The 111,363-nt window shown below is 71.0% G+C and carries 99 protein-coding genes and 1 tRNA gene (1 of these 100 running past the window's edge); 32 read left to right on the top strand and 68 right to left on the bottom strand.

The genetic code is table 11. The features are described 5' to 3' along the window. From AC1DX8_RS14160 to AC1DX8_RS14150, 3 genes are all read right to left on the bottom strand, one after another. On the bottom strand, window positions 1–4,162 hold a 4,162-nt coding region (locus AC1DX8_RS14160; RefSeq protein WP_477630569.1), incomplete at its 3' end, for a DUF7507 domain-containing protein. A 507-nt stretch (window positions 4,163–4,669) separates the two neighbouring features. Next, a complete protein-coding gene (locus AC1DX8_RS14155) occupies window positions 4,670–4,807 on the bottom strand; it encodes a hypothetical protein (protein ID WP_477630568.1) in 138 nt (45 codons plus the stop codon). A 57-nt stretch (window positions 4,808–4,864) separates the two neighbouring features. Beyond that, window positions 4,865–6,631, bottom strand: coding sequence for a GAF domain-containing SpoIIE family protein phosphatase (locus tag AC1DX8_RS14150; protein ID WP_477630567.1), 1,767 nt, complete (start codon window positions 6,629–6,631; stop codon window positions 4,865–4,867). 188 nt (window positions 6,632–6,819) lie between these two features. Here AC1DX8_RS14150 and AC1DX8_RS14145 point away from each other — a divergent pair, with 188 nt between their 5' ends. After that, a complete protein-coding gene (locus AC1DX8_RS14145) occupies window positions 6,820–7,728 on the top strand; it encodes a universal stress protein (protein WP_477630566.1) in 909 nt (302 codons plus the stop codon). Window positions 7,729–7,769: 41 nt separating this feature from the next. Here AC1DX8_RS14145 and AC1DX8_RS14140 read toward each other — a convergent pair. Continuing rightward, window positions 7,770–7,843 (bottom strand) — tRNA-Thr (locus tag AC1DX8_RS14140). 118 nt (window positions 7,844–7,961) lie between these two features. Between AC1DX8_RS14140 and AC1DX8_RS14135 the strand changes: the two genes are divergently transcribed. Next, a complete protein-coding gene (locus AC1DX8_RS14135; protein WP_477630565.1) occupies window positions 7,962–8,771 on the top strand; it encodes an SIMPL domain-containing protein in 810 nt (269 codons plus the stop codon). A gap of 82 nt (window positions 8,772–8,853) precedes the next feature. On the opposite strand, the gene AC1DX8_RS14130 is transcribed toward AC1DX8_RS14135, so the two are convergent. From AC1DX8_RS14130 to AC1DX8_RS14055, 16 genes are all read right to left on the bottom strand, one after another. After that, window positions 8,854–10,401, bottom strand: a complete 1,548-nt coding sequence (locus AC1DX8_RS14130; protein WP_477630564.1) for an alpha/beta hydrolase — start codon at window positions 10,399–10,401, stop codon at window positions 8,854–8,856. Between the two features lie 34 nt (window positions 10,402–10,435). Further along, entirely contained in the window at window positions 10,436–11,575 is a 1,140-nt protein-coding gene (locus AC1DX8_RS14125) for a DNA polymerase III subunit delta' (RefSeq protein WP_477630563.1), read from the bottom strand. Continuing rightward, window positions 11,572–12,189, bottom strand: a complete 618-nt coding sequence (gene tmk, locus AC1DX8_RS14120) for a dTMP kinase (protein WP_477630562.1) — start codon at window positions 12,187–12,189, stop codon at window positions 11,572–11,574. Before tmk ends, AC1DX8_RS14125 begins: the two co-directional genes overlap by 4 nt. A gap of 135 nt (window positions 12,190–12,324) precedes the next feature. After that, window positions 12,325–12,942 (bottom strand): response regulator, encoded by a 618-nt coding sequence (locus AC1DX8_RS14115; protein WP_477630561.1) that lies wholly within the window; start codon window positions 12,940–12,942, stop codon window positions 12,325–12,327. Further along, a complete protein-coding gene (locus tag AC1DX8_RS14110) occupies window positions 12,939–14,285 on the bottom strand; it encodes a sensor histidine kinase (protein WP_477630560.1) in 1,347 nt (448 codons plus the stop codon). The genes AC1DX8_RS14115 and AC1DX8_RS14110 overlap by 4 nt, the downstream gene beginning before the upstream one ends. Before the next feature lie 72 nt (window positions 14,286–14,357). Continuing rightward, window positions 14,358–14,882, bottom strand: coding sequence for a hypothetical protein (locus AC1DX8_RS14105; RefSeq protein WP_477630559.1), 525 nt, complete (start codon window positions 14,880–14,882; stop codon window positions 14,358–14,360). Window positions 14,883–14,996: 114 nt separating this feature from the next. Next, entirely contained in the window at window positions 14,997–15,620 is a 624-nt protein-coding gene (locus AC1DX8_RS14100) for a GNAT family N-acetyltransferase (protein WP_477630558.1), read from the bottom strand. A 51-nt stretch (window positions 15,621–15,671) separates the two neighbouring features. Beyond that, complete coding sequence (locus AC1DX8_RS14095) at window positions 15,672–16,445, bottom strand: MerR family transcriptional regulator (RefSeq protein ID WP_477630557.1); 774 nt, start codon at window positions 16,443–16,445, stop codon at window positions 15,672–15,674. Between the two features lie 132 nt (window positions 16,446–16,577). Next, window positions 16,578–17,603 (bottom strand): branched-chain amino acid ABC transporter permease, encoded by a 1,026-nt coding sequence (locus AC1DX8_RS14090; protein WP_477630556.1) that lies wholly within the window; start codon window positions 17,601–17,603, stop codon window positions 16,578–16,580. Then, entirely contained in the window at window positions 17,600–18,472 is an 873-nt protein-coding gene (locus tag AC1DX8_RS14085) for a branched-chain amino acid ABC transporter permease (protein ID WP_477630555.1), read from the bottom strand. Before AC1DX8_RS14085 ends, AC1DX8_RS14090 begins: the two co-directional genes overlap by 4 nt. 121 nt (window positions 18,473–18,593) lie before the next feature. Continuing rightward, on the bottom strand, window positions 18,594–19,850 hold the full coding sequence (locus AC1DX8_RS14080; RefSeq protein WP_477630554.1) for an ABC transporter substrate-binding protein: 1,257 nt from the start codon (window positions 19,848–19,850) through the stop codon (window positions 18,594–18,596). A 62-nt stretch (window positions 19,851–19,912) separates the two neighbouring features. Further along, the gene (locus AC1DX8_RS14075) at window positions 19,913–20,620 is read right to left on the bottom strand and encodes an ABC transporter ATP-binding protein (RefSeq protein ID WP_477630553.1); all 708 of its coding nucleotides are present in this window, start codon (window positions 20,618–20,620) and stop codon (window positions 19,913–19,915) included. A 5-nt stretch (window positions 20,621–20,625) separates the two neighbouring features. Continuing rightward, a complete protein-coding gene (locus AC1DX8_RS14070) occupies window positions 20,626–21,399 on the bottom strand; it encodes an ABC transporter ATP-binding protein (protein ID WP_477630552.1) in 774 nt (257 codons plus the stop codon). 326 nt (window positions 21,400–21,725) lie between these two features. Then, entirely contained in the window at window positions 21,726–23,090 is a 1,365-nt protein-coding gene (locus AC1DX8_RS14065; RefSeq protein WP_477630551.1) for a serine hydrolase domain-containing protein, read from the bottom strand. Between the two features lie 3 nt (window positions 23,091–23,093). Then, window positions 23,094–25,892 (bottom strand): type I DNA topoisomerase, encoded by a 2,799-nt coding sequence (gene topA, locus AC1DX8_RS14060; RefSeq protein WP_477630550.1) that lies wholly within the window; start codon window positions 25,890–25,892, stop codon window positions 23,094–23,096. A 116-nt stretch (window positions 25,893–26,008) separates the two neighbouring features. Next, window positions 26,009–26,500 (bottom strand): hypothetical protein, encoded by a 492-nt coding sequence (locus AC1DX8_RS14055; protein ID WP_477630549.1) that lies wholly within the window; start codon window positions 26,498–26,500, stop codon window positions 26,009–26,011. 752 nt (window positions 26,501–27,252) lie between these two features. On the opposite strand from AC1DX8_RS14055, the gene AC1DX8_RS14050 reads away from it, so the two are divergent. After that, a complete protein-coding gene (locus tag AC1DX8_RS14050; protein ID WP_477630548.1) occupies window positions 27,253–28,056 on the top strand; it encodes a dioxygenase family protein in 804 nt (267 codons plus the stop codon). Window positions 28,057–28,244: 188 nt separating this feature from the next. On the opposite strand, the gene AC1DX8_RS14045 is transcribed toward AC1DX8_RS14050, so the two are convergent. Next, window positions 28,245–29,315, bottom strand: a complete 1,071-nt coding sequence (locus AC1DX8_RS14045; protein ID WP_477630547.1) for an NAD(P)-dependent alcohol dehydrogenase — start codon at window positions 29,313–29,315, stop codon at window positions 28,245–28,247. A 140-nt stretch (window positions 29,316–29,455) separates the two neighbouring features. On the opposite strand from AC1DX8_RS14045, the gene AC1DX8_RS14040 reads away from it, so the two are divergent. The 3 genes from AC1DX8_RS14040 (at window position 29,456) to AC1DX8_RS14030 (ending at window position 31,852) form a co-directional block, all read left to right on the top strand. Beyond that, entirely contained in the window at window positions 29,456–30,184 is a 729-nt protein-coding gene (locus tag AC1DX8_RS14040) for a TetR/AcrR family transcriptional regulator (protein ID WP_477630546.1), read from the top strand. Continuing rightward, window positions 30,181–30,600 (top strand): VOC family protein, encoded by a 420-nt coding sequence (locus tag AC1DX8_RS14035; RefSeq protein ID WP_477630545.1) that lies wholly within the window; start codon window positions 30,181–30,183, stop codon window positions 30,598–30,600. The genes AC1DX8_RS14040 and AC1DX8_RS14035 overlap by 4 nt, the downstream gene beginning before the upstream one ends. Before the next feature lie 79 nt (window positions 30,601–30,679). Beyond that, window positions 30,680–31,852, top strand: coding sequence for an MFS transporter (locus AC1DX8_RS14030; protein WP_477630544.1), 1,173 nt, complete (start codon window positions 30,680–30,682; stop codon window positions 31,850–31,852). A gap of 52 nt (window positions 31,853–31,904) precedes the next feature. On the opposite strand, the gene AC1DX8_RS14025 is transcribed toward AC1DX8_RS14030, so the two are convergent. The 10 genes from AC1DX8_RS14025 to AC1DX8_RS13980 all read right to left on the bottom strand — a co-directional run bounded on the left by AC1DX8_RS14025 (window position 31,905) and on the right by AC1DX8_RS13980 (window position 44,506). Then, the gene (locus AC1DX8_RS14025) at window positions 31,905–32,225 is read right to left on the bottom strand and encodes a hypothetical protein (protein ID WP_477630543.1); all 321 of its coding nucleotides are present in this window, start codon (window positions 32,223–32,225) and stop codon (window positions 31,905–31,907) included. Window positions 32,226–32,237: 12 nt separating this feature from the next. Then, on the bottom strand, window positions 32,238–34,001 hold the full coding sequence (locus tag AC1DX8_RS14020) for a sodium:solute symporter family protein (protein WP_477630542.1): 1,764 nt from the start codon (window positions 33,999–34,001) through the stop codon (window positions 32,238–32,240). A 132-nt stretch (window positions 34,002–34,133) separates the two neighbouring features. Next, entirely contained in the window at window positions 34,134–36,173 is a 2,040-nt protein-coding gene (locus AC1DX8_RS14015) for an ABC transporter ATP-binding protein (protein ID WP_477630541.1), read from the bottom strand. Beyond that, window positions 36,170–37,906, bottom strand: coding sequence for an ABC transporter ATP-binding protein (locus AC1DX8_RS14010; protein WP_477630540.1), 1,737 nt, complete (start codon window positions 37,904–37,906; stop codon window positions 36,170–36,172). The genes AC1DX8_RS14015 and AC1DX8_RS14010 overlap by 4 nt, the downstream gene beginning before the upstream one ends. Continuing rightward, complete coding sequence (locus AC1DX8_RS14005; RefSeq protein WP_477630539.1) at window positions 37,906–38,586, bottom strand: TetR/AcrR family transcriptional regulator; 681 nt, start codon at window positions 38,584–38,586, stop codon at window positions 37,906–37,908. Before AC1DX8_RS14005 ends, AC1DX8_RS14010 begins: the two co-directional genes overlap by 1 nt. Window positions 38,587–38,806: 220 nt before the next feature. Beyond that, window positions 38,807–40,306, bottom strand: a complete 1,500-nt coding sequence (locus tag AC1DX8_RS14000) for a DUF7059 domain-containing protein (RefSeq protein WP_477630538.1) — start codon at window positions 40,304–40,306, stop codon at window positions 38,807–38,809. After that, complete coding sequence (locus AC1DX8_RS13995; protein WP_477630537.1) at window positions 40,303–41,016, bottom strand: AIM24 family protein; 714 nt, start codon at window positions 41,014–41,016, stop codon at window positions 40,303–40,305. The genes AC1DX8_RS14000 and AC1DX8_RS13995 overlap by 4 nt, the downstream gene beginning before the upstream one ends. 9 nt (window positions 41,017–41,025) lie before the next feature. After that, entirely contained in the window at window positions 41,026–41,424 is a 399-nt protein-coding gene (locus AC1DX8_RS13990) for a GNAT family N-acetyltransferase (protein ID WP_477630536.1), read from the bottom strand. A 43-nt stretch (window positions 41,425–41,467) separates the two neighbouring features. Beyond that, on the bottom strand, window positions 41,468–43,966 hold the full coding sequence (locus AC1DX8_RS13985; RefSeq protein WP_477630535.1) for a sodium-translocating pyrophosphatase: 2,499 nt from the start codon (window positions 43,964–43,966) through the stop codon (window positions 41,468–41,470). 195 nt (window positions 43,967–44,161) lie between these two features. After that, window positions 44,162–44,506: an anti-sigma factor antagonist gene (locus AC1DX8_RS13980; protein ID WP_477630534.1), complete on the bottom strand. Its 345-nt coding sequence runs from the start codon at window positions 44,504–44,506 to the stop codon at window positions 44,162–44,164. Between the two features lie 72 nt (window positions 44,507–44,578). Here AC1DX8_RS13980 and AC1DX8_RS13975 point away from each other — a divergent pair, with 72 nt between their 5' ends. Both AC1DX8_RS13975 and AC1DX8_RS13970 read left to right on the top strand, forming a co-directional pair. Next, entirely contained in the window at window positions 44,579–46,999 is a 2,421-nt protein-coding gene (locus tag AC1DX8_RS13975) for a DEAD/DEAH box helicase (protein ID WP_477630533.1), read from the top strand. A gap of 52 nt (window positions 47,000–47,051) precedes the next feature. Next, window positions 47,052–48,149 (top strand): hypothetical protein, encoded by a 1,098-nt coding sequence (locus AC1DX8_RS13970; protein WP_477630532.1) that lies wholly within the window; start codon window positions 47,052–47,054, stop codon window positions 48,147–48,149. A 103-nt stretch (window positions 48,150–48,252) separates the two neighbouring features. Here the strand turns inward: AC1DX8_RS13970 and AC1DX8_RS13965 are convergent, their stop codons facing one another. The 7 genes from AC1DX8_RS13965 to AC1DX8_RS13935 all read right to left on the bottom strand — a co-directional run bounded on the left by AC1DX8_RS13965 (window position 48,253) and on the right by AC1DX8_RS13935 (window position 52,736). Next, entirely contained in the window at window positions 48,253–48,654 is a 402-nt protein-coding gene (locus AC1DX8_RS13965; RefSeq protein WP_477630531.1) for an Rv3654c family TadE-like protein, read from the bottom strand. Further along, on the bottom strand, window positions 48,638–48,997 hold the full coding sequence (locus AC1DX8_RS13960) for a TadE family type IV pilus minor pilin (RefSeq protein WP_477630530.1): 360 nt from the start codon (window positions 48,995–48,997) through the stop codon (window positions 48,638–48,640). Before AC1DX8_RS13960 ends, AC1DX8_RS13965 begins: the two co-directional genes overlap by 17 nt. A gap of 14 nt (window positions 48,998–49,011) precedes the next feature. Continuing rightward, window positions 49,012–49,296: a DUF4244 domain-containing protein gene (locus AC1DX8_RS13955; protein ID WP_477630572.1), complete on the bottom strand. Its 285-nt coding sequence runs from the start codon at window positions 49,294–49,296 to the stop codon at window positions 49,012–49,014. Between the two features lie 179 nt (window positions 49,297–49,475). Further along, window positions 49,476–50,033, bottom strand: a complete 558-nt coding sequence (locus AC1DX8_RS13950) for a type II secretion system F family protein (protein WP_477630529.1) — start codon at window positions 50,031–50,033, stop codon at window positions 49,476–49,478. A gap of 83 nt (window positions 50,034–50,116) precedes the next feature. Continuing rightward, complete coding sequence (locus AC1DX8_RS13945) at window positions 50,117–50,920, bottom strand: type II secretion system F family protein (protein ID WP_477630528.1); 804 nt, start codon at window positions 50,918–50,920, stop codon at window positions 50,117–50,119. Then, the gene (locus tag AC1DX8_RS13940) at window positions 50,917–52,044 is read right to left on the bottom strand and encodes a TadA family conjugal transfer-associated ATPase (protein ID WP_477630527.1); all 1,128 of its coding nucleotides are present in this window, start codon (window positions 52,042–52,044) and stop codon (window positions 50,917–50,919) included. Before AC1DX8_RS13940 ends, AC1DX8_RS13945 begins: the two co-directional genes overlap by 4 nt. After that, window positions 52,041–52,736 (bottom strand): CpaE-like family protein, encoded by a 696-nt coding sequence (locus AC1DX8_RS13935; protein WP_477630526.1) that lies wholly within the window; start codon window positions 52,734–52,736, stop codon window positions 52,041–52,043. The genes AC1DX8_RS13940 and AC1DX8_RS13935 overlap by 4 nt, the downstream gene beginning before the upstream one ends. Window positions 52,737–53,567: 831 nt before the next feature. Here AC1DX8_RS13935 and AC1DX8_RS13930 point away from each other — a divergent pair. Beyond that, window positions 53,568–55,001, top strand: a complete 1,434-nt coding sequence (locus tag AC1DX8_RS13930; RefSeq protein WP_477630525.1) for an HNH endonuclease signature motif containing protein — start codon at window positions 53,568–53,570, stop codon at window positions 54,999–55,001. Window positions 55,002–55,018: 17 nt separating this feature from the next. Here the strand turns inward: AC1DX8_RS13930 and AC1DX8_RS13925 are convergent, their stop codons facing one another. Further along, window positions 55,019–55,861 carry a Fic family protein gene (locus tag AC1DX8_RS13925; protein WP_477630524.1) on the bottom strand — a complete coding sequence of 281 codons (843 nt, stop codon included), beginning with the start codon at window positions 55,859–55,861 and terminating at the stop codon, window positions 55,019–55,021. A 24-nt stretch (window positions 55,862–55,885) separates the two neighbouring features. Here AC1DX8_RS13925 and AC1DX8_RS13920 point away from each other — a divergent pair, with 24 nt between their 5' ends. The 8 genes from AC1DX8_RS13920 to AC1DX8_RS13885 all read left to right on the top strand — a co-directional run bounded on the left by AC1DX8_RS13920 (window position 55,886) and on the right by AC1DX8_RS13885 (window position 62,806). Continuing rightward, window positions 55,886–57,088 (top strand): sensor histidine kinase, encoded by a 1,203-nt coding sequence (locus AC1DX8_RS13920; protein WP_477630523.1) that lies wholly within the window; start codon window positions 55,886–55,888, stop codon window positions 57,086–57,088. Window positions 57,089–57,098: 10 nt separating this feature from the next. Continuing rightward, window positions 57,099–57,917 (top strand): LytR/AlgR family response regulator transcription factor, encoded by an 819-nt coding sequence (locus AC1DX8_RS13915; RefSeq protein WP_477630522.1) that lies wholly within the window; start codon window positions 57,099–57,101, stop codon window positions 57,915–57,917. Then, a complete protein-coding gene (locus AC1DX8_RS13910; protein WP_477630521.1) occupies window positions 57,914–58,333 on the top strand; it encodes a hypothetical protein in 420 nt (139 codons plus the stop codon). Before AC1DX8_RS13915 ends, AC1DX8_RS13910 begins: the two co-directional genes overlap by 4 nt. After that, window positions 58,330–59,661, top strand: a complete 1,332-nt coding sequence (locus AC1DX8_RS13905; protein ID WP_477630520.1) for a sodium/solute symporter — start codon at window positions 58,330–58,332, stop codon at window positions 59,659–59,661. The genes AC1DX8_RS13910 and AC1DX8_RS13905 overlap by 4 nt, the downstream gene beginning before the upstream one ends. After that, the gene (locus AC1DX8_RS13900; protein ID WP_477630519.1) at window positions 59,652–59,879 is read left to right on the top strand and encodes a hypothetical protein; all 228 of its coding nucleotides are present in this window, start codon (window positions 59,652–59,654) and stop codon (window positions 59,877–59,879) included. Before AC1DX8_RS13905 ends, AC1DX8_RS13900 begins: the two co-directional genes overlap by 10 nt. A 187-nt stretch (window positions 59,880–60,066) precedes the next feature. Beyond that, on the top strand, window positions 60,067–60,399 hold the full coding sequence (locus tag AC1DX8_RS13895) for a DUF485 domain-containing protein (protein WP_477630518.1): 333 nt from the start codon (window positions 60,067–60,069) through the stop codon (window positions 60,397–60,399). Further along, window positions 60,396–62,030 (top strand): solute symporter family protein, encoded by a 1,635-nt coding sequence (locus AC1DX8_RS13890; RefSeq protein ID WP_477630517.1) that lies wholly within the window; start codon window positions 60,396–60,398, stop codon window positions 62,028–62,030. The genes AC1DX8_RS13895 and AC1DX8_RS13890 overlap by 4 nt, the downstream gene beginning before the upstream one ends. A gap of 206 nt (window positions 62,031–62,236) precedes the next feature. Further along, on the top strand, window positions 62,237–62,806 hold the full coding sequence (locus AC1DX8_RS13885; protein WP_477630516.1) for an AMIN-like domain-containing (lipo)protein: 570 nt from the start codon (window positions 62,237–62,239) through the stop codon (window positions 62,804–62,806). A 96-nt stretch (window positions 62,807–62,902) separates the two neighbouring features. Here AC1DX8_RS13885 and AC1DX8_RS13880 read toward each other — a convergent pair whose 3' ends face one another. Then, complete coding sequence (locus AC1DX8_RS13880) at window positions 62,903–63,790, bottom strand: hypothetical protein (protein ID WP_477630515.1); 888 nt, start codon at window positions 63,788–63,790, stop codon at window positions 62,903–62,905. 142 nt (window positions 63,791–63,932) lie between these two features. Here AC1DX8_RS13880 and acs point away from each other — a divergent pair, with 142 nt between their 5' ends. Further along, window positions 63,933–65,915 (top strand): acetate--CoA ligase, encoded by a 1,983-nt coding sequence (gene acs, locus AC1DX8_RS13875; RefSeq protein WP_477630514.1) that lies wholly within the window; start codon window positions 63,933–63,935, stop codon window positions 65,913–65,915. 115 nt (window positions 65,916–66,030) lie between these two features. Next, window positions 66,031–66,534 carry a hypothetical protein gene (locus tag AC1DX8_RS13870; RefSeq protein ID WP_477630513.1) on the top strand — a complete coding sequence of 168 codons (504 nt, stop codon included), beginning with the start codon at window positions 66,031–66,033 and terminating at the stop codon, window positions 66,532–66,534. Window positions 66,535–66,561: 27 nt separating this feature from the next. Here the strand turns inward: AC1DX8_RS13870 and AC1DX8_RS13865 are convergent, their stop codons facing one another. Then, window positions 66,562–66,933 carry a VOC family protein gene (locus AC1DX8_RS13865; RefSeq protein WP_477630512.1) on the bottom strand — a complete coding sequence of 124 codons (372 nt, stop codon included), beginning with the start codon at window positions 66,931–66,933 and terminating at the stop codon, window positions 66,562–66,564. 144 nt (window positions 66,934–67,077) lie between these two features. Here AC1DX8_RS13865 and AC1DX8_RS13860 point away from each other — a divergent pair, with 144 nt between their 5' ends. Then, a complete protein-coding gene (locus AC1DX8_RS13860) occupies window positions 67,078–67,524 on the top strand; it encodes a ferritin-like domain-containing protein (protein ID WP_477630511.1) in 447 nt (148 codons plus the stop codon). A 66-nt stretch (window positions 67,525–67,590) separates the two neighbouring features. Here AC1DX8_RS13860 and AC1DX8_RS13855 read toward each other — a convergent pair whose 3' ends face one another. Both AC1DX8_RS13855 and AC1DX8_RS13850 read right to left on the bottom strand, forming a co-directional pair. Then, a complete protein-coding gene (locus AC1DX8_RS13855) occupies window positions 67,591–68,394 on the bottom strand; it encodes a glycerophosphodiester phosphodiesterase family protein (protein ID WP_477630510.1) in 804 nt (267 codons plus the stop codon). Between the two features lie 173 nt (window positions 68,395–68,567). Continuing rightward, complete coding sequence (locus AC1DX8_RS13850) at window positions 68,568–69,371, bottom strand: IclR family transcriptional regulator (RefSeq protein WP_477630509.1); 804 nt, start codon at window positions 69,369–69,371, stop codon at window positions 68,568–68,570. 114 nt (window positions 69,372–69,485) lie between these two features. Between AC1DX8_RS13850 and aceB the strand changes: the two genes are divergently transcribed. Beyond that, window positions 69,486–71,120, top strand: coding sequence for a malate synthase A (aceB, locus tag AC1DX8_RS13845; protein WP_477630508.1), 1,635 nt, complete (start codon window positions 69,486–69,488; stop codon window positions 71,118–71,120). Window positions 71,121–71,268: 148 nt separating this feature from the next. Here the strand turns inward: aceB and AC1DX8_RS13840 are convergent, their stop codons facing one another. The 22 genes from AC1DX8_RS13840 to AC1DX8_RS13735 form a co-directional block, all read right to left on the bottom strand. Further along, the gene (locus AC1DX8_RS13840) at window positions 71,269–72,579 is read right to left on the bottom strand and encodes a guanine deaminase (protein ID WP_477630507.1); all 1,311 of its coding nucleotides are present in this window, start codon (window positions 72,577–72,579) and stop codon (window positions 71,269–71,271) included. After that, a complete protein-coding gene (xdhC, locus tag AC1DX8_RS13835; RefSeq protein WP_477630506.1) occupies window positions 72,576–73,391 on the bottom strand; it encodes a xanthine dehydrogenase accessory protein XdhC in 816 nt (271 codons plus the stop codon). Before xdhC ends, AC1DX8_RS13840 begins: the two co-directional genes overlap by 4 nt. 2 nt (window positions 73,392–73,393) lie before the next feature. After that, window positions 73,394–75,850, bottom strand: a complete 2,457-nt coding sequence (xdhB, locus tag AC1DX8_RS13830) for a xanthine dehydrogenase molybdopterin binding subunit (RefSeq protein WP_477630505.1) — start codon at window positions 75,848–75,850, stop codon at window positions 73,394–73,396. Beyond that, a complete protein-coding gene (locus AC1DX8_RS13825) occupies window positions 75,847–77,370 on the bottom strand; it encodes a xanthine dehydrogenase small subunit (RefSeq protein WP_477630504.1) in 1,524 nt (507 codons plus the stop codon). The genes xdhB and AC1DX8_RS13825 overlap by 4 nt, the downstream gene beginning before the upstream one ends. 202 nt (window positions 77,371–77,572) lie before the next feature. Beyond that, a complete protein-coding gene (locus AC1DX8_RS13820; RefSeq protein ID WP_477630503.1) occupies window positions 77,573–78,307 on the bottom strand; it encodes an aspartate/glutamate racemase family protein in 735 nt (244 codons plus the stop codon). Further along, window positions 78,304–79,854 (bottom strand): NCS1 family nucleobase:cation symporter-1, encoded by a 1,551-nt coding sequence (locus AC1DX8_RS13815; RefSeq protein WP_477630502.1) that lies wholly within the window; start codon window positions 79,852–79,854, stop codon window positions 78,304–78,306. Before AC1DX8_RS13815 ends, AC1DX8_RS13820 begins: the two co-directional genes overlap by 4 nt. A gap of 147 nt (window positions 79,855–80,001) precedes the next feature. Continuing rightward, window positions 80,002–80,688, bottom strand: a complete 687-nt coding sequence (locus AC1DX8_RS13810; RefSeq protein WP_477630501.1) for a GntR family transcriptional regulator — start codon at window positions 80,686–80,688, stop codon at window positions 80,002–80,004. A 51-nt stretch (window positions 80,689–80,739) separates the two neighbouring features. Then, complete coding sequence (locus tag AC1DX8_RS13805) at window positions 80,740–81,588, bottom strand: bifunctional allantoicase/(S)-ureidoglycine aminohydrolase (protein WP_477630500.1); 849 nt, start codon at window positions 81,586–81,588, stop codon at window positions 80,740–80,742. Window positions 81,589–81,601: 13 nt separating this feature from the next. Then, on the bottom strand, window positions 81,602–82,975 hold the full coding sequence (gene allB, locus AC1DX8_RS13800; RefSeq protein ID WP_477630499.1) for an allantoinase AllB: 1,374 nt from the start codon (window positions 82,973–82,975) through the stop codon (window positions 81,602–81,604). A gap of 16 nt (window positions 82,976–82,991) precedes the next feature. Then, window positions 82,992–83,861: a fumarylacetoacetate hydrolase family protein gene (locus tag AC1DX8_RS13795; RefSeq protein WP_477630498.1), complete on the bottom strand. Its 870-nt coding sequence runs from the start codon at window positions 83,859–83,861 to the stop codon at window positions 82,992–82,994. Further along, window positions 83,858–84,988 (bottom strand): glycerate kinase, encoded by a 1,131-nt coding sequence (locus AC1DX8_RS13790; protein ID WP_477630497.1) that lies wholly within the window; start codon window positions 84,986–84,988, stop codon window positions 83,858–83,860. The genes AC1DX8_RS13795 and AC1DX8_RS13790 overlap by 4 nt, the downstream gene beginning before the upstream one ends. An 8-nt stretch (window positions 84,989–84,996) precedes the next feature. After that, the gene (gcl, locus tag AC1DX8_RS13785) at window positions 84,997–86,775 is read right to left on the bottom strand and encodes a glyoxylate carboligase (protein WP_477630496.1); all 1,779 of its coding nucleotides are present in this window, start codon (window positions 86,773–86,775) and stop codon (window positions 84,997–84,999) included. A gap of 106 nt (window positions 86,776–86,881) precedes the next feature. Continuing rightward, on the bottom strand, window positions 86,882–87,841 hold the full coding sequence (locus tag AC1DX8_RS13780) for a 2-hydroxy-3-oxopropionate reductase (protein ID WP_477630571.1): 960 nt from the start codon (window positions 87,839–87,841) through the stop codon (window positions 86,882–86,884). A 15-nt stretch (window positions 87,842–87,856) separates the two neighbouring features. Further along, window positions 87,857–88,690 (bottom strand): hydroxypyruvate isomerase family protein, encoded by an 834-nt coding sequence (locus AC1DX8_RS13775; protein ID WP_477630495.1) that lies wholly within the window; start codon window positions 88,688–88,690, stop codon window positions 87,857–87,859. A gap of 114 nt (window positions 88,691–88,804) precedes the next feature. Further along, window positions 88,805–90,202, bottom strand: a complete 1,398-nt coding sequence (locus tag AC1DX8_RS13770; RefSeq protein WP_477630494.1) for an 8-oxoguanine deaminase — start codon at window positions 90,200–90,202, stop codon at window positions 88,805–88,807. 2 nt (window positions 90,203–90,204) lie between these two features. Continuing rightward, the gene (gene uraH / locus AC1DX8_RS13765; RefSeq protein WP_477630493.1) at window positions 90,205–90,531 is read right to left on the bottom strand and encodes a hydroxyisourate hydrolase; all 327 of its coding nucleotides are present in this window, start codon (window positions 90,529–90,531) and stop codon (window positions 90,205–90,207) included. Next, entirely contained in the window at window positions 90,531–91,037 is a 507-nt protein-coding gene (gene uraD / locus AC1DX8_RS13760; RefSeq protein WP_477630492.1) for a 2-oxo-4-hydroxy-4-carboxy-5-ureidoimidazoline decarboxylase, read from the bottom strand. Before uraD (AC1DX8_RS13760) ends, uraH begins: the two co-directional genes overlap by 1 nt. After that, window positions 91,034–92,965 carry a 2-oxo-4-hydroxy-4-carboxy-5-ureidoimidazoline decarboxylase gene (gene uraD / locus AC1DX8_RS13755; RefSeq protein ID WP_477630491.1) on the bottom strand — a complete coding sequence of 644 codons (1,932 nt, stop codon included), beginning with the start codon at window positions 92,963–92,965 and terminating at the stop codon, window positions 91,034–91,036. The genes uraD (AC1DX8_RS13760) and uraD (AC1DX8_RS13755) overlap by 4 nt, the downstream gene beginning before the upstream one ends. Before the next feature lie 162 nt (window positions 92,966–93,127). Further along, window positions 93,128–94,036 (bottom strand): factor-independent urate hydroxylase, encoded by a 909-nt coding sequence (gene pucL, locus AC1DX8_RS13750; RefSeq protein WP_477630490.1) that lies wholly within the window; start codon window positions 94,034–94,036, stop codon window positions 93,128–93,130. A gap of 272 nt (window positions 94,037–94,308) precedes the next feature. Further along, a complete protein-coding gene (locus tag AC1DX8_RS13745; protein ID WP_477630489.1) occupies window positions 94,309–94,848 on the bottom strand; it encodes a helix-turn-helix domain-containing protein in 540 nt (179 codons plus the stop codon). A 66-nt stretch (window positions 94,849–94,914) separates the two neighbouring features. Further along, complete coding sequence (locus tag AC1DX8_RS13740; protein WP_477630488.1) at window positions 94,915–96,171, bottom strand: DUF6986 family protein; 1,257 nt, start codon at window positions 96,169–96,171, stop codon at window positions 94,915–94,917. Further along, entirely contained in the window at window positions 96,168–97,616 is a 1,449-nt protein-coding gene (locus AC1DX8_RS13735) for an NAD-dependent malic enzyme (protein WP_477630487.1), read from the bottom strand. Before AC1DX8_RS13735 ends, AC1DX8_RS13740 begins: the two co-directional genes overlap by 4 nt. Window positions 97,617–97,726: 110 nt before the next feature. Here AC1DX8_RS13735 and AC1DX8_RS13730 point away from each other — a divergent pair, with 110 nt between their 5' ends. Continuing rightward, complete coding sequence (locus AC1DX8_RS13730; RefSeq protein ID WP_477630486.1) at window positions 97,727–98,584, top strand: PaaX family transcriptional regulator; 858 nt, start codon at window positions 97,727–97,729, stop codon at window positions 98,582–98,584. Here AC1DX8_RS13730 and AC1DX8_RS13725 read toward each other — a convergent pair. Continuing rightward, window positions 98,550–98,981, bottom strand: a complete 432-nt coding sequence (locus AC1DX8_RS13725) for a RidA family protein (RefSeq protein WP_477630485.1) — start codon at window positions 98,979–98,981, stop codon at window positions 98,550–98,552. The two genes, AC1DX8_RS13730 and AC1DX8_RS13725, sit on opposite strands and share 35 nt — an antisense overlap. Window positions 98,982–99,063: 82 nt before the next feature. Here AC1DX8_RS13725 and AC1DX8_RS13720 point away from each other — a divergent pair, with 82 nt between their 5' ends. The 10 genes from AC1DX8_RS13720 (at window position 99,064) to AC1DX8_RS13675 (ending at window position 109,516) form a co-directional block, all read left to right on the top strand. Then, window positions 99,064–99,888 (top strand): fumarylacetoacetate hydrolase family protein, encoded by an 825-nt coding sequence (locus AC1DX8_RS13720; RefSeq protein ID WP_477630484.1) that lies wholly within the window; start codon window positions 99,064–99,066, stop codon window positions 99,886–99,888. Between the two features lie 22 nt (window positions 99,889–99,910). Then, window positions 99,911–100,396, top strand: coding sequence for a cupin domain-containing protein (locus tag AC1DX8_RS13715; protein WP_477630483.1), 486 nt, complete (start codon window positions 99,911–99,913; stop codon window positions 100,394–100,396). Further along, window positions 100,393–101,340: an acyl-CoA thioesterase gene (locus tag AC1DX8_RS13710; protein ID WP_477630482.1), complete on the top strand. Its 948-nt coding sequence runs from the start codon at window positions 100,393–100,395 to the stop codon at window positions 101,338–101,340. Before AC1DX8_RS13715 ends, AC1DX8_RS13710 begins: the two co-directional genes overlap by 4 nt. Then, the gene (locus AC1DX8_RS13705; protein WP_477630481.1) at window positions 101,340–103,037 is read left to right on the top strand and encodes an AMP-binding protein; all 1,698 of its coding nucleotides are present in this window, start codon (window positions 101,340–101,342) and stop codon (window positions 103,035–103,037) included. The genes AC1DX8_RS13710 and AC1DX8_RS13705 overlap by 1 nt, the downstream gene beginning before the upstream one ends. Next, window positions 103,034–105,436 carry a bifunctional salicylyl-CoA 5-hydroxylase/oxidoreductase gene (locus tag AC1DX8_RS13700; RefSeq protein WP_477630480.1) on the top strand — a complete coding sequence of 801 codons (2,403 nt, stop codon included), beginning with the start codon at window positions 103,034–103,036 and terminating at the stop codon, window positions 105,434–105,436. The genes AC1DX8_RS13705 and AC1DX8_RS13700 overlap by 4 nt, the downstream gene beginning before the upstream one ends. Further along, a complete protein-coding gene (locus tag AC1DX8_RS13695) occupies window positions 105,433–105,903 on the top strand; it encodes an acyl-CoA thioesterase (RefSeq protein WP_477630479.1) in 471 nt (156 codons plus the stop codon). Before AC1DX8_RS13700 ends, AC1DX8_RS13695 begins: the two co-directional genes overlap by 4 nt. Before the next feature lie 66 nt (window positions 105,904–105,969). After that, window positions 105,970–106,512 (top strand): NADPH-dependent FMN reductase, encoded by a 543-nt coding sequence (locus AC1DX8_RS13690; RefSeq protein WP_477630478.1) that lies wholly within the window; start codon window positions 105,970–105,972, stop codon window positions 106,510–106,512. Between the two features lie 145 nt (window positions 106,513–106,657). Then, window positions 106,658–108,076 carry a Na+/H+ antiporter NhaA gene (gene nhaA / locus AC1DX8_RS13685; RefSeq protein ID WP_477630477.1) on the top strand — a complete coding sequence of 473 codons (1,419 nt, stop codon included), beginning with the start codon at window positions 106,658–106,660 and terminating at the stop codon, window positions 108,074–108,076. Window positions 108,077–108,124: 48 nt separating this feature from the next. Further along, window positions 108,125–108,529, top strand: coding sequence for a phage holin family protein (locus AC1DX8_RS13680; RefSeq protein ID WP_477630476.1), 405 nt, complete (start codon window positions 108,125–108,127; stop codon window positions 108,527–108,529). A 75-nt stretch (window positions 108,530–108,604) separates the two neighbouring features. Then, entirely contained in the window at window positions 108,605–109,516 is a 912-nt protein-coding gene (locus AC1DX8_RS13675) for an alpha/beta fold hydrolase (protein WP_477630475.1), read from the top strand. 109 nt (window positions 109,517–109,625) lie between these two features. Here AC1DX8_RS13675 and AC1DX8_RS13670 read toward each other — a convergent pair whose 3' ends face one another. Next, window positions 109,626–110,837, bottom strand: coding sequence for a MarP family serine protease (locus AC1DX8_RS13670; RefSeq protein WP_477630474.1), 1,212 nt, complete (start codon window positions 110,835–110,837; stop codon window positions 109,626–109,628). Beyond that, window positions 110,837–111,363, bottom strand: the 3' portion of a protein-coding gene (locus AC1DX8_RS13665) for an NUDIX hydrolase (protein ID WP_477630473.1). 166 nt of this gene lie beyond the right edge of the window; 527 of the gene's 693 nt are visible here — the last part of the coding sequence; its start codon lies off the right edge, out of view — the gene reads right to left on this strand; its stop codon occupies window positions 110,837–110,839. Before AC1DX8_RS13665 ends, AC1DX8_RS13670 begins: the two co-directional genes overlap by 1 nt.

The raw sequence follows: 111,363 nt of genomic DNA, 5'->3' as shown, positions 1-111,363 counted from the left end.
TCGTGGAGGGGCAGCTCACGCTGACCGCCGGCCCGGCCGGCGCCACGAGCTGGTCGTCCACCGAGACACCGGTCAGGGTGACGTTGCCGGTGTTCTTGATCGTGAAGGTGAAGGTGACCTCGTCACCGACCCCAGCCAGGCCGTCGTTGTTGGCGTCCTTCGTGATCGCAGCCGACTTCACCAGCGACAGGGCCGGAGCCGGGCTGGGGGTCGGGGTCGTGGTGGTCGACGGGGGCGTCACCACCGGCGGGCCGGTCGGAGGCGTGCCCGACGCGGTCGCGGAGTTGTCCACCGAACCAGCGTCGACATCGGCCTGTGTCACCACGTAGATCGAGCTCGTGCACACGAGGTCGGCACCCGGCGCAAGGTCACTCGTGGGGCAGGTGACCGAGACCGCAGGGCCTGCGGGTGCCACGAGCTGATCGGCGATGGTCACGTCGTGCAGGGTGACCTGTCCGGTGTTGTGGACGGTGAAGGTGAAGGTGATCTGGTCACCGACCCCGGCCAGGCCGTCGTTGTTGGCGTCCTTGGTGATCGCTGCCGACTTCACCAAGGTCAGGCCGGGCGTGGTCGGCGTGGGCGTGGTCGTCGTCGACGGAGGCGTAACGACCGGCGCACCGGTCGGTGGCGTCCCCGACGCGGTCGCGGAGTTGTCCACCGAGCCAGCGTCGACATCGGCCTGCGTCACCACGTAGATCGAGCTCGTGCACACGAGGTCGGCACCCGGCGCGAGGTCACCGGTGGGGCAGGTGACGGTCACGGCCGGCCCCGCGGGAGCGACGAGCTGGTCGGCGACCGTCACGTCGTGCAGGGTGACCTGTCCGGTGTTGTGGACGGTGAAGGTGAAGGTGATCTGGTCACCGACCCCGGCCAGGCCGTCGTTGTTGGCGTCCTTGGTGATCGCCGCTGACTTCACCAAGGTCAGGCCGGGCGTGGTCGGCGTGGGCGTGGTCGTCGTCGACGGAGGTGTCACCACCGGCGGACCGGTCGGCGGGGTGCCCGAGGCGGTCGCCGAGTTGTCCACCGAGCCAGCGTCGACATCGGCCTGCGTCACCACGTACGCGCTGGAGGTGCAGTCCATCGCGGCACCGGGAGCCAACGTCGTTGCCGGGCAGGTCACGGCGATGGCGGGCCCGGCTGGGGCGATCAGCTGGTCGGCGACAGTGACGCCGGTGAGCGTGACGTTGCCGGTGTTCTGGACGTGGAACGTGAAGGTGATCTGGTCACCGACCCCGGCCAGGCCGTCGTTGTTGACGTCCTTGGTGATGGCAGCCGACTTCACCAGGCGCAGGCCGGGCACGGGCGTCGGCGTCGGGGTCGTGGTCGCGGACGGAGGCGTCACCACCGGCGGACCGGTGGGCGGGGTGCCCGAGGCGGTAGCGGAGTTGTCGATCGAACCCGCGTCGACGTCCGCCTGCGTCACGACATACACCGAGCTGGTGCACACCAGCGTGGCACCGGGAGCCAACGTCGTCGACGGGCAGGTCACGGTCACCGCAGGGCCGGCCGGTGCGACCAGCTGGTCGGCCACCGAGACACCGGTCAGCGTGACGTTGCCGGTGTTCTTGATCGTGAAGGTGAAGGTGACCTCGTCACCGACCCCAGCCAGGGCGTCGTTGTTGACGTCCTTGGTGATCGCCGCAGACTTCACCAGCGTCAGCGCCGGGGAGGGAGTAGGCGTCGGCGTCGTGGTCGTCGACGGAGGCGTGACCACCGGCGGCCCGGTCGGAGGCGTCCCCGAGGCGGTAGCCGAGTTGTCGATCGATCCGGCATCGACATCCGCCTGCGTCACGACATACACCGAGCTGGTGCAGTCCATCGCGGCACCGGGAGCCAACGTCGACGACGGGCAGGTCACGGCGACCGACGGACCCGCCGGAGCGACCAGCTGGTCGGCCACCCCGACACCGGTCAGCGTGACGTTGCCGGTGTTCTGGACGTGGAAGGTGAAGGTGATCTGGTCACCGACCCCAGCCAGGCCGTCGTTGTTGGTGTCCTTGGTGATGGACGCTGACTTCAGCAGGGTCAGGCCAGTCACGGGGGTCTGGGTGGGCTGGGTGACGTTGTCGGTGCTGGTCACGTTGGGGCCGTTGGGGGGCGTGCCGGTCGCGGTCGCGGTGTTCTTGACGGTGCCGGCCTGGGTGTCCTGCGCCGTGATGACGTAGTCGGCCGTGCAGGTGATCGTCGCACCCGGCGCAAGGGTCGCCGGAAGGGTCGGAGTGCACGAGAGCGTCAGGGCGGGCGCGGCGGGCGGCGTCAGGACGTCGGCCACCGTGACGTTCGACAGGGTGGACCCGCCGGTGTTGGTCGTGACGATCCGGTAGTGGATCACGTCGCCCGTGTCAGTGAGGTTGTCGCGGTTGGCATCGGTCACCGACGTGATCGTCTTCACCACGCCGATCGAGCTACCGGGCGTCGTGACGGAGGCCGAGCACCCCCCGCCCGGAGCGGGCGGGCAGTTGGCGTCGACGGTCGGGACGGTCTGGGTCGATCCCGGTGCCGGGTTGGGCCCTCCCCCCGGCATGACGGGGATGGTGGTCTGCGCCGCAGGAACCACGGTGGCCTTGTTGGTGATCGGCCCCGTGGTGCCGCTCGCGACGGTGCCCGTCACGGTGTACGTGAGGGTCCCGCCGACGTTGATGCGCACGGTGTCGGTGATGGAACCCGTGCCAGTGGGCGAACAGGCCGTCGGTCCGGTCGGGGACAGCGTTGCCGTGCCTGCTGTCGTCACGACGCAGGTCCAGGTGGCGCCAGTGACGGCAGCAGGGACGGGGTCGGTGAAGGTGGCAGCGACGGCGTCGCTGGGCCCGTTGTTGTGCACCGTCACGGTGTACGTGATGGGCTGGCCGGGCGTGTACGAGCTGAGGTTCGCACTCTTGGTGATCGACAGGTCGACCTTCGGGAGCACGGTCAGCGACGTCGAGCCCGGCGGGTAGAGGCCGACGATCGTCGGCACGTTGTTGGTGCAGTTCGGGATCGCCGCCCCACTGTTGTCCGTGCAGCCCGAGTTCGTGTACACGCCGGGGGTGTTGCTGGTGACCTGCACCGTGATCGTGCACGACACCTGGCCCTGGGCGACGTTGCCGGTGGCGCTGATGCTGCCGCTGGTCACGCTGCTCGCAGTGAGCGCGCACGTGCCGCCGACGGGTCCGGACGCCACGAGACCGGCCGGCAGGTTGTCCGTGAACGACCAGCCGTTCTTGGCCATGAGGTCGGTCGTGTTGGTCACGGTGAACGTCAGGGTCGAGGTGCCGCCCTGCGTGATGGTGGTCGGCGAGAACGCCTTGTCGAGCTGCGGGGTCACGTCGACGATCTGCGGGAGGTCGAAGCCGACGTCGTTGCCGGTGCCTGTCGCCGTCAGGTTGCGTACCCGGATGCCGAGGGTGGGCGCCGCGCCCGTGAGCGGCACCTGCAGGGCGCCGGACTGCAGCTTGGCCACGCTGTAGTTGACGTTGTCGACGTTGATGACCTGTCTGCTGGCGTCACTGCACGGGTCCAAGCCGGTGCCGACGACCGTCGGGACGCCGTTCACCATGAGGGCGAACTCCTGCCGGGCGTGGTTGGAGAAGCAGTTGGTCTCGGCGAAGATGCCCGAGATGGCGTAGAAGTGACCGGCGATCGTGGGGATCGAGTTCTGCGTGCTCTGCAGCTGGATGCCGGCGGACTGAGCCCCGCTCACGCTGTTCGTGTACTCGCTGAGGATCTGGTTGGCAGCAGCATCAGCCGCTGTCATGCCCTGGTACTGCCCCATGGCTACCGCCATGGAGCCGAGGATGTTCCAGCCACCGTTGCGGGCGCACTCGTCATCGCTCGTCGGCGTGACGCCAGTGGGTAGCGGGGTCCCCTTGCGCATGACCCACCCGTTGCACGCGCTCGCGCCGGGGCTCCAGGCGGCGTCAGCGGTGTACGTCTCACCGTCAGCGGCTGCGCCGCCGACGTAGCTGCCGATTCGAACTGGAGCCGTGCTGGCGTCGACGTTCGAGAAGTCCTCGCTGTAGAGCAGCGTGCCCGCCTGCGGGATCCCTGGCTGCCCCGGGACAGCTGCAGCCGGCGTCGCCGCGACGACGGTCCCCATCACTGCCAGCAGACTCAGGACGACCACCAGCGCAGCGGGACGCCGCGCGAGCGACGACCCCTGCACGAAGCCTGTGAAACGGCGCACCACAAACCACTCTTTCCCTCAGAACCAACTGTTCGTGTCGGGAGTAGGGACTCCGGTGGAGCCTCGTCATGACGCGCTGTGGGCACTTTGGTGATCTGCGGTCCAGCCGGCACAGGCAGTCCACGTACCCATATCGACCGAATGTCCCCCTATGAGGGGCTTCCGCGCGGGGTGCAGGTGGTCCACCTCACACCCCAGCGCCGACCACGCGGACAGGCGGCGTGGTCCCCCTGCTGACCACGCCGCCTACCCCCGAGACGGCTGCAGGACCATCTCGTGACGGGCTCGGCGCGGTCGGCTGGACGAGGACATCGGGTGCCGGCGACTCCTGAACGGCGGACGCTCAGGGGGAGGAGCGAGCGTCCGCCGTTCAGGACCGGACGGCCGGCCCGGGACGTGAGGGGGTCGGGGCCCTGCCGTTCGCGACCCAGGCACTCGCCAGCGCCAGGTCCCTCTCTAGACGAGTGGACGCCCGAACTCCTTACGCGACGAGGAGAAGTCCGCTGGTCAGGTCCTCTCAGGGTCCGGGATGTCGCGACCGAAGGCCGCGCGAGTAATCGCCTCCGGCTCGGGCCCCCCGCGAACCCCGGTGTCGAGGCCGTCGATGGCTGCGAGCTCGTCCGCCGTGAGGTCGAACCCGAACACGTCGAAGTTCTCCGTGCTGCCCGACCGGCCGCCGGCCCTCCGAGAGGGACCTCGCCGTCAGGCGTGACGACGCAGGGCCACCGCGGCGACGTCGTCGTCCTGCGTCTCGTCCCGCACCTCGTCGACGAGGGTGCCGAGGGCCTCTTGCAGCTCTCCCTCCGCGAGGGCACCGACGGCTCCGCTGAGCCGGGCGCGGCCGGCATCGATGTCCTCGGTGCGCCGCTCGATCAGCCCGTCGGTGAAGAGCAGGATCGTGTCACCCGGGCCGAACCGGATCCGGTGCTGGCGGCGGGGACCTCGGGGCATCCCGAGTGGGCCTCCGTCAGCGGACGGGAGCTGGTCGACGGACGAGTCCGCTCTCAGCAGCACCGGGGCCGGGTGCCCGGCGTTCGCCACGAGGATCTCGTCGCGCGCCGGGTCGACCAGCAGGTAGACGAGGGTGACGAGCTGGTCGTCCCCGTAGGCCGCCATCATCAGGTCGAGCTTCGTGAGCACACCGTCGGGCTCCGGGTCCACTGCCAGGTAGGCCCGGACCGAGGCACGCATCTGGGCCATGGAGGCTGCCGCCGCCACGCCTCGGCCCATGACGTCGCCCACGAAGAGTGCGACCCGTCCACCGGGCAGGGCCAGCACGTCGTAGAAGTCGCCGCCCACCCCGGTGCGGCCCGAGGGCGAGTAGTACGCGGCGGCATCACAGCGGTCGAGCAGCGGGAGGGCGGGAGGGAGGACTGCGTGCTGGAGCTGGACCGCCACGGCCAGCGTCTGGCTGTGGAGGTCAGAGTTGTCGATCGACACGGCGGCCCTGCGCGCAAGCTCTTCGGCGAAGTCGACGTCGTCCTGGGAGTACCGCACCTTGGATTCGGCCCTCACCCACGAGATCACCCCCAAGGTCCTGCCGCGGGCGATCAGCGGCACCGTGATCGCACTGTGCAGGGCCAGCTCTCGTGCGATGCGGAGGTGCTCGTCGTCGCGGGCAGCCGCGACCAGCATCTCGTCGGTGATCTCGGCGATCAGCTCACTGCGGCCGGTTCTCATCACCTGCCACGGGCCGGCCCCTGAGTCCGGGTCGCTCGGGTATCGCTGCGCGAGCTCGTGGGCGTACTCCACCTTGGCCGGGTCGACGTGGGCGACGGCGAGCCGGCGCAGTCGGTTGTCCTTGACCAGGTCGATGGCACACCAGTCGGCGAACGTCGGGACCGCCAGCTGCGCCACCCGCGCCAGGGTGGACTCGTAGTCCAAGCTGCTCGCCAGCTCGGCCGAGGCCTCCGCCAGGAAGGACAGCTGGGCCTGTCGCTCGGACGCCTCGTCCTGGGCCTGGATGCGCAGGATCGCCTGGGCGCAGCTGTCGGCCAGGATGTCGAGGAAGTCGAGCTCCGCGGCCTCGAAGTCACGGTGCCCTGGAAACGACAGGCCGATCGCCCCGAGCGTCCCGTTCGCGGTGTTGAGCGGGAGGACCAGGATGGAGCGTTCGCCCCGGTCGATCCTCGGCAGATTCGGGTACGCCCGGAGGATCTGCTCCCGACCCGCCAGCATGAGGCGACGTCGCGTGCGGATCACGTCCGTGGCCGGGGTGGACGTGCTCAGCGGGTACGAGGCGTATGCCTCCGCGTCACCATCCAGGCCGCCCCAGAGCCCGGCGAGCCGCACCTGGTCCGGCTCGACTCGCAGCGTGAGGGAAGCGATCGTGGCCCCCACGGCAGCCGCGCTGTGCTCGACGACGATCTTGGTGACGGCCTCGGCCGTCGTTGCCTCGATGAGCTCAGCCGTGACGCGGGCCAGGCCGGTGAGGCGGTCGCCCAAGGGGTCGCCCGGTGCCGAAGTCATGCCGCATGATGGCAGGACTCGCGGCCCGGAATCCGACCTTTGGCCCAACTCTGCCGTTCGCGGACTACCGACCCTGCGGAGGGACTTCCGGCCCTTCCCCCCTCCCGGGTGCGGCGTGAGGCTCGGAGCAGGCCGAACGACAGTCCGCGATTCGGCGAACCAGCACGCTCACAGTCCGGAGGCACGCCATGGTCGACCAGTCCACGAACCAACGGTCCAAGGGGATCGTCGTCGGGTACGACGACTCCCCCAGTTCGAACGCAGCCCTGGAATGGGCTGCCGAGACGGCCCGGAGGTGGGGCACGACCCTCACCGTGCTGCACAGCGCAGACATCGCCGCGGCGCCCGTCCAGCCGGCCTACGACGTCGCGCGTCTTCCCGAGGCGGTCGGCGAGGCGGGCCAGGAGCTGTTGGCCGAGGGCATCGCTCGCGCCCAGAAGCTCATGGCGAGCTCCTCGCCGGTGGTCGGCCTGCTCGCGGTCGGTTCCCCTGCAGCCGAGCTCGTCCACGCCTCCAAGGACGCCGACCTCGTCGTGACCGGCAGCCGTGGCCGCGGTCCACTCGCGGCGGGGTTGTTGGGTTCGGTCGCCTTCGCCGTCGCAGCCCACGCCGAGTGCCCAGCCGTGGTGGTGCGCGCCGAACGGTCCGGGCACCCGGACCGCGACCATGCGGTGGTCGTGGGCGTTGACGCGTCAGGGCCGTCCGAGCGAGCCCTGGACCTCGCCGCCGAGATGGCGGCCATCTCCGACTCCGTCCTGCGCATCGTGCACGTGGCCCACGGGTCCTTCTCCCCCGATGCGCAGGCCTACGTCGAGAGCAGCAGCGCCGGCACCGAGCACACGAACGCGGTGCGCTCCCACGCCGAGGGGATCGTCCACAGCGCTGCCGAGCGGGCGCGGGCCGCGTTCGCGAACCTGGCCGTCGAGACCGAGGTCCTCTACGGCAGCGCCGGACACGTGCTGAGTCCGCTCGGCGCCCACGCCGCGCTCATCGTCGTCGGCACCCGTGGGCGGGGTGGGTTCGCCGGGCTGGTGCTCGGCTCGGTCAGCCACACCGTCATCCACGAGGCACCGTGCCCCGTCATGGTCGTGCGCTGACCAACGACAACGCCCCCCAGTTGCCTGGGGGGCGTTCGCTGAGCCGCCTATCGGAATCGAACCGATGACCTATTCATTACGAGTGAATCGCTCTGGCCGACTGAGCTAAGGCGGCGGGTGCCCGAAGGCACGGACGATGAGTATACGGATGACCCGTCAGTTTTCCGAACCGGCCCGAGGACCCCGCCGGGCCCGCCACGGAACCGAGCCCCACGGCATACCGTCCCATCGCCATGAGCACCCAGCAGATGTCCCGTGGAGCGGTCGCCGCGGYGACCGCGGTCCTGCTCGGAGCCGCCTTCTGGGTCGGCTCCCACTCCGGCCGGGAGGCCTCGGCCGCACCTCTCGTCTCGTACCCGATCGCGACCAACCCAGTCTCGACCAACCCCTCCATCCCCGGGACCTCGACCAGCACCCCCGGGATCACCGTGACCGGCACCTCCGAAGTGGCCGGGAAGCCCGACACGTTGCGCCTCGACCTCAGCATCCAGACCCGGGCCGACACCGTGGCCAAGGCGCTGGAGTCGGCCAACAAGCTCACGGCTCGCGTCCAGTCCTCTCTCACCAAGAACGGCGTGGCAGGCAAGGACATCCAGACCTCGACCCTCCAGGTCCAGCCCGAGTACTCCTACCCCACCGACTCCGCCCCGAGCATCAAGGGCTTCACCGTCAGCGAGGGCGTCAGCGCCGTCCTCCGAGACCTCGCCAAGTCCGGTGACGCGATCTCCGCCGCCGTCAGCGCCGGTGGAAATGCGGTGCAGGTCAACGGCATCAGCCTCGACCTCGAGGACAACGGCAAGCTCCTCAGCACCGCTCGCGAGCGGGCCATCGCCAACGCGAAGGCCAAGGCTGAGCAGTACGCCACAGCGTCGGGCCGCGACCTCGGCGCGGTCGTCAGCATCACCGAGGCCGTGTCGGACCCGCCGCCGGTGACCTACGAGGCCCGCGCGATGACTGCGAAGGACAGCGGGTCGGCGGTGCCGCTCCAGGCCGGCACCGAGAAGGTCGGCGTGACGGTCACCGTGGTCTACGCCTTCCGCTGAGCGCAGCGCACCCATCCACCACTGGTATGCCGGGTGGTCACCCACGGGGTGACCACCCGGCACACCTCAGCCGGGGGTTGGTTCAGCACTTGGTGTTGTCGGCCGGGACCTTGCCCTTCGTGTAGTAGTCGTTGACGGCGTTGTCGATGCACTTGTTGGACCGCGTGTAGGCCGTGTGGCCGTCTCCGTCGAAGGTCAGCAGCCGCGCGTTGGCGAGCTGGTCACGCTCACGCACGGCCCACTCGTAGGGGGTCGCAGGGTCTCGGGTCGTGCCGATCACCACGATCGGACCGCTGCCCTCGGCGCTGATCTTGTGCGGACCGTCACCGGCCTTGACCGGCCAGTGGCTGCAGGTGGCCGCACCCCAGGCGAGGGCCGGCCCGAAGACGGGGGCCTTGACGCTCGCCTTGGCCACGATGTCCTCGTAGTACAGGGGGTCGGGGCTGCCGGGGTTGTCGAGGCAGCTGATGGCGTAGAACGCCTCGAGCAGGTTGGAGGTGTACGTGCCGGCGGGGTTGCGGCGGGCGTACTCGTCGGAGAGCAGCATCAGCTTGGTGCCGGTGCCGTCGGTGACGACCTCGCGCAGCGCCTCGGTGAGCGGCTTCCACAGCCGGGTGTCGTACATGGCCTGGGCGACACCGAGGGTCGCCCACCCCTCGGTGAGCTCGGTCTCCCGCCCGTCACGCATCGGCACGGGGGTGCTGTCGAGCCGCTTCAGCAGGTCGCCCAACCCTGACATCACCGCGGACTCGGAGCCGCCGAGGGGGCAGCTGCCCCGGTCGACGCAGTCCCTGGCCCACGAGTGCGCCGCGCGCTCGAAGCCCTCCGCCTGGCCGACGGCCGACTCCTCCCAGGTCAGGTCGGGCGGGAGCACGCCGTCGAGGACGAACCGCCCGACCAGCTGGGGGAACAGCCCGGCATAGACCGCGCCGAGCTGCGTGCCGTAGGACTTGCCGAGGTAGTTGAGCTTGGCGTCGCCGAGGGCCGACCGGAGGATGTCCAGGTCCTTGGCCGTCTCCTCGGTGGAGATGTGGGCGAGGAGCGGGCCCGTGCGCTGCAGGCACCCGTCCCCGAGCACCTTCATCGAGCCGAGGTACTGGTCCACCTCCGCCGGGTCGTCAGGTGTCGGATCCTGGGCGAGGAAGCCGTCCATCTCCTGGTCGGACAGGCAGTCGACCGGGCTCGAGCGCTGCACGCCGCGAGGGTCGAACCCGATGACGTCGAACCGCTGCCGCACCGGCTTGCCGACGATGACGTCGGCGGCGCGGGCGTAGTCGATGCCGGAGGCACCTGGACCGCCGGGGTTCACGACGAGCGACCCGAGCCGCTGCGACTTCTTGGTGGYGCGSATSCGCRCCACCTGCACGGTGATCGTCTCGCCGTCGGGCTTGGCATAGTCCAGCGGGACGGACAGGCCGGCGCACTCCCCGAGCCCGCAGCCCTTCCAGGCGAGCGTCTGCCCGTAGAACTTCGCGAGCGCCTCCGACCCGGACGGAGGCGTGCGGGCGGTGCTGGGCACCGTGGTCGCGGAAGGCTCGGAGTCACCGCTACCGGGGAGCAGCGAGCAGCCCGACAGCCCCATCGTCAGCGCCGCGGCCACGGCCACCAGGGCTCGTCCCCTCAGATCCATGCGCTCGACCGTATCCCGCGCGGCTGGGGAGAGCTCAACGCGGCACGCGCAGCGAGATCGCCATGGCCTCCAGGGCGAGCAGCGGCGCGACGTTGAGGCCGATGCGTTCGCGGGCCGTGCCGATGGCGTCCATCGCCTGGAGCAGCTGCTCCGCACTCATCGAGCGGGCGACCCCCTGCACGATCGGCAGGCTGTCCTGGTTGACCAGCCCGATGGCGGCCCCGCTGTGGAGGATCAGCGCGTCGCGGTAGACCGAGAGCAGGTCGACGAGCGACCGGTCGAGCACGTCGCGCGAGTGTCGCGTCGCCCGCGCCTTCTGCTCCTTCTCGAGTCCCGAGAGCTGGCTGCGGATGTGGGGTGGTTGCGTGCGCGTCGACGGGTCGGCGCCGAGGAGCTCCATCAGCCGTTGTCGCTCGGCGGTGTCACGCTCGGCCGCGGCCGCGGTGGACTCCTCGTCGGCGATCGAGGCAAGGTCGGCGGCCGCACCGATCGCGTCGCCGACGCCGTGGATCCGTCCGGCCAGGCTGATCACGTCACGCCGCCGGATGCGGGCGCCCTCGTCCCGAGCCAGCCGGCGGGCGAGCCCGACGTGGCTCTGCGCCGCCCGCGCGGCATACATGGCCATCGGCATCTCGACGCCGTCGCGACGGTGCAGGAGCTCGGCGACCGCCTCGGCGGGCGGGGTGCGCAGGCGCACGTGCCGCGACCGCGAACGGATGGTGATGACGACGTCCTCGAGCGACGGGGCGCACAGGATCCAGACGGTGCGGGGCACCGGCTCCTCGATCGCCTTGAGCAGCGCGTCGGCGGCCCGCTCGGTCAGGCGGTCGGCGTCCTCGACGATGATGACCCGCCACGGGCCCACCGACGGTCGCAGCGCCGACATGGCGGCCAACTCGCGCGCCTGTTCGACCTTGATGGACAGCCCCTCGGTGGCGATGACGTCGACGTCGGCGTGGGTGCCGTCGACCGCGGTGCGGCACTCGCGACACTCGCCGCAACCGTTCAGGGGGCACTCGAGGGCCGCAGCGAAGGCGCGAGCCGCCACCGACCGGCCCGAGCCCGGCGGACCGGTGAGCAGCCAGGCGTGCGTCATCGACCCGGGATCGGTCACCGCCCGCTGGAGCGTCGCGACCGCAGCGTCCTGGCCGATGACGTCGCGCCAGACCGTCACGGCAGCACCCCCATGCCGCGCAGCCGTTGGAGCACGACGGCGTGGATCTCGTCGGGGCTGAGGGTGCCGTCGACGACGACGTAGCGCTGGGGGTTGCCCTGCGCCATCGCGAGGTAGTGGGCGCGGATCGCCTCGTGGAACGCGTCCTCCTCTGCCTCGAGCCGGTCGTGCACGTCACCGCGCCGACGTCGGCCCTCGGCTGCCGAGACGTCGACGACGACGGTCAGGTCGGGCACCAGGTCGTCGACGGCCCACATGTTGAGGTCGTGGATCTCCTGGGCGCCCAGGTCACGACCAGCGCCCTGGTAGGCCACCGACGAGTCGGTGTAGCGGTCGGTGAGGACGACCTCGCCACGGTCGAGGGCCGGCTTGATGAGCTGGTCGACGTGGTGGGCCTTGTCGGCCGCGAAGAGCAGTGCCTCGGCGCGGGGGGCGACGTGGTCGCCGTGCAGCACGAGGTCGCGGATCTCCCGCCCGAGGGTGGTGCCGCCGGGCTGCCGGGTGACCGTCACGGTGCGGCCGGCCGCCTCGAGGGCTTCGCGGAGCAGGGCCACCTGCGTGGACTTGCCCGCGCCGTCGCCGCCCTCGAAGGCGATGAAGAGTCCGTCGGTCACGGGGCGAGCCTAGGCCAGCGGACGGACAGGCCACGCGCCAGAGGTATGCCGCGGGGCCGGCTCGGCGGCGCGGCATACCGCTGGTCTGGCTGCTGGTCTGGCTGCTGGTCTGGTCGGGAGGTCCGGGAGGGCGGGTCAGGCGTCGAGGTTGTCGCGGGCCCAGAGGGCGGCGCTCGTCCGGTCGAGCACGCCGATCTGCCGGAAGACCCGCCCGAGGTGGGCCTTCACGGTGCGCTCGGTGATGCCCAGGGCGCGGCCGATCTGCTTGTTGGCCAACCCGTCGGCCACGAGCCGCAGCACCTCCTGCTCGCGAGGGCTGAGCCCGTCGGCGGCCCGCGTGCCGGGATCGGGGAGCAGCACGCGGGCGACCCGGGGATCGAGCGGGGCGTGGCCCGCGGCGGCGGCCCGGACGGCGGCCAGCAGGTCGGCGGGTTCGCAGTCCTTGAGCTGGTAGCCGACGGCCCCGGCCTCCAGCGCCTCGCTGACGCGGCGCCGGTCGGAGAACGAGGTCAGCACGACCACCTTCGCGTCGGGGACCACCGCCAGCACCTCGCGGGTGGCCTCGGCCCCGTCCATCACGGGCATCGACAGGTCCATCAGCACGACGTCGGGCAGGGTGTCGAGCACCACGGCCCTCGCCTCCCGGCCGTCGGCCGCCTGGCCCACCACAGTGACGTCGTCGCTGGCGTCCAGCAGGGCGGCGAGGCCGGTGCGGACCATGGCGTGGTCGTCGACCACCACGACGCGGATCACGGGGCCGCCTCCGGCTCCATGACCAGCCGCCAGTGCGTGCCGGCGCCGGGCCGCGAGGCCACCTGGAGCACCGCGCCGGCATCGCTCGCGAGGTCGCCCATGACCCGCAGGCCGAAGTGACCCTCCTGCGGCGAGTCGAGCCCGGACGCGTCGAACCCGGGTCCGTCGTCGAGCACGTCGAGCACCACGGCACCATCCTCGCGCCCGAGCCGGATCGTCGCGGTGCAGGGGGCGGCGTGCTTGGCAGTGTTGCGCAGGCACTCCTGCGCCACCCGGTGGACCAGCCGCTCCTGGTCGTGGGTCAGGCCGAGGTCGTCGGCGCCCTCCACGTCGACCTGCACGGTGAGGCCGCGCGAGGCGCCGGCCTGCGCGAGGTCGACCAGGGCCGTGGCGAGTCCGGCGCTGGCCAGGCTCGGCGGGTAGATGTCGACGAGGAGCGTGCGCAGGGTGCGGATGTTGCCGCGTACCGACGCAGCCAGGCCACGCAGGTCGTCGGCCATCCGCGGGTGCCCGGCCGACTCGGCCTTGGCCGCGGACCCGGCCGCGACGAACGCCGAGGCCACGAGGTCCTGGACCGGGCCGTCGTGGAGGGTACCGGCGATCCGTCGACGCTCGGCGTCAGAGGCCTCCAGGGTGCGCTCGAGCAGGCGCTCCCGCTGCCGCTGGGCCTCCCCGAGACGACGCAGCAGCCGCCAGAGGATCGGGGCGGTCAGCACCACGAGCATGAGGAGGCTGCTCACCGTGACCCCGGCGAAGCCGCGCCAGAGCTGGCTGCTGCGCTGGCTGACCGAGTCGTAGGGCGAGTAGGTCTCGAAGAGGAGCTCACGCCCACCTGGCGTCCAGACCGGCCGATAGACCTCGAGCGCCCGGCCGCCCTTCTCGAACTCGTTCTCCGACGAGTCGAGCTGAGACACCTCCGCCTTGGTCTGGGGTTGGGAGATGGCCCGCCGCTGGTCTTCGCTCAGGGGGAAGCTGCGGCCGACCAGCTGCGGCTCGTCGGCGTAGAGGACCTTGCCCTCGGGCGACCAGAGCTTGACCCGCGTGATGCGGGCACCGAGCACCCGCTCACGGACGACGGCGTCCATGGCCGTCACCGCAGCAGGGTCGCCGTTGGCGATGGCGTCCGTGAGCGCAGGGGTGATCACTGCGTCGGCGAGCACGTCGGCGATGGTGGCAGCGTCGGTGACCGCCTCCCGCTCCGCGAGGCGTTGGGCGGCCCAGGAGCCCAGGACACCCACGAGCAGGAGCACGACGGCCAAGCCTCCCACGACCTGGGTGAGCACCCTCCGGGGACTGACCGGCGCCTGCGTGGCTGCCGCGTCGTGCCGGCGGGAGATCGTCACCCAGGGGGCAACCTCGGCCGCCTCGACGGGGTGAGGGTGCGTCGAGGCGACCGAGGAGGTGGTTGGGTCCATTCAGTCGTCGCTTCCGTGCCCGCCGGAGCCGCCGTGGTCATCGGAGCCGCTGTCGTCGGAACCGGAGCCACTCGACGCCGAGCCGGACAACGAACCCGAGCCCGACGAGCCGGAGCTGGAGGACGCCGAGCCGGAGGAGCCGGAGCCACTCGACCCCGAGCCCGACGAACCCGAGGTGCTCGTCCCGCTGGAACCGCCGTGGTCGTCACCGGGCTCGGAGCGCTGGTCGCGCGGGGTGTCGCCGCCGTGGTCGTCGACGCCCGTCGTGCGGGTGCCGCTCGGGGTGCGCGTGGAGGTGGGTGAGCTGGTGCCACGGTCGTCGCCGGGCTCGGTGCGCTGGTCGCGCGGGGTGTCGCCGCCGTGGTCGTCAGCGGTGGTGGCCGGGCTCGTGGGCGTGACCACCTGCGCACTGGCGGGGACGCGGACCGGCACTGCTTGGGAGAACGACGCGTTGCCCCACAGCCCGACTGCGGCGGGGACGAGGGCGGCAAGCAGGGCGGCCAGGGTGATGGTCGTGCGCTTCATGACGGATCCTTCCGACTGGATTGTGACGGATCCAGACTGCGGCCGGGTCATGGTCGGGCGATATTGGGCGATGGTCGTAGTACCTCGCCGCTGGCTCGCTCCTCACCACCGGAGTCACTCCTCGCCGCCGTCCACCCTCGGTGGTCGGGGCGACGAGGGCGAGGCGGCCCACTCGGCCGCGGTCACGGCATACAGGTAGTCGTCCAGGCGCGGGTGCCCCCCGCCCGCACTGCCCGCGGCGGTCATCGCGATCCGACGCAGTCCCACCTTCTCGAGCACTCGTTGCGACGCAAGGTTGGGGACGAACACGTCGGCCTGCACCATGGCGACCCCGAGCTCGGTGAAGCACAGTCGCACCAGCGCCTCCGCCACCTCCGTCGCGAGCCCCTGGCCGGCGCTCGAGGGGTGGACGGTGTAGCCGATGAACGCCGTCCGCATGCCGTTGTCATCGGGCTCGAACCGGACCATGCAGTCGCCGACCACGGCGCCATCCACCTCGATGACGAGGCCCAGCAACGGACGCGGGTGTCCGGGCCGGCTGCGCTCGAGGTTCTCGGCGATGCGCTCCTCGATGTCCGACGGGCTCATCGGGCCACGACTGAGGTAGGTCGTCACGTCCTCGCGACTGCGGTAGCCGTGCACCGCATCGCGGTCGGAGGGAACGAGCGGGCGCAGTGACGCGCGGCGGGTCCGGAGCGGCCACGACAACCCCTCGAAGCCGACCCGTCCAGTCCCCATCGTGCGAGCGTAGGCCAGGGGGAGGCCATGTGCGCCCCGGCCCCGCCCGGCCTACTGCTCCTGGCGGTCGGCGTTGGCGTAGATCGCGTCGCGGACGTAGAGGGCCATCCCCGGGCGGATCTCGTCGTAGGTCGCCGTGAAGCGTGGGTCGCTGGTGTACATGTCGGCGAGGTTGCGGTGGAACTGTGGCGGGCAGTCGTAGAAGCGCTCGTTGATGTTGCGCCGGTGGGCCTCCGCCGCGTCCATCGCGACGACGCTCGTCGGGGGCTCCCCCGCGTCCATGGCATCGGTGAAGCCCTTGTGCAGGGCGTCGCTCTCGGCCTTCACGGCCTCCCAGTCGGCCTTGGTGTAGTTCTTGGTGCGCTGATGAGACTGCTGCCAGGCATCACTGTCTCCCCACCGCTGCTCGGCCTCCGCCTGCGCGTCCTCGAAGCCGTCGCCGAAGAGCTCCTTGAGGTCCTCGGCTGTTGCTTGTTCGTCGTTCATCTCTCTCTCCAGTGCTCGGTCGATGGCTACGACGAGGTCCTTCAGCTCGTCGAGCCGCTGGTGGACCGCCGCACGTTGGCGGCGGAGGTGCTGCTCGACGCTCTCGGGGTGGTCGAGCAGGAGGGCGATCTCCTCCAGTGCGAACCCGAGCCGCCGGTAGACCACGACGTGCTGGAGCCGCGTGAGGTCGTCGGGGGTGTAGAGCCGGTAGCCCGCCGGCGAGCGCTCGCTCGGCCGGAGCAGCCCGATCTCGTCGTAGTGGTGCAGGGTGCGCACCGTCACGTCGAGCTGCTCGGCCACCTGACCCACGGTGAGCAGGGTCCGCGTCGTCTCGGTCATGACCACCACTGTGCCGCCTCACGCGGCGTGAGGGTCAAGTCCTTCGGTGTGCCGTCGACGCCGGGGCCGGGGCGCGCGGCTGCCCCGGGGTCGTGAGGGGCGGGAAGGGGCAGGAGGAGGGCGGGGAACGCCTCAGAGGTCGCGGGTATGCCGTCGCTTGCGGAGCCAGCCGTTCAGCCCGTTGCGAGCCGTGCCCCAGATCCCGTGCCGGAACGCGAGCACGATGATGACGAAGATCGTCCCGGTGACGATGCCGATCCCGTTGAACCCGGACGACGCCAGCTGGTCCTCGAGGGTGACCACCAGGGCGGCGCCGACGACCGCGCCCCACAACGTGCCGATGCCGCCCAGGACGGTGATGAGGACGACCTTGCCCGACGTGGTCCAGATCAGCTCCTGGAGCGAGGCGAAGCCGTGGCTGACCGAGAAGACCCCACCAGCCAGACCCGCCAGCCCGGCCGACAGCACGAACGCCATGATCTTGTAGCGCTCGACGTCGTATCCGAGGGCCCGCGCGCGGGCCGGGTTGTCGCGGATCGCCACCAGCACGCGGCCGAACGGGCTGTTGACCGCCCGCCAGGCGATGAAGACGCCGAGCAGGATGATCGGCAGCGCCGCGTAGTAGAAGTAGAACGAGTCGGCGTTGATGGTGTCGGTGGCGGGGCCGAGGTTCTTGGGGATCCCCTGCAGGCCGTTCTCCCCGCCGGTCACGGAGCGCCACTGGTTGGCGATGAAGTAGACCATCTGCGCGAAGGCGAGGGTGACCATGGCGAAGTAGATGCCGGTGCGCTTGACCGACAGGTAGCCGATCGGGACGGCCAGCACCATCGCGGCGATGGCGCCGCCGAGGATCGCCACCGGGAAGGGCACGCCGTAGTTGCTGGCGATCAGACCCGTCGTGTAGGCGGACGTCCCCCAGAAGGCGGCATGGCCGAACGACAGGAGCCCGGTGTAGCCGAGCAGGAGGTCGACCGAGATCGCGAACAGCGCCCACGCGGCGATGTCCATCGCCACCGGTGGGTAGATGAACCACGGCAGGGCCAGCGTCACCAGCAGCCCGAGGGCGAGCATCCCCCATCGGACGAGGGGACGGCGCGCGACGACCAGCGGACCGGCCGGCAGCTCGACGTCGACCTTGCGCTCCAGCTGCGAGGTCATGATGCGGCCTCCTCTCGCCCGAACAGCCCGGATGGCCGCACCAGGATCACCAGCGCCATCAACATGAAGATGAAGACCTGGCTGAACCGGCCGGCATACCCCTGGCCGTAGGCCTCGACGAGACCGACGAGGAAGCCCGCGACGACGGCGCCGAGGATCGAGCCCAGCCCGCCGATGACGACCACCGCGAACAGGATGATGATGAAGAAGCTCCCCATGTCAGCGGTGACCGATCCGGTCGGTGCGCGCAACACCCCGGCGAGGCCGGCAAGGGCGATGCCGAAGCCGAAAACGGGTGTCACCCAACGACTCACGTTGATGCCGAGAGCCCTGGACCGCTCGGCGTCCTCGGTCGAGGCACGCACGATCATGCCGACCCGGGTCTTGGTGAGCACCAGCCACACCGCGAGGCAGACGACGATCGAGAAGACCGCCGCGAAGACCTGGTAGGTCGACAGCGAGACCGACCCGAGGGTGAACCGGCCGTCGAGCCCCGACGGCAGTGGGTAGGGCAGCCCGGACACGCCGTACTTGCGCTTGACGAGGTCGACGAGCAGGAGCGTGAGCCCGAAGGTCAGCAGGAAGTTGTAGAGCGGGTCGAGCCGCAGCAGCCACTGCACCAGCAGCCGTTCCATCAGCACCCCGAAGAGGAACATGGCGATGGTCATGATCGGCAGCGCCCACCAGAACCCGAGGCCGGTGGCGTCGAGCAGGACGGCCGCACCGACGGCCCCGAGCATGTAGCAGGCGCCGTGGCTGAAGTTGACCACCCCGAGGACACCGAAGATCACGGCCAGTCCCAGCGCGGCCAGCGCGTAGAAACCGCCCAGGGCCAGGCCCTGGAGCGTGTACTGGATGAAGGCGGTCATGTGGCTTCCCGTGGTCGGTGCGGTGCGATGAGGTGTTGGGCGGAGGAGGTGAGGGGCGGAGGAGGTATGCCGCCCGCTCGGGCGAGCGGGCGGCATACCGCTCAGGCGGGGTGACCGAGGGTCACATCGTGCAGTCGGGCGAGACGGTCGGGTTGAAGGCCTCGGACGCGGGGATGGTCTTGACGACCTCCTCGTAGTCCCAGTCCTCCTTGACCTGGTCCTTCTGCTTGACCTTGACGAGGTAGGCGTCGTGGAGCACCCGGTGGTCGGCTGCACGGACCTCGCCGTTGCGCAGGAAGACGTCGTTGATCTTCTTGCCCTCGAGGTTCTTCACGACGGCGTCGGACGCGTCCGTGCCGGCGGCCTGGACCGACTCGAGGTACTGCAGTGCGGCCGAGTAGTTGCCGGCGTGGGCGAACGACGGGCGCGTGTTGGTCTTGGCCTTGAACTTGTCGGCCCAGGCCTTGTTCTGCGCGTCGAAGTTCCAGTACCACGCATCGGTGAAGGTGGTGCCCGCGAACTGGTCGACCCCCAGGCTGTGGATGTCGGTGATGAACATCAGGCCGACCGCCAGCTGGGTCTTGCCCTGCAGCCCGGCCTGGTTGTACTGCTTCACGAAGTTCACCAGGTCTCCGCCGGCGGCCATGATGCCGATGACGTCGGGCTTGCTGGAGTTGGCCTTGGTGATGAAGGTGGAGAAGTTCTCATTCGGGAACGGCGTCGCGATCTTCTGCTGGACCGTGCCCCCACCCTTCGTGACGGCCGTGGTGAACGACTTGGTCATGTCCTGCCCGAACGCGTAGTCGGGGTAGACGATCGACCAGTTCTTGCCACCACCCTGGACCGTGTTGGTGCCGGTGCCGTTGGCCAGCATGTAGGTGTCGTACGCCCAGTGGAAGGTGTACTTGTTGCACGACTTTCCGGTCAGCGCGGTGGTGCCGGCACCGATGTCGATGAACAGCTTCTTCTTCGCCTTGGCCTGCGTGGCCACCGCGAGCGCGGCGGACGAGGTCGGGACGTCGAGGATGATGTCGGCCTTGTCGCGGTCGTACATCTCCTGGGCCTTGGTGTTGGCGATGTCGGGCTTGTTCTGGTGGTCGGCCGTGACGATCTCGATGTCCTTGGCGACCGCCCTGTCGCCGTACTTGGCCTTGTAGTCGTCGATCGCCATCTGGATGGCGACCTTCGAGTTCGGACCGGACAGGTCCTTGTAGACACCGGACTGGTCGTTGAGCAGGCCGATGACGACCTTGCCGTCACTGATCTTCCCGCCGGCGGAAGCGGGGCCGCCGGCTCCGCCACACGCGGCCAGCACGAGGCTGCCGGTGACAGCGGTGGCCATGACGGCCAGGGTCTGTCGGGACTTGGTGCGCTGCATGTTCCCCTCCTGGGGTGTGGTGCCGGACGAGCGGGTGTGGGTGGGGCGGTGTGCGGGTGGCGTTACATGCCGAGGTACTCGAGGAGCTCGGAGGTGCGGGACTGGAAGGACTCGTTGTCGAGGGACTCCACGACCCGGCCCTGGGCGAGTAGGTAGTGGCGGTCGGCGACGGTGGAGGCGAAGGCGACGTTCTGCTCGACCAGGAGCACCGAGACGCCCTGGCCCTTGATCTGGCGGATGATGTCGCCGATCTGGTGGACGATGACCGGGGCCAGCCCCTCGGACGGCTCGTCGAGGAGCAGCAGGCGGGCCCCGGTGCGCAGGACCCTCGCGATCGCGAGCATCTGCTGCTCGCCGCCCGACAGCTTGGTGCCCGGGAAGTCGCGGCGCTCGTGCAGCACGGGGAACTGTTCGTAGACGCGCTCGAGGCTCCACGCGTCGGCCTTGCTGGTGATCGGCGGCAGCAGCAGGTTCTCCTGCACGGAGAGGGTCGCGTAGATGCCGCGGTCGTCGGGCACCCAGCCGAGGCCGGCCTTGGCGCGCTTGTCGGCGCTGGAGCGGCCGAGCGGCTGACCGGCCCAGGAGACCGTGCCCTCGACCTGGCGGTGCAGCCCCATGACCGAACGCAGCAGGGTGGTCTTGCCGGCCCCGTTGCGACCGACCAGCGTGACCACCTCACCCGGCGCGACCCGGAGGTCGACGTCGGTGAGCACCCGCGCCTCGCCGTACCACGCAGACAGGCCTGCGACCTCGAGGACCTCACCAGCCATCGGGGTCACCCGGCCTGTCCGAGGTACGCGGTGACGACTCGCTCGTCGTGGCGCACCTGGTCGTAGCTGCCCTCGGCCAGCACCTGGCCGGACTGCAGCACGGTCACGGTGTCGGCCAGCGAGCCGACGACGTGCATGTTGTGGTCGACGAACACGACGGTGCGTCCTTCCGAGACCTTCTTGACGAGCGCGATCGTGCGGTCGACGTCCTCCAGGCCCATCCCCGCCGTCGGCTCGTCGAGCAGGAGGAGCTGGGGGTCGAGAGCGAGGGCCAGCGCGAGCTCCAGGGCCCGCTTCTGCCCGTAGGCCAGCGACCCGGCTGCCGCGCCGGAGCGGTCCGCGAGGCCGACCTGGTCGAGCAGCTCCACGGCCCGGTCACGGAACTGGCGCATCTGCGACGACGACCGCCAGAACCGGTAGCCCAGCCCGGTCGGCGACGCGAGCGCGAGCTCGACGTGGTCGACGGCACTCATCTGGTCGAAGAGGCTGGTGATCTGGAACGACCGCGCGATCCCGAGGTGGGCGATCTGCTCGGGCTGGCGGCCGGTGATGTCCTCGCCACGGAAGAGGATCTGGCCCGAGGTGGGTGACAGGAAGCCGGTCAGCAGGTTGAAGAGCGTCGTCTTGCCGGCCCCGTTGGGCCCGACGAGCGCGTGGACGGTCCCCTCGGCGACGCTGAGGCTGACGTCGGAGACCGCTCGGAACCCGCGGAACTCCTTGGTCAGCTCGCGGGTCTGGAGCAGGGCTCCGGCCGCGGGCACGCTGGCGTCGCTGGGCACCGGCACCTCCTCGTGCGGGTCGTGCAACGGTGGGGGCTCCGTCGCGTTCTGCAGAACCCTAGGGCGACCGACAGAGGCCGGACATGTCCGGGTTCGCCACACAACCGTGTCAGAACATGTCCTCGGCACACACCACGCGGTTGTCACGGTTTGGCATGTTTTCGCGCGGTTGCCGCAGCTGGGTTTCGCGCGGTTGCCGCAGGTGGGTGATGAGGAGCGCAGCTATGCCGGACCCCCAGCCCCTCCTGCAACCTGAGCGCCCCCTGGGGCGCTCAGGTTGCAAGGAGGGTGGCGGGGCGGCGGTGAGCGCGGGTATGCCGCGTGGCTCAGTGCCAGCGGTCGGGGTGCACGTCACCGGGGATGTCGGAAGCCGGGTCGTACGGCGTGCGGCTCAGCCGGAAGGAGGCCAGGTCGAGGTGGCTCGGGCGGCCCTCGGCGTCACGCACGACCGTCAGCGGCTCGCCCTCGAAGTAGCCGTCGAGGCCGACCCACCCCGTCTCGGTGGGTCGCAGGCGGGTGCCCCGGAGCTTGCCGGGCTCGCCGAGCACGAGGTCGCCGTCCGCGGCCAGCCGCAGGTCGTACCCGGTCGTGCCCCAGTACCAGTCACCGACCAGCTCGAGCCCGGTCGCCTGCTCGGCATCGGCCGACCACGGCGTGGGGGCAACGGGCTCGTGCTCCGCGAGCAGGGCCAAGAGGTCGGTCACCAGGGTCGGCGCGAGGCCGGAGGTGGCGTTGGCGAAGACCACGCACCCATCGCCCGAGGACAGGTCGACCCGGAGCCCAGCCAGGAAGCCGGGCATCGAGCCACCGTGTCCGGCGAAGCGTCTCCCGTCGACGTTCCAGACCTGCCACCCGAGACCGTGTGCCCCCGTCCAGGGCTGGTCGGGGGTGTCGTTCACCACGAGCGGTAGGCACATCTCCTCGAGGGTGGCCGAGGAGAGGAGCCCGGCCGTGTCGCCGGCCAGGAAGGCCGCCCAGCGCGAGAGGTCCTGCACCGTCGACCAGAGCTGCCCGGCCGGGGCCATCGCCCCGGCGTCGTGCTCGGGTTCGACGTGCAGCAGGTCGGCCAGCGGGTGCACACCCCAACCCGGCGCCGACGGTGGGGTGGGCCGGGAGGTGGTGCGCGACATACCCAACGGCTCGAGCAGGTTGGCGCGCACTGCGTCCTGCCAGGGAGCCGCGCGCAGCCGGGCCACCAGCTCCCCCAGCACGGCATACCCGAGGTTGGAGTAGTGGAACCGCGCGCCGGGACGGAAGCGCAGGGCCGGCTGGCTGGCCAGCAGCTCGGTCCAGCCGCCGCCCTCGACCCGCTCCCACCACGGCCCCGACGTCTCGGCCTGCAGACCGGACGAGTGCGAGAGGAGCTGGGCGAGCGTGACCCCGGCGAACTCGGTGTCGGCCGTGTCGCGCAGGTGCGCGTCGATCCGGTCGTTCAGCTCGAGCCGCCCCTCGTCGCGCAGTCGCAGCACCTCCACCCCGACGAAGGTCTTGGTGATCGAGCCCATGCGGTACTGCGTGTCGGCACTCGACGGCTCGCCGTCGGCCCGGCCGGTGAGGGTGCCGACCGCCCCCGACCACACCAGCTGGCCGCCACGGACCAGCCCCGCCGCCACCGAGGGCAGCCGGCTCTGCGACTGCTCGGTGGCCAGGCGGAGGTCCAACGCGCGGGCCGTGGCGGGGTCGATCGGCATGGCCTACGCCTTCTTGGTCGTGGCCTTCTTGGCCGTCTTCTTCGTGGCGGTCTTCTTGGTGGCGGCCTTCTTGGTCGTCTTCTTGGCAGCCCGCTTGCGAGTGGTGGGTCCCTTGGCGCGCTTCTCGGCGAGCAGCTCGGCACCCCGCTCAGGGGTGATCGCCTCGGGGTCGTCACCCTTGCGCAGCGTGGAGTTCGTCTCGCCGTCGGTGACGTAGGGGCCGAAGCGACCGTCCTTGACCACCATCGGCCGGCCCGACACCGGGTCGTTGCCGAGCTCCTTGAGGGGAGCCGTGGACGCGCGACCGCGCTGCTTGGGCTGCGCGTAGATCGCCAGCGCCTCCTCGAGCGTGATGTCGAAGAGCTGCTGCTCGGTGGTCAGCGAGCGGGAGTCGGTGCCCTTCTTGAGGTAGGGACCGTAGCGACCGTTCTGCGCGGTGATCTCGACCTCGGTCCCGTCCTCCTCGGTCGACGTGCCGACGACCCGGGGCAGGCTGAGCAGCTTGAGGGCGGTGTCGAGGTCCATGGTCGCGAGGTCCATGTCCTTGAACAGGCTCGCCGTGCGCGGCTTGACCTTGGCCTTGCCCTTGAGCGCGGCGGTCTCCTCGTCGAGCACCTCGGTGACGTAGGGGCCGTAGCGCCCCGCCTTGGCCACGATGTCGCGCCCGGTGTCCGGGTCCTGGCCGAGCACCTTGCCGTCGTCCGCGGACTGCTCGAGCAGCTCGCGGGCCTTGGCCGGAGTCATCTCGTCGGGCGCGATGTCGTCGTTGATGGTGGCGCGGCGCGGCGTCGTCGAGGCGTCGTCGCTCATCTCACCGGTCGACAGGTCCACCCCCTGCGGCACGGTCTCCTCGACGTACGGGCCGTAGCGACCCACGCGCACGACGATCCCCTCACCGATCGGGATGGTCGAGATCTCGCGGGCGTCGATCTCGCCGAGGTCCTCGACGAGGTGCTTGAGGCCCTGGCCGGAGCGGCCGATGGTGGGTAGCCCGCCGGGCGACGCAGTCGACGCGCCTTCGGCCAGCCCATCACCGAAGTAGAACCGCTGCAACCACGCGGCGCGCTGCTCGTCGCCGCCGGCGATGCGGTCGAGGTCCTCCTCCATCGAGGCGGTGAAGTCGTAGTCGACCAGTTCGCTGAAGTGCTCTTCGAGCAACCGGGTCACCGCGAAGGCGAGCCAGGTGGGGATGAGCGCGTTGCCGCGGGTGTTGACGTACCCCCGGTCCTGGATCGTGCCGACGGTGCTGGCATAGGTGGAGGGTCGACCGATTCCCTTCTCCTCCATGGCCTTCACCAGGGTCGCCTCCGTGTAACGCGGCGGCGGCGAGGTCTCGTGGCCGTCGGCGTCGGCGCGGAGCGTGGTGATGTCGACGCCCTCGCTGAGCTTGGGCAGTCGGCGCTCCTCGTCGGCCTCCTGGGCGCGGCTGATCTGCTCCTCGTCGCGGCCCTCCTCGTAGGCCGCGAGGAAGCCGCGGAAGGTGATCACCGTGCCGGACGCGCTGAACTCCACGACCCGGCCGTCCTCGAGCGTGCCGCCGAGCTTGACCGTCGCGGTCGACCCACGCGCGTCGGCCATCTGCGAGGCGACCGTGCGCTTCCAGATCAGCTCATAGAGGGCGAACTCGTCGCCGCGCAGCTCGCCGGCGACCTGCGCCGGGGTGCGGAACCGGTCCCCCGCAGGACGGATGGCCTCGTGCGCCTCCTGGGCGTTCTTGACCTTCTTCTCGTAGCGGCGAGGGGCGTCGGGGACGTACTCCGCGCCATACAGGTCTCGCGCCTGCTGGCGTGCCGCGGTGAGGGCGGCCTCCGACAGCGTGGTGCTGTCGGTGCGCATGTAGGTGATGTAGCCGTTCTCGTAGAGCCGCTGCGCGACCCGCATGGCGTTCTTGGACGAGAGTCGCAGCTTGCGCGAGGCCTCCTGCTGCAGGGTGCTCGTCGTGAAGGGGGCGGACGGGCGCCGCGTGTAGGGCTTCTCCTGGACGCTGGTGACCTTGACCTGGGCCGAGATCACCTGTCGCGCAATGGAGTTCGCGGTCTCCTCGTCGAGGTGCACGACGTTCTTGGACTTGAGCGTGCCGTCGTCGGCGAAGTCGCGGCCGGTGGCGACGCGGGCGCTGTCGACCGCGCTCAGCCGTGCGCCGAAATGGTTGGCCGCACCGTCGGGGGTGAAGTCGCCCACGACGTCCCAGTAGGACGCCCGCACGAAGGCCATCCGCTCGCGCTCGCGCTCGACGACCATGCGGGTCGCGACCGACTGCACGCGACCGGCGGACAGGCCGGCCTTGACCTTGCGCCACAGGACCGGGCTGACCTCGTAGCCGTAGAGACGGTCGAGGATGCGACGGGTCTCCTGGGCGTCGACCATCGCCACGTCGAGGTCGCGCGTCGTGTTGGCCGCGCGCTGGATCGCTTCCTTGGTGATCTCGTGGAAGACCATCCGCTTGACCGGCACCTTGGGCTGGAGCACCTCGAGCAGGTGCCACGCGATGGCCTCGCCCTCGCGGTCCTCATCAGTGGCGAGGTAGAGCTCGTCGGCACCCTTGAGGAGGCGCTTGAGCTCGGAGACCTTCTTCTTCTTGTCGGCGTCGACGACGTAGTAGGCCTCGAAGCCGTTGTCGACGTCGACGCCGAACCGGCCGAACGGGCCCTTCTTGATGTCGGCCGGCATCTCCGACGGGGTCGGGATGTCGCGGATGTGACCGACCGACGCCTCGACGTCCCAGTCTTTGCCCAGGTAACCGCCGATCGTCTTCGCCTTGGCCGGCGACTCGACGATGACGAGCTTGCGCCCCTCACTCATGGTTCAACCTCAGTTCCTGACCCCATGTGCAGCGGATTCGTCGCTGCATGGACACGGCATCGCGGATGACGGTAGCCGAGACCGTCAAGTTCCGGTTGGAGGGGCCCGGTGTGCGGTCAGTCGAGCGGCGGCGCCAGGAAGAGCTCCGGGTCCGGCTGGACAAGGGCGAACTCCGTGGTGCGGATGGCGACCGGACCACGCAGGGCCTGGGCATCGAGGTCGAGCACGCACCCGGTGTCCACATCCGCGACGGTGCGGAGGTTGCGCGTAGACCACGTGCTGATCAGCGACGGCTGCCCAGTGGCGCCATGAAGGCCCGGCTGGCGCGCACCCGGCGATCCGTGGACATCGAGCCAAACGGCCGCGCTGTACGCAGACTGGAGGGCGTTCAGCTCAGGCACCGGAACGTGCGGCAGGAGCTGCCCAGGGCCCCCGCGCACCAGTCCGCCCCCGGGTAGCCGGACGACCACGTCTCCGCCGGCAGGCCCCTCCAGCCAGACCAGGCGGCCAGCCTGCTCGGCCCGCAGCCGGTCTCCGAGCCGCCAGTAGGTGACAGTGCGCGGCGCCCCTGCCGCCGCACCCTGAAGCGAGTAGGTGGCCCGCACCATCCTGTCCGTACGGACCGGCGCCCCGTCGGCACCCGGGCCCATTCGCCATGCGGCACGAGGACTCGCCACGGTTAGCAGGGGGTGGCGCTATAGGAGTAGCGCGCGCCAGATTGCCATCGGACGCCCTCTGGCCATGCCCTCCCGAAGGCAGCCGTCCGGAAGGTGCCGTGTCCTGCCTGGGAACACAACACCGAGCGCCCCTTGAAAGCCTGTGGCATCACCGTCTGCACCGAGCACTCATAGATCGTCCGGTCGTAGTAGTTGCCGAAATAGTTGCGCTCTTGCAGTTTGATACATACCTGCTGGGTTCCAAAGGTGCCGACGCAGTTCTGGAAGGCGGAGTATGAGATCCAGTTCCTGTGCGAGCCGTCAACCACAATCCCGGGAGTGTTGGAATGGCCCGTGCATTCCCAAACAGCTGCGGTCACGCTGTCCGCAATCTGCCCGTCGACCCCCTGCTCGGCACCAAGCCGCCAGGCCGCGCCGTGTTTGGCCGGCGACTGCCGGCCAAGGCTGGTGTTGCCATCACCAGAGTGCTGCGGGGTTGCACCCCAAGCGGCGCCCGGCGCACCCCTAGGACGGTCCCCAGAAGATTGCCGTTGCCGCAATACGAGTAGTACACCAAAACATCAAGTTCCCCCGTGCGAGCGTTTCGAACCTTCGATGACGTGACGCGCAGTCGACGGGATCGTGACGACTCGACCGGACCCAGTTTAGTTGAATGTTCAAGTAAAGTACTGTACGATGTTCACATGAGCGCGACCACGACCACCACCCGCCAGCCCGTGCTGTACCTCAGTCACGGTGCTCCCCCGCTGGCCGACGACCCGGTGTGGACCGACCAGCTCTCGACGTGGTCGGGCCGGTTCGACAAGCCCGCGAACATCCTCATGGTCTCCGCCCACTGGGAGGAGGCGCCGCTGTCGCTGTCCGCCACCTCCGGCGACGTCCCCCTCGTCTACGACTTCTACGGCTTCCCGCGCCACTACTACGAGGTGACGTATGCCGCCCCGGGTGCGCCCGAGCTGGCCGCCGACGTCGCCAAGCTCATGCACACCTCCGACACCCCGGTCCACCGGGACGAGACCCGCGGCCTCGACCACGGCGCCTACGTGCCACTGGTCGAGATGTACCCCGACGCCGACATCCCCGTGCTGCAGATGTCGATGCCGACCCTCGACCCGCGGGCGCTGTTCGACCTCGGCCGCAAGCTCGCCCCCTTGCGCGACCAGGGCACCCTCATCGTCGGGTCGGGCTTCACCACGCACAACCTGCGCTGGTTCAACCCGGCGGCCGGCCCCGACGGCACGCCGCCGGCAGCCTCCTCGGAGTTCGACAACTGGGCCGCCGAGGCGCTCGAGCGCCAGGACGTCGACGCCATCCTCGACTTCATGCACAAGGCTCCCGCCGCCCGTGAGGCCCACCCACGCACCGAGCACTGGGCACCGTTGTACGTGAGCCTGGGCGCGGCATACGAATCTGGCAGCCTCGACAACGAGAGCGTCATCGACGGGTTCTGGTTCGGCCTGAGCAAGCGCTCCTGGCAGTTCGCCTGAGCGCTGCCGCCGCTCCCCCTCCCCCACCCCCGTCCCCCGCCCTGTCCCCCTCCCCGTCCCCGTCTCCCTCCCCCGCAAAACGGTGGTTGCTCCCGGAAACGGGCTCCACAGGTCACGTTTCCCCGAGCAACCACCGTTTTGCGTGCCAGGGCTGGGGCGACCGCGGGGCGTCAGGGGATTGCGGGGCGTCAGGGGATGACGACGGACTTGCCCTTGGCGTGGAACTCGCCCTGCACGCGCAGCGCCTCGGGCGCATCGGCGAGGGGCCACCGGTGCTCCATGACGGGAGTCACCAGCCCGCGCGCCACCAGGTCGATGAGCAGCTCGAGGTCGGCGCGGTTGCGCGAGGCGACCTTGAAGGCCGGCGCGCGCTGGCTGCCGAACGCGAAGTAGACGGGCAGCCTGAGCATCCTCGGGAGGGGGCGCACCCACGTCGACTTCGGTGAGGTGACCATCACGTAGCTGCCGCCCGGTGACACGAGACGACGGCTGTCGCGCAGCGAGAGACTGCCAGCGTTGTCGAAGAACAGGTCGAACGTCTCCCCCAGGTCCCGGACGTCCTCGCGGGTGTAGTCGACGACCTGATCTGCGCCACCACGGCGCGCCGCCTCCACGTTGCCGGTGCTGCACACTGCAGTCACGTGCGAAGCCCCCAGCGCCCTGGCGAGCTGGACCGCGAAGCTGCCGACGCCACCCGAGGCGCCGTTCACCAGCACCCGCTGGCCGGGCTGCAGCCGGCCCCAGTCGCGCAAGCCCTGGAGTGCGGTCTCGGCGGCCACACCGATGGTGGCAGCCACCTCGGTCTCGACGCCGTCGGGCACCGGCACCAGCCAGTCGGCCGGCGCGACGACGAACTCGGCGAACCCTCCCCCCGCCACCTCGCCGAAGACCCGGTCGCCCGGCTGGAACCGCGTCACCGCCGAGCCCACCGCCGCCACGACCCCGGCGACGTCGGCACCCGGCACCTGCCGCTTGGGGCGCCGCAGGCCCAGGGTCGGGCGCGCGAACATCGGCAGCCCGGTGACGTAGTGCCAGTCGAGGGGGTTGACCGAGGCCGCACCGACGCGGACAAGCGCGTCGTCGGGGCCGACCTCCGGCACGGGGACGGTCCGCACGGTGACGACCTCCTCCGGCCGCCCGTACCGCTCGTGGACGGCGGCGCGCATGGTCGTGGGCGTCGAGCCGGTATGCCGCGGGGCCGGGTGAGCGGTCACGTCCGGTCGCGCTGCGGGAGGTGTGGGGTGGGCGAGGTCGGTCATGGTCACTCACTCCTGGGTCGATACTTACGGTGTAAGGATACGGTGTAAGTTAGACCTACACCGTAAGTCTGTCAACGCTGCCGGGCTAGCATCGATGCGATGACCTGCGGACCCCGACCCCAGCCGACCCGGAGCGACCCGTGACCGACACCGTCGAGAGCGACACCCGTGCCACCGCGAAGAACGCACCGCGCGCGCCGCTCAGCCGCGAGCGCGTCATGCGCGCTGCCGTGGACGTCGCCGACGCCGAGGGGATCTCGGCGGTCTCGATGCGCCGGATCGGCCAGGAGCTCGGTGTCGAGGCCATGTCGCTGTACAACCACGTCGCCGGCAAGGAGGCCCTCCTCGACGCGATGGTCGAGGAGGTCGCCACCGAGCTCATGGCAGCCGTGGCGGCGCTCGACACCCCCGACCCCGCGACCGACTGGCGCGGCGCCCTGCGGGCCCGAGCCCTCGCCGCCCGCGAGGTGATGCTGCAGCATCGGTGGGCGCCGGGCGTCCTGGAGACCCGGACCACGATGAACCTCGACATCGTCCGCTACTACGACGGCGTCGTGGGCATCCTTCGGGCAGGGGGGTTCAGCAACGACCTCACGCACCACTCGCTGCACGCCCTCGGCAGCAGGGTCATCGGTTTCTCCCAGGAGCTCTTCGACCCCGGTGACGCAGCCTCCGGGGACGCGTCGGAGGAGATGCTGGCCGCGATGGCCGCGCAGATCCCGCACCTCGTCGAGATGCTCGCAGAGGTGGCGCACGACGACCCGGGCTCGACGCTCGGGTGGTGCGACGACCAGGCCGAGTTCGAGTTCGGGCTCGACGTCCTGCTCGACGGGCTGGAGCGGCGCCGGGCTTCTACCGTGGTGCCATGATCACCGCCCTGCACACCCTGGTCTACGCCGAGGACCCCGACGCGGCTCGCGCCTTCTTCCGCGACGTGCTGCGCTTTCCCGCCACCGACACCGGCGGCGGCTGGCTCATCTTCCGCACCGGGCCGAGCGAGCTCGGGGTGCACCCGTCCTCGTGGGACCACGGCGACGGGTCCGGCGCCGACCGGCCGGTCGGCGGCACCGAGCAGCGGTTCGACCTGTCACTCCTCTGCGATGACCTCGCGGCGACGATGGCCGAGCTCGAGGAGCGCGGGGCCGAGTTCGAGGGCGGCGTGAGCGAGCAGTCGTGGGGTACGACCGTGCAACTCGTCGTCCCCGGCGCCGGCGCCATGACGCTCTACCAACCGCGCTACGAGCCGCCGGCGCTGGGCCGGTCCGAGCTCGAGGCCATGTGGTGACGCCGGGCACCGTGGTGACGCCGGGCCATGTGGTGACGCCGGGCACCGTGGTGGGGCTGCGCCCTGCGGTGACGGTGGCGTGAGGGACCTCCCGAGCTGGGTCCGGTGGTTGCTCGTCGGCCGGTTCGTCAACGCCCTGGGCTCGATGGCCTGGGTCTTCATCCCGCTCTACCTGGTCTCGGACCGCGGCCTGAGCGAGGGCGCCGCGGGATCGATCGCGGCCGTCTGGGGCCTGGGCATGATCGCCGGCAACCTCGCGGGCGGGTCGGTCGGCGACCGCTTCGGGTTGCGCCCGACCCTGGCCCTGGCCTCCCTCGCCTCTGCGGTCGGCTGCTTGCTCGTCCCCGTGACGCCCACCGCCGCCCTCCCCGTGGTGTTGGCGCTGATGGGTGCGCTGGGCGGCATCGGCCGACCGGTGTCCTTCGCCCTCGTCACCAGCGCCCTGCCGACCGACCACCGACGCCAGGCGACGGCGTGGATGCGTGCCGTCAACAACGCCGGCACCGTCCTCGGCCCACCGCTCGGGGGCCTGTTGGCGGTGCACCACTTCGGCGCGATCTTCGTCATCGACGCAGTCGCGAGCCTGATGATGTTGGGCGTCGTGATGTTCGTGGTGCCGGCCGCTGAGCGCGTCCCCCTGCCGGACGGCACCCCGACCCGCCTGCTCGCGGCCCTGCGCCAGGACCCTCGGTTCGTCCTGCTCCTCGTGACGGTCGTCGCCGCCGACACCGCCTACCGGTTCGCCTACTCCGCTGTCCCCTGGCAGCTCGACGCCCTCGGCGCCGCCCCGTGGGTCTACGGCACGACGATCTCGCTCAACTGCGCGCTCATCGTGCTCTTCGAGCCCTCGCTCGCCCACCGGCTGCGTCACCGCGCGCCCGAACGCCTGATCGCCCTCGGCTTCCTGCTCGTCGGCGTCGGCTGGCTGGTCGTCGCGCCCTCGCCGGGCGTCGCCCTGGTCCTCGTCGCCGTCGCCGTGGTGACCGCGGGCGAGATGCTCTACAAGCCCACGGCCACGGCCCATGCGTCAGACCGTGCGCCCGACGGGATGCACGGGCGCTACCAGAGTCTCTACGGCGCGGCGTCCATCGGTGGCACGGTGATCGCGCCACCGCTCGCCGGGGCACTCTTCGAGCTGAGCCCGCGGCTGATGTGGGTGTGCGGCGGTGCGCTCGGCGTGGCCGCCGCAGCCGTCCTCGCCTTCACCGGCAGCGAGGCGCTGCGACGCCAACCGGCCCACGAGACGCACTGACGGGTATGCCGGGTGGTGACCACCCGGCATACCTCGCCGTCGAGGCGAGCCGTCAGTGGCCGCCGGGGCGGCGCCGGGGCGCGGGACGGGTCGGGTCGTCCTCGACGGGCTCGACGTCGGCGGGGACGATGATCGGCTTGAGCCGCGCCCACAGCAGGAAGACGGCACCCGCGAAGGCGAGCGCGAGGCCGGTCCAGAGGTTTGCGTTGACCCCGCCGGTCTTGGCCTCCTGGGTGTCCATGAACAGACCCGCAGCCAGCAGCAGCACGCCGTAGATGCTGAGCAGGGAGCCGATGATGTTGCGGATGTCGAACGCGCCGGCGGTGTGGGCGCCTGATGCCTTGGCCGAGGTGTCGGTGTGCTTGTCGGACATGTGCAGCCTCCCTTAGAACGCGAAGTTGAGGACGAGGACCATGACGAGCGCGATGCCAGCGAGGGGCATGGTGCGCTGGTACCACGGGAGGGTGGCCTCTTCGGGGTCGACGAGGTCCTCCTTGGGTGTCTCCGAGTAGACCAGGCCCTTGAGCTCCGAGACCGGTTTCGGCTGGGTGACGAGGCTGACCACGACGCTGAGGACGATGTCGACGACGAAGGCGGTCGAGGCCGCGACGAAGCTCGCCCCCTGGCCCGAGAAGGGGATGACACCCTGGCTGAGAGATCCGAGCGAATCTTCCGAGAGGAACGCTACGAGTATGGCCGAGAGCGTGCCGCTGGAGAGGCCCACCCAGCCGGCGGTCGGCGTCATCCGCTTCCAGAACATGCCGAGGATGAACGTCGCGAACAGCGGTGCGTTGAAGAACCCGAAGAGCGTCTGGAGGTAGTCCATGATGTTCTTGAAGCTGCTCGCCAGCGTGGCGGTGAAGATCGCGATGAGGGTCGCCGCCACCGTGGCCAAGCGGCCGATGCGCAGGTAGTAGTCGTCGCTGTGGTCCTTGCGGATGTAGCGCTGCCACAGGTCGTAGCTGAACACCGTGTTGAAGGCCGAGATGTTGGCGGCCATGCCAGCCATGAAGGCCGCCAGCAGACCGGCGATGGCCAGGCCGAGCAACCCGTTGGGCAGGATGTCGCGCATCAGCAGCAGCAGCGCGTCGTTGTACTTCACGCCCTCCCCGGAGGCGCCTCCCGGCGGGCTGCCGCCGCCCTTGAGGTCGATCATCTCCTTGACCAGGACGGCCGAGACCATGCCGGGGAAGATGACGAGGAACGGCACGAACATCTTCGGGAAGGCGCCGATGATCGGCGTCTTGCGAGCCGCCGAGATCGACTTCGAGGCCATCGCGCGCTGCACCTCGACGAAGTTCGTCGTCCAGTAGCCGAAGGACAGCACGAAGCCGAGGCCGAAGACGATGCCCACGACCGACCAGAAACCGGAGTCGAAGCCGGAGAGCGCCTGCCCCGGCCAGGACTCGAGCTGCTGGGCCGCCGGGGCCACCTTGGAGCCCGCCGGTTGGGCGTCGGCGAAGGCCGTGATCTTGTCCTTGAGGCCGCCGTATCCCCCGACGCGGTGCAGGCCGATGAGGGTCAGCGGCAAGAGCGAGGCGACGATGACGAAGAACTGCAGGACCTCGTTGTAGATCGCGGCGGACAGACCGCCGAGGGTGATGTAGGACAGGACGATCGCCGCGGCCACGATCAGCGCGACCCACAGCGGCCAGCCGAGCAGCGCGTGCACGATCGACCCGAGGAGGTAGAGGTTGACGCCCGCAATGAGCAGCTGGGCGAACGCGAAGCTGATCGCGTTGACCAGGTGGGCGCCGGTGCCGAACCGGCGGAACATGAACTCCGGCACCGACCGCACCTTGGAGCCGTAGTAGAACGGCATCATCACGACGCCGAGGAAGAGCATCGCCGGGATCGCGCCGACCCAGAAGTAGTGCACCGTCGGCAGCCCGATCTCCGCGCCGTTGGCGGACATCCCCATGATCTCGACGGCACCGAGGTTGGCGGAGATGAACGCCAGACCGGTCACCCACGCGGGCAGCGACCGCCCTGACAGGAAGAAGTCGATCGAGTCGGAGACCGAGCGGCGGGCCAGGACGCCGATGCCCAGGACGAACGCGAAGTAGATCGCGACGAGCGTGTAGTCGAGCCAGTTCGCGTCGATCAGCGGAGTTGCGGCCGGTACGGCAAGGGGGGCGAGGGCGTTCATCAGCGACTCCTGGGCGATACGTCGGCGGACCTCGACCAACCTAGGGCGTATGCCGCGAATCGGCACCCGGGCCGCCGACACGTCGGGTGCCTGAGGCCTCGCCACGGGGCGGGCTCAGGCACCCGACTGCGGTCAGACCTTGACGCCGGCCAGGTCGGGCGCCGGCGCCTCGCCGGTGTCGACGTCGACTGCCGCGCCGCTGAACTGCGCGGCATACAGCTCCGCGTAGGCACCGCCACTCGCGAGCAGCTGGTCGTGGGAGCCCTGCTCGACGATCTGGCCGTCGCGCATCACGAGGATGACGTCGGCGTCACGGATCGTGGACAGGCGGTGGGCGATGACGAAGCTCGTGCGGTCGTGGCGCAGTGCCGACATCGCCTGCTGCACCAACAGCTCCGTGCGGGTGTCGACCGAGCTGGTGGCCTCGTCGAGGATCAGCAGCGCCGGGTCGGACAGGAACGCCCGCGCGATGGTGATGAGCTGCTTCTCGCCCGCACTGATGTTGCCGCCCTCGGCGTCGAGCACCGTGTCGTAGCCGTCGGGCAGCGAGTGGACGAAGCGGTCGACGTAGGTGGCCCTGGCGGCTGCCACGACCTCCTCCTGGCTCGCACCGGGGCGGCCGTAGGCGATGTTGTCGCGGATGGTGCCGCCGAAGAGCCAGGTGTCCTGCAGCACCATGCCGATCTCGCTGCGCAGGTTGTGCCGGGTCAGGTCGGTGATGTCGACGCCGTCGAGGGTGATGCGCCCCGCATCGAGCTCGTAGAACCGCATGATGAGGTTGACCAGGGTGGTCTTGCCGGCCCCGGTCGGCCCGACGATGGCGACGGTCTGACCGGGCTCGACGCTGAGGTCGAGGTGCTGGATCAGCGGCTTCTCCGGGTCGTACGAGAAGGACACGTCCTCGAACTTCACCAACCCGTGCGGGTCGTGGAGGGTGGTCGGGGCGACCGCGTCGGCGCGCTGCTCCGAGGCGTCCAGCACCTCGAACACCCGCTCGGCCGAGGCGACCCCGGACTGGAGCAGGTTGGCCATCGACGCCACCTGGGTCAGCGGCTGGGTGAACTGGCGCGAGTACTGGATGAACGCCTGGACGTCACCGAGGCTCATCGTCCCGCTGGCCACCCGCAGGCCGCCCACCACCGCGATGACGACGTAGTTGAGGTTCCCGATGAACATCATCGTCGGCATGATGATGCCGCTGATGAACTGGGCGCCGAAGCCGGCGTTGAACAGGTCGTCGTTCTTCGCCTTGAACGAGGCGCGCACCTCGTCCTCGCGACCGAAGACCTTGACCAGCTGGTGACCGGTGAAGGCCTCCTCGACGATGCCGTTCAGCTCACCGGTGCTCTTCCACTGCTGCACGAAGTGCTTCTGCGACCGCTTGCCGATCGCCGCCGTGACGAACATCGAGACGGGGATCGTCACGAGGGCGATGACCGCCAGCAACGGCGAGATGTAGAGCATCATCGCGACCATCGCCACGACGGTCAGCAACGACGTCAGCATCTGGCTCAGCGTCTGCTGCATGCTCTGCGCGACGTTGTCGATGTCGTTGGTGACGCGGCTGAGCAGCTCCCCACGCGGCTGGTTGTCGAAGTAGGGCAGTGGCAACCGGTTGAGCTTGTCCTCGACGTCGCGACGCAGGTTGAAGACCGTGCGGTTGACCGCTCCGGTGAGGATCCAGCCCATCGCCCACGACAGCAGGCCGGCGACCGTGTAGAGGGCCAGCACGAAGAGCAGCACCCTCCCCACGGCGCCGAAGTCGATGCCGAACCCCGGCCGGAGGTGGTCCATCCTGGCGATGAGGTCGGCCTGCTTGTCCTGCCCCTGGGCGCGCAGCCCCGCCACGACCTGCTCCCGGTTGGCGGTGCTCGGGAGCTGCTTGCCGACGAAGCCCGCGAAGATGAGGTCGGTCGCCCGCCCCAGGATCTTGGGCCCCACGGCGTTCAGGGTGACGCTACCGACGGCCAGGGCGAGCACGGCATACAGCGATGTCCGCTCGGGGCGCAGGAGCGCGAGCAGCCGCTTGGCGGACGGCCCGAAGTTCTGCGACTTCTCGGTGGGCATGCCCATCGCCATCGGACCGCGCCGGTGGGCCGCGTTCGCGCCCGGACCCCGACGCGCCTCGGCCGCCTTCTCCTCTTCCGTCTTCACACCTTCACCGGCGCTCATGCCGCGGCCTCCTCTGCAGATCGCTGGGACTCGACGATCTCGACGTACGTCGGACAGGTCTCGAGCAGCTCGTCGTGGCGGCCGGCGCCGACCACCTTGCCGTCGTCGAGGACGACGATGTGGTCGGCATCGATGATCGTGGAGACCCGTTGGGCCACGACGATGACGGCGGTATGCCGCGTCACCGGCCGCAGCGCGGACCGGAGCCGCGCGTCCGTGGACAGGTCGAGCGCCGAGAAGCTGTCGTCGAAGAGGAAGACCTCCGGCTTGGCCACCAGGGCGCGGGCGATGGCGAGCCGTTGGCGCTGCCCGCCCGAGACGTTGGTGCCACCCTGGGCGATCGGGGAGTCGAGGCCCTGCGGCATCGCTCGCACGAAGTCCTCGGCCTGCGCGATGCGCAGCGCGTCCCAGAGCTCGTCGTCGGTGGCGTCGGAGTCGCCGTAGCGCAGGTTGGACGCGACGGTGCCGGTGAAGAGGTAGGGCTTCTGCGGCACGAGCCCGATGCGCGACCAGACGTCCTCGAGGGCCGCATCGCGCACGTCGACGCCGCCGAGCCGCACCGACCCGCCGGTCACGTCGTAGAGGCGCGGGATGAGGGACACCAAGGTGGACTTGCCGGCACCGGTGCTCCCGATGATGGCGGTCGTCCGGCCCGGCTCCGCCGTCATCGAGACCCCTTGCAGCACAGGCACATCCGCACCGGGGTAGCAGAACTCGACGTCACGCAGCTCCACGGTGGTGCCGGTGCGCGGGATGGCGACGGGGGCGGTCGGCTGGACGACGGTCGAGTCGGTGTCGAGGACCTCGGCGATGCGTCCGGCCGACACTGTCGCCCGCGGGATCATCATCGACATGAAGGTCGCCATCATGACCGACATGAGGATCTGCATGAGGTAGCTCATGAAGGCCGTGAGCTCACCGATCTGCATCTGGCCGTTCTCCACCCGGTGCGACCCGAACCACAGGACGGCCACGGTCGAGGCATTGAAGATCAGCATGACGATCGGGAAGATCATCGCCATCAGGCGGCCGACGGCGAGGGCCGTGCCGGTGTACTGGGTGTTGGCCTCGGCGAACCTGGCCTGCTCGTGCTCCTCCCGGACGAAGGCCCGCACGACGCGGATTCCGGTGATCTGCTCGCGCAGCACCCGGTTCACCCAGTCGACCGACTCCTGCATGAGCCGGAACTGCGGGATCATCTTGCGGATCACCAGGGCCACCGACAGCGCCAGCGCGGGCACGGCGACGGCCACGAGCCAGGAGAGTCCGACGTCTTCGCGCAGCGCCATGATGATGCCGCCGACCATCATGATCGGGGCCGACACCATCATCGCGGCACCCATGAAGACGACCGTCTGCACCTGCGTGACGTCGTTGGTGTTGCGCGAGATCAGGGTGGGGGCGCCGAAGCGCGAGACCTCCTGCGCCGAGAAGTCGCCGACGCGGGCGAAGATGCCGGCGCGCAGGTCACGGCCGAGCCCCGCAGCAGACTTGGCGCCGAGGTAGGTGGCGGCGACCGTGGCGACGATCTGCACCAACGACACGGCGAGCATCCACCCGCCGGTGCGCATGATGAAGCCGGTGTCGCCCTTGGCCACGCCCTCGTCGATGATCTTGCCGTTCAGGCTCGGCAGGTAGAGCGAGGCCATCGTGCCGATGAGCTGCAAGCCCACGAGCACGGCGACCAGGCCGCCATACGGCCTCAGGTAGTCGCGGATGATCCGGATGAGCACTACTTCTTCCCCCTCGTGGTGCGGGGCGCGGCCTTCGGGGCCGCACCCCGTGTGGTGTCGGATGCCAGCTGTGGCGTGGCGTCTGGGGTGGTCGGTCGGCTGAGGGCGCCCTCGAGCACCACGTCGACGAGCTCGGAGGCCGTGGCGTCGGAGCCGTCGAGCATCGGGTGGACGCTGGAGAGCGTGAGCATGCGCAGGTAGCCGATGAAGTTGCGCACCGGGATGCGCAGCAGGGCGACGTCGTCACCGATGAGGTCGATGAAGGCCTGGTCGAGCTCGGCCGTCCCTTCCTGCCGACGGCGCAGGGCCGTGGCGTCCATGGGGCGGTGCAGCGGCTGGCCGGACGACTGGAGCACGCTCATCAGCGCGAAGATCCCCTGGAGGTGCTTCTGCATGACGGTGACTGCGGCGGCGAGGCGCTCCCGCAGGGGCAGGTCGCGATCCACGGCAGCCAGCTCGGCCTGGACCGCGGCCGAGTCGAACGCCTCGTGGACGCAGGCGTGGATGATCTCGTCCTTGCTCTCGAACACGCGGAAGATCGTGCCCTCGGCGATGCCCGCCGCCTTGGCGATCTCCTTGGTGCTGATGCCGCGGCCCTTGTCCCGCAGCAGCGGGATGGTGGCGGCGATGATCGAGGCCCGGCGTTCGTCGGGGGCCATCGCGGGGGCGCGAGGTGACATGCTGAAAGTATGAGTGAGTGAGCACTCACTCACAAGCGGGTTTTCCACCTGCACAAACGACCGCCGTCATGACAGATGTCCGGCAGTCACTCACTCGCCCCGCACCCCTCTGACCCCCTCCTCCCCCGCCGGGTCGAGGTAAACACGCCGGGATTCGCCGGCGGGTTTACCTCGAACCGAGGGAGGGGAGGGGAGGGGAGGGCWGGGGTTGGGGCCAGCGTCAGACGAGCAGGCCGTCGGCCACCAGGGCCCGCAGCAGCGGGACGGCCGAGTCGCGCACCGCACCCGCGTCCTCCCCGAGCAGCTCCGCGATGGCGTCCAGGGCCACCCCCGCGGGAAGCGACCCGTCGCAGACGCTCACCAGGGCCGCTCCGACGGTGTCCAGCCTGACCACCCGGCCGAGCCCGACGCCCTGCCGCAGCTGGATCACGGCGGGCTCCTCGTCGCCCGGCCGGGCGTGCCGCTCCTCCACGACGTCGTCGGCGCACCGCCAGGCCACCGCGAGCAGCTCGTCGTCGCCGTGCTCGACCAGCCAGGTCCGCGCCCGCAGTCCCGACAGCACGTGCGGACCCATCGGCGCCGTCACCGGACCGGTCGACTCGCTGAGGTCGACGAACGGCTCCCGCTCCCCCACCGGCTTCTGGAGGGTGATCACCCCGAACCCGATGGCGCTCACGCCGCGCGACGCGAAGTCGTCGAGCCACGCGGCATACATCGTCGCGAACTCGGTCGTGGCGTTGTGGTGACCTCCGTCGCGCGACCAGGTCTCGGCGTACTCGGCCGGGTCCTGCACGTCGCGCTGCACGATCCACGCGTCGAGGCCGGTGCCGGCCACCCAGCCGCGCACCCGCTCACGCCAGTCGGTGTCGCCGACGACCTCCCAGTTGCCGAGGAACTGGGCGACGCCGCCGGGCTCGAGGTGGTCGCCGATCGACCGCACGAGGTCGGCGACGATGCTGTCGCCGGACTGTCCGCCGTCGCGGTACTCGAACAGCGGGACATCGGCGCTGCGCGGGGTGATGACGAAGGGCGGGTTGCTCACGATGAGTCCGAACCGTTGCCCCGCAACGGGATCCAACATGGAGCCCTCGACGAACTCCCAGTCGAGCCCGTTCAGCTCCGCGTTGAAGCGGGCGAACTCCAGGGCCCTCGAGGAGATGTCGGTGACGGTGACGTGCCTTGCGTGCGAGCCGAGGTGGAGGGCCTGCACCCCGCACCCCGTGCCGACGTCGAGGGCACGATCCACTGCCGGTCGGGGCGTCCACGAGGCGAGCGTGGTCGAGGCCCCGCCGATGCCGAGCACGTGGTCCTCGCGCAGCGGCGCGCGGGTGGCCAGCTCGGTGAGGTCGGAGGCGACCCACCAGGCGTTGCCCTCGTCGCCGTAGGGACGCAGGTCGCAGGTGGCCACCACTCCAGGGCCCTGCTCGCGCACGAGCCTCAGGGCGGCCGCGCCGTCGAGGCCGAGCGTGGGCAGCGCCGACGCCGCCTCGGCCGTGTCGACGGCATCACCGAGCCCGAAGAGCCGCACCAGCGTGGCCAGCGGTCCCTCCGCGCCTGCCGTGACGCGCTGGGCCGGGATCATCTGCTCGCGGCCCAGGGCAGCGGCCGCGAGCGGTCCGAGCAGCTCACCGACCGCCTCGACCGTGTATGCCGCCGCCTCGAGGTCTGCGCGCAGGCGGGCGACCAGCTCGGGGTCGGCTGCCGGGGTGGGGTTGCTCATCCGTCGAGCAGGCCGCCGAGGTTGAAGCCGCCACCCCCGCCGCCACCGCTCGCGGCCGGTGGGGTCCACTCGCTGGGCTGGACGATCACGAAGCCCGGGCCGGAGAACGCGTACTGGAACGCCTCACCCGAGCCACCGCGCAGCATCGACCGCACGTTCATGCTCGACACCACCTGCGGCACGAGGTTGGCCGACCAGCCCACACAGGCCTGGACGTCGACGTAGGTGGGCTGCTGGCTGCAGTCGAGGATCACCGGCTGGCCGACCGTGTGGATCGCCGCCGTGCCGGTGCCCTGGAGGGTCGTGTTGAAGAGGCCGCCGCTGAGCATGCCGGCGCCCTGCACCCGTTTGATGTCCCACTCGATGGTGGAGTCGAAGGCCAGGAGGTTGCGGGCGTTGATGCTCAGGGCGTCGCCGGTGAGGTCGACGAGGAAGACGAAACCGGCCTCGGAGGCGAAGAAGACGTCGCCCTCGCCGGAGACCCGCATGAGGGAGACGTCCTCGCCGGTCACGACCTTCTTGAAGAGCTTGCCGACGCTGCCGGCCTTCTCGTGGTCGAAGCGGATCTGGCCTTGGTAGGACACCATGGCGCCCTTCACCGCGAGCACGTCGCCGCCGAGGTGGACGCGGAGCATCTGGGGGTTCTGCAGCGCGAACCGCTGCTGCGCCTGGACTTCGAGGTTGGCCTGGTCAAAGAGCGGACTCTGCATGGCCCCAGCCTAGGTCGCCGGGTCGCCGGTGGGCAGGCGATAGGCCAACCATGTGCCGGCCCGGTCAGCCAGCCGGTCGTAGAGCCGCTGCGCCGTCTCGTTGTCCGGTGCGGTCGCCCACGCCAGCCACTCGATGCCCCGGTCGGCCGCGAGCTGCCGGCACGCGGCGATGAGGCTCGCACCCACGCCCTGGCCACGCGCGTGGGCGGCGACGAAGAGGTCCTCCATCACGGCGAGCCGCCTCCCGAGGGTGGTGTCCCAGCTCCACAGCACTGTGGCGTGCCCCAGAGCCCGGCCGGCGGCGTCCCGTGCGATCAGCTGCGTGCCGCCGGACCCCTCCACGAGGAAGGCGCCGGCCATGGCACGCAGGTCCTCATCGGCGGGGTCGCTCTCGTAGAACGTGCTCACCCGTGGGGTGAGCCGGCCCGCCTCGTGGGTATGCCGTGCGGAGCTAGCGGTTCACGGGCTCCTCGACGACGTCGGTCGCCTCGTCGACAGCCTTGCCCGGCGCGGTCTCGGCCTCACCCGAGTCGGGTGCGGCGGCGTCCACGCGGGACATGCTCGCGCCGTCCTCGTCACCGCCGATGGCCAGGTCGCGCGCCTTGGAGACGGCGACCGCGGCGATCACGATGATGATGGCGGCAGCAGCGATGCCGTAGCGGGCGAGGTTGTTCTTGTCGCCACCGATCGACAGGGTCACGATCGCCGGCGCAATGAGCACCGACACGAGGTTCATGACCTTGATCAGGGGGTTGATCGCCGGTCCGGCAGTGTCCTTGAACGGGTCACCGACGGTGTCGCCGATGACGGTCGCGGCGTGGGCCTCGCTGCCCTTGCCACCGTGGGTGCCGTCCTCGACGATCTTCTTCGCGTTGTCCCACGAGCCACCGGAGTTGGCGAGGAACACCGCCATGAGGCAGCCGGTGCCGATCGCGCCGGCGAGGAAGCCCGCCAGCGGGCCGATGCCGAGGCCGAAGCCGACAGCGACCGGGGTGAGCGCGGCGAGCAGACCGGGCGTCGCGAGCTCACGCAGCGAGTCCTTGGTGCAGATGTCGACCACGCGGCCGTACTCGGGCTTCTCGGTGTAGTCCATGATCCCGGGGTGCTCGCGGAACTGGCGACGCACCTCGAAGACGATGGCACCGGCGGCGCGGGTCACCGCGTTGATGGCCAGGCCGGAGAACAGGAAGACCACCGCTGCACCCAGCAGCAGGCCGACCAGCACGCTCGGCGTGACGATCTGCAGGTCGAACGGCGCGTTGGCCTTCTGCAGGATCGCGGTGTACTGCGCCTGCGCGGCCTCCTGGGTCAGGCTGCCGTTCTGGATCTTGCCCACCAGGTCGGTCTCGGTCGACTTCGCCAGCGCCTGGATGATCGGCTCGAACTTGGCCTTCCACGCGTCGGAGTACGACCCGAACAGCGCAGTGGCAGCCAGTACGGCCGTCGCGATCGCGATGCCCTTGGTGATCGCCTTGGTGGTGTTGCCGACCGCGTCGAGGTCGGTGAGGATCTGCGCGCCCTCGCCGTCGACGTCACCCGACATCTCGGCGATGCCCTGGGCGTTGTCGGAGACCGGGCCGAAGGTGTCCATCGCCACGATGACGCCCACGGTGGTCAGCAGGCCACAGCCGGCGAGCGCGATGAGGAACAGCGACAGGATGACCGAGCCGCCACCGAGCAGGAAGGCGGCGTACACGGCGGCGCCGATGATGACGGCCGTGTAGACGGCCGACTCCAGGCCGACGCCGATGCCGGAGAGGACGACGGTCGCCGCGCCGGTGAGCGAGGTGCGGGCGACGTCCTTGGTCGGGCGCTTGTCGGTGCCGGTGAAGTAGCCGGTCAGCCACAGGATGACCGCGGCCAGGATGATGCCGATGATGACCGCCATGATGGCGGTGCGGCGGGGGTCGCCGGCCAGCGCGGTGATGCCCGCGTCGCTCGACTTCAGCCCGGCGAAGGTGTCGGGCAGGTAGACGTAGGCGGCGACGCCGGAGAGGACCGCAGCGATCGCGGCGGAGATGTAGAAGCCACGGTTGATCGCCGACAGGGCGTTCTCACCGGGCTTGACACGGGTGATGAAGACCCCGATGAGGGCCGTCACGGCGCCGATGGCGGGCACGAGCAGCGGGAAGACGAGCCCGAACTCACCGAACGCGGCCGAGCCGAGGATCAGCGCGGCCACCAGCATCACGGCATACGACTCGAAGAGGTCGGCGGCCATGCCGGCGCAGTCACCGACGTTGTCGCCCACGTTGTCGGCGATCGTCGCGGCGTTGCGCGGGTCGTCCTCGGGGATCCCGGCCTCGACCTTGCCGACGAGGTCGGCGCCGACGTCGGCCGCCTTGGTGAAGATGCCGCCACCGACCCGCATGAACATGGCGAGCAGGGCGGCGCCGAAGCCGAACCCCTCGAGCACCTTGGGGGCGTCGCCCTTGTAGAGCAGGACGACGACGGAAGCGCCCAGCAGGCCGAGGCCCACGGTCGCCATGCCGACGGTGCCACCGGTGCGGAACGCGATCTTCATGCCGGAGTCGCGGTCACCGCCCCGGGCTGCGGAGGCCACGCGGACGTTGGCCTTCACGGCGAGGCTCATGCCGAGGTAGCCGATGGCGGCGGAGAACAGCGCGCCGACCACGAAGAACCCGGACCGGCCCCAGCGGACACCGGCGGTGTCGGCGGGCAGCAGCAGGAGGAGACCGAAGACCAGCACGACGAAGACGCTGAGCGTCTTGAACTGCCGAGCGAGGTAGGCCTGGGCGCCCTCTTCGACCGCAGCGCCGATCTCCTGCATCTTCTCGGTGCCGGGGTCGGCCGCCAGCACCTGCTGGCGGAAGAACACACCCATGGCCAGCGAGATGACCGCGATGACGGCCACCACGATGACCAGGGTGAGATTGGTGCCGTCCAGCTGCAGGTCAGCAGCTGTGGCGGCAGGCGCGAGGCGCGACATTCCATCCTCCTCGATGGGGAAACGATCAGGACCGCCCACGGGCGCGCCACGATGGCGCACCGCAGAGGGGACGTTGCTGGCGAGGGTAATGCACGTCACAGGGTTTGTGACGCCGGGTGAGGAGGGTCACAGGGATTTCGCCGGGTGTTTCGACCCCGTATGGCCCGAACCCGGTGGGCAACCCACGGACTCCGGTCAGGCGTTCGTCGCCGCCGCAGCCTCGTCGACCGTGGGGTAGATGTGGAAGACCTTGTCCAGACCCGTGATCTTGAAGACCTTCAGGATCCGCTCCTCGGCGCTCACGATCCGTAGCGTGCCGTTCTGGCCACGGACCAGCTTGAGGCGGCCCACGAGCACGCCCAGCCCGGTCGAGTCCATGAAGGTGACCTTCTCGAGGTCGACCACGAGGTCGGTGCGCCCGGCCGCCACCTGCTTGTCAAGGACTTCGCGGAGCAGCGGGGCGGTGTAGACGTCGATCTCGCCCGCGACGTGGACGATCGTCACCGCGCCCTGCTCACTGCTGGAGACCGAGAGGTCCACGTCCACCCTTTCGTTACCGACACCGGTGAGCGGGCGGTTCGACCGTCTGCTCTCGGGATTACGGTAGCGGCAATGTCCACTTCCGGCCCCACCCCACCCGGTTCCAGCGGGCTGCGCCGCGTCGCGTTCGACCCGGTTTCGGCGCTCGCAGGGCTGGCGAGCGGCAGCAGGAGCGAGCGCCTGCTGCACGTCCACGAGGTGCCTGCCCGTGCGGCGGCGCTGGTCGAGTGGCCCACCTGGGTCGATCCCAGCGTGTATGCCGCGTGCGCCGGGGCGGGCGTGACCTCCCTCTGGTCGCACCAGCGGGCCGCCGCCGACCTGGCCCACGCCGGGTCGCACGTGGTCATGGCCACCGGCACGGCCTCGGGCAAGAGCCTCGGCTACCTCCTGCCCGTCCTGTCCGCTCTCGTCGAGGGGTCCACCGCCCCCTCCGGTCGGGGCGCGACGGCGCTGTACCTCTCCCCCACGAAGGCGCTCGCCGCCGACCAGCTGGCCCGGGTGCAGGCGATGGCCGTGCCCGGGGTGCGGGCGGCGACCTACGACGGAGACACCGCCACGGAAGAACGTCGCTGGATCCGCGACCACGCCCACCTGGTGCTCACCAACCCCGACCTGGTGCACCACTCGTTGTTGCCGCTGCACGAGCGTTGGGCGCCGTTCCTGCGCGCGCTGCGCTATGTCGTCATCGACGAGTGCCACACCTACCGCGGCGTCTTCGGGTCACACCTCGCAGCGCTGCTGCGCCGCCTTCGCCGGGTGTGCGCGCGCTATGGCTCGCACCCCACCTTCGTCCTCGCCTCCGCGACCGTGCGTGACCCCGGGCAGCACGCCGCCCGCCTCGTCGGTATGCCGGTGGTGCCCGTCACCGAGGACGGCTCACCCCGGGAGGCCATGACCTTCGCGATGTGGGAGCCGGGCCTGCTCGGCGAGGGCGACCGTCGCCGCTCGGCCACCTCCGAGGCGGCCGACCTGCTCGCCGACCTGGTCTCCCAGCGCGTGCAGACGGTCGCCTTCGCCAAGTCCCGGGCTGGTGTCGAGGCGCTCGCCACCAGCGCTCGCCGCACGCTCAGCGAGGTGGCGCCGGGGCTGGCAGGGGCCGTCGCGGCATACCGGGGCGGCTATCTGCCGGAGGAGCGGCGCGAGCTCGAACGCTCGCTGCGGGCCGGCACGATCGTCGGGCTGGCCGCCACCAACGCGCTCGAGCTGGGCATCGACATCAGCGGCCTCGATGCCGTGCTGCTGGCCGGCTGGCCGGGCACCCGGGCCTCGCTGTGGCAGCAGGCGGGCCGAGCGGGACGCGTCGGGACGCGGTCGTTGGCGGTGTTCGTCGCGGCCGACGACCCCCTCGACACCTACGTCGTGCACCACCCCGAGGTGGTGTTCGGTCAGCCGGTCGAGGCGACGGTGCTCGACCCGGACAACCCCCACGTCCTCGGACCCCACCTGGCCGCCGCCGCGGCCGAGCTGCCGCTGAAGGAAGACGACCTCGCGCTCTTCGGCGACCAGGCCCGTCCGCTCGTCGATGCGCTCGTGGCACGGGGAATCCTGCGCCGACGGCCCACCGGGTGGTACTGGGCACGGACCGACCGCGCCTCCGACCACGTGTCGTTGCGGGGGGCCGGCGAGGTCGTCGGCATCGTCGAGCAGCGCACGGGACGGGTGCTGGGCACCATCGACGAAGCGTCCGCACACACCCAGGTGCACACCGGAGCGGTGCACGTCCACCAGGGCGACACCTACGTCGTGACCGAGCTCGACCTCGAGCACGGGACTGCGACGGCGGTGCGGGGGGACCCCGGCTGGAGCACCTTCGCGCAGTCCGTGAGCGCGTTCGACATCGTGGGCGCACAGCGCAGCATGGCCTGGGGACCGGTGCAGGTGTCGTTCGGCACGGTCCACGTGCACACCCAGGTCACCTCGTTCCTGCGACGGCTGCCCAGCGGGGAGGTGATCGGCACGCATCCGCTCGACCTGCCACAGCGCACCCTCAACACCCGCGCGGTCTGGTGGACGATGCCGGTGGAGTGGCTGGCGGCGGCCGGGGTGGGCGAGGTCGACATCCCGGGGTCGGCGCACGCGGCCGAGCACGCCGGAATCGGCATGCTGCCCCTCGTGGCCACCTGCGACCGCTGGGACATCGGCGGGGTGTCCACTGCCCTCCACCCCGACACAGGTCTGCCCACGATCATGGTCTACGACGGCCACCCCGGCGGCGCCGGCTTTGCCGAGCGGGCGTACGAGTCGTTCGAGGAGTGGCTGAGGTCGACCCTCGAGACGGTGAGCGCCTGTCGCTGCGAGAGCGGCTGCCCTGCCTGCGTCCAGTCCCCGAAGTGCGGCAACGGGAACGAGCCGCTGGACAAATCGGGCGCGATCCGCCTGCTGCGCGCGGTACTGGGGTGTGCGCCGGAGAGCCCGTCCGGAGCGGCGACGGCCGCGGCTCCTGAGCAGGATCCGCCGAGGACGAATCGGGCAAACGTGCAGGCCAGCGGCTAGGGTCGAGTGCGGACGGTGCACCACGCACCCCTCATCGTCGGAGGTTCCTTCCGTGATCGTGTTCGGCCTGATTCTCGTCCTTCTCTCCGTGGGAGCAGGTGTCATCCTGTTCCTCACCACCGATTCGCTCACCACGCCGGTCGACCTGGAGTTCGCCGGCTACAGCTGGGGCATGACCCCGCTCGCGCTGCTCATCACGGGCGCGGTCGTGATGCTGCTCCTGTGGCTCGGGCTGGGGATGATCCGGGGCAGCGCCAAGCGTCGGCGTCGCCCGGCCCGCGAGGCCAAGGAGGCCGAGCGGCAGGCCAAGATCGAGGAGAGCATCCGCGCCGACGAGCGCGCTCGCGCCGAGGAGGCGCACCAGAGCGCCCTGGCCGAGCGCGACCGGGTGCGGGACGAGGAGTTCGAGACGCGCCTGGCCGCCCGGGACCGCGAGCGCGAGACCGAGTTCGCCACGCGGCAGCAGGAGGCCGAGGAGCGGGCCCGCGCCTACGAGCGCACCCGCCTCGAGCAGGAGTTCGCCCAACGTTCGACCGGGGGCCAGACCGCCACCGCCGCAGCAGTCGGTGCGGGAGCCGGGGTTGCCGGTGCGGGGCTCGCAGCCAGCCACGCTGACCAGGAGCACCCCGCGACGGGTGACGACTTCGCCGCCCGCCACTCCTCCGACGCCCTGGCCGACTCCAGCACCGGGTCCGACTCCAGCGCCTTGTCCGACCCGTCGGCCGCGCCCGTCGGGTCGTCCTCCGACGCCGTGACGGACGACTCGACCCGTGTCCTCCGGGACGACTCGGTCACCGAGGACGGAGTCGTCCACGAGGGTGCCGACGACACCGTCACTCGCGGCGACGGGACCTCGGACGACGGGACCTCGGACGACCCGAACCACCCCGGATACCGGACCGTGGCCGACAAGATCATGGGCCGGGAGCCTGCCGACCCTGCCCCTGCCGACCCTGCCGACCCTGCCGACCCTGCCGACCCTGCCGACCCTGCCGACCCTGCCGACCCTGCCGACCCTGCCGACCCTGCCGACCCTGCCGACACTGTCGACTCGGCGAACCGTTCCGACTTGGTCGACTCCGCCGACTCGGTCGACTCCGCAGACTCGACCGACGAGGTCAACCGGACCGATCGAGCAGCCCGCGAGTGACCTGCCGCTGGTCGTCGCCCGACAGCGATCCAGGGTGTCCCAGCACAGCTGACCTGTCAGGGTGAGCCCAGGGGCCGACTGCGTCGGCACCTCACCACCTCCATCACGGCGACGGCCCGGCTCGGGCCGTCGCCGTCGTGGTGTCGGCCGAGGTGCCCGGCAGGACGAAGGACGGCTGGGTGGTCGCCCGGCAGGTCACGGAACCATCCACCGCGACCACGCAGCCCGCGGGACGAGCCCCGTTGCGCGCGGCCAGCCGGGCCCCCGACGCGCATGCCGTCGCTGGCTCCACGCCCTGCTCCACCGCCTGGGCAACCGCGAGGGCGGCGAGGTCGGCTGCCGCCCGTGCTCGATGGGTCGCGACCACAGCGCTGCCGAGGGCAAGACCGGCCACCAGCACCAGAGCCAACACCCCGACAGCCGCCACGACCATGACCGTCGCGGAGCCACGCTCACCGGTCCCATCCGGCTGAACCGGCCGAACGGGCTCACCGCCGCGTGTCATCGGACCCCACCTCCTCCTTGGCGGCCACCGCGCGGCCCGTCGGCGTGGCCCGGGCCCCGAGCCAACCCAGCCCGGGGGCCGGCGTGCCTCGCACCACCACGACGACCTCGGACCCGTACCCCGACCCGAAACCCGAGACGGTGAACGCGGCTCCCGGCGGCGCCAGCCGCCGACCCGCTGACAGCGCTGCGACCTGGTCGTCGCCGCGCGCGAGGGCCCGGGCGGTGGCCCGGGCCGCGTCGACACACCGCACCTGGTCGGTGACGGTCGCGAGCGCTGACAGGGCGACGAACAACACCAGGACGAGCGTCGGGACGGCGGCGGCAAGCTCTGCCGTCGCCATCCCTGCCTCGCCGGCTACCCGACCGACCCCAAGGCGGCCGCGATGACGGAAGCCAACGCCGACTTCACCGTGCCGGATCGGACGACCGCGAGCAGGACGCCGGCGAACGCGCACGCGGCCAGCGTGCCCACGGCATACTCCGCTGTCGTCATGCCGGCCTCGGCGGTGCGTCGGATCGTCGAAAACCTTGTGACCAGTGTGCATCTCACGTTGTACCCCTCGAGCGGTTGGCGGGCTGGCAGCCCCTGTCCGACCCCCAGTCCAGCGGAGCTGGGGACGGGCCACCAGGCCCCTCCCATTGCCCTGTGGACCACGTCGAGCCGTCGGTCGAGCTGTGGACGCGAGTGCGTGATCGCGCGCAACGACGCGGTCGCCCGCCGCACGGGGTTCCTTCGCACGCCGTCGCGCCGGTCCGCGCCGTCGGCCGGGGCTGCCTTGCGGTTCGAGGACCTTCGGCGTGGTGCACGGGCCGCGACCCTCATGACCCTCCGGTGAGGACCCCGTCAGCGAGGATCGCGACCAGGGGGACGACGGCGGTGCAGGCGAAGGCCGGCAGGAAGCCCAGCCCGAGCGGGAGCACCAACAGCACGCCGGCCCTGGCTGCCGCGCGCTCACGTGCGCGTTCACCCTGTTCGCGCATCCGGGTGGCAGCCTCTTCGAGGACCTCGGCCGCAGCCGCCCCGGTCTGCTCGGACAGGTGGGTCGCGGTGGCCGCCGCGCGCCAGTTCGGGCCTGCGTAAGCCCAGGCCTGCTGCGCCGGCAGACCCCACCGCAGCGCTGCCACCACGGCTGCGAGGTCACCTCGCACTGTCCCCGAAGCCGTCTCACAGACGTGCTGCAGGGCAGCAGTCAGCGGGAGCCCGGCACGCAGTCCCCAGGCCACGAGGACGAGGGCGTCGGCGACGTCGTCGGAGTAGTCCTCCCGGTGGCCGCGGCCGGCCCTGAGCCACGACCGTCCTCTGCCCGCGCCGAGCCAAGAGGGACTGTCGCGGCGACCTGCACCAGCGCCCGACCAGGTCGACGCGGGCTGCCCCACCGGCGCGGAAGGCGCGCTCCGCCGACCACGCGCCGGCCACAAGAGAGGCACCAGACCCGCGAGCGCACAGATCAGCACGGCCGTCACCCCGCCGCCCGGAGGATCCGCCGGCTGCACCCCCAGGCGCCGATCCCCAGGATGAGACCAAGGACCAGGCTCCCGGTGGCCACGGCTGACGAGAAGTACAGGGTCACCGGGCCCACCCCCATCACCGCACCGACCAACGGACCGGAGGCCGGCAGGAGGCACAGCACCGTCATCGACGCCTTCGGGCCGGCCGCTGCCGCTKCGAGCCGGTCTCGCGCGCGCGTCCGAGCCCGCAGGACCTGCTCCCCGCACGCCAACGCGTCGGCCAACGGTGCACCAGTCAGCTCGCTCAGCGCCCAGGCCCGACCGACGAATGACAGCTCGGGGCTCTGGTGGGTCCGGYCATGCTGCAGCCAGACGTCGGCGAGTGATGCACCGTGCGCCGCAGCGTCGGCGAGGTCGACGAGAAGGGGACCCAGTGCTGGGTCGTCACGAAACGCCGGCTCAGCCGCTGCGACCGCGACCGCGGGCGGCACCCCGGCGCGAAGGGGGGCCGCCAGCGCGGCCACCAGGGCCGCGAGTGCCCGCTCAAGGGCCTTGCGCCGAGCGGTGGCGCGCCATCGTGGCCGGTCAATCACCCCGCCGGCCGCGCGGGGTCGGCCACCGCCCGCCCCTCGGCCACCGCCCGCCCCTCGGCGACTGCCGGTACCACCTCCGGCATCGCCACCATGGCCACCACCCGGGTCGGTGGTCCGCCGATGCGTGCGCCCCGGGCGCCGCTGACCTCTGGCGGGCCACAGCAGCGCGGTCGCCGACACCAGGACCAGCACGAGCAGGTGCCCGGGGCCGTCACGCATCATGGGTCGATCCCGGCGAGGCCCGCGAGCGCCACCCACCCGGGACCCCGGCGATCCGAGGCGACGTCGCAGGCGAGGTCGCAGACGGTCTCGGAGCCGTTCCACCTCAACACCGAGAGCGAGGCGACCCGGCGGTCCCCACCGTGGCGCCCCAGGTGCACGACGACCTCGACCGCACTGGCGAGCTGCGTCTGGATCGCCTCGCGGGGTAGTCCTGCCAGGGCGCCCAGTGCGTCGAAACGCCGGGGCACGTCCCCGGGTGCGTTCGCGTGCAGTGTGCCGCAGCCACCTTCGTGCCCGGTGTTGAGCGCCGCGAGCATCTCGCGCACCTCGGCACCACGGACCTCGCCCACGACCAGCCGGTCGGGTCGCATCCGCAGGGCCTGCCGGACGAGGTCGACCAGGTCGACGGCGCCGCGGCCCTCGACGTTCGCGCCCCGGCCCTGCAAGCGGACCACATGGGGATGGGCGACGGCCAGCTCGCGGACGTCCTCCACCACGACGATGCGCTCGCCCGGCGCCACCTCGGAGAGCATCGCCGCCAGCAGGGTCGTCTTGCCTGAGCCGGTCCCGCCGCTGACCACGAAGGAGCACCGTCGGCGGACCAGCGCGCGCAGGAGGTCCTCGACCTCGGGACCGAACATGCCCCGCGACCGGAGCTCCGCCAGCCCTGAACCAGCTGTGCGTGGCACGCGCAGGCTCAGGTGGGCGCCTCCATCGACCAACGGCGGAAGGATGGCGTGGAGGCGGATCCCCCCGGGGAGCAACCCATCGACCCAGGCCTGGCTCTCGTCCAGCCTGCGACCCGCGAGGGCAGCGAGCCTGACGGCCAGCCGGCGCGCCTCGCCCGGCTCCAGCGCCAGGCCCGCCGGCACCAGTGCCGCGTCGCCACGGTCGAGCCAGACCGATCCGTCGCCGTTGACCAGGACGTCGGTGACCAGCGGGTCGCCAACACACGCCTCCAGCGGGCCCAGACCGAGCACCTGGGAGGACAGCAGAACGCGCGCGGCCTCGACACCGGCCTCGCCGAGCCGAGCAGCGTCGGCGGACGCGATGGCTCGCAGCGCCTTGGGATCGGGCGTCTCGCCTCGCCGGATCCGGTCGGCGATGAGCGTCTCGCGCCTCACAGTCCGACGGCCCACGGCGCGTGCACGGAGACCAGCGAGTCGACGAACGCCGCCAGCGGGCCAGAGCCCCGGCTCCCCGGTGGTCGCCCGCGATCGGCGTCGACGACCACGCGTGGGTCCTCTCGCAGAGCGCCGGCCAACGGGAGGTCGAGGTGCACCGCAACCTCCTCCGGGTCGACCAGCTCCGCCCGGCGGCCCCGCAGCACCAAGGCGACGGGCACCGTCAGGTCGTGGAGCCGCTCGGCCACACCGGCTCCGTCGGCCAGCTGGCGTGCTGTGGTCCCGACGACGAGGAGGAGCTCGGTGCATGCATCGGCCCGCAGCGGCGACTGGCCCAGGTCGACCACGGTCAGGCCGCACACCCGGGCCAGCCCGGCCAGTGCGGCCCGGACGACCTCGTCGGGAGGCGCCGGGCCCCGACCCGCGAGGACCCTCGCCGGACCCTCGGCAGGGAGCTCACGCAGCAGGGCCGCGCCGTCGATGCCACCCTGGGCGCCCGTGAGGTCGGCCCACCGCAGACCCGGACGATGCTCCACGCAGGCCGTGACGTCGAGGGCACCGCCGCCTGGTGCACCGTCGACCGCCACCGTCGCCCCCACCGTCCCTGCAGCACGAACGGCCAGCGCGACCACGAGGGTCGACACCCCCAAGCCGCCCGAGGCCCCGATCACACCCAGCACCCGATGGTCCATGCCCCCAGCCTGTGCCCAGCGGGGGGCGACGACCGAGCAGCGTTCTGTCGGCCTGTGGACGACGGGCAGGGGAAGGCATGCCTGTGGAAGGGATCGCGCGTCACGGTGACGGAGCGCCGGACCGGCGCTGCGGACCGGCCTGAGCGGCCACGCGCGAGGCCGAGGTGGAGGCTAGATGGAGTCCGTGACCTGGCCGGAGAAAGGGGACGGCCCCGGTCGGGGGGACAACCGGGGCCGTCGACGCGCCAAGCTCCGGGGGGGAGGAGCCGGTGCGCCGATCCGCTCTACCCACAAGGGGGAGCGGACGCCTTCATGGTGGACCATTTAGAGTTCAACCGCAACTCGTTGATGAGGCGTTTCGCCCACGAGATTCGAGTTTTTGTGGGGACACCACCACCCATTGCGGACAAAGCACCCCGCACAGGGGGATGGCACCCCGCGTCGCGGGGTGCCATCAGCCGTGATCCGCCACGGGTTACCAGGCGTGCATTCTGTAGTTGTCGCACCGGGACAAGCCCGTCACGATCGGTCCACCAGTGGACTGCCCGCGCGTGGGTGCCCGATGGGGTCACGGTGGCCGTCGGACTCGCGTACGTCGACTTGCCTCCATGTGTACTCCCGCGTCGGCGCAAAGTGAACCCTTGACATTGCACGACGCGTGGGACTCGCGCGTGTCCGGCTGCCACGTGCGAGGCCGGGGCGTGCTGCGGACTCCCCCGCCGAAACGCGGGTCGCCTCAAGGGCTCTCGCGCTGCACGGCTCCGGCTTGCCGGATGGCCCGTGGCCGCGCACGGCGAGGCGCTGTCAGTGGCGACTTCTAGAGTTGGACACATGTTCGAGAGCGTGGAGTCCGTGCAGGCGGCAGACCCGGCCGCCCTCGCTGGTGCGCTGTTCACCCTCACCGACGAGCAGATCGCCGAGCTGCCGGTCGGGCAGGCCGAGGCCCTGGTCCTCGCGACCCAGCGGGTGACGAATGCCGTGGCAGCTCGCCAGCGCTCCGCGATGGAAACCGCGGCCCGGCGCTGCGAGGAGCGGATCGAGCAGGACGCGGCCGATGCGGCGTTGGTTGGCGCCCGGCGCCCGCACCTGTCGGGGCAGGCCCTGGCGGCTGGATCTCTCGCTGCCCTGTTGCACGTGTCGCCGCGCACCATGTCGATTCGAGTCGACCATGCCCGCCGGGCGGTGTGTGCGTTGCCGCAGGTCCAGGCGATGGCCTGGGCGGGCGATCCCGAGCCGTACCGCGTGGATGCCGTGGTCGCCGAGTCAGCCGCCGCCCCACCCGAGCGGTTGCACGAGTTCGAGGCCCGCGTCCTCGACGGCGACATCACCGAGCTGAGCTGCGCGGAGCTACGACGCCGGGCCCGGCGCGCTGCCGACCGGTGCCTGCCCGACGACGCCGTACGCCTCGCAGAGCTGGGTCGGCGTCGGAGCGAGGTCCGGGTGCGGCCGGGTGAGTGCACCGGCATGTCCCGTCTCGTCGCCGACCTCCCGACCCCCGCGGCGATGCGCATCTGGGGTGCCGTCGACGGGCTCGCGGCCGAGTACGCCCGAGTCCAGCCCGGGCTCACGATGGGGATGGCGCGTGCCGACGCGTTGGCTGACCTCGTCGAGGCCAACGCCACGATCAGCACCACCATCGAGCTCGTCGCCCCGATCGACCGCGGCCACGGTCACCAGCCCCCGCCAGACCTTGGCGTCTCGACCGAGTGCCTCGACGAGCCCGTCGACCTGGAGCTTCCCGAGTCGGGCGGTGGCTACGTCGACCTCGCCGGCTGTGAGGAGGTCGACGACGGGGTCCTGCACGACCACGGCGGCGACCTGTGGTTCGTGTCCTCCCACACCGAGGTCCCCACCATCGGCTCCCTGCTCCCCGCCGACCTCGTCGCCCTGCTCCACGACCCTGACGTCACCATCCGGCTCGCGCGCAGCGACTCCGTCACCGGCGCCGTGCGCTGGCAGGACCCCCAGACCTACCGCCCCGGTGCCCGCACCGCCAGAGCCGTCCGCTCCCGCGACGGCACCTGCCGCTTCCCCGGCTGCGGCACCGCCGCCCGGCGCTGCCAGCTCGACCACGTCATCCGCCATCCCGACGGACCCACCACCGTGTCCAACCTGCAGACCTTGTGCGCGACCCACCACGGGTTCAAACACCACGCGGGCTGGCACGTGGCGATGGACGAGTTCGGGGTCTGCACCTGGACCGCCCCCGACGGCCGCACCCACACCACGTGGCCGATGGACCGCCACGGGTTCCGAGCAGCCTGAAAGTCGATCCAGGTGAGTCAGGTCAGCCGACCGGCGCGGACCGCGTCGCAGATCTGCACTCCCTGCGCCGCGCCGGCCACCAGCGCGTCGGCACAGTGCCCGATCCACAGTCCCAGCCCCTCAGGCGTGCCCGTGCCGTATGCCGCGAGCGCGCCGAGGTAGGCCGGTCCACCTTGGGTGGCGTGCCCGGCCTCGGTCACGACCACGCCGGTGGGGTCGAGGCCGGTGGCCTGCACGAGGGCTCGTTCGACGGCCCGGGCCACCACCCCGTTGGCGCGGACGAAGGGCCGGGCGGTCGCGATCTCGGCATGCGCCACGGCCGCCACGACGAGAGCCGGGACGCCCGATCCCGCTGTCATGACGGCGGCCAGGAGCTCGAGCCGGTCGCGGAGGGCGCCTGCGTCCGGGGCCTCCCCGAGGTCCCGGAACTCGGCACTGGTCTCCCCCGCCACCCTGGGTCGACCGACCTGCTCGGCGGGCAGCAGCTCGGCGGCGGCCGCCACGTGCAGCCGAGCCAGTGCCTGCAACGGCGCCCGGGTCACCAGCCCACGCACGTGCTCGCTCTCGGCCGTCGCAGTGACGGCGCCGCGGGCCACCAGCTCGACCGGGTCGGGCTGCACCGGCCACTGGGCCGCGCCGCGCATCACGTCACGCACCAGGTCGAGCGGCACGGTCGCCCCCTCGAGCGCGGCACTCGCCTGGGCGCCACGCACCCGCGACTCGGCCGACGCCTCGGGGATGCGACGCCGCAGGGCCTCGTGCCAGCGCAGCTGCTCGCAGGCACCACGCGCGGCGGCGATCCGCTCCGGGACGCCCGGCAGCTCGGCGAGGGCACTCAGCGAAGCGATGACGTCGACCACGCAGAGCAGCCTAGAGTTCGCCGTGTGTCGGGCAGCTTCCACCTCCCCACCGCGATCTTCGTCGCGGGGTCCCTCGGACTGCTCTACGCCCTGGTTCGCCTGCTCCGGCACGGCCGCAACGCGTCGCGCGGCTTCGTCTCCGAGGTCGACCAGGCCACCCATGCGACCCTGCACACCGCATCGCTTGCCGCCAGACACCTGCAGGACGGGCTCACCGAGGACGGCACGAGCCGTGCCGCCAGGCACCTGCGTGAGCTGCTCGGCTCGCCCGCGGTCGCCATCTGCGACGCCGGGGGGTTGCTCGCCTGGGACGGTGCGGCCGACCACCACGCCGGCGGGGCGGCCGAGCACGCCCAAGAGGTGCTGCGCACCGGTCGGACCATCGTCCTGCGGGCGGGTCAGGTGCAGTGTGCTGACCCCGACTGCCCGGTCCGCTCTGCGGTGATCGCCCCCGTCGTCACCGGCGACCGCGTGGTCGCGGCGCTCGCGGCATACGGGCCGAACGCGTCGGCCGGGCTCGCCCGGGCGACGGAGGAGGTGGCCGGTTGGATGGCCACCCAGGCCGAGCTCGCCGACCTCGGCCACCAGCGCACCCGCACCATGGAGGCCGAGCTGCGCGCCCTGCGCGCCCAGATCAGCCCGCACTTCATCTACAACTCCCTCGCAGCGATCGCGTCGTTCGTGCGCACCGACCCGGACCGCGCCCGGGAGCTGCTGCTGGAGTTCGCCGACTTCACGCGTTACGCGCTGCGCCGGGGAGGGGCGTTCACGACCTTGGCGGAGGAGCTGCGCAACGTGGAGCGTTACCTCGTGCTCGAGCAGGCAAGGTTCGGTGACCGCCTGCGGATCTCGCTGCTGATCGCGCCGGAGGTCCTGCCGGTGACGGTCCCCTATCTCGCGATCCAGCCGCTCGTCGAGAACGCCGTGCGGCACGGCCTGGCGACCAAGGAGGGTGGCGGCCACGTGAGCATCACCGCCAGCGACGAGGGCGCCGAGGCCGTCATCACGGTGGAGGACGACGGGGTGGGGTCGGACCCGCAAGCGATCCGCACGGTCCTCGACGGGCACTCCGACGGCGACAACGTCGGCCTGGGGAACGTCGATGCCAGGCTCCGCCAGGTCTACGGCGACGACTTCGGCCTGGTCGTCGAGACGGCCCCGGGGGCGGGGACCAAGGTCACTTTCCGGGTGCCCAAGTACGCCCCCGGCGTCCACGCGACGACGTAGTCTCTCCCCCATGGCTGGCGCCCCTCCCGGCGACCCGGAGCACCGCCGCCCGCAGGACGCCACCGGTGGCTCCACGGGTGCAGCCCTGCGTGCCCTCGTCGTGGACGACGAGGCACCGGCCCTCGAGGAGCTGAGCTGGCTCCTGCGGCAGGACGACCGGATCGCCGAGGTCGTGACCGCGTCGAGTGGTGCGGATGCATTGCGGTCGCTCGACTCCGGCGACATCGACGTCGTCTTCACTGACATCTCGATGCCCGGCCTCGACGGCATGGAGCTGGCTCGGGTCATCGCGCGGTTCGTCGAGCGACCCCAGGTGGTCTTCGTGACGGCCCACGACCAGCACGCCGTCGATGCGTTCGCCGTGGACGCCACCGACTACGTCATGAAGCCGGTCCGCCGAGACCGGCTCGCGGAGGCGGTGCGCAGGGTCGTCGCGGCCGTGGAGCCGGGCACGCCGACACCTCAGGGCGCGGGCGGGGAGTCCGAGGACGAGACCATCCCCGTCGAGCTCGCCGGCGTCACCCGGTTCATCACGCGCAGCCAGGTCCGCTACGCACAGGCCCAGGGCGACTACGCGAGGTTGCACACGTCTGCCGGCAGCCATCTCGTGCGCATTCCGCTCAGCACCCTCGAAGAGCGTTGGGCCGCAGCGGGATTCGTGCGAATCCACCGCAGCACGCTGGTCTCGCTGTCCCACGTCAAGGAAGTGCGGATGGAGCACGGCCGCTGCAGCGTGGTCCTCGACGACGCCGAGCTCCAGGTGAGCCGACGGCACACCCGCGAGCTACGAGACCGCCTGTTGCGCGCGACCCTGCGCCCGACGTCGTGACCTCCGGCACCGGTCGGCCCGCCGAGTCGAACGGGTCTCCGCCGACCCAGGGGCCGTCACGCGTCCGCGTCACCAGCACCCGCCGGGACGCGGCGACTCGCCGCGACCTGCGCCCGCTCACCCGCGACCTCGACGAGCAGAGCACCTTGGGAGAGGTATACATGGCCGGCCTGATGTCGGCCCAGCTGCGACTGGCGCTCCGTGTGCTCGCCTTCGGAGCGGTGGGGCTCGGTGGGCTGCCCCTGTTGTTCCTGCTGGTGCCCGCGACCCGGACGATGGAGCTCGGCCGCTTCCCCCTCCCGTGGATCGTGCTCGCCGTGGTGGTCTACCCGGTCGCGATCATCGTGGCCCGCTTCTACGTTCGGGCCTCCGAGCGGATCGAGGCCGAGTTCTCCGACGTGGTGCGTCGGCGGTGAACCCGGCCTACGGCGTCGTCGCCATCGTCCTGGTCTGCACGGTGACGCTCGCGATCGGCGCGTTCGGGCTGCGGTTGTCGCGCACGACCAGCGACTTCTACGTGGCCGGACGCACCGTGACGCCCTACCGCAACGCGAGTGCCATCGGCGGTGAGTACCTCTCTGCCGCAAGCTTTCTCGGCATCGCCGGGCTGGTCTACACCAACGGACTGGACATGCTGTGGTTCCCCGTCGGCTACACCGTCGGCTATGTCGTCCTGTTGGTCCTCGTCGCGGCGCCACTGCGACGGTCCGGCGCCTACACGCTGCCCGACTTCGCCGAGGCCAGGCTCGAGAGCACGGTGATCCGTCGCCTCTGCTCCGTGCTCGTGGTCGGCATCGGCTGGCTCTACCTCCTCCCCCAGCTCCAGGGCGCAGGCCTGGCCCTGGGCACCGTCACGGGGGCGCCGACGTGGGTGGGGGGACTCATCGTCGCCGTGGTCGTCGTGGCCAACGTCGCCGCCGGTGGGATGCGTTCGATCACCCTGGTGCAGTCCGTGCAGTACTGGGTCAAGCTCAGCGCCATCGCCGTCCCCGCGTTCGTCCTGCTCGGCGCGTGGGTCGGCGACGGCGCCCCCGGACCGGCCGCCGCGCAGGAGTCCAAGTGGGTCGAGCCCTTGAACGGACTTGCAGGACAAGGGCATCCGGTCTACGCCACCTACAGCCTCCTGCTCGCCCTCAGCCTGGGGACGATGGGCCTCCCGCACGTGCTGGTCAGGTTCTACACGAACCCCGACGGCAAGGCAGCGCGTCGCACGACCGTCACCGTCGTGGCCCTGCTCGGCGCCTTCTACCTCTTCCCGCCGCTCTACGGGGTGCTCGGCCGGGTCTACCTGCCTGACCTGACCAGTGGCGCCGCCGACACGCTCGTGCTCCGGCTGCCGGGCGCCATGCTGCCGGACCACCTCGGGAAGGCCCTCTCGGCCGTGCTGGCCGGTGGAGCCTTCGCCGCCTTCCTCTCCACGGCCTCAGGCCTCACCATGTCGGTGGCGGGGGTGATCGACCAGGACCTGCTCAGGCGGCGTCTCGGCCGGATGACCGGCGACGACTTCACTGTCGCCCAAGGGTTCCGGCTCGCGACGGTGCTGTCCGTGATCGTCCCGTATGCCGCATCGAGGCTCATCGAGCCCGTCGGACTGGCGACCATGGTGAGCTTGGCGTTCGCCGTGGCCGCATCGACGTTCTGCCCCCTCCTGGTGCTGGGGTCGTGGTGGCGCGGGCTGAGCACCGTGGGCGCGGCTGCCGGGCTCGTGGTCGGGGGAGCCTGGCCGCCGCCGCCGTGGCCCTGACGATCTTCGCCGGTCCGATCCCCGGGTGGCTGGGCGCGCTGCTCGGCCAGCCCGCCGCCTGGACGATCCCCCTCGCGTTCGCGACGGCCGTGGTCGTGTCGCTGGCGACCCCCGGGCGGATCCCGCGACACACGGCCCGCACCATGGTCCGGCTGCACACCCCCGAGGACCTGGCCCTCGACCGCGGCTGGCCCGACTCCAGGTCGCGGGTGACCTGACGACCTCGCGTTGACGACAGCCGCTGGGCGCACACCACCGACCGTTCGTCGCAGGAACGCGGGCCACCCGGCGACCGCAGCCTTCCGCACGGCGCGCGACCACACGGCATACCTGCTGCTCAGGGGGCTGCAGGAGCACAGTGGCGGCGACCGCGGGACAAGCCCGCGCCACCACTGGAGGTGTCCCGTGAGCAACGACGCTCGCACGGAGCACGACCCGTTCGTCGCACTCCAAGACTCCGCGGACTTCGCGGAGCTCAGGTCCCGGTTCCGCCGGTTCGTCTTCCCGATGACCGGCCTGTTCCTCGCCTGGTACTTCCTCTACGTGCTGCTGTCCGTGTACGCCTCGGACTTCATGAGCACCAAGGTGTTCGGCAACGTCAACGTCGGCCTCCTCCTCGGCCTCGGCCAGTTCGTGTCGACCTTCGTCATCACGATCATCTACGTGCGGTGGGCCGACCGGGAGTTCGACCCGCGCGCGGCCGCCCTCGCCACGACCATCGGGGAGGACCGGCGATGAGCCTGCCCACCCTCGCCCCGGCTGCGACCGAGGTCGGCAGCCCGGCGCTCAACATCAGCATCTTCGGCGTCTTCGTCCTCATCACCCTCGCGATCGTCATCCGGGCGTCGAGGAACAACCGCAGCGCCGCAGACTTCTACGCCGGTGGTCGCGCCTTCACCGGGCGACAGAACGGCATCGCCATCGCTGGGGACTACCTCTCGGCCGCCAGCTTCCTCGGCATCGCCGGGGCGATCGCCCTCAACGGCTACGACGGCTTCCTCTACTCGATCGGCTTCCTCGTCGCGTGGCTGGTGGCCCTCCTCCTCGTGGCCGAGCTGCTGCGCAACGCCGGCAAGTACACGATGGCCGACGTGCTGTCGTTCCGGCTGAAGCAGCGTCCGGTGCGCATGGCCGCCGCGATCTCCACGCTCGCGGTCTGCTTCTTCTACCTCCTGGCGCAGATGGCCGGAGCCGGTGGCCTCGTGGCGTTGCTGCTGGGCATCGACGACAAGACCGGGCAGTCCCTGGTCATCGCCGTGGTCGGCGTCATCATGATCGCCTACGTGCTGATCGGGGGCATGAAGGGCACCACCTGGGTGCAGATCATCAAGGCCGTCCTGCTGATCATCGGCGCCGGCGTGATGTTCCTGTGGGTCCTCGGCAAGTTCGGGCTCAACCTCAGCTCGCTGCTCGGCGACGCCGTCCAGGCCTCCGGTGGCAAGAAGGTGCTCGACCCGGGACTGCAGTACGGCAAGACCGGCACCACCAAGATCGACTTCATCTCACTCTCGCTGGCCCTGGTGCTCGGCACCGCCGGCCTGCCGCACGTGCTGATGCGGTTCTACACGGTGCCGTCGTCGAAGGAGGCGCGGAAGTCGGTCGAGTGGGCCATCTGGCTGATCGGCATCTTCTACCTCTTCACCCTCGTCCTCGGGTACGGCGCGGCTGCGCTCGTCGGACCGAAGGCCATCGCCGCCGCACCGGGCAAGGCCAACTCGGCCGCACCACTGCTCGCCTACGAGCTCGGCGGTGAGCTGCTGCTGGGCATCATCTCGGCCGTGGCGTTCGCGACGATCCTCGCGGTCGTCGCGGGCCTGACCATCACGGCCAGCGCCAGCCTCTCGCACGACATCTACAACTCGGTCATCAAGGAAGGCACGGCCTCGGCGGAGGACGAGGTGCGGGTCGCCCGCATCACGGCCGTGGTGATCGGCATCTTCGCCATCCTCGGAGGCATCCTGGCGAACGGGCAGAACATCGCGTTCCTCGTCGCGCTCGCCTTCGCCATCGCGGCGTCGGCGAACCTCCCGACGATCCTCTACTCGTTGTTCTGGAAGAGGTTCAACACCCGCGGGGCGCTGTGGTCCATCTACGGCGGCCTCATCACGGCGCTCACGCTGATCGTCTTCAGCCCGGTTGTCTCGGGCAAGCCGGTCGACCCGGTCACCGGCAAGTCGCTGTCGATGCTGCAGAACACCGACTTCCACTGGTTCCCGCTGGACAACCCCGGCATCATCTCGATCCCGCTCGCCTTCGTCCTGGGCTGGTTGGGCACCGTGACGAGCAAGGAGTTCAACGCGGCCAAGTACGCCGAGATGGAGGTGCGTTCGCTGACCGGCCACGGGGCCGAGAAGGCGGTCTCGCACTAGCCAGCCACCCGGCATACCCACGGACCACGGTGCCGCGACCCGCAGGAGGGTCGCGGCACCGTGCCGTCCCGGCCCACGCTCGGGTATGCCGCCCGCTCGCCGTGCCGCCGGACCGGGACGTTTGGGGACGACACGGTCACCGGGCCAGCCGAGGTCAACCACACCCTCCGGGTGGACGTCATTGCGGTGTCCGAAGGGAGGACACCATGAACATCAGGAAGCGTGTCTCCACGCGACTGGCCATCCGGTCGCTCGTCATCGCCCTCGTCGCCGCGGTCATCCCCGCCGTCGCCGTGAGCACCTCCGCCTCGGCGGCTCCATACTGCGGAATCACGTGGGGCTCACTGGCCAAGAGCCGCAGCACCATGGTCCCCGGCCCGCTGACCAACGTCCGTGCCGGCCGGCACGCCTGCTTCGACCGGCTGGTCATCGACCTCAAGGGAAAGGCGCCCGGCTACTCCGTGCGCTACGTCTCGGCCGTCGTGACCGAGGGGCAGGGTGCGGTGGTCCCGCTGCGCGGTGGCGCCAAGCTGCTCGTCGTCACACGGGCGCCCGCCTACACGTCCACGGGGGCGGCGAGCTACCACCCCGCGAACCGGCGCGAGCTGGTGGACGTGACGGGCTACAGGACCTTCCGGCAGGTCGCGTTCGCCGGGACCTTCGAAGGGCAGACCTCGGTGGGGCTGGGGGTGCGCGCTCGGCTGCCGTTCCGTGTCTTCACGATCCAGGACGCGACGACGAGCCGGCTGGTCATCGACGTGGCCCATCGCTGGTGACTCCAGCGAGGTGAGCGGTCGGGCCCCCACGGGTGAGCCCGACCGCTCGGCTGGCTGAGCCTGCTGGGCGCCTGCTGGGCGCCTGCTGAGCAGGACTCAGCGCCGGCCCCTCATCCGCTCCTCGTCCATCGCCAGCGCCTGGCGCTTGCGGGCGGCCCCGCGCCGGGCGACCACGACCCGCCCGACCACCAGCACGACGGCCACGACGCCGGTCAGCCAGAGCCAGGGCACGAGCTCCTGCAGCCGGATCTGGGACCACGTCCACCACTGGGTGCGCACGAAGTTCCAGGCCGGCTCGGCGACGCGTCGAGCCTGCTCCCGCAGGGTCAGCCCGCCACCGGTGCCGGGGCGCAGGACGTCCCAGCCGTAGGAGAGCGCGCGCGCGAGCAGCGCGAAGAGCAACCAGGTCAGGGCGAGCCGCAGGACGGCGAGGATCGTGGGCGCCACGCGTTGCCAGGTGGCGACGGCGAACGGGAGCGCGAGCGCCACGGCCACAGCTGCCTCGGTCGGCCAGGTGGCCGGCGACAGGCCGGCGACCATCACCACGACCGTGCCTGCGGCCACCGGACCCTTCGACCCGCGGGCGCCGAGAGCGATGCCGACCAGGGCGGCCGCCCCGAGCAGTGCGGCCAGCGCCGCCCGCTCGTGCGGGTAGTCGTCCGTGGCGGGGGCGTCGAGCAGCCACCCCAGCCCGCTGAACACGACCACGATCGCGAACCGCGGCCAGGGGGAGCGCACCAGCAGCGACACCGAGGCCGCTGCCGCGGTCGCTCCGAGGAAGAGGACGTCACCGTCGAAGACACTGAGTGGCAGGTGGAGCCACGACGTCACGCCCAGGAACCCGACCGGCCACCAGAGCAGGGCCGCGAGCAGCACGGCGACCTGGGGCCAGAACCTGCGCACCACCCGCCACCCCCGCGTTGCGGGGTGCTGCGCGGTGACGCCGGACCCGGCATCCGAGGCGGTGTTCGTCGTGGTGCTCACGGCGCCCAAGGCTAGCCGTTGACCGCCCGCATCGTCCGCCGACCGATCACCGCGACCGCTCCCCTTGATGCACGGCCCGGATGCGGGTTGGCTGGGGTCGTCAACGCGACCTCGAACGCACTGCTGCGAGAGTTGCCTGCCGATGCCGCCAGGAGGAACCACCGTGTCCGAGCCCACGACGACGAGCCACCCCGAGGGTCTGGACCTCGCACCCACCCCCGAGTTCGCCGCCCAGGCCAACGGCACCGCCGAGCTCTACGACGCGGCCGCTGCGGACTTCGAGGGGTTCTGGGCCGACCAGGCCAGGCAGCGGCTCACCTGGGCCAAGGACTTCGACCAGACGCTCGACTGGAGCGGGGCGCCGTTCGCCAAGTGGTACGTCGGCGGCGAGGTCAACGCGGCATACAACTGCGTGGACCGGCACGTCGAGGCAGGCAACGGCGACCGCGTCGCCATCCACTTCGAGGGCGAGGGCGGCGACACGCGCACGATCACGTATGCCGACCTGCAGCGTGATGTGGCCAAGGCCGCCAACGCGTTGGAGTCACTCGGAGTCGCCAAGGGCGACCGGGTCGCCATCTACCTGCCGATGATCCCCGAGGCCGTGGCCGCGATGTTGGCCTGCGCGCGGATCGGCGCGCCGCACTCGGTGGTGTTCGGGGGTTTCTCCGCCGACGCCCTGCGCACCCGCATCGCCGACGCCGAGGCCAAGGTCGTCATCACCGCCGACGGCCAGTTCCGGCGCGGCAAGAGCGCTCCGCTCAAGCCCGCGGTCGACGCAGCCGTCGAGGGCGACAGCACCGTGCAGAAGGTCCTCGTCGTCCAGCGCACCAAGGACGACGTGGCGTGGAACGACGACCGTGACGTCTGGTGGCACGACGTCGTCGACTCGGCGAGCGACCAGCACGAGCCCGTGCCCCACGACAGCGAGCACCCGCTGTTCATCCTCTACACCTCAGGCACCACCGGGAAGCCGAAGGGCATCTTCCACACGACGGCGGGCTACCTCACGCAGGCGGCCTACACGAACTCGGTCGTCCACGACGTGCACCCCGAGACCGACGTGTACTGGTGCACGGCCGACATCGGCTGGGTGACCGGGCACTCCTACATCGTCTACGGGCCACTGGCGAACGGCGCGACCCAGGTGATCTACGAGGGCACGCCTGACACCCCGCACCAGGGCCGCTGGTGGGAGATTGTCGAGAAGTACAAGGTCTCGATCCTCTACACCGCGCCCACCGCGATCCGGACGTTCATGAAGTGGGGCGACGACATCCCCGCGAAGTTCGATCTCTCGTCGCTGCGGGTGCTCGGCTCGGTGGGTGAGCCGATCAACCCGGAGGCGTGGCTCTGGTACCGCAAGAACATCGGTGGTGGCCGCTGCCCGATCGTCGACACCTGGTGGCAGACCGAGACCGGCGGCATCATGATCAGCCCGCTGCCCGGCGTCACAAACCTCGAGCCCGGCTCGGCACAGCGGCCGATCCCCGGCATCAGCGCCGAGATCCTCGACGACGAGGGCCAGCCGCTGCACGACCCCGAGGCCGTCGGCTACCTCGTGCTCACCAAGCCGTGGCCGGGCATGCTGCGCGGCATCTGGGGAGACCCGGAGCGCTACCAGGAGACCTACTGGAGCCGGTTCGGGGAGAAGTACTACTTCGCCGGCGACGGGGCGAAGTACGACGCGAAGGGCAACATCTGGCTGCTCGGACGCGTCGACGACGTCATGAACGTCTCCGGCCACCGGCTGTCCACCGCCGAGATCGAGTCGGCCCTCGTCTCGCACCCGTCGGTCGCCGAGGCGGCCGTGGTGGGCGCGACCGACGAGACGACCGGGCAGGCCGTCGTCGCGTTCGTCATCCTGCGCGGCGGCCACGAGGACCACGGTGACGACACCGTGCAGGAGCTGCGCAACCACGTCGCCAAGGAGATCGGCCCGATCGCCAAGCCGCGCTCGATCATGGTGGTGTCCGAGCTGCCCAAGACCCGCTCCGKCAAGATCATGCGCCGCCTCCTGCGCGACGTCGCAGAGAACCGCGAGGTCGGCGACGTCACGACGCTCGCCGACTCCTCGGTGATGAACCTCATCAAGGACGGCATGTCCGCCGGCAAGGAGGACTGACCCCGCACGCACCTCGACTGCAACGACCGGTAGGCCGCGGACGCACCCTGCGTCCGCGGCATACCGGGTCCTGGCGGTCTAGGCAGCACCATCGCGCAGGTCTAACCTCAAACCCATGGGGCTCAAGCCCGCGCGCCACGCCAAGCAGGCACAATCGAGTGACCGGCCGGAGGACCAGACGGTCCGCCAGTACCGCTACCTGCTGCGAACGGCCCCGTCGGACGCGCTCGAGGCCGCGCACGTCGACGCCCTGTCGGCCATCGGGCGGCTCTACCGCGACGACGTCCTGCGGACGGTCCAGACCGAGCTCGTGGCAGGGGCCCATCTCCACGCCGACGACGTGGGTCCGTTGGCGCACCTGGTGACCTTGGGGGAACGGCGAACCCCGGGAGTGCTGACCTCGTCGATACCGGAACCGGCCCTCTCCGCGCTGGCGCAGGCGGTGATCGACAGCGAGCCCGCCTTCGGTCTGTTCGGCGGTTACGCGTCCTGGGACGGTGTGGATCCCGCTCCGGCGGATGAGCGAGATGACAGTGAGTACGCGGAACAGTGGCATGCGGCGAGGGCCACCCGCGACGGGACCGCGCCCGGCTTGAACGGGGCCTTCGGCGGCACCTAGCCCCTCGGCCTGCGACCCGTCGAGCCGTCAGCTGGTGCAGAGGCAGAACGGGTGGCCGGCCGGGTCGAGCATGACCCGGAACGTCGTCGCGGGCTGGTGCTGGTGCTTCGTCGCGCCGAGGGCGATCACCGCGGCCTCGGCGGCGTCGAGGTCGTCGACCACCACGTCGAGGTGCATCTGCTGGGGCACGTCCTGACCGGGCCAGACCGGTGCCCGGTAGTCCTCGACGCCTTGGAACGACAGGCACTGGCCGTAGTCGGACTTCACGTCGATCCAGCCGCCCGACTCGTCGGCGTTGGCGGTGTCGACCTCCCAGTCGAGCATGGCGCCGTAGAAGGTGGCGAGCGCCAGGGGGTCGGGACAGTCCAGGACGATGCTGGGAAAGCGTGCGATGGCCATGTGTTCCACGCTACTGGCGGTTGCGGACGATCGACGTCCTGATCGGACCCGCGGCCGCAGCGCACCTGTACCTGTGGGTTTGGGAGGGGGTGGCGCGGGTAGGCCCCCCGTTGAACGCCCTCACCGACAGAAGGAGAACCAGCCATGTCAGCTGACGAGAAGGTCGCCAAGGACCTCGTGGAGACCCTCAAGGACGGCCGGAACGGCTTCGCGTCCGCGGCCGAGAAGCTGCGTGACAGCGACAGCCCGGAGGCCGCCACGACCATGGAGCGTCTGTCCGAGCAGCGCGCCGGCTTCGCCCGCGACATCGTGGCCATGGGTCACGCGTACGGTGATGACGTCGACGAGAGCGGGTCGGTCGCGGCCAGCCTGCACCGCGGGTGGATCTCGCTCAAGGACGCGCTGACCGGCGACGACGCCTCCGGCGTCCTCGGCGCCGCTGTCACGGGCGAGGACCACGCGGTGTCGGAGTACGAGAAGGCGCTCGCGGAGGACGACCTCAGCGACGGCTTCCGTGCCCTGGTCCAGCAGCAGCACGCGGCGATCGTGGCCGCCCGTGACGAGGTCAAGACGCTGCAGAACCTGACCTGACCGACTCCCGCCCTGCTCCGCGAGCGCTCGTCCCACCAGTGGGACGGGCGCTCGCGCGTCAGGGACTCAGGAAGCCAGCGACCCCTTGGGGGCCGAGGTGCCGGGTGATACCGGCATGGGGGTCCACTGGTCACGCGCGATGAGCACCTCGCGGAGCAGGTCCGGGCGGTCGGTGATGATGCCATCCACCCCTGCGTCGAGGAGCCGCACCATCGACGGCTGGTCGTTGACCGTCCACACGACGACCTTCACCCCGATCCCGTGCGCTCCCGTCACCAACCGCTCGACGAAGACCTGCACCCGCCCCAGCCGATCCGGCACGTGCAGGAACTCGGCGGTCGCGAAGCGGCGAGCAGGCGGCATACCAGCGCGGGCACAGGTGACGACGGCGGCCAGCGCCCGCCACCCCAGAGCCGTCCGCACGCCCGGCACCTGCGCGCGCACGACGTCGAGGCACCCGTCCCACGCACCAGCGATGCAGACCCGCTCACGGAAGTCCTTGTGCTGCAACACCTTGGTCAGGGCAGGGATCGCCGCACGCTCCTTGAGGTCGACCGTGAACCTCGCCTCCGGAAACGCCTCCAGGGCTTCGGTCAGCGTGGGGATCGGCTCGCGTCCCACCACGCGCAGCCGCCGCAGGTCAGCGAGGGTATGCCGCGCGACCGGGCCGCGCCCGTCGGTCACCCGGTCGAGGGTCGCGTCGTGGAAACAGGCGAGCTCACCGTCGGCGGTGATGCGGACGTCGGTCTCGAGGTAGCGGATGCCGAGGGCGGCGGCCAGGCCGAAGGCGGCCAGCGTGTTCTCGGGCGCCAGGGAGGCACCTCCGCGGTGGGCGAGGGCGATGGGTCCGTGCTCGGAGCCGTAGGCCATGACCCCAGCGTGGCGAAGCATCTCGGCCGTCGGTGCCGAAAACGGCCCCTGGCACCACTGTTCACCCCATGGAAGGCAACCGTTCGCCCGATGCTGGCACCCGGTCACCCCACGCGCACCGGGGGGTTCGGCCCGGCGCCGTGGGACTGCCGTGAGGAGGCTGCGACCGGGCCTCAGTTCGCGGAGGTCGCGCCGCGCATCTCGGCCGAGATCGCTTTCGCCACGGCGTGCATCGGCCCGGTCGCACCCTCGATGAACGCGTCGGTCATGCGGGGCAGCGGACCCGACACCGACAGGGCCAACGGTTGGGGCGAGCCCGGGATGGCGACGGCGACGCACCGGACGCCGACCTCCTGCTCCCCCTCGTCGAGCGCGTAGCCGCGCTCGCGGGTGCGGTCCAGCTCAGCTGCGAACGCCTCGGGGTCGGTGATGGTGTGCTCGGTGCGGGCCGGCATCCCGGTGCGCGCGAGGATCGCCTGCACGGCGTCGGGATCCATGCCGGCCATGATCGCCTTGCCCACGCCGGTGGAGTGGGGCAGCACCCGTCGCCCGACCTCGGTGAACATGCGCATCGAGTTGCGGCTGGCCATCACCTGGCCGATGTAGACCACCTGGTCTCCGTCGAGCATCGCGAGGTTGACCGACTCGCCGAGCTCGTGGGCCAGGCGCTCCATATGGGGGCGCGCCCACCGGCTGACCATCCGCGAGGTCGTCTCGCCGAGCCGGATGAGGCGCGGGCCGAGCGAGTACTGCCGGGACGCCTCCTGGCGGACGTAGCCGAGGTCGACCAGCGTCCGCACCAGCCGGTGGATCGTCGGCAGGGGCAGCTGGGCGTCGTTGGCGAGCTGCGACAGGCTGATCACGCCGCCCGCGTCGGCCATCGTCTCGAGGATGGCGAAGGCGCGCTCCAGCGACTGGACGCCGCCACCGGTCTTCGCCGGAGGCGTCACGTCCTCGGCGGTCGGTTCGGTGCTCATGTATCTCTCCCCAGTCCTTCCCGAATGAGAAGAAGATTTCGTATCATGGAACAATCCTAGTCTGCGAGCCGCCGCCGCGGCACGCGACACCACCGACTCCTCCCGAGGATGCGCATGTCCGAGCCCACCACGCCCACCGTGCCCGCTGTCGTCGTCGACGCCCCCCACGAGGTCGAGCGGAGCGCGGAGATCCTCAGTCCGGGAGCGCTCGCCTTCCTCGGGGAGCTGCAGGCGAGGTTCGGCGGCCGCCGCGACGAGCTGCTCGAGGCCCGCAGGTCCCGTCGTGCCGAGGTGTCGCGGACGGGTCGGCTCGACTTCCTCGAGGAGACCCGCGAGGTGCGTGCAGGTGACTGGACGGTCGCCCCCGCACCGGCCGACTTCGCCGACCGCCGCGTGGAGATCACCGGGCCGACCGAGCGCAAGATGGCGATCAACGCCCTCAACTCCGGCGCCAAGGTGTGGCTGGCCGACCTCGAGGACGCCAACACCCCGCACTGGGACAACGTGATCGGCGGCCAGGTCAGCCTCTACGACGCGGTCCGGCGCACCATCGAGCTCACCACCCCGCAGGGCAAGCACTACGAGCTCAAGGACCCTGGCGGCATACCCGTCATCGTGCCGCGGCCCCGCGGCTGGCACTTCGACGAGGAGCACCTCACCCTCGACGGGCGACCGCTGGTCGGCGCGCTGGTCGACTTCGGCCTGTACTTCTTCCACAACGCCGCCGAGCTCCTCGAGCGAGGGAGCGGTCCGTACTTCTACCTGCCCAAGATGGAGTCGCACCTCGAGGCACGGCTCTGGAACGACGTCTTCACCTTCGCCCAGGAGTCGCTCGGCATCCCCCACGGCACGGTCCGCGCGACGGTGCTGATCGAGACGATCCCCGCGGCGTTCGAGATGGACGAGATCCTCTACGAGCTGCGCGACCACGCGGCCGGGCTCAACGCCGGTCGATGGGACTACCTGTTCTCGATCATCAAGTACTTCAGGGACTCCGGGCCGTCGTTCACCCTGCCCGACCGCAACGCCGTGACGATGAACGCGCCGATGATGAAGGCCTACAGCGACCTGCTGGTCAAGACCTGTCACCGGCGTGGGGCGTTCGCGATCGGTGGCATGGCGGCCTTCATCCCCAGCAAGGACCCGTCGGTCAACGAGGCCGCCTTCGCGAAGGTGCGAGCCGACAAGGAGCGTGAGGTCGGCGCCGGGTTCGACGGCTCGTGGGTGGCGCACCCCGGGATGGTCGAGCTGTGCAAGGAGGTCTTCACCGGCGTCCTCGGCGACTCCCCCAACCAGCTCGGCAAGCAGCGCGACGACGTGTCGGTCACCGGCGCCGACCTCCTGGACGCCGCCTCCACACCGGGCGACCGCACGCTGGACGGCTTGCGCGGCAACGTCTCCGTGGGCATCCAGTACCTCCAGGCGTGGCTGCTCGGCAACGGCGCGGTCGCGATCCACAACCTGATGGAGGACGCCGCGACGGCCGAGATCTCGCGCAGCCAGATCTGGCAGTGGCTCAACTCCGGCGCCACCCTCGCGTCCGGCGAGACCGTCACCCGCGAGCTCGTCGACGAGGTGGTGGAGAGCGAGTATGCCGCCCTGGTCGAGTCCGTGGGCGACGACGAGACCGCCCGGGGTGCGTTGGAGACGGCGCGGAGGCTGTTCGTCGAGTGCGCGCTCGACCCCGACTTCCCCGACTTCCTGACGCTCCCCGCCTACGCCGAGGTCCTGAAGGCCGAACGCGCCTGACCGACCGGCTTCGGCGTGGTCGAGCAACCTTTGCTAGCAAGGGTTCCTCGTTGGCGGACAGGCTGCAAGGTGTCCGCCAACGAGTTTCCTTTGCTAGCAAAGGTTGCTGGAGACCGCGGTGTTGGAGGCCACGGTCAGGAGACTGCGGTCAGGTGCGGCGGGGCATCCGCCAGCGTCCGGCGGCGATCTGGTCGCCGCCGACCCAGACCCCGCCGATGTCGGAGGTCGTGCCCAGCGCGAAGACCTTCGACAGCGCGTCGTCGGCCGACTTGGCGTTGCCGAGCCCGACGGCGAGCGGGTCGCCCGCCTCGGGCAGCAGCCAGATCGCGTCGAACTGCTTCCCCACCGACAGGTCGCCCACCTCGTGGTCGAGGCCGAGGGCCTTGGCGCCGGCCGAGGTGCACAGCCAGAGCAGGTGCGCCGAGGTCAACGGCATCCCCTCCTCGCCGAGCAGGCGCTGCATGAAGTAGGCCTGCAGGCCCTCCTTGAGCATCGAGAAGCCCGTGCCGGCTCCGACGTCCGACCCCATCGCCACCCGCACCCCGGCCTCGACGTGCCGACGCAGGGGGAAGAGCCCACTGCCGAGAGCGGAGTTGCTGGTCGGGCAGTGGGCGACCGCGGCACCACGCGCGGCCAGCGTCGCGAGCTCCGGGTCGGTCGGGTGGACGTTGTGGGCCAGCACCGATCGCGGCGTCACCAACCCGTGCCGGTCGTAGGTGTCGACGTAGGACGCCCCGCCGAACAGCTCGGCGACCTCCCTCACCTCGGCCGTGTTCTCGTTGACGTGCGAGGTGAACCAGGAGCCGTCGACCTCGCCGAACGTCGCCGCGCACGACTCGAGGATCGCGTCGCTGGCCGACAGGGAGAAGCGCGGCGTCACGGCATACCGGAGGCGTCCCTTGCCGTGCCAGCGCGAGGCGAGGTCACGTGACTCCTGGTAGGCCCGCTCGGGGGTGGTCAGCAACGGGTCGGGCAGGATCCGGTCGGAGGTGACCAGCCCGGTCGTCACCCGCAGGCCCCAGAGGTCAGCGGCCTCGAACATCACGTCGACCGCCGAGGCGAAGTGCGACCCGAACACCAGCGCGGTGGTCGTGCCGGCGTCGACGAGCCCGGTGACGAAGTCCCTCGCCACCCCCCGCGCCATGTCGACGTCAGCCAGCCGCATCTCCTCCGGGAGGGCGCACTGGTCGAGCCAGTCGAGCAGCGGCATGCCGAGGCCGCCGATCACGCGCACCTGGGGGAAGTGGACGTGGGTGTCGACGAGCCCGGGCAGGACCATGCCCTCGCGCAGGTCGAGCACATCCTCGTCGGGGTGTTCGGCGCGCAGCGTCGTGAAGTCGCCGCGGGCGACGACCACCCCGCCCTCGACGAGCAGCCCGCAGTCGTCCTGGGCGCGCAGCACCCCGCCCTCGAAGGGGTCGTCGGGGGTGTCGAGCACGGTCGCCCGGAAGAGGGTCATCGGGCCACCCTCGAGGTCTCGGACTCGAACACCCGGACCAGGTCGGCAGCCACGCTGAGGGCGATCGTCGCGGGGTCCTTGCCGGTGAGGTCCGGCGACCCGATGGGCGTCTGGATGCGAGCGAGGTCAGCGTCTGAATGTCCTTCTGCGGCAAGGCGTTGCCGGAAGCGCGACCACTTGGCCGACGACCCGATGAGGCCGATCGAGCCGAGGTGCTCGCAGCGCAGGGCGCCGTCACACAGGGCTGCGTCCTCGGCGTGGTCGTGGGTCATGACCAGGACGTGGGTGCCGTGGGGCACCTGGCCGAGGACGAGCTCGGGGACCGGCGCGTGGTGGACGTGGACCCGGGCCGTCGAGTCGTCGAGGACGCCGAGTCGGTCGTGACCGAGCTGGTCGGCCCGGGAGTCGACCAGGTGGAGCTCGAGGTCGTGGCGGGCGAGGATGCGGGCGAGCTCGAGACCGACGTGGCCGATCCCGAAGATCGCGACCGCCGGCACCACCGCGAGTGGCTCGAGGAGCACCTGCACCTCACCGCCACAGCACTGCTGTCCGTGCTCGGCCGGCGCCTTGTCGTTGAGGGACAACGCGAGCTGCTCGGGCGCAGCCACCCCTTCGGCCAGCATCGTGCGAGCCCTGGCCACCGCGGTCGCCTCGAGGTTGCCGCCGCCGACACTGCCCCACGTGGCGGCCGCTGCGACGACCATCTTCGCCCCGGCCTCGCGCGGCGAGTGTCCTCGCACCGAGGTCAGCGTGACGAGCACACCGGGTCGGCGCTCACGCCGCAGCCGCTCGACGGCAGACAGCCACTCCATGGTCAGGTCCCCGCCCTGGCCGGCTGGGCGGCCTGCTCCGAGCGCGGCCGCAGGGGTGCGGCGTCGGCATCGGGCTGGTCGGGCACGACGCCCGGCGCACCCTCGACCATCGCGGTCATGTGCGGCGGCTCCGCGCCACCCCTGGCCTCCTGCACGGCCCAGAAGACCGCCTCAGGAGTGGCGGGCGACGCGAGGTCGACCGACGTCCCCACCGGACCGAACGCAGCAGCAGCCTCGCGCAGGGCCTCACGCACCGAGAACGCCAGCATCAGTGGCGGCTCACCGACGGCCTTGGAGCCGTACACCGCACCGTCCTCGTGGGCGCGTTCCAGCAGCGCCACGTTGAAGACCTCAGGCATCTCGGAGAAGCTCGGTAGCTTGTAGGTGCTGGCCGCCTGGGTGGCCAGCCGCCCGCGCGAGGGCCGGTCGGACTCGTCCCAGCGCAGGTCCTCCAGCGTCAGCCAGCCTGCGCCCTGGACGAAGCCGCCCTCGATCTGGCCGATGTCGACCAGCGGGGAGAGCGAGTCGCCGACGTCGTGCACGATGTCGACGCGACGCAGCCGGTAGGCGCCGGTGAACTCATCGACCTCGACCTCGCTGGCCGCCACGCCGTAGGAGAAGTACTTGAACGGCGACCCGTGCATCGCAGAGGAGTCCCAGTGCAGCCCCTCGGTGCGGTAGAAGCCGGCGGCCCAGAGCTGGATCCGCTGGAAGTAGGCCTGGTTGACGAGCTCCGCCCACGGCACGGTGGCGCCGCCACCGACCTTGCCCACGTGTCCGTCGCTGAACCGCACGTCGGCCGGGTGCACGCCGAGGCGTCCAGCGGCCACGTCCCGCAGCCGCTCGATGATCTGCTCGCAGGCGTCCTTGACCGCTCCCCCGTTGAGATCGGCGCCGGAGCTGGCCGCCGTGGCGGAGGTGTTCGGCACCTTGTCGGTGCGGGTCGGCGCGAGGCGCACCGAGGACAGGGGCACCCCCAGCGTGGTGGCGGCGACCTGGAGCATCTTGGTGTGCAGGCCCTGGCCCATCTCGGTGCCCCCGTGGGTGATGAGCACCGAGCCGTCCTTGTAGACGTGGACGAGCGCACCGGCCTGGTTGAACGACGTGAAGTTGAACGAGATCCCGAACTTCACGGGCGTCATCGCCAGGGCGCGCTTGGAGTGCTCGTGCGAGGTGTTGTAGGCAGCGATGTCGGCCCTGCGCGCCGCGACGTCAGCGGTCGTGAGCACCTGGTCCCAGCAGGTCGCGACCCGCTCTGGGTGGCGGACCGGCTGGCCGTAGGGGGTGGACTGCCCGTCGACGTAGAAGTTCCGTGACCGCAGCTCGATCGGGTCGATGCCCAGCTGGGGTGCACACCGGCCGAGGATGTCCTCGATGACGAGCATGCCCTGCGGCCCGCCGAACCCGCGGAACGCCGTCTGGCTGGTCTTGTGGGTCTTGGCGATCCGGCCGTTCACCCGCACGTTGGGGATCCAGTAGGCGTTGTCGATGTGGCACAGGGCTCGCGCCAGCACCGGCTCGGACAGGTCGAGGCTCCAGCCCCCGTCGGACGTGAGGGTGGCGTCGAGAGCCTGCAGCCGACCGGTGTCGTCGAAGCCGACCCGCCACTGCGCGTGGAACCCGTGCCGCTTCCCCGACATGGTCATGTCCTGGGTGCGGGTGAGCCGCAGGCGCACCGGGCGCCCGGTGAGCGTCGCGCCGAGAGCCGCGATCGCGGCATACCCGTGGGGTTGCATCTCCTTGCCCCCGAAGCCGCCGCCCATGCGCAGGCACTGGACCGTGACCGCATGGCTCGGCAGGCCGAGCACGTGGGCGACGATGTCCTGCGTCTCGGTCGGGTGCTGGGTCGAGCTCTGCACGAAGACCTGGCCGTTCTCGTCGACCAGCGCGATCGAGCAGTGCGTCTCGAGGTAGAAGTGCTCCTGCCCCGCGAACTCGAACTCGCCGCTGTAGACGTGGGCGGCCCCGGCGAACCCCGCCTCGATGTCGCCGCGCTCCATGTGCGGCTGGCCGCCCTGGAAGCTCCCGGCCTCGATCGCCTCGTGGACGGTGACCAGCGACGGCAGCGGCTCGTAGTCGACCTGCACCGCGAGCGACCCCAGCCGGGCAGCCTCGAGGGTCTCGCCGAGCACCCAGCACACGGCATGACCGAAGAACATCACCTCCGACGGGAACAGCGGCTCGTCGTGCTTGACGCCCGCGTCGTTCACTCCCGGCACGTCGTCGGCGGTGAGGACCCGCACGACGCCCGGGACCTCCAGCGCCGGCGCGGTGTCGAGGCGGGTGATGCGCGCATGGGCGTGCGGCGCCTGCACCGGGTGGGCATGGAGGATCCCGTGCGTGCGCACGGCGAGGTCGTCGGTGTACAGCGCCTCGCCGGTCACGTGCAGCGTCGCCGCCTCGTGCGGGATCTCTTGCCCGACAACGGGATTGGCGGGACGTTCGGAAAGCGCGCTCATGCCCCGACCTCCTGCGGCGTCGCGGTCTCGGCGTGCAGCTTGAGGAGCGCGGTGCCGAGGGTCGCCGTGCGGTATGCCGCGCTGGCGCGGTGGTCGTCGAGGGGCGTGCCTTCCGCACGCATCACCGCGGCAGCCTCACGGACCACCTCGGCGCTCCAGGCACGGCCCTCGAGGGCAGCCTCCGTCGCCAGCGCACGGATCGGCGTGGCAGCGACGCCACCGAGGCCGATGCGGGCCTTGGTGACCACGCCGTCACGGAGGTCGAGCGCGAACCCGACCGCCACGCTGGAGATGTCGTCGAAGCGGCGCTTGGCGATCTTGTGGAACGCGGTGACCTCGCTGAGCGGCAACGGGATCCGCACGGCGCGGATCAGCTCGCCCTCGCGCTTGACGGTCTGGCGATAGCCCGTGAAGTAGTCGGCCAGCGGCACCTCGCGCTCACCGTCCACCGACGCGAGCACCACCACCGCCTCGAGGGCGAGCAGGGCAGGAGGCGTGTCACCGATCGGGGAGCCGGTGCCGAGGTTGCCGCCGATGGTCGCGCCGTTGCGGATCAGCCTCGACGCGAACTGCGGGAACATCTTGTCCAGCAACGGGACCCGCCCGGCCAGGCCGCGCTCGACCTCGCTCAGGCTCAGGGCGGCGCCGATCTCCACGACGTCGTCACCGACCGACAGGGTGCGCAGCTCGGCCAACCGGTCGATGCCGATCGCGAACGGCGTGCGCACGCCTCGGATGTTCACATCCACCCCCCAGTCGGTGGAGCCCGCGACCAGGACGGCGTCGGGGTGGTCGGCCAGCAGGGACAGCGCCTCGGCGAGGTCGCCGGGACGGGCGTAGGTGCCGGTGGGGCCGTCGAGCCGGGTGGCGCGGGCGGCCGGCGGTGCGGCGGCCAGCCGCGCGGCATACGGGTCGTCGTCGGCCGGCTGGCCGAGGGCGTAGGCGGCGTCGCGGATCGGGCGGTAGCCCGTGCAACGGCACAGGTTGCCCGACAGGGCGTGCAGGTCGAAGCCGTTGGGGCCGTGCTCGTGGTCCGGCGCGACCCCCGGATCGTTGGCGGTCGCCGCCGGCTCGGTCCGCTCGTGGCCGTTCTGCGAGGGGTCCGGGGAGCCGGCCGGGCCAGCACACCGGCCCTCGCGGTAGTACTCGGCGGCCATGCTGCAGATGAAGCCCGGTGTGCAGTAGCCACACTGCGACCCACCGCGGACAGCCATCTCGCGCTGCACCGGGTGCAGGGCATCGGGACGGCCGAGCCCCTCGGACGTGACCACCTCCTGGCCGTCGAGCGCCGCGACCGGCACGAGGCAGGCGTTGATCGCCGTCCACTGCGTGCCGGCCCCCTCGGTGGGGCGGGCGACCATGATCGAGCAGGCGCCGCACTCCCCCTCGGCGCAACCCTCCTTGGCACCGGTCAGGCCCTGGGCCCTGAGCCAGTCGAGCGTGGTGGTGCTCGGGTCGGTGCCGCCGAGGGCGCGCGTCGCGCCGTTGACCGTGACCTGGTGCGTGCTGTCTGACGCCATCGCGCAACTCCCGTCGCCCCGTGTGGGGACCATCATCCCCCAGGCATCATCGCCCAGGGGCACGGTTGCTGACAGGAGTGGACCGCCGGTTATCCATGCCGAACGACGGCCCTGTCGTTGGTTCCCGAGAAGGGTACTTCTCAACAAACTGTTGAATCAAGGCTTTCGGACAACGGATTTCGCGATGCGGAATCACGCCGAGTCAAGGGCGACCGAACCCCCGCAGCGCCCCGGTGTAGGCCTTCGGCGGTGGAGGGGCCAGCTCGCCGTGGGTCGAGGGACGCAACCCGAGCCGCACGACGCTCTCCGCCAGCAGGGTCCCGGCTGCGACACCGTCGACGACCGGCACCCCGAGCTGCTCGGTGAGCAGCTCGGGCAGCCCCGCCATCCCGGCGCACCCCAGCACGATCGCGTCCGAGCCGTCGGCCGCCAGGGCGTTCTTCGCGAAGGCGAGGATCACGGCATACGTGCGGTCGTGGTCCTCCTCCAGCTCGAGCACCGGGATGTCGCAGGCGTGCACGCCGGCGCACTGGCGCTCCATCCCGTAGGTGCGCGTGAGGTCCCACGCGCGGCCCACGGTGCGGCTCATCGTGGTGACGACCGAGAAGCTGCGACCCAGCAGCGTCGCCGTCTTCATCGCCGCCTCGGCGATGCCGATGACGGGTCTGGAGGCCGCCTCCCGGGCGGCGTCGAGGCCGGGGTCCCCGAAGCAGGCGAGCACGAACGCATCCGCCTGCTGGTCCTCGCGGATGACCTCGAGCAGGCCCGGCACCGCCAGCGCCTCGTCGTAGTGGCTCTCGATCGAGGCGGGTCCCATCGACGGGGTGCGGGCGGTGACGACCGTCCCCGGCCCCGCCACGCGCCGGGCCTCCGCCTCGATCAGCGCCGTCATCGAGGCCGTCGTGTTCGGGTTGATGACGGTGAGGTGGACGGTCACTTCACACACGTCTTCGCGTCGAGCGGGCTGTCGCTGACGCCCATCCGTGGGGCGAGCAGCGCGTAGGCGGCGAAGCCCAGGCCGCAGCCGATGAACCAGGAGTAGTCGTCGAACCGGTTGATGCCGGGGACGAACACCGCCGCGAGGGCACCGGCGGCTGCGATGGCGGTGGCCCAGATGGCCGGCGGGTTGTAGCCCCGCTTGTAGTGGTAGGCCCCGCCCTCGTCGAGGGTGAACAGGTCGTCGACGCAGACCCGCTGCTTGTGCACCACGTAGTAGTGGGCGATGAGGACGCCGAACAACGGGCCGATGAAGGCACCCAGCGTGTCGAGGGTGTAGTGGATCGTCTCCGGGCTGTTGTAGAGGTTCCACGGCGTGAGCAGGACCGAGCCGACCGCAGCGATCATGCCGCCCATCCGCCAGCTGATCTTCTGCGGGCTGACGTTGGAGAAGTCGAACGCCGGCGAGACGAAGTTGGCGACGATGTTGATGCCGATCGTGGCCGTGGTGAAGGTCAGCGCCGCGAGGACGAGGGCGAAGGTGTTGTCGATGTGGCCGACGGTCTCCACCGGGTCGGTGATCAGCTTGCCGTAGACCGGCAGGGTGGCCGCGGCGGTGAGGACGGTCAGCAGCGAGAAGAAGACGAAGTTGACCGGCAGGCCCCAGAAGTTGCCCTTCTTCACGGCCTGGAAGGTGCGGCCGTAGCGGGAGAAGTCGCCGAAGTTGAGCATCGGCCCGGAGAAGTAGGAGACGACGAGGGCGGTCGCGGCCAGCATGGTGGTGAACACCTTGCCGCCGGACAGCTCGTGGTCCGACAGGTTGAGGTTGACGCTCCAGTGGGCCTTGGACAGCAGGTAGACGCACAGCGCGATCATCACGACGTAGACCGCGGGCCCCGCGAAGTCGATGAACCTGCGGATCGTGTCCATGCCGGTCCAGAAGACCGCCGCCTGCGCCACCCACAGCAGGGCGAAGGTCGCGTAGCCGAGCGTCGACAGGCCGAGGAACCCGTGCTGGGTCACGTCGGCGTAGGGCTCGAGGCCGGGCCACATGCGGACCAGCAGGATGTCGAGCGATGCGGAGGCGAGGTAGGTCTGGATGCCGTACCAGGCCACCGCGATCAGCCCCCGGATGATGGCGGGGATGTTCGCGCCCAGCACCCCGAAGACCGACCGGCAGATCACCGGGTAGGGGACTCCGGTGCGCTGGCTGGGCTTGGCGACCAGGTTGCAGAAGAAGAGCACGATCGTGATGCCGACGATCAGGCACACGAAGACCTGCCAGCTCGTGAGGCCGAGCGCGAAGAGGCTGCCCGCCGTGATGTAGCCGCCCACGCTGTGCACGTCGGACATCCAGAAGGCGAAGATGTTGTACCAGGACCAGCTCTGCTCCTTGAGTGGCGCAAGGTCCTCGTTGGTCAGGCGCTCGTCGTACGACGGCTTGATCAGGCCTGCGCCGGCGCCGTGGTCGTGCTCCCCGTGGTGGGTCGCGAACCCGGCCGCAGCGGCCGCTTCCTCGGTCTCGAAGGGCTTTTCGGTGGTGCTCATCCGGACTCCTTTGTCCACCGCGTCACCGCGGGTGCTTGCGGAGAACGCTAGGAGGGGATCCCTTGGGACAGAAGGCTTTGAACCGTATATCTGCGTATATCCAGCCCGCCGCGCTCGGCGCGCGGCTCAGCCCCCGAGGCGCGCGGCTCAGCTGCCGATGCGGGCGATGCATGCCGTCAGCCGGTCGTGGTGAGCCTCGGCGACCGCCTTGAGGGTCTCCGCGTCGCGGGCGATGAAGGCGTCGAGCATCTGCTGGTGGTCCTCGCGCATGCCGGCCCGGTCCTGCTCGGTCGTGCGCATCATGGTCTGCACGGGCTCGGTGAGGTTCCAGGCGATGTCGAGCATGTGCAGCAGCCGTGGCATCCGGCAGGGCGCGAGGAGCGCCTCGTGGAACTCGCGGCTGGCCCGCTGGAAGGCCGCCGCGTCGTCGGAGGCGACGGCCCGGTCGAGGGCCTCGTGGACTGCGGCGGCACGGTCGTGGTCGGCCTTGGCGGACTGGCGCACGGCCACCTCCAGGGCGGCCGCCTCGAGCGCCCCGCGCACGACGTAGAGCTCGTCGAGCTCGGCTTGCGAGAGGGCCGTGACGGTGTAGCCGAGGCGTGGCTGGTGCTCCAGCAACCCCTCACCGAGCAGCGTCTTGAGTGCCTCGCGCACGGGGATGAGGCTCACCCCGAAGAAGGCCGCCACGTCGTCGAGGGGGATCGGGCTGCCGGGCGGCACCGCCCCTGACGCGATCACGCGACGGAGCTCGGAGAGCACCTGGGGTCCCGACACGTAGGCGTCATCGCGGGTGAGCAGGCTGACGATGCCCGACTGTCGCCGTCGCTGCGTCACGCTCCACCTCCATCCGTCACCGGACCATCATGCCCACCTGCGCCCGGACTCCTAGACGAGCTGCCGGCTGAGGACGGCGTGCCGGTTGACGTCCTTGTAGAGCAGGTAGCGGAACCGGCCGGGACCACCGGCGTAACAGGCCTGCGGGCAGAAGGCGCGCAGCCACATGAAGTCGCCTTCCTGCACCTCGACCCAGTCGTTGTTGAGCAGGTAGACCGCCTTGCCCTCGAGGACGTAGAGGCCGTGCTCCATCACGTGCGTCTCCGGGAACGGGATCGCGCCGCCCGGCTCGAAGTTGACGATGTTGACGTGCATGTCGTGCCGCACGTCGGTCGGGTCGACGAACCGCTGGGTGGTCCAGACGCCGTTCGTGCCGGGCATCTCGCCGCCCTCGACATCGGCCTCGTTCGTCACGAAGGCCTCGGGCACCTCGATGCCCTCGACGACCTGGTAGGCCTTGCGGATCCAGTGGAAGGTCGCGGTCGCGTCGCCGCGGTTGCGCAGGGTCCACTCCTGGCCGGGGGGGAGGAACGCGTAGCCACCCTCGGCCAGCTCGTGCGCCTCGTCGCCGAGCGTCAGGGTGAGCCCGCCGGCCACGACGAACAGGACTCCCTCGGCCCCCGGGTCGGCCTCGGGGCGGTCGGAGCCACCACCGGGCGACACCTCGACGATGTACTGCGAGAACGTCTCGGCGAACCCGGACAGCGGGCGGGCGATGACCCACAACCGCGTGCCCTCCCAGAACGGCAGGTTGCTGGTGACGATGTCGGTCATCGTCCCCCGCGGCAGCACGGCGTACGCCTCGGTGAACACCGCGCGGTCGGTGGTCAGCTGGGTCTGCGGCGGCAGCCCCCCGGCCGGGACGTAGTAGGGGGTGGTCGTGGGGCGGGGGGTGGTCATCGCTGTCCTCTCGTCATGACGATCTCGTGAGCAGCCGACCGCGCGGGCCGGCCTCGATGTCGACCGGTATGCCGTGCAGCCAGGTCTGGCGCACCGCCCCGGTGAGCGTGCGGCCGGCATACGCCGACACGGGGTTCTTGTGGCGCAGGGAGGTGACGTCGACCGTGAACGACTCGTCCGGCGCGAAGACGACGAGGTCGGCCGTGGCGCCGACGGCGATCCGGCCACGGTCGCCGAGACCCACCTGGTCGGCCGGCCCCTCCCCCATCCACCGGACGACGTCGACGAGCGAGTGTCCCCGGGCGCGGGCCTCGGTCCAGACCGCGGGCAGGCCCAGCTGGAGGCCGGCGATCCCGCCCCACGCCTCGCCGAAGTCGCCCGAGTCGAACCGCTTGAGGTCCTCCGTGCACGGCGAGTGGTCCGACACGACCGTGCGGATCACGCCGTCCTCGAGCCCGGCCCAGAGCCGGTCGCGGTTGTCGTGCTCGCGGATCGGCGGGCAGCACTTGAACTGCGTCGCCCCGTCGGGGATCTCCTCGGCGTCGAGGGTGAGGTAGTGCGGGCAGGTCTCCACCGTGAGGCGCAGTCCCTCGGCCTGGGCGCCGGCGATCAACGGGATCGCGTCGGCGTCGGACAGGTGCAGGATGTGCGCCCGCCCGCCGGTCTCCCGCGTCGCGGCGATGACCTCGGCGATGGCCCGCTCCTCCGCCTCCTTGGGACGCGAACCCAGGAACCCGGCATACGCGGGACCGTGCGGATGGGGTGACGACTCGATGGTCTGCTCGTCCTCGGCGTGGACGATGACCAGCCCGTCGAAGGTCGCGGTCTCCGCCAAGGCCTCGCGCAGCTCCGCCGCCGACAGGTGGGGGAACTCGTCGACGCCGGAGTGCAGCAGGAAGCACTTGAAGCCGAAGACGCCGGCCTCGTGGAGCGGGCGCAGGTCGGGCAGGTTGCCGGGCACGGCGCCGCCCCAGAACCCCACGTCGACCCAGGCCTGGTCGCGGGCGACGGCGCGCTTCTCCTCGAGGGCCGCCACCGTGGTGGTCGGCGGGATCGAGTTGAGGGGCATGTCGATGATCGTCGTGACGCCTCCTGCGGCCGCCGCACGGGTGGCACTGGCGAAGCCCTCCCAGTCGGTGCGGCCCGGCTCGTTCACGTGCACATGGGCGTCCACGAGGCCGGGGAGCAGCACCTCGTCGTCGGCAAGGTCGACCACGCGGGCGCCGGGCACCTCGGTGTCGTAGGGCTCGACCGCGATGATGCGTCCGTCCGCGACGGAGACCGCCACCGCGACCTCCGCGCCGTCGACCACGGCACGCCTTGCCCGAAGGACCACCTCTGCCGTCACGCCCGACCTCTTCCCGGAGCCGTCCACCGAACCTGTCATGACCGTAATCCCTGCCTCAGCTCGCCGCTGCCGGTGTGGCGGAACGGGTGTGGTCCACGACCCGGCTCCGGTGGCTGCCGAGGACGCCGCCATCGACCTCCACCACGTCGCCGTGCCGCAGGTAGGGGCGGGGCTCAGGGTGGCCCATCGCCACCCCTGCCGGCGTGCCGGTGATGACGAGGTCGCCGGGCTCGAGGGTCATCAGCCCGCTGACGTAGCACAGCAGCTCGGCGACGGAGAAGAGCATGTCGCCGGTGGAGCCGTCCTGACGCAGCGCGTCGTTCACGGTGAGGCGCAGCCTGACCCCGGCCGGGTCGCCGAGCTCGTCCGGGGTGACCAGCCACGGCCCGACCGGGCAGAAGGTGTCGGCCGACTTGCCCTTGGTCCACGTGCCGCCGCGCTCGAGCTGGAGCGCCCGGTCGGAGACGTCGTGGGCCAGCACGTAGCCGGCGACGGCCGCCAGCGCGCGGCCGGGGTCGCGCTCGTGGGTGAGTGGCGCACCCAGGACGACCCCGAGCTCGACCTCGTAGTCGGTCGTGACCGACTGCGGCAGCAGCCGGATGTCGTCGGTGGGCCCGCAGACCGAGGTCGGGGCCTTGAGGAAGACGACGGGCTCGGAGGGCAGCGGCACCCTCGCCTCGGCGGCGTGGTCGCGGTAGTTGAGACCGATGCCGACCACCTTGCCGGGCCGGGTGACGGGCGGGCCGAAACGTGGGGCTGCGTCGCCGGGAAGGCGTGGCAGCGCAGCGGTGTCGACCGTGCCCAGCTTCGCCAGGAAGGCGGCGTCGACGTCGTGGGTCAGACCGCGCAGGTCCAGCAGCGAGCCGTCGGCAGCGACCACCACCGGCCGCTCCGATCCCGGTGGACCGACGCGGGCGACCCTCATCGCCCACCTCCGAGGTGCTCGCGCGCGATGCGCGCACCGATCCGCTCGAGCAGCGGCCCGGGCGCGTCCAGCGCCTCCTGCCGCGAAGCCCCTTCGTCGACGAGCGCGTATGCCGCGTGCAGCCCTGCCGCTCCCAGCTCGGCAGGAGTGAGCGTGACCTGACCGGCCACCGCCACGGCAGGCACCCCTTTGTCGCGGGCCAGTGCGGCCACGGCTGCTGGGGCCTTGCCGTGCAGGGTCTGGGCGTCGAGGGAACCCTCACCGGTCACGACGAGGTCGGCACCTGCGACGGCGTCCGGCAGGCCGGTCAGCTCGAACACGAGCTCGGCCCCCGGTCGGGTCGTCGCGCCGAGGACGGCCATCAGTCCGAAGCCGACCCCACCTGCGGCTCCTGCCCCCGGGTCGTCCCGTCGGTCGGCGCCGGTGGCCCGGGCGACGAGGTCGGCCCAGTGGGTCATCGCGGAGTCGAGCAGCTCGACGTCCTCGGGGCCGGCGCCCTTCTGCGGGCCGTAGACGGCGGCCGCCCCACGGCTGCCGGTGAGGGGGTTGTCGACGTCGCAGGCCACGACGAGCTCGGCTTCGGCCAGCCCGGGGTGCAGGCCGCTCAGGTCGAGCCGGGCCGCGTCGAGCAGCCCCGCCCCACCGGCCTGGACGACGCTGCCGGTCGCGGTGTGGACGGTGGCGCCGAGCGCCTGGAGCAGCCCTGCTCCGCCGTCGGTGCAGGCACTCCCGCCGATCCCGACGACGACGCGCCGCGCGCCCCCGTCCAGGGCGGCGGCGATCAGCTCGCCGGTTCCCCTGCTCGTGGCGGTGAGCGGCGCCGGCCGGCGGTCGGGCAGCTGGGCCAGCCCTGAGACCTCGGCCAGCTCGACCACCGCCTCGGCGCCGCGGACCCCGTAGGCCGACTCACACGGCATACCCGTCGGCCCGGTGGCCCGCACCGGCACCCGCGTGAAGCCCGCGGCCAGGGCCGCGGCCAGGGTGCCGTCACCCCCGTCGGCGACGGGGACGACGGCCACCTCCACGTCGGGCAGGACCGAGCGCAGGCCGTTCGCCAGGTGCTCCGCGACCTCGGCGGCCGTCAGGGTGCCCTTGAACTTGTCGGGGGCGAGCAGGACGCGGGGCATCGAGCGGCCTAGTCCAGGTTGGCGAAGAGCGCGGTCGGGGCGTCGGCGCCCCCGGCGGCCAGCTCCTCGAACTCGGTCACGCTGTCGATGGACAGGCCCATGGAGACGTTGGTGACGCGCTCGAGGATTACCTCGACGACGACCGGCACGCGGTACTCCTGCGCCATCGCCTTCGCCTTCTCCAGGGCGGGGTGGATCTCCTCGGGGTCGAAGACGCGGATCGCCTTGCAGCCCAGCCCCTCGACGACCTTGACGTGGTCCACGCCGTAGCCACCGACCTCGGGGCTGTTGATGTTGTCGAAGGAGAGCTGGACGCAGTAGTCCATGTCGAACCCGCGTTGCGACTGCCGGATCAGGCCGAGGTAGGCGTTGTTCACCAGGACGTGGATGTAGGGGATGTTGAACTGCGCCCCGACCGCCAGCTCCTCGATCATGAACTGGAAGTCGTAGTCACCGGAGAGGGCGACCACCGTCTCGTCCGGGACCGCGGTGGCGACGCCGAGGGCCGCAGGCACGGTCCAGCCGAGCGGACCCGCCTGGCCGGCGTTGACCCAGTGCCGGTCCTGGTAGACGTGCAGCAGCTGGGCCGCCTGGATCTGGGACAGGCCGATCGTCGAGACGTAGCGGACGTCCTTGCCGAAGGCACGGTTCATCTCCTGGTAGACCCGCTGCGGCTTGATCGGGCTGACCTCGAAGTTGGTCTTGCGCAACATGGAGCGCTTGCGGTCCTGACAGGACTGCGCCCACGCGCTGCGGTCGGCGAGACGACCCGCGTCGCGGCGCTCGCGGGCCACCTCGACGAAGAGCTGCAGCGCCGCCTTCGCGTCGGAGACGATCCCGTAGTCGGGCGCGAAGACCCGCCCGATCTGGGTCGGCTCGATGTCGACGTGCACGAACGTGCGGCCCTTGGTATAGGTCTCGACGTCACCGGTGTGGCGGTTGGCCCAGCGGTTGCCGATGCCCAGGACGAAGTCCGACTCGAGCATCGTCGCGTTGCCGTAGCGGTGGCTGGTCTGCAGGCCGACCATGCCGGCGTTGAGCTCGTGGTCGTCGGGGATGGTGCCCCAGCCCATCAGCGTAGGGATGACGGGGACACCGGTCAGCTCGGCCAGCTCGACCAGCAGGTCGGCCGCGTCGGCGTTGATGATGCCGCCGCCTGCGACGATCAGCGGTCGCTCACTGGCGGCCAGCAGGTCGAGCGCCTTCGCCACCTGGGGACGGGTGGCAGCCGGCTTGTAGACCGGCAGCGGCTCGTAGGTCTCGACGTCGAACTCGATCTCGGCCATCTGCACGTCGATCGGCAGGTCGATCAGCACCGGGCCGGGGCGTCCCGAGCGCATCAGGTGGAACGCCTGCTGGAAGGTGCCCGGGACCTGGGCCGGCTCGAGGACCGTGACCGCCATCTTGGTCAGCGGCCCCGCGATCGAGGCGATGTCGACGGCCTGGAAGTCCTCCTTGTGCAGCTTGGCCACCGGCGCCTGGCCGGTGATGCACAGGATCGGGATCGAGTCGGCGCTGGCCGAGTAGAGCCCGGTGATCATGTCGGTACCAGCGGGACCACTGGTGCCGACACAGACGCCGATGTTGCCGGCCCTGGCCCGGGTGTAGCCCTCGGCCATGTGGGAGGCGCCCTCGACGTGGCGGGCCAGCGTGTGGTGCAGCCCGCCATTCGTCTTCATCGCCTTGTAGAAGGGGTTGATCGCGGCTCCGGGCAGGCCGAAGACGTGGGTGACCCCTTCCTTCTTGAGGATCTCGACGGCCGCTTGGGCCGCGGTCATGCGTGCCATGGTGGGTGCTCCTGGTCTGTTTCGCCCCGGGTCGATGTAAACGCGCCGGGGATTCCCGGCGGGTTTACCTCGAACGGGGAAGGGGACGGACGGTGAGGGGGGAGGGTCAGGGGGTCTGACCGGAGAGGCGCTGGACGCCCCGCAGCAGGGCCGAGTGGTCGAGGCCGCCGTCGCCGTTCGCCCGGGCCGAGGCCATCAGCTGGGCGACGAGCCCGCCGAGGGGTACGACCACCCCGGCCTCCCGCGCCGCACTCGTCACGATGCCGAGGTCCTTGTGGTGCAGGTCGATCCGGAACCCCGGCTCGAAGGACTTGGTGGCCATGTTGGCGCGCTTCTGGTCGAGGACCTTGGAGCCGGCCAGACCACCACCGAGCACGTCGAGAGCGGGGCCGAGGTCGACGCCATACGCCTCGAGGAAGACGACGGCCTCGGCCAGGGCCTGGATGTTGGCGGCCACGATGAGCTGGTTGGCCGCCTTCACCGTCTGTCCGGCGCCGTTGGCACCCACGTGGACGACGGTCTTGCCGACCACGTCGAAGAGCGGCTTGGCCTCGGCGAAGTCCGCCGCCGAGCCGCCGACCATGATCGACAGGGCGGCGTTCTTGGCGCCGGCCTCGCCACCGGACACCGGGGCGTCCAGGAGGCGGAACCCCTTGTCCTGCGCCGCCTTGGCGAGCTCGACGGTCACGTCGGGGCGGATGCTGGAGAAGTCGATGACCAGCGTGCCCTCCTTGGCGTTGGCGAAGACGCCGTCCTCGCCCAGCAGGACGTTCTGCACGTCGGGGCTGTCGGGGACCATGACCGCGACCACCTGGGCGTCACGGACCGCCTCCGCGACCGATGTCGCGGCGGTGCCACCTGCGTCGACGAGGGGCTGCGTCTTGTCGGGGTGCAGGTTGTAGCCGACGACGTCGTGCCCGGCGTCCTGGAGGTGGACGGCCATGGGGCTGCCCATGATGCCGAGTCCGATGAAGGCGATGGTGGTCATGTCGTGCTCCTTGGTGGTTGCGGTTCGAGGTGATCGGGGACCGGAATCCGGTCGGGTATCACCTCGACCCGAGGGCAGGCGAAGGGTCAGGGGTCAGGGTCGGCCGGCGCCGCGGCGCTCGCGCGGCAGCCAGCCGAAGCTCTCGGGAGTGGTCGCGGTGGTGGGCTTGTACTCCAGACCCACCCACCCGGCATACCCGCTCGCGGCGAGGGCGCCGAGGTGGCGCTGGAGGTCGAGCTCACCCGAGCCGGGCTCGCCGCGGCCGGGCGCATCGGCGACCTGCACGTGGGCGGTGCGGTCGGCGTAGGCCGCGATGGCGGCGTCGAGGTCGTCGCCGTTGGCGGCCAGGTGGTAGAGGTCGAGCAGGAAGCCGACGTTGCCCGCACCCGCGGCTCGCACGTCGTCGACGACCGCAACCGCGTCGGCCGCCGTGCGCAGCGGGTAGGGCTTGGGGCCGCTGACCGACTCGACCAGGACGGTCGCCCCGATCCGGTCGGCAGCCTTGGCGGCGAAGCCGACCGACTCGCGACCGAGCTCGTCCTGCTCCTGCGCCGACACCCCCTCGACCCGGTTGCCGAACAGTGCGTTGAACGCCGCAACGCCGAGCCGCTCGCCGATGCCGACCGTGACGTCGACGTTGTCGCGGAACTGCTGCACCCGGTCGGGGATCGAGAGCACCCCGCAGTCGGGTCCGGCGAGGTCGCCCGCGAAGAAGTTGAGGCCCACGAGCTGCACCCCCGCGTCCGAGATGGCGCCGACGAAGGCGTCCACCTCGCGGTCGCCGGGGACCGGCTGGTCGGGCCAGGGCCACCAGAACTCGACGGCGTCGAAGCCTGCGGCCTTCGCGGCGGCGGGCCGCTCGAGGAGCGGCAGCTCGGTGAACAGGATCGAGCAGTTCACCTCGTAGCGCAGTCCGTGGTCCGTCACGACGATCTCCTTCTGGTTGTCCAGGGATACTTCCGTATAGTGGAATCGCTTTTCCAACTAGTGAGAGGGTAGGCGTCAGGCCACCCGAGCGTCAAGACCGCTGGGGCGGTCGTCTCAGCGGGTGGCGGAGCGGCGCGCGGGCACGTCGCGGTGGCGGGCCAGCAACCGCTCGCCCGCCGAAACCGCTTGTGCCGCAAGCGATTCCTCGTCCGCCGTGACGAGGCCGTCACGCGAGACGACGGACCTTCCACCGACGAGCAACAACTCGAGCGGGGGCTGGGAGCCGAGGACGAGCGCCGCGACCGGGTCGACGACGCCGGCATGGCCCAGCCCGTCGAGTCGCCACAGGGCGACGTCGGCCAGCTTGCCGACCTCGAGCGACCCGATCTGGTCGTCCCAGCCAAGCACCCGAGCACCGCCGATGGTGGCGAGCTCGAGGGCGTCCCTCACGCCGAGGGCTTCGGGACCGCCTCGGGCGCGGGCGAAGAGCAGCGCGTGCCGCGCCTCCTCGACCAGGGAGGACGCCTCGTTCGACGCAGCCCCGTCCACCCCGAGGCCCACCGGCACGCCCGCGTCGCGCAGGTCACGGGTACGAGCGACCCCAGCACCCAGGCGGGCGTTCGACGACGGGCAGTGCGCGACCCCGGTGCCCGAGGTCGCCAGTGCTCCGATCGCGTCGTCGTCGAAGTGGATGCCGTGGGCGAGCCACACGTCGTCGCCGAGCCAGCCGAGCGACTCGAGGTAGGCCAACGGGCTCAGCCCGAACCGCTCGGCGCAGTAGCGCCCCTCGTCGACCGTCTCGGCCAGGTGGGTGTGCAGCCGCACCCCGCGGTCACGGGCCAGGGCCGCCGACTCGCGCAGGAGGTCTGCCGTCACCGAGAACGGCGAGCACGGGGCGACGCCGATCCGCAGCATCGAGTCGGGCGAAGGGTCGTGGTGCGCGTCGAGCGCAGCCGCCGTCGCGGCGAGGATCGTGTCGAGGTCTTCCACCACGTGGTCGGGCGGCAGACCGCCTTGGCTCTCACCGAGGTCCATCGACCCACGGGTGGCCAGGAACCGCAGGCCGATCCGTCGTGCCGCCTCGACCTCTGCGCCCAGGACGTCGCCGCCGTGGGTGGGAAAGACGTAGTGGTGGTCCATCGACGTCGTGCAGCCCGTGCGCGCCAGCCAGCCGAGACCCGCCGCTGCGGCCGCCCCCACGATGTCCTCGTCGATGCCACCCCAGACCGGGTAGAGCTCGGTGAGCCAGCCGAACAGCGTGGCGTCGACCGCCAGGCCGCGGGTGGCCCACTGGTAGAGGTGGTGGTGGGTGTTGACCAGGCCGGGGGTGGCCAGGCACCCGGCGGCATCCACCACGTCTGCGACGGTGCCGTCATCGACGTAGCGACCCGGACCGACGGCGACGATGCGCGTCTCCTCGACGACGACGTGCCCGACGGCGTGCTCGGTGCGGACCGGGTCCATCGTCACCACCGTGCAACCGTCCAGGACCAGCCGCGGGACGGTCGCCATGGTCACGACCCCCGGTAGGTGGAGTAGCCGAACGGGTTGAGCAGCACCGGCACGTGGTAGTGCTGGTCAGCGTCGGCGATCGTGAAGACCACCACCACCTCCGGGTAGAAGGCCTCAACGCCGCGCGCCGCGAAGTAGCCACCCGAGGCGAACCTCAGCCGGTAGTCGCCGGTCTCCAGTCGCTCGGGACCGATGCCCCCGATGCGGCCGTCCCCATCGGTGATGCCATCGCCGATCGGTTGGCCCGCAACGGTTTCCAGCACCACCGTGATCCCAGCGGCAGGCTTGCCGAGGCTGGTGTCGAGGACGTGGGTGCTCAGGGTTCCCATCAGGAGGCCACCTGTCGGAGTCGGAGCAGCGCGATCTCGCGCAGCTGGGTCACGGTCTCTTCACGCTCGGCGTCGGCGTCGTTGCCGAGCCGCCGGTCGAGCTCGGCGAGGATCTCCGGCGCGGACCGGCCGGCCGCCCGGATGAGGAACACCCGGTCGAACCGCCTCTCGTATGCCGCGTTGCCCTCGGCGAGCGCGCGTGCCACCTCGGCGTCGGCCGGGTCCACCCCAGCCTGCTCACGTGCGCTGGCGGCGGCGTTGTGGTGCGGGCTCGCGGCGCGTTCGCCGATCCGCGGGTGGCCGGCCAGCGCCGCCTCCAGCTCCTCGTCGTCGAGGTGCTGGGCGGCGGCGCTGGCGGTGGCTTCGAGCTCCGGCCACGCGGCATACGGTCGGCCGTCACGGACGGCGGCGACCCACCTGGGCACCGGGAGGCACGCGGTCAGCCGCTCCTCCAGCTCGCGCTCGGGCAGCGCGTTGAGGCGTTCGAGGGTCAGCTCGAGCGTCATCGGCCCTCCACGGATCGGGTGCGCGCGGAGTGGATCGGGTTCGCGTCGGCCACGAGGTCATCAAACCGGTAGCCGGCGATCTTGGCGATCTCCACGAGGGCCGAGGCGTGTTCCTGCGCCTGGGAGTTGTTGAGGCGCTCCCAGCCCGTGCGCACCACCTGGTCGAACGAGTCGCGGTCGCGCACACACGTCACGAGCGGGAAGCCGAAGCGGTCGCGGTACTGCGAGGTCAGCTCGGCCAGCTCGCCATGGCTCTTCTCGTCGAGCCTGGTCAGCCCGAGGGAGGACTGGTCACGCAGGGAGTCGGGCCCTTCGTCGCCCTCGGCCACGCTGTCGGCGCCGAGGTCGGGGTAGGAGTCGATCAGCTGGCGCTGCTCGTCCTCGGTGGCCGAGAACAACGCCTCCTGGAAGGCGCGCCGCAGGTCGCTGGTGTCGCTGAACGGCCGCGAGTCGAAGGCCCGCTCGACCACCCACCGAGGACCCTGGAAGAGGCTGCCGAACGTGTCGGCGAAGTCCTCACGCGACATCTGGTTGACCTCGCTGAGCCGCACGAGCGACCCCGGGGCACCAGCCACCGCCGGGCCACGGTTCGACCCGACGTGGTGGAAGAGGAAGTTGAGCACGATGGCGGTGATCGAGCCGAGCGTGATGCCCGAGCCGAAGATGATCTGCGCCCACTCGGGCACGGCCTTGGACACGTCGGGCTGCGCGGTCACGTACATCGCGAGGCCAACCGCCGTCGCGACGATGACGACGTTGCGGTGGTCGTGGAAGTCGACCCGTGAGAGCGTCTGGAAGCCCACGACGGCGACGGTGGCGAACATCGCCAACGCAGCGCCACCGAGGACGGGGTGCGGGATGCCCGCGACGATGGCGCCGGCCTTGGGGATCAGGCCGATGACGACCATGATCAGCCCGGCAGTCGCGACGACGTAGCGGCTCTTGACCCGGGTCAGTCGCACCAGGCCGACGTTCTCGGCGAAGCAGGTGTAGGGGAAGGAGTTGAAGACTCCGCCGATCGTGGTGGCGAGGCCGTCGGCGCGCAGGGCGCGGGCGATGTCCTCCTTGCCGATCCGCTTCTCGACGATCTCGCCGGTGGCGAACACGTCGCCCGTGGTCTCGACGGCCGTGATCAGCATGACGACGACCATCGAGACGATCGCGGCCACCGAGAACTTGGGCCACCCGAAGTGGAACGGCGTGGTGACCCCGACCCAGCCCGAGCCCGACACGGAGTCGAAGTGCGCGTCACCGAGGATCCAGGCGATCACGGTGCCGACCACCAGCCCGACGAGGACGGCCACAGTGGCCATGAAGCCCTTGAAGATCCGCTGGATCGCGACGATCAGGGCCAGGGTGCCGAGCGCGTAGGCGAGGTTGCGCCCGCTCGACGGGTCGAGCGTGGGGCCGGCGCCACCTGCGGCGTCCGCGGCAGCCACCGGCAGCAGCGCGAGGCCGATGATCGTGATCACCGTCCCGGTGACGACGGGCGGGAAGAACCGGATCAGCTGGCTGAAGTAGGGAGCGACGAGGAAGGTGAACAGGCCCGCCACGATCACCGCCCCGTAGATCACGAGCAGGCCGTCGGTCCCCCCGCCGGCGGCCAGGCCGATGGCGATCATCGGGGAGACAGCGGTGAACGTGACCCCTTGCAGGAGGGGGAGCTTCACGCCGACCTTCCAGAACCCGACGGACTGGATGATCGAGGCGATCCCACAGGTGAAGAGGTCGGCGTTGATGAGGTGGATGAGCTCCTGGGTCGACAGCCCGATCGCGCTGGCCAGGAGGATCGGCACGATGACCGCGCCGGCGTAGAACGCCAGCACGTGCTGGAAGCCGTAGATCGCGAGCTTCGGGATGGGCAGGACCTCGTCCACGGGGTGGCGGGAGGCGCGCTGGGACTTCGGTGTTGCGGTGGCTGTGCTCATGACAGGCACCTTTCGGGAGGCTCCGCGAGGAGGGTGCAGAAGGAGGGGTGCTGCGGGAGGGGTGCTGCAGGGTGGGGTGCTGCGCGAGAGCGCTGCGGGTGCTGCGGTGGGACCGGGTTGTTGGGTTGCTGGGTTGCCGGGTCGCCGGGTTGCCGGGTTGCGTCAGCAGAAGCCGGGCACGGTGAGCCAGGCGTCGCCGGCGTCCGAGCCGTTCTCGCGCTGGACGGTGGCCTCGATCAGCCCGTAGGGACGGTCGGCGGCGATGAACACCTCACCGGGGTTGTCGAGCCCGAACGGGGCGAGGTCGACGAGGAAGTGGTGCTTGTTGGGGGCGGAGAACTTGATCTCGGCCACCTCCGGGTGCGCGGCCAGCACGGCCGACCCCATCGCATAGAGGCTCTCCTGCAGCGCGCGGCTGTAGGTCGTCGCGAAGGTCTCCAGGAGCAGCGACCGCACGTCGTCGAACGACTTGTTCCAGTCCACGCCCTCGGTGGTCTCGTAGCGCCAGCGCGCCACGAGGGAGGTCGCGAGGATCCGGTCGTCGGTCTCCTGCAAGGTCGTGTACTCGTCCTTGAGGTAGCCCTTGAACTCCGAGCCGGTGGACTTGAGGACGACCAGGTCCTTGACGCCGGAGACCACCCAGGCGCGCGGCTCGGCGCCACTGCGGTCGCGGGTGACGATGGTGGTGCGGACCTCCCCGCCGCGCTTCACGAACGCGTGGTCGTGGCCGGCGCCGCCGACCTCGATGCGGTCCCAGGCATACTCCTCGACCTCGATCCGGCTGGCCGTCGCGGCGGGCGTGACGTCGAGGAAGCGCTGGCCGAGGGTGAGGGCGTAGTCCTCCGGGGAGGTGACGCCGTGCTCCTTGGCGAACGCGAAGCAGGTGTTCTTCTGGGTGTCGGTGGGCAGGACGTTGGCCTGGTCACCGGTGGTGTGGGCCTCGGTGAAGTCGCCGCGCAGGGCGGTCGACACGTTGAGGTCGCGGATCTCGTGGCGGGCGGTGTCGCGGTAGACGCGGACGACGCGGTTCTCCGCCTTGCCGTACTGGTTGGGTCCGAGGACGAAGCTCATGGTGCTCCTTGCGGTGCCCGTCGACCCTCGCGGGTCAGGCGTGGTGGCAGCGGATGGCTTCCCGAATCAGTCGGAGGTCTTCCGAATGGTGGAAACCTGTTTACGAATGATGGAAGGATAGGAGGACGGATGTGACCCAGTCAACAGTTTGTTGAAAAGTTCCGTCCCTCGGCTGGTCAGCCTTCGCCGAGATCCCAGCTCTCGGGCTTCCGGGGCCGCCGGAGGCCCGAGAGCTGGGCTCTCGGGCGCCACTCACGACCGGGTATGCCGCGTCAGCCGGCCGTCTCGGCCGCGGACTCGCGGATCCGGTTGAGGTAGTTGTAGACCGTGAAGCGGGTCAGGCCGAGGGCCTCGGCGACGGTCTCGGCGCTACGTCGCATCTCGAAGGCCCCACGCTCCTCCAGCAGCCGCACGGCGTGCTGCTTCTCGGCCCGCGGAAGCGTCGCGAGCGACCCCCCGAGCTCGCGCTCGACGTCGGCGATGAGCCGCGACAGCCCGTCGGTGAAGTCGGTGGCGGCTGCGCCGGCCCCTGCGCCCGCCCCGGCACCGACTGCCGGGGCGGCACTCACCGCGTCGACGTCACCCAGGGTCAGGGTCACCCGGGTGGCACCGTGGGACAACGCCTGCTTGAGCGCGACGGCCACGGCGTCGACGACCACCTCGGCGTCACCCTCCACGGACGTGCCGAGCGGTCCCAGGTCGGGTGACAACCCGGCATACCTCAGCGCGTCGGCGGAGGCGGTGACGTGGTCGGGGAGCCGACCGTCCTCGCCGTGGAACGGCTCGGTCGTGAACTCCACCCGCACGCGCATGCGGCCAACCTACCCGCGACGGGCCGGCAGGTCAGGTGGTCGCGCACGCCAGCCGCCCAGGTCGGGTCAGGCAGGGGTGCGGCGGGCCAGGCGGTCGATGGCGGAGCGGTCCAGACCGGTCAGGGCCTGCACCTCCTGCTCGTCCGTGGCGCCGCAGTCGAGCGCGCGGACCACGAAGTCGGAGAGGGCCCGCGCCGTGGCAGGCTCGTCCATGACTCCCGAATCCACTTGTCCCACATAGTTTTTCAGCCGCTGACCGGCGGCCGGGAGACCCTCACGGTAGAAGGCGTAGGTGGCAAGGAACCGGCTCGGCAGCTGGGCCGGGTGCAGGTCCCAGCCCTGGTAGTAGCCACGCTCGAGCGAGCGTCGCACCAGGCGCCCGTGCAGGCGCCAGGCAGCCAGGACCTGCTCGTGACCCCCGACCGGGAGCACGTTGGTCGAGCCGTCGGACAGGTGGACGCCGGTGCCTGCCGCCGCGACCTGCATGACCGCCTTGGCGTGGTCAGCGGCCGGGTGCTCCATCGACTGGTAGGCCGCCGCGATGCCGCACGACGCCGAGTAGTCGTAGGTGCCGTAGTGCAGCGAGGTGCAGCGGCCCGCCGACGCGTGCACCATCCGGGCGACCAGGGCGGTGCCGTCGGGTCCGCCGATGGCCTGCGGGGTCTCGACCTGGATCTCGAACCGGATCGCTCCGGCGAACAGTCCGACACCCTGCTCGACCCGCTCGCAGGCGACGACCATCGCCTCGACCTGGTCGACCGACGTGACCTTCGGGAAGGTCACCACGAACCCGTCAGGCAGCCGACCGTCACGGGTCACCGCCTCGACGAACCGCGCGAAGGTGCGCAGCCCGCGCTGGCGAGTCGGCGCCTCGAAACTCTTGAACCGGATGCCGCTGAAGGCAGTCACCTCCCCCGCGTCCACGGCGCCACGCAGCGCTGCGGCGGCGGCGTCCACAGCCGCGTCCTCCTCGGCGTCGGACCTCGTGCCGTAGCCGTCCTCGAAGTCGATCCGCAGGTCCTCGATGGCCTCCCGGTCGAGCTTGTCCCGCACCCGCGAGTAGAGATCTGCCGCGAGCGCCTCGGGCAGCCCGAACGCCTCGGCCGCGCCGTCGGCACCACCCCCGTGCTCGTCGAGTGTCGCGAGGGCGTCGGCACGCCACCGCGAGACCAGCTCGGCGTCGTAGCGGTCGGCCGGGACGTAGACCGTGTGGACCGGCTGGCGCACCGGTCGCTCGCCGGGGAAACGCCTCGCGAGGTCGGCATCGGCGTCGCGCAGGCGTTCGTCGAGCGTGGCCCCGAGGGCGTCGAGGTCCACGGTCACCGCGCCGTCGCCTCTCGGCTCGTGGCGGAGCCGGTATGCCGCGCGGTCGCGTCGCCGCCGTGCCGACCTCCCGCCGCCTGGCGCACCGCTGCAGCCACCGCGGGGGCGACATCGGGGTCGAAGACGCTGGGCACGATGTAGCTCGCGTTGAGCTCGTCCGGGTGGACGCAGTCGGCGATGGCCCCCGCCGCGGCGATCAGCATCTCGTCGGTGATGTCACGCGCCCCGGCGTCGAGCAGGCCCCGGAAGAACCCCGGGAAGGCCAGCACGTTGTTGATCTGGTTGGCGTAGTCGGACCGGCCGGTGGCGACGACGGCGGCGTGGTGGCTGGCCGCGACCGGGTCGACCTCGGGGTCGGGGTTGGCCATCGCGAACACGATGGCTCGATCGGCCATGGTCGCGATGTCGTCGCCGTCAAGCAGGTTCGGAGCAGAGACTCCGATGAACACGTCTGCTCCGCGCAGCACCTCCTTGAGGGTGCCGGTGGTGCGGGAAGGGTTGGTGTTGCGGGCGATCCAGCCGCGGAACTCGTCGGCGTGCTCGGCCTCCGGGTCCAGGGCGCCGCGGCGGTCGCACCCGATGATGTCGGTGGCGCCCTGGGCGTCGAGCAGCCGGATGATGGCGTGGCCGGCGGCGCCCACCCCCGAGACCACGATCCGCACGTCCTTGAGCTCCTTGCCGACGACGCGCAGGGCATTGCGCAGGGCGGCCAGGGTGACGATGGCGGTGCCGTGCTGGTCGTCGTGGAAGACGGGGATGTCGAGCTCGTCGCGAAGGCGTGCCTCGATCTCGAAGCAGCGCGGCGCGGAGATGTCCTCGAGGTTCACGCCGCCGTAGACCGGGGCGATCGCCTTGACGATCATGATGATCTGCTCCGTGTCCTGGGTGTCGAGGCACACCGGCCACGCGTCGACACCGGCGAACTGCTTGAAGAGCGCGGCCTTGCCCTCCATGACGGGCAACGCCGCGGCCGGGCCGATGTTGCCGAGCCCCAGGACGGCGGACCCGTCGGTCACGACGGCGACGGTGTTGCGCTTGATGGTGAGGCGGCGTGCGTCCTCGGGGTTCTCGGCGATGGCCAGGCACACGCGCGCGACGCCGGGGGTGTAGGCGCGGGACAGGTCGTCACGGTGCTTGAGCGGCACCTTGGGCACGACCTCGAGCTTGCCGCCGAGGTGGAGCAGGAAGGTGCGGTCGCTGACCTTGCGGACCGTCACGCCGGGGACCGCGGCGATCTCCGCAGTGATCCGGTCGGCGTGGTCGGCGTCAGAGGCGTTGCAGGTGACGTCCACGACCAGCTTGTCGCCCCGGGACTCCACGACGTCGAGCGCCGTGAGCGCCCCTCCGGCTGCGGCGACGGCAGCGGCGACGACCCCTGTGGTGTCGATCGCGGCAGGAGCCTCTGCGCGCACGGTGATGGAGTACCCGGGGCTCGGTGCTGACATCGCGCGACCTCAATCTTCCACGATACGGATTTCAAGTTCTGTTCAACGGAACTCTAGGACTCGGCACTGATGAGGACAAGTCTCGCCCGGCTGCCGGATAGATTTCGTCCGTGACGACGACCGAGCTCGACGGCGGCGCGGAGCGGGGACCCCAACCGCCGCGCGCGCTCATCGTCACCCTGCTCGGTCTCTACGTCCGCGAGTTCGGCGGCTGGATCAGCGTGAGTGGCCTGATCCGGCTGATGGCAGCGGCAGGCGTGGACGAGCAGGCCGTGCGCTCCTCGCTGTCGAGGCTCAAGCGCCGCGGGATCGTCGAGGCCGAGCGCCGCGACGGCGTGGCCGGCTACGCCCTGTCGGAGTACGCGCGCCAGGTGCTCGAGGTCGGGGACCGGCGGATCTTCGCCCGACCCGAGCAGCACTCGCGCGACTGGGTCGTCGTGGTCTTCTCGGTGCCCGAGTCCGAGCGCCAGAAGCGGCACGCGCTGCGGGCCCGGCTCTCCTGGCTCGGCTTCGGCACCGTCTCGGCCGGGGTGTGGATCGCCCCCGGGCACCTCGCCGAGGACGCCCGGGACGTCCTGCTCGCCGACGGGCTCGCCCCCTACGTCGACCTCTTCCGCGCCGAGTACCTCGCCTTCGGCGACCCGGCCGACAAGGTCGCCGAGTGGTGGGACCTCGCCTCGCTCGGCCAGCTGTACACGGACTTCCTCGACGCGCACGAGCCCGCGCGGGCGAGCTGGGCCGCCCAACCGGAGGTCGTGCCCGGTCCGCAGGCCTTTGCCGACTACCTCCGGGCGCTCACCTCGTGGCGACGCCTGCCCTACCTCGACCCCGGGCTGCCGACCGAGCTGCTGCCCGAGTCCTGGTCGGGGACCCGGGCGGCGGAGACCTTCTTCGCCCTGCACCGGCTGCTCGCGGGGCCGGCGCACGACTACGTCACCGCTGAGGCCGGAGCCGCTCGTCGGGGATGACGGCGACGCCCACGATCTCGATGAGGGCCTCAGGCTGCCAGAGAGCGGTCGTGCCGATGCCCGCCATGGCGGGGTAGACCGGACCGGCCAGCTCGCGCCACGCACGACCGATCTCGCGGCCGTGCGCCTGGTAGTCGGGGATGTCGGTGAGGTAGATCGTGATGCTCACGAGGTCGTGGGGGACGCCGCCCGCCTCGGCCAGGGTCGCGAGGACGTTGGAGAACGCCTGGCGGAACTGCTCGACGATCCCGCCGGGAACGATCTGCAGCTGGGCATCGAGGGCGGTCTGCCCTCCCAGGTACAGGGTGTTGCCACTGAGGGTGCCGTGCGAGTAGCCGCTCGGCGTCGGCAGGGAAGCGGGGTTGACCGGCACGGGGGTCAGCGGCTGGGCGGACATCGAACCTCCAGGATCGGGCTGGGCGTGGATCGAGCCTAGCCCATCTATTGACGTTTGGCGACGATCGTGAAAATCTCGCTATATGCAGTTCGGCACCGTTGCCCACGAGGGGACCACTCGCGCCGCGGCCCGCACGGCCGACGGCTGGCGCGCCCTCCCGGCCACGGACCTCTCCGCCTTCCTCGCGGCCGGCGGTCGGCTCCGTGCAGACACCCCCGTGGGTGACCTGCTCCCGGGCGCCGAGCCGGTGGCACCGCTCCCCCGACCGGCCAAGGTGGTCTGCTGCGGCCTCAACTACGGCGACCACATCCGCGAGACGGGACGCGAGCTGCCGAGCCACCCCACCCTCTTCGCCAAGTACGCCGACAGCCTCGTGGGCCCGGCCGACGACGTCGACCTCCCCGCCGGCACGGAGGTCGACTGGGAGGCCGAGCTCGCCGTCGTGGTCGGGGCGACCATCCGTGGCGCCGACCGGGCGACGGCCGCAGCCGCCGTCGCCGGCTACACCGTGGCCAACGACGTGTCGGTGCGCGACTGGCAGTACCGCACGCTGCAGTGGTTCCAGGGCAAGGCGTGGGACCACTCGACCCCCACCGGTCCCGTGGTCGTCACCGCCGACGAGGTGGACCCTGCGGTCGGGCTGACCGTCACCTGTCGCGTCAACGGCGAGGAGGTGCAGCGTGACAGCACGGCCACGCTGGTCTTCGACTGCGCCGACCTGCTCTCCTACATCTCGACCTTCACGGTGCTGCGCCCCGGCGACCTGGTGCTCACCGGCACCCCGGGAGGCGTCGGCGTCGCCCGTGACCCGAAGCGGTTCCTCGCCGACGGCGACGTCCTCGAGACCGAGATCGAGGGAATCGGCCTGCTGCGCAACACGATCCGCCTCACCCAACCCCGCGCCTGACCACACCGACGAAGGAGACCCCGTGGAACCTGACTTCAGCAAGTACCAGCTCGAGGGCGACAACTCGATCTACGCCGACGCCCACGGGCTCGTCGTCCCAGTCGTCACCCGGGCCGGGCACGAGTTCGGCGACACCGGCCAGTCCGAGGGGGCCCGCCGCATCTCCGGGGTCAGCATCCAGCACACCCCTGCCACCCGGCTCTGGTTCGGCAAGGTGAGCAACGAGGCCGGCTACCGCTCCGCGCCGCACCACCACGGCGAGGCCGAGACCGGCGGCTACGTCCTCTCCGGTCGCGCACGCATCTACTTCGGCGAGCGCTTCGAGGACTACCTCGACCTGGCCGAGGGCGACTGGGTCTTCGTGCCGCCGTTCATGCCCCACGTCGAGTGCAACCTCGACCGCAACAACCCCCTCACGTGGATGACGACCCGCACCCCGGAGAACATCGTCGTCAACCTCCCGCAGGTCTCCGACGCCGAGCTGCGCAACTGGGCGGACCGCCCGTGACGAGCTCGCCAGAGGGCACGCAGGCGCCCACCTCCGAGATCGTCACCAGAGCGTTGGCCCTGAAACCTGTTGAGGCACACCATTTCGACGTCGCGTTCTCCGCGACGACCCAGCCCTGCCCGTGGCCCAAGGCCTATGGGGGTGACATGGTGGCGCAGGCCGCTGCGGCGGCGATGCTCACCGTGACCGACGGCAAGACCATGCACTCGATGCACAGCTACTTCATGCGCCCCGTCGACATCGGTGCGCCGGTGACCTACGAGGTCGAGGTGCTGCGAGACGGACGCGGCTACGCGACCCGCCAGGTCCGCGCCTTCCAGAACGACAAGCCCGCCTACACCTGCCTGGCCAGCTTCGCGGCCGGCGAGGAGGGAGGCCGGTATGCCGCGTCGGCGCCCGCCGACGTGGCCGCACCGGACACGCTACCCAGCTCCGCGGCATACCTCCTCGGCCGTGATCCGGGCGGTGACTCGACGATGACGCCGGAGTCGAAGGAGTACTGGTCGGGCGGCCGCAGCTTCGACATGCGCCACGTGCCCGGCCCGGTCTACCTCGAGGTCGACGGTGGTCGCGCCCCTCACCAGGCGTTGTGGGTCAAGCCGTTCGACGCGCTGCGTCCCGTCGAGGGCCTCACTGACGCACAGCGTGACCTGGCCGCCCTGGCCTACGTCTGCGACTACACGATCCTCGAGCCGGTGCTGCGCGTGCTCGACCTCCCGTGGGCGCGACCGGGGCTGGTCACCGCGAGCCTCGACCACGCGATGTGGTTCCACCGCCAGCCAGCGGCGGGGGCCCTGGACGGCTGGCTGCTCTACGCGCAGGAGGCGGTGGCCGCCGACTCCGGTCGCGGGGTCGGCCTCGGCCGCTTCTTCACCGCCGACGGCGAGCACCTCGCGACCGTCGTCCAGGAAGGCATGATCCGCGCCACCACCGGAGGTCAGTGATGTCGAGCTCACCTGCCGCCCTCTCCCCGAGCGGCTACACCGACACGTTCGCTCGCGACCACCTCCCGCCGGCCGACCACTGGCCGACGCTGGAGTTCACGACACCAGAGCTGCAGTACCCGGAACGGCTCAACGCCGCGGTCGAGCTGCTCGACGCGACCATCGCTCAACACGGTGCCGACCGACCGGCGCTGCGCACTCCCGACGGCACGGTGTGGACCTACGGTGACCTGCTGCTCCGGGTCAACCAGGTCGCCGCCGTCCTGACCGACGACCTCGGGCTGGTGCCCGGCAACCGCGTGCTCCTGCGCTCTCCCAACAACCCGTGGACGGTGGCCGCCTGGCTCGGCACCCTCAAGGCCGGCGGAGTCGTCGTCACCACGATGGCGGCCCTGCGCGCCCGCGAGCTGGGGCCCATCGTCGAGAAGACCAAGCCGACCGTGGCGCTCGTCGACCACCGGTTCGTCGAGGACGTCGAGACGCTCCGCGCCAGCGTCGCGCCCGGGCTCGTCGTCGTCCCCTACGGCGGGGACGGTGCCGACGACCTGAGCCACCGCTGCGCCACCAAGTCCGGCGACGCGGGCACCTTCAACTACTCCGCCGTCGACACCGCGGCCGACGACGTCGCCCTGTTCGGCCCGACCTCGGGCAGCACCGGCGTCCCCAAGGTCACCACGCACTTCCACCGCGACATCCTGTCGATCGACAACACCTTCGGCCGCCACACCCTGCGGCTCACCGAGGACGACGTCGTCGCCTGCACCGCGCCGTTCGCCTTCACCTTCGGGCTGGGCATGCTCGTCGTGTTCACCCTCCGTGCCGGCGCCTGCGCGCTGGTGACCGAGGCGGCCACTCCGGCCCAGCTCGCCGAGCTCGTGGAGGAGCACGGGGTGACGGTCCTCGCGACGGCCCCGACGGCATACAAGCAGATCATCAAGGCCGGCCACCTCCCCAGGCTCAAGGGTCTTCGCATCGCGGTGAGCGCGGGCGAGCACATCCCGCAGGAGGTCTGGGAGACGATCCGCGCCGAGCTGGGGCTGGCGATCGTCGACGGCATCGGCGCCACCGAGATGCTGCACATCTTCATCTCCGCAGCGGGCGACGACATCCGTCCGGGGAGCACCGGCAAGCCGGTCCCCGGCTACCGCGCGACGATCCTCGGCCCTGACGACCAGCCGGTCGCCCCGGGCACCGAGGGACGGCTGGCGGTCATCGGCCCCGTCGGGTGCCGCTACCTCGACGACGACCGCCAGCACGCCTACGTCGTCGACGGCTGGAACGTCACGGGCGACACCTTCGTGCAGGACGAGGACGGCTACTTCTACTACCGGGCACGCACCGACAGCATGATCGTGTCGTCCGGCTACAACATCGGGGCGCCCGAGGTCGAGGCCGCCATCGACAGCCACCCCGACGTGGTCGAGGCCGGCGTGGTCGGTGAGCCGGATCCCGAGCGCGGTTCGATCGTCAGCGCGTTCGTCGTGCTGCGGGAGGGGGTGGTCGGTGACGACGCCAAGGCGCGCGAGATCCAGGACCACGTCAAGGCCACCTTGGCGCCGTACAAGTACCCCCGTCGCGTGCGCTTCGTCGCCCAGCTCCCCCGCAACACCAGCGGCAAGCTCCAGCACTTCAAGCTCCGCGACCTGACCCAGGCTCAGCCAGCCGAACAGCAGCCCACCGAGGAGAAGACGTCATGAGGATCGCGATCGTGGGCGGAGGCCCCGGGGGCCTCTACCTCGCAGCCCTGATGAAGCAGCTCGACGCGGGCCACGAGGTGACTGTCTGGGAGCGCAACGCCCCCGACGACACCTTCGGCTTCGGGGTCGTCTTCTCCGACGAGACGCTCGGCGGGATCGAGAGCGCGGACACGACGATCTACCGGGCGATGGAGAGCCAGTTCGCCCGCTGGACGGACATCGACGTCGCGATCGACGGGCGGTCCTCGACGATCGGCGGCCAGGGCTTCGCCGCGATGAGCCGCAAGGAGCTGCTGCGCATCCTGCAGTCGCGGGTCGCGGAGCTCGGGGTGCAGGTGCACTACCGCACCGTCGCGCCCGACGCCGACGAGCTGCGCGCGTCCCACGACCTCGTCGTCGCTGCCGACGGCCTCAACTCCCAGGTGCGGGCGAAGTACCCCGACGCGTTCGGGCCCAGCCTCGACCAGCGGCACAACAAGTACATCTGGTTCGGCACCGACCTGGTCTTCGAGGCCTTCCAGTTCATCGTGCGCAACACCGAGTTCGGCACGATGCAGATCCACGGCTACCCCTACTCCGACAAGGGATCCACCTTCATCGTCGAGATGCACGAGGACGTGTGGCGGCGGGCCGGGTTCGACCGCACGGAGGACGAGGCGTTCCCTCCCGGGGTCTCGGACGAGTATGCCGTCGAGCGGGTCGCCGAGATCTTCGCCGACGACCTCGCCGGCCACCGGATCCTCACCAACAACTCCAAGTGGCTGAGCTTCACGACGGTCCGCAACGCGAGCTGGCACCACGACAACCTCGTCCTGCTGGGCGACGCAGCGCACACGGCCCACTTCTCCATCGGGTCGGGCACCAAGCTCGCGATGGAGGACGCCCTGGCCCTCGCCGCGTGCCTGCACGAGCACGACACCGTGCCGAAAGCCCTTGCTGCCTACCAGGAAGAGCGCAAGCCGGTGGTCGAGTCGACCCAGCGGGCGGCCCAGGCCAGCCTCGAGTGGTTCGAGAACATCGGCAGGTACGCAGACCAGGACCCCGACGAGTTCGTCTTCAACCTGCTCACCCGCTCGCGGCGGATCACCTTCGAGAACCTCAAGGACCGGGACGCCGAGTTCGCTGCCCGGATCCAGGGCGCCTTCGCCCAGCAGGTCGCAGGGGGCGACGAGCTCGCTCCCGCCATGTTCCAGCCGGTGCGGATCGGCCCCCTGGAGCTGAAGAACCGCGTCGTCCTGTCCCCCATGGACATGTATGTCGCGGTCGACGGGGTGCCGGGCGAGTTCCACCTCGTGCACCTGGGCTCCAAGGCGCTCGGCGGGGCCGGCCTGGTGATGTCGGAGATGACGTGCGTGTCACCCGAGGGTCGGATCACCCCGGGCTGCCCGGGGCTGTGGACCGACGAGCAACGCGACGCCTGGGCGCGTGTGGTGAGCTTCGTCCACGACCGGAGCACCGCGAAGATCGGCCTGCAGCTGGGGCACTCGGGGCGCAAGGGCTCGACCAAGCTCATGTGGGAGGGCATGGACGAGCCGCTGGAGGACGACAACTGGGAGGTCGTCGGGCCCTCACCACTCCCCTACGGCGAGGGCTGCCACCTCCCCCGCGAGATGACGCGCGCCGACATGGACCAGGTCGTCGCCGACTTCCGCGACGCGACCCGGCGCGGCATGGAGGCCGGGTTCGACCTCGTCGAGGTGCACGCGGCGCACGGGTACCTGTTGTCGTCGTTCCTCTCGCCCATCTCCAACCGGCGCACCGACGAGTACGGCGGCTCGCTGGAGAACAGGCTGCGTTTCCCGCTCGAGGTGTTCGACGCCGTCGTGGAGGCCGTCCCCGACACGGTGCCGGTGACCGTCCGCATCTCCGCGACCGACTGGATGCCGGACGGCAACACCGAGCACGACGCCGTCGAGATCGCCCGCGCCTTCATCGCCCATGGCGCAGCCGCGATCGACGTGTCCTCCGGCCAGGTGAGCAAGGAGGAGCAGCCGGCGTTCGGGCGGTCGTACCAGACGCCGTTCGCGGACCGGATCCGTCACGAGGTCGCCCGGCCCGCGGGGGTCGCGGTCATCGCCGTCGGGGCCATCTCCTCCCACGACGACGTCAACTCGATCCTGCTCGCGGGACGCGCCGACCTCTGCGCCCTCGGCCGGACCCACCTCTACGACCCGATGTGGAGCCTGCACGCGGCTGCCGAGCAGGACTACGCAGGACCGGGGGCCGAGTGGCCCGACCCGTGGAAGGCGGGGCGGCGCCGACCACCCACCGCGCGCACCGACAAGATCCCGCCGCGGCTCGCGTTGCTGCGCGAGGGAGCGGAGGACGACGTCCACCTGCGCTGGCGACCGGGCACCACCGAGCCCGCAGTGCCGACACCTTCCCCCGTGTCGGCGTGAGCGCGGCTCCTGACCCGGAGGTCACCGACGGCAGCGGCCTCGCGAGCCAGACGGTGCGGTCCAGGATCGAGTGGGTCGACACGGACGCCGCTGGGATCTACCACAACAGCACGGTGATCCGGTTGGTCGAGGCCGCGGAGGCCGCCTTGGCCAGGGAGCACGGCCTCGACGGCTACTTCCCGGTCGCGCCACGCGTGCGTTACGAGGCGGACTTCGAGGCGCCGCTCTTCTTCGGCCAGGAGGTGACGACGACCGTCGCGGTGGTCGAGCTCGGCACGTCGTCGATGACCTTCGGGTTCGAGGTCTGGGGCGAGGAGTTCGAGCAGGCCCCGCGGGTCCGGGCCGCGCGGGGTCGTTACGTAACCGTGCACCTCGACCGCAGCGGACCGGGGCGGGCGACCAGCGCGCCGTGGCCGACCGAGTGGGTCGAGCGCCTGACCGGGAGCAACACACTCCCGAGTCTTTGAGTGATCCGACGGACCAGGACCCGTCGGATCGCTCAAAGACTCGAGGGCCGCGCCTAGGCTTCCGCCATGGCCTCCCCACGGTTGTCCGTCATCATCGCCAGCACCCGCCCGCACCGGATCGGCCACCGGGTGGCCAGGTGGGCGCTCGACGCGGTGCCCGCCGAGTTCGACGTGACGGTGCACGACCTGCGCGAGCTCGCGCTGCCCTTCCTCGACGAGCCCGGCCAGCCCGCCGACGGCAACTACGCGCACGAGCACACCCGGCAGTGGTCGGCGGCCATGCAGGCGACCGATGCGCTGGTCCTCGTCATGCCCGAGTACAACCGCGGCTACAACGCCGCCCTCAAGAACGCCATCGACTTCCTCTACGCCGAGTGGGAGGGACTGCCGGTGGGGTGCGTCGGCTACGGCTGGCACGGTGCGAGCTACGCGAAGTCGGCGCTGCGACAAACCCTCGAGCGGGTCAAGATGACCGTGGTCGACGGTCCCGGCCTGGCGTTCGAGAAGACCCTCACCCAGGAGGGCGAGGTCAGCGCCAGCGCCGAGGACGACCAGGTCCTGGCCGAAATGTTCGCCGAGCTGCTCGCCAAGGCCCGACCGGCGGCCTGACGCACGGCCTGAGCGACGCCGGTCGACTCCCGTCGACGCGCACCTCCTCGCGTCGACCACCGATAGACTCGTCCGTGGTGAGCCGGGAAGTCTGGTCGGCGGCGTCGTTCGACGTCCTCCCCCGTCGCCGACCCCCGAAGGCCCCATGAGCCTCAACCCCCTCCGCCCGCGCCTCTTCGCCCGCACCACGTGGCAGGAGGCGCAGCACGTCGCCGGAGCCCTCCGCACCGAGACCGTGGGCGGCGCCTTGCTGCTGACGGCCGCCGTCGCGGCGCTGGCCTGGGCCAACTCGCCGTGGCACGCGGCATACACCGGCTTGCGCGACACCACGATCGGGCCGCGCGCCCTGCACCTCGACCTCACCCTCGGCCAGTGGGCCGCCGACGGTCTGCTCGCCCTCTTCTTCTTCGTCGCCGGACTCGAGCTCAAGCGCGAGTTCCTCGTCGGCGAGCTGCGCACGCCGTCCAGGGCCGCGCTGCCGGTGGCTGCCGCCCTGTGCGGGGTCGCCCTCCCCGCCCTCGGGTATGCCGTGACCGTCACCTTCCTGGGGGCTCAGGGAGATGCGCTGCGTGGCTGGGCCATCCCCACGGCGACGGACATCGCGTTCGCCCTCGCCGTGCTCGCGGTGATCGGCACCCACCTGCCCTCGGCCCTGCGCAGCTTCCTGCTCACGCTCGCCGTCGTGGACGACCTCGTGGCCATCACGATCATCGCGGTCTTCTACGCGAAAAGCCTCGACCTGCCGCTGCTCGCGCTCGCACTGGTGCCGCTGGCCCTCTTCGCCGCGCTCGTGCAACGCCGGGTGGCGCACTGGTGGCTGCTGCTCCCCCTCGCTGCGCTCACCTGGGGACTCGTGCACGCCTCCGGCATCCACGCCACCGTCGCAGGAGTGCTGCTGGGGCTCGTCGTGCCGGTCAAGCCCAGGGTGCGCACCTCCAGGCTGGCCCGAGTGCCGCGCGTCAGCACCCTGGCTGCGGATGTCGATGTGGCGCAGCGGTTCGAGCACCGGCTGCGTCCGCTGTCTGCCGGCGTCGCGGTGCCGGTGTTCGCGTTCTTCGCAGCCGGCGTGCGCGTGGTGGGCGGCGGGCTCGGCGACAGCCTCGTCGACGACGCCGCCCTCGCGGTGGTGCTCGCCCTGGTGCTCGGCAAGCTGGTCGGCGTGTTCGGGGGCACGTGGGTCTTCGCGAGGTTCACCCGCGCCGAGCTCGACGACGACCTCGCGTGGTGGGACGTCGTCGGCCTGTCGCTGCTCGCCGGCATCGGCTTCACCGTCTCCCTCCTCGTCGGGGAGCTGGCCTTCGGCGCGGGCAGCCCCCGCGACGAACACGTCAAGCTCGCGGTCCTGGTCGGCTCGCTGGTCTCGGCGCTCCTCGCCACCGTGGTGCTGCGGGCCCGCAACCGCGTGTACCGCAGGCTGTGGGAGCTGGAGACGCGCGACGACGACGACAACGGCATCCCCGACTGCTTCGAGGTGCCCGGCGCTGACCCGGGCGCTGACCCGGGCGAGGAGCCGGGCGAGCCTCACGGCGACGCCTCGGATGTGGACCGCCTTCGACGCGGTTAGGGTTGGGACGCCCGGCACCCCGGACACAGGAAAGCGAAGGTGAGGCGCATGGCTCCCAACCAGCTGGACAACGAGGGCACCGAACGCACCATCGGACAGCTCGTCGCCGATGCCACCCACGATGTCTCGACCATCGTCCGCAGCGAGATCGCACTGGCCAAGGCGGAGATCGCGGCCGACGCCAAGAAGGCCGGCGCCGGTGCGGGCATGTTCGCCGCGGCCGGATTCGTGGCGCTGCTCGGACTGATCTTCCTGTTCCACACCATCGTCGCCGTGCTGGACATCTGGCTCCCCGAGTGGGCCGGCTACCTCATCACCACCGGCCTGCTCTTCCTCGTCGCCGCGGTCCTCGGGCTGCTCGGCCGCAACAGCATGAAGAAGATCAAGGGCAAGCCCGAGCGCACCATCAAGAACGCCCAGGACACCGTCGCTGCCGTCAAGTCCGGGTCCTGACCCGACCTGCCGTCTCGCCACCACCCCGCCCGCTCGACCCGTCCCCCGACACCCAGCCGAACGGCATACCCAGTCATGAGCCTCGACGCCTCGATGGCCCTCATCGAGGGCCCGTGGGAGCACCGGTTCGTCGCCGCCAACGGCGCGCGCTTCCACGTCGCCGAACAGGGCGAGGGCCCGATCGTGTTGCTGCTGCACGGTTTCCCGCAGTTCTGGTGGGCGTGGCGGCACCAGATGGCGGCTCTCGCCGAGGCGGGCTACCGTGCCTGTGCGATGGACCTGCGCGGGTATGGCGCGTCGGACAAGCCCCCGCGCGGGTACGACACCCGTACGTCGGCCACCGACGTCGCCTCGGTGCTGCGTTCGCTCGGGGGCTCGCGCGCCGTGGTCGTGGGCCACGGCTGGGGAGGGTGGATCGCCTGGAGCATGCCCACGCTGCAGCCGACCGTCACCCGCGCGATCGCCTCGCTCTCGATGCCGCACCCGCTGGTCTTCCGCAAGGCGTCGTTCGCCAACCTGCGCCAGCTCAAGGCCAACGCCTACCTCGGCGGGCTGCAGCGCCCGTTCGTCCCGGAGCGGCAGATGACCATGCACGGCGGCTACGTCCAGCGGCTGCTGCGCGAGTGGGCCTCCCCCGAGGGGATCTGGCCCTCGCCGGAGGAGGCCCGGATCTACTCCGACGCCATGGCGCTGCCCTTCGTGGCGCACTCGGCAGCGGAGTACTACCGCTGGGTGGTGCGCAGTCAGGTGCGGCCCGACGGGTGGAAGTTCGCCGCCCGGATGAAGACGCCGATCAGCCTGCCCGTGCTGCAGCTGCACGGTGAGCACGACGGCGCGGTGCTGGCCGACACGACGGTGGCCTCAGCGGCGTACGTCACCGGTCCCTACGAACGGCACCTCGTGCCCCGGGCCGGCCACTTCCTGCCCGAGGAGGCGCCCGACGTCGTCAACGGGCACCTGCTCGACTGGCTCGGCACCCTCCCCTGACCGTCGCGCCCGTCGCGTCCTTCCCACTGCTGGCCAGGGGTGCGGCACGAGACCCGGTTGCGGGACCCGCGGTGCCGGCTGCGTGGCCAGGAGTGCAGGGACGGCGGGGTCAGCCGGCCACGCAGGCGCCGGTGTCGACCGGGCTGGCGGCGCTCGCGGCGGCGTCGAGGACCGGCTTCGCCTCATCCATGGTCAACGCGTAGCCGGTGCTGGGGTCGTCGAGCGACTTGGCGAACACCACCCCGACCACCCGGCCGTCGGTCGACAGCAGCGGACCGCCGGAGTTGCCGGGACGCACCTGCGCGTAGAGCGAGTAGACCTCGCGGCTGGTGCCCGGCTGCCCGTAGATGTCAGAGCCGCGGGCATCGACGACCTCGCGGACCCGGGCGGCGTCCAGCCGGTACGGACCGTCGAGGGGGAAGCCCGCCACGACACCGCTGTCGCCCCGGGAGAGGTCGGCACCCTGCTTCAGCGGGTCGGCCGGCAGGCCGGGCACGGCGAGGACGGCGAGGTCACGCCTGGCGTCGAAGACGACCACCCGACCGGTGTAGGACCGCCCGGTCCCGTGGATGCGCAGCGTGGCGGTCTTCATGCCGGCCACGACGTGGGCGTTGGTCACCACGCGCTCGCGGGCGACCACCCAGCCGCTGCCTTCCTGTCCCCGGTTGCAGGCGTCGGCGACCCCCGTGATCTTGATGACCGACGCCGCTGCCGCGCGCACACCCGCCGTCTGGGCGACCGACGGGTCCGGCGGGGCGACCGGGGCGATCCGCTCGCTCTCGAGGCCGTCGAACACCCGCGGGAAGCCCTCGCGGTCGAGGACCTCGCGGAACGACGCGAAGAGGCGCGACGTGCCCGGGGGGACCACCGTGTCGATGGCCCGGAGCACCCGCGACTCACCGATGGCCTTGGCGATCGGTGCTGGCGCGCCCCCGCGGAGCGCGCCGGCGATGAACCAGACCAGCACCGCTGCCGAGAGCACGACGGCCACGGCCCCCAGGCTGGCGTCGACCCACTGGGCCGGCTTGATCTTCAGCTTGGACCGCAGCGAGCCGCCGACTGCCACGGCGAGCGCCTGACCGCTGGAGGCGAGGATGAACACCCCCGCGATCAGCACCACCGTGCGAAGCAGGGGCGAGGACTCCAGCTCGGTCCACTGCTGCATCGCCTTCGGCACGAGCCACATGGCGAGCGCACCCCCGGTGAGGAACCCGGCGAGCGACAGCACGCTCACCACCAGCCCCTGGCGGAACCCGGTGAAGGCATAGCTGATGAAGAGCAGGATCAGCAGGTAGTCGAGGACGGTCAGTCCGAGGAACATCAGGCTCGGCCTTCCGTCGCGGTCTTGGTGAGGGCGTCCTGCGAACCCCCCGGCCGGTAGCGGTCAGGGAGCGATCGCTCGACGCTACGGTCCCACGGAACGGTCAAACCACCGAAACCGAGCACTGCCGAGAGCAGCCCTGCTGTGAAACCCCACACGAACAGCCCGTCGAACTCGAACCCCGGCCCGCGGTAGCCACTCGGGTGCGACACGGTGAACCGGGAGGCGGGGTCGAGCAGGTCGGCCAGCGGCGCCCGGACGGCGCGGTGCACCTCCGTGGGGTCGACCGTGTCGAGCGGACCCGGCTCACGCCACCAGCCGAGCACCGGCGTGACGACGAACTGGCGCGGGCTCAGGTAGATGTCGGGGAGGGTGTCGACGACCTCGATCGTGTCGGGGTGGATGCCCACCTCCTCCTGCGTCTCGCGCAGCGCCGCCGCCGCGTCCGAGGCGTCGGACGGCTCGCGCTTGCCTCCGGGGAAGGAGATGTCGCCGGGCTGGGTGCGCAGGGTGTGGGCGCGCTCGG

Source organism: Pedococcus sp. P2_A3 (assembly GCF_056405035.1).
Note: the sequence above shows the minus strand (reverse complement) of the source record. Positions and strands in the feature narration are given on the sequence as shown.

Excerpts from the sequence above, each read along its gene's own strand:
- AC1DX8_RS14150 (WP_477630567.1), bottom strand. The coding sequence starts at position 6,631 with ATGACTTCGGCACCGGGCGACCCCTTGGGCGACCGCCTCACCGGCCTG.
- AC1DX8_RS14145 (WP_477630566.1), top strand. The coding sequence starts at position 6,820 with ATGGTCGACCAGTCCACGAACCAACGGTCCAAGGGGATCGTCGTCGGG.
- AC1DX8_RS14105 (WP_477630559.1), bottom strand. The coding sequence starts at position 14,882 with ATGAAGCGCACGACCATCACCCTGGCCGCCCTGCTTGCCGCCCTCGTC.
- AC1DX8_RS14100 (WP_477630558.1), bottom strand. The coding sequence starts at position 15,620 with ATGGGGACTGGACGGGTCGGCTTCGAGGGGTTGTCGTGGCCGCTCCGG.
- AC1DX8_RS14095 (WP_477630557.1), bottom strand. The coding sequence starts at position 16,445 with ATGACCGAGACGACGCGGACCCTGCTCACCGTGGGTCAGGTGGCCGAG.
- AC1DX8_RS14090 (WP_477630556.1), bottom strand. The coding sequence starts at position 17,603 with ATGACCTCGCAGCTGGAGCGCAAGGTCGACGTCGAGCTGCCGGCCGGT.
- AC1DX8_RS14085 (WP_477630555.1), bottom strand. The coding sequence starts at position 18,472 with ATGACCGCCTTCATCCAGTACACGCTCCAGGGCCTGGCCCTGGGCGGT.
- AC1DX8_RS14080 (WP_477630554.1), bottom strand. The coding sequence starts at position 19,850 with ATGCAGCGCACCAAGTCCCGACAGACCCTGGCCGTCATGGCCACCGCT.
- AC1DX8_RS14075 (WP_477630553.1), bottom strand. The coding sequence starts at position 20,620 with ATGGCTGGTGAGGTCCTCGAGGTCGCAGGCCTGTCTGCGTGGTACGGC.
- AC1DX8_RS14065 (WP_477630551.1), bottom strand. The coding sequence starts at position 23,090 with ATGCCGATCGACCCCGCCACGGCCCGCGCGTTGGACCTCCGCCTGGCC.
- topA (WP_477630550.1), bottom strand. The coding sequence starts at position 25,892 with ATGAGTGAGGGGCGCAAGCTCGTCATCGTCGAGTCGCCGGCCAAGGCG.
- AC1DX8_RS14055 (WP_477630549.1), bottom strand. The coding sequence starts at position 26,500 with ATGGTGCGGGCCACCTACTCGCTTCAGGGTGCGGCGGCAGGGGCGCCG.
- AC1DX8_RS14050 (WP_477630548.1), top strand. The coding sequence starts at position 27,253 with ATGAGCGCGACCACGACCACCACCCGCCAGCCCGTGCTGTACCTCAGT.
- AC1DX8_RS14045 (WP_477630547.1), bottom strand. The coding sequence starts at position 29,315 with ATGACCGACCTCGCCCACCCCACACCTCCCGCAGCGCGACCGGACGTG.
- AC1DX8_RS14035 (WP_477630545.1), top strand. The coding sequence starts at position 30,181 with ATGATCACCGCCCTGCACACCCTGGTCTACGCCGAGGACCCCGACGCG.
- AC1DX8_RS14025 (WP_477630543.1), bottom strand. The coding sequence starts at position 32,225 with ATGTCCGACAAGCACACCGACACCTCGGCCAAGGCATCAGGCGCCCAC.
- AC1DX8_RS14020 (WP_477630542.1), bottom strand. The coding sequence starts at position 34,001 with ATGAACGCCCTCGCCCCCCTTGCCGTACCGGCCGCAACTCCGCTGATC.
- AC1DX8_RS14015 (WP_477630541.1), bottom strand. The coding sequence starts at position 36,173 with ATGAGCGCCGGTGAAGGTGTGAAGACGGAAGAGGAGAAGGCGGCCGAG.
- AC1DX8_RS14005 (WP_477630539.1), bottom strand. The coding sequence starts at position 38,586 with ATGTCACCTCGCGCCCCCGCGATGGCCCCCGACGAACGCCGGGCCTCG.
- AC1DX8_RS14000 (WP_477630538.1), bottom strand. The coding sequence starts at position 40,306 with ATGAGCAACCCCACCCCGGCAGCCGACCCCGAGCTGGTCGCCCGCCTG.
- AC1DX8_RS13995 (WP_477630537.1), bottom strand. The coding sequence starts at position 41,016 with ATGCAGAGTCCGCTCTTTGACCAGGCCAACCTCGAAGTCCAGGCGCAG.
- AC1DX8_RS13985 (WP_477630535.1), bottom strand. The coding sequence starts at position 43,966 with ATGTCGCGCCTCGCGCCTGCCGCCACAGCTGCTGACCTGCAGCTGGAC.
- AC1DX8_RS13975 (WP_477630533.1), top strand. The coding sequence starts at position 44,579 with ATGTCCACTTCCGGCCCCACCCCACCCGGTTCCAGCGGGCTGCGCCGC.
- AC1DX8_RS13965 (WP_477630531.1), bottom strand. The coding sequence starts at position 48,654 with ATGACACGCGGCGGTGAGCCCGTTCGGCCGGTTCAGCCGGATGGGACC.
- AC1DX8_RS13960 (WP_477630530.1), bottom strand. The coding sequence starts at position 48,997 with ATGGCGACGGCAGAGCTTGCCGCCGCCGTCCCGACGCTCGTCCTGGTG.
- AC1DX8_RS13955 (WP_477630572.1), bottom strand. The coding sequence starts at position 49,296 with ATGGGAGGGGCCTGGTGGCCCGTCCCCAGCTCCGCTGGACTGGGGGTC.
- AC1DX8_RS13935 (WP_477630526.1), bottom strand. The coding sequence starts at position 52,736 with ATGGACCATCGGGTGCTGGGTGTGATCGGGGCCTCGGGCGGCTTGGGG.
- AC1DX8_RS13930 (WP_477630525.1), top strand. The coding sequence starts at position 53,568 with ATGTTCGAGAGCGTGGAGTCCGTGCAGGCGGCAGACCCGGCCGCCCTC.
- AC1DX8_RS13915 (WP_477630522.1), top strand. The coding sequence starts at position 57,099 with ATGGCTGGCGCCCCTCCCGGCGACCCGGAGCACCGCCGCCCGCAGGAC.
- AC1DX8_RS13890 (WP_477630517.1), top strand. The coding sequence starts at position 60,396 with ATGAGCCTGCCCACCCTCGCCCCGGCTGCGACCGAGGTCGGCAGCCCG.
- AC1DX8_RS13885 (WP_477630516.1), top strand. The coding sequence starts at position 62,237 with ATGAACATCAGGAAGCGTGTCTCCACGCGACTGGCCATCCGGTCGCTC.
- AC1DX8_RS13870 (WP_477630513.1), top strand. The coding sequence starts at position 66,031 with ATGGGGCTCAAGCCCGCGCGCCACGCCAAGCAGGCACAATCGAGTGAC.
- AC1DX8_RS13865 (WP_477630512.1), bottom strand. The coding sequence starts at position 66,933 with ATGGCCATCGCACGCTTTCCCAGCATCGTCCTGGACTGTCCCGACCCC.
- AC1DX8_RS13860 (WP_477630511.1), top strand. The coding sequence starts at position 67,078 with ATGTCAGCTGACGAGAAGGTCGCCAAGGACCTCGTGGAGACCCTCAAG.
- AC1DX8_RS13855 (WP_477630510.1), bottom strand. The coding sequence starts at position 68,394 with ATGGCCTACGGCTCCGAGCACGGACCCATCGCCCTCGCCCACCGCGGA.
- AC1DX8_RS13850 (WP_477630509.1), bottom strand. The coding sequence starts at position 69,371 with ATGAGCACCGAACCGACCGCCGAGGACGTGACGCCTCCGGCGAAGACC.
- aceB (WP_477630508.1), top strand. The coding sequence starts at position 69,486 with ATGTCCGAGCCCACCACGCCCACCGTGCCCGCTGTCGTCGTCGACGCC.
- AC1DX8_RS13840 (WP_477630507.1), bottom strand. The coding sequence starts at position 72,579 with ATGACCCTCTTCCGGGCGACCGTGCTCGACACCCCCGACGACCCCTTC.
- xdhC (WP_477630506.1), bottom strand. The coding sequence starts at position 73,391 with ATGGAGTGGCTGTCTGCCGTCGAGCGGCTGCGGCGTGAGCGCCGACCC.
- xdhB (WP_477630505.1), bottom strand. The coding sequence starts at position 75,850 with ATGAGCGCGCTTTCCGAACGTCCCGCCAATCCCGTTGTCGGGCAAGAG.
- AC1DX8_RS13825 (WP_477630504.1), bottom strand. The coding sequence starts at position 77,370 with ATGGCGTCAGACAGCACGCACCAGGTCACGGTCAACGGCGCGACGCGC.
- AC1DX8_RS13815 (WP_477630502.1), bottom strand. The coding sequence starts at position 79,854 with ATGAGCACCACCGAAAAGCCCTTCGAGACCGAGGAAGCGGCCGCTGCG.
- AC1DX8_RS13805 (WP_477630500.1), bottom strand. The coding sequence starts at position 81,588 with ATGACCACCCCCCGCCCCACGACCACCCCCTACTACGTCCCGGCCGGG.
- allB (WP_477630499.1), bottom strand. The coding sequence starts at position 82,975 with ATGACAGGTTCGGTGGACGGCTCCGGGAAGAGGTCGGGCGTGACGGCA.
- AC1DX8_RS13795 (WP_477630498.1), bottom strand. The coding sequence starts at position 83,861 with ATGAGGGTCGCCCGCGTCGGTCCACCGGGATCGGAGCGGCCGGTGGTG.
- AC1DX8_RS13790 (WP_477630497.1), bottom strand. The coding sequence starts at position 84,988 with ATGCCCCGCGTCCTGCTCGCCCCCGACAAGTTCAAGGGCACCCTGACG.
- gcl (WP_477630496.1), bottom strand. The coding sequence starts at position 86,775 with ATGGCACGCATGACCGCGGCCCAAGCGGCCGTCGAGATCCTCAAGAAG.
- AC1DX8_RS13770 (WP_477630494.1), bottom strand. The coding sequence starts at position 90,202 with ATGGCGACCGTCCCGCGGCTGGTCCTGGACGGTTGCACGGTGGTGACG.
- uraH (WP_477630493.1), bottom strand. The coding sequence starts at position 90,531 with ATGGGAACCCTGAGCACCCACGTCCTCGACACCAGCCTCGGCAAGCCT.
- uraD (WP_477630492.1), bottom strand. The coding sequence starts at position 91,037 with ATGACGCTCGAGCTGACCCTCGAACGCCTCAACGCGCTGCCCGAGCGC.
- uraD (WP_477630491.1), bottom strand. The coding sequence starts at position 92,965 with ATGAGCACAGCCACCGCAACACCGAAGTCCCAGCGCGCCTCCCGCCAC.
- pucL (WP_477630490.1), bottom strand. The coding sequence starts at position 94,036 with ATGAGCTTCGTCCTCGGACCCAACCAGTACGGCAAGGCGGAGAACCGC.
- AC1DX8_RS13745 (WP_477630489.1), bottom strand. The coding sequence starts at position 94,848 with ATGCGCGTGCGGGTGGAGTTCACGACCGAGCCGTTCCACGGCGAGGAC.
- AC1DX8_RS13735 (WP_477630487.1), bottom strand. The coding sequence starts at position 97,616 with ATGTCAGCACCGAGCCCCGGGTACTCCATCACCGTGCGCGCAGAGGCT.
- AC1DX8_RS13725 (WP_477630485.1), bottom strand. The coding sequence starts at position 98,981 with ATGTCCGCCCAGCCGCTGACCCCCGTGCCGGTCAACCCCGCTTCCCTG.
- AC1DX8_RS13720 (WP_477630484.1), top strand. The coding sequence starts at position 99,064 with ATGCAGTTCGGCACCGTTGCCCACGAGGGGACCACTCGCGCCGCGGCC.
- AC1DX8_RS13705 (WP_477630481.1), top strand. The coding sequence starts at position 101,340 with ATGTCGAGCTCACCTGCCGCCCTCTCCCCGAGCGGCTACACCGACACG.
- AC1DX8_RS13700 (WP_477630480.1), top strand. The coding sequence starts at position 103,034 with ATGAGGATCGCGATCGTGGGCGGAGGCCCCGGGGGCCTCTACCTCGCA.
- AC1DX8_RS13690 (WP_477630478.1), top strand. The coding sequence starts at position 105,970 with ATGGCCTCCCCACGGTTGTCCGTCATCATCGCCAGCACCCGCCCGCAC.
- nhaA (WP_477630477.1), top strand. The coding sequence starts at position 106,658 with ATGAGCCTCAACCCCCTCCGCCCGCGCCTCTTCGCCCGCACCACGTGG.
- AC1DX8_RS13680 (WP_477630476.1), top strand. The coding sequence starts at position 108,125 with ATGGCTCCCAACCAGCTGGACAACGAGGGCACCGAACGCACCATCGGA.
- AC1DX8_RS13675 (WP_477630475.1), top strand. The coding sequence starts at position 108,605 with ATGAGCCTCGACGCCTCGATGGCCCTCATCGAGGGCCCGTGGGAGCAC.
- AC1DX8_RS13670 (WP_477630474.1), bottom strand. The coding sequence starts at position 110,837 with ATGTTCCTCGGACTGACCGTCCTCGACTACCTGCTGATCCTGCTCTTC.